This is a genomic window from Streptomyces sp. NPDC087787, from assembly GCF_044743035.1.
GTDB lineage: Bacteria > Actinomycetota > Actinomycetes > Streptomycetales > Streptomycetaceae > Streptomyces.
Genome location: NZ_JBIUVQ010000012.1, coordinates 171,215 through 259,556, shown reverse-complemented (window position 1 = coordinate 259,556; position 88,342 = coordinate 171,215). Strand labels below are relative to the sequence as shown.

Annotated in this window: 83 protein-coding genes (1 of these 83 only partly in view); 34 read left to right on the top strand and 49 right to left on the bottom strand. The window is 72.3% G+C overall.

What is annotated here, in order from left to right:
- Positions 1-646 precede the first annotated feature (646 nt).
- Positions 647-1,648, top strand: a complete 1,002-nt coding sequence (trpS, locus tag ACIOWN_RS20935) for a tryptophan--tRNA ligase (RefSeq protein ID WP_401983080.1) — start codon at positions 647-649, stop codon at positions 1,646-1,648.
- A 48-nt stretch (positions 1,649-1,696) separates the two neighbouring features.
- On the opposite strand, the gene proC is transcribed toward trpS, so the two are convergent.
- The 6 genes from proC to ACIOWN_RS20905 form a co-directional block, all read right to left on the bottom strand.
- Positions 1,697-2,506, bottom strand: a complete 810-nt coding sequence (gene proC, locus ACIOWN_RS20930; RefSeq protein WP_326803520.1) for a pyrroline-5-carboxylate reductase — start codon at positions 2,504-2,506, stop codon at positions 1,697-1,699.
- Positions 2,507-2,576: 70 nt separating this feature from the next.
- Positions 2,577-3,347: an ABC transporter permease gene (locus ACIOWN_RS20925; RefSeq protein WP_362350330.1), complete on the bottom strand. Its 771-nt coding sequence runs from the start codon at positions 3,345-3,347 to the stop codon at positions 2,577-2,579.
- Complete coding sequence (locus tag ACIOWN_RS20920) at positions 3,344-4,144, bottom strand: ABC transporter ATP-binding protein (protein WP_362350327.1); 801 nt, start codon at positions 4,142-4,144, stop codon at positions 3,344-3,346. Before ACIOWN_RS20920 ends, ACIOWN_RS20925 begins: the two co-directional genes overlap by 4 nt.
- Before the next feature lie 59 nt (positions 4,145-4,203).
- A complete protein-coding gene (locus ACIOWN_RS20915) occupies positions 4,204-4,980 on the bottom strand; it encodes a class I SAM-dependent methyltransferase (protein WP_362350324.1) in 777 nt (258 codons plus the stop codon).
- 83 nt (positions 4,981-5,063) lie between these two features.
- On the bottom strand, positions 5,064-5,567 hold the full coding sequence (locus ACIOWN_RS20910) for an EamA/RhaT family transporter (RefSeq protein WP_362350322.1): 504 nt from the start codon (positions 5,565-5,567) through the stop codon (positions 5,064-5,066).
- A 43-nt stretch (positions 5,568-5,610) separates the two neighbouring features.
- A complete protein-coding gene (locus ACIOWN_RS20905) occupies positions 5,611-5,973 on the bottom strand; it encodes an SH3 domain-containing protein (protein WP_362350319.1) in 363 nt (120 codons plus the stop codon).
- Positions 5,974-6,157: 184 nt separating this feature from the next.
- On the opposite strand from ACIOWN_RS20905, the gene ACIOWN_RS20900 reads away from it, so the two are divergent.
- Positions 6,158-8,395, top strand: coding sequence for a serine/threonine-protein kinase (locus tag ACIOWN_RS20900; protein WP_401983079.1), 2,238 nt, complete (start codon positions 6,158-6,160; stop codon positions 8,393-8,395).
- Positions 8,396-8,453: 58 nt separating this feature from the next.
- Here the strand turns inward: ACIOWN_RS20900 and ilvD are convergent, their stop codons facing one another.
- From ilvD to ACIOWN_RS20880, 4 genes are all read right to left on the bottom strand, one after another.
- Positions 8,454-10,307 carry a dihydroxy-acid dehydratase gene (ilvD, locus tag ACIOWN_RS20895; RefSeq protein WP_362350313.1) on the bottom strand — a complete coding sequence of 618 codons (1,854 nt, stop codon included), beginning with the start codon at positions 10,305-10,307 and terminating at the stop codon, positions 8,454-8,456.
- Between the two features lie 145 nt (positions 10,308-10,452).
- Positions 10,453-11,058, bottom strand: coding sequence for a TetR family transcriptional regulator (locus tag ACIOWN_RS20890; RefSeq protein ID WP_362350311.1), 606 nt, complete (start codon positions 11,056-11,058; stop codon positions 10,453-10,455).
- Positions 11,055-11,882 carry a sugar phosphate isomerase/epimerase gene (locus ACIOWN_RS20885; protein ID WP_362350308.1) on the bottom strand — a complete coding sequence of 276 codons (828 nt, stop codon included), beginning with the start codon at positions 11,880-11,882 and terminating at the stop codon, positions 11,055-11,057. Before ACIOWN_RS20885 ends, ACIOWN_RS20890 begins: the two co-directional genes overlap by 4 nt.
- An 82-nt stretch (positions 11,883-11,964) precedes the next feature.
- Positions 11,965-12,891 carry a Ppx/GppA phosphatase family protein gene (locus tag ACIOWN_RS20880; RefSeq protein WP_362350306.1) on the bottom strand — a complete coding sequence of 309 codons (927 nt, stop codon included), beginning with the start codon at positions 12,889-12,891 and terminating at the stop codon, positions 11,965-11,967.
- 112 nt (positions 12,892-13,003) lie between these two features.
- On the opposite strand from ACIOWN_RS20880, the gene ACIOWN_RS20875 reads away from it, so the two are divergent.
- Positions 13,004-13,843 carry a hypothetical protein gene (locus ACIOWN_RS20875; RefSeq protein ID WP_401983078.1) on the top strand — a complete coding sequence of 280 codons (840 nt, stop codon included), beginning with the start codon at positions 13,004-13,006 and terminating at the stop codon, positions 13,841-13,843.
- 780 nt (positions 13,844-14,623) lie between these two features.
- Here ACIOWN_RS20875 and ACIOWN_RS20870 read toward each other — a convergent pair.
- Positions 14,624-16,444: a BACON domain-containing protein gene (locus ACIOWN_RS20870; RefSeq protein ID WP_362350303.1), complete on the bottom strand. Its 1,821-nt coding sequence runs from the start codon at positions 16,442-16,444 to the stop codon at positions 14,624-14,626.
- A 162-nt stretch (positions 16,445-16,606) separates the two neighbouring features.
- Between ACIOWN_RS20870 and radA the strand changes: the two genes are divergently transcribed.
- Positions 16,607-18,016, top strand: a complete 1,410-nt coding sequence (gene radA, locus ACIOWN_RS20865; protein WP_362350300.1) for a DNA repair protein RadA — start codon at positions 16,607-16,609, stop codon at positions 18,014-18,016.
- 82 nt (positions 18,017-18,098) lie between these two features.
- On the top strand, positions 18,099-19,223 hold the full coding sequence (gene disA, locus ACIOWN_RS20860) for a DNA integrity scanning diadenylate cyclase DisA (protein ID WP_401983077.1): 1,125 nt from the start codon (positions 18,099-18,101) through the stop codon (positions 19,221-19,223).
- A 79-nt stretch (positions 19,224-19,302) separates the two neighbouring features.
- On the opposite strand, the gene ACIOWN_RS20855 is transcribed toward disA, so the two are convergent.
- On the bottom strand, positions 19,303-20,175 hold the full coding sequence (locus ACIOWN_RS20855; protein ID WP_401983076.1) for a hypothetical protein: 873 nt from the start codon (positions 20,173-20,175) through the stop codon (positions 19,303-19,305).
- 203 nt (positions 20,176-20,378) lie between these two features.
- Between ACIOWN_RS20855 and ACIOWN_RS20850 the strand changes: the two genes are divergently transcribed.
- The 5 genes from ACIOWN_RS20850 (at position 20,379) to cseC (ending at position 25,201) form a co-directional block, all read left to right on the top strand.
- Positions 20,379-21,365 (top strand): A/G-specific adenine glycosylase, encoded by a 987-nt coding sequence (locus tag ACIOWN_RS20850; RefSeq protein WP_100568557.1) that lies wholly within the window; start codon positions 20,379-20,381, stop codon positions 21,363-21,365.
- Positions 21,366-21,733: 368 nt separating this feature from the next.
- Positions 21,734-22,273, top strand: coding sequence for a SigE family RNA polymerase sigma factor (locus tag ACIOWN_RS20845; protein WP_362350291.1), 540 nt, complete (start codon positions 21,734-21,736; stop codon positions 22,271-22,273).
- Positions 22,261-22,926, top strand: coding sequence for a hypothetical protein (locus ACIOWN_RS20840; protein WP_362350288.1), 666 nt, complete (start codon positions 22,261-22,263; stop codon positions 22,924-22,926). The genes ACIOWN_RS20845 and ACIOWN_RS20840 overlap by 13 nt, the downstream gene beginning before the upstream one ends.
- Positions 22,927-23,132: 206 nt before the next feature.
- Entirely contained in the window at positions 23,133-23,834 is a 702-nt protein-coding gene (cseB, locus tag ACIOWN_RS20835; RefSeq protein ID WP_100568554.1) for a two-component system response regulator CseB, read from the top strand.
- 11 nt (positions 23,835-23,845) lie between these two features.
- Positions 23,846-25,201 (top strand): two-component system sensor histidine kinase CseC, encoded by a 1,356-nt coding sequence (cseC, locus tag ACIOWN_RS20830; protein ID WP_362350284.1) that lies wholly within the window; start codon positions 23,846-23,848, stop codon positions 25,199-25,201.
- 4 nt (positions 25,202-25,205) lie between these two features.
- Here cseC and ACIOWN_RS20825 read toward each other — a convergent pair whose 3' ends face one another.
- From ACIOWN_RS20825 to ACIOWN_RS20815, 3 genes are all read right to left on the bottom strand, one after another.
- Entirely contained in the window at positions 25,206-25,649 is a 444-nt protein-coding gene (locus ACIOWN_RS20825) for a VOC family protein (protein ID WP_362350281.1), read from the bottom strand.
- Positions 25,650-25,708: 59 nt separating this feature from the next.
- Positions 25,709-26,155, bottom strand: coding sequence for a helix-turn-helix transcriptional regulator (locus ACIOWN_RS20820; protein ID WP_401983075.1), 447 nt, complete (start codon positions 26,153-26,155; stop codon positions 25,709-25,711).
- Positions 26,156-26,290: 135 nt separating this feature from the next.
- A complete protein-coding gene (locus ACIOWN_RS20815; RefSeq protein WP_362350279.1) occupies positions 26,291-27,883 on the bottom strand; it encodes an MDR family MFS transporter in 1,593 nt (530 codons plus the stop codon).
- A gap of 151 nt (positions 27,884-28,034) precedes the next feature.
- Here ACIOWN_RS20815 and ACIOWN_RS20810 point away from each other — a divergent pair, with 151 nt between their 5' ends.
- A complete protein-coding gene (locus ACIOWN_RS20810; protein ID WP_362350276.1) occupies positions 28,035-28,634 on the top strand; it encodes a helix-turn-helix domain-containing protein in 600 nt (199 codons plus the stop codon).
- A gap of 59 nt (positions 28,635-28,693) precedes the next feature.
- On the opposite strand, the gene ACIOWN_RS20805 is transcribed toward ACIOWN_RS20810, so the two are convergent.
- On the bottom strand, positions 28,694-29,266 hold the full coding sequence (locus ACIOWN_RS20805) for a M23 family metallopeptidase (protein WP_401983074.1): 573 nt from the start codon (positions 29,264-29,266) through the stop codon (positions 28,694-28,696).
- Positions 29,267-29,702: 436 nt separating this feature from the next.
- Positions 29,703-32,228, bottom strand: a complete 2,526-nt coding sequence (locus ACIOWN_RS20800; protein WP_362350271.1) for an ATP-dependent Clp protease ATP-binding subunit — start codon at positions 32,226-32,228, stop codon at positions 29,703-29,705.
- A 453-nt stretch (positions 32,229-32,681) separates the two neighbouring features.
- Here ACIOWN_RS20800 and ACIOWN_RS20795 point away from each other — a divergent pair, with 453 nt between their 5' ends.
- Complete coding sequence (locus ACIOWN_RS20795) at positions 32,682-33,356, top strand: SCO3374 family protein (RefSeq protein WP_362350269.1); 675 nt, start codon at positions 32,682-32,684, stop codon at positions 33,354-33,356.
- Here ACIOWN_RS20795 and ACIOWN_RS20790 read toward each other — a convergent pair.
- From ACIOWN_RS20790 to ACIOWN_RS20745, 10 genes are all read right to left on the bottom strand, one after another.
- Positions 33,335-33,670, bottom strand: a complete 336-nt coding sequence (locus tag ACIOWN_RS20790) for an Lsr2 family protein (protein WP_362350266.1) — start codon at positions 33,668-33,670, stop codon at positions 33,335-33,337. The two genes, ACIOWN_RS20795 and ACIOWN_RS20790, sit on opposite strands and share 22 nt — an antisense overlap.
- Positions 33,671-33,887: 217 nt before the next feature.
- Positions 33,888-34,421 (bottom strand): amino-acid N-acetyltransferase, encoded by a 534-nt coding sequence (locus ACIOWN_RS20785; RefSeq protein ID WP_362350264.1) that lies wholly within the window; start codon positions 34,419-34,421, stop codon positions 33,888-33,890.
- A gap of 9 nt (positions 34,422-34,430) precedes the next feature.
- A complete protein-coding gene (locus ACIOWN_RS20780; RefSeq protein ID WP_401983071.1) occupies positions 34,431-34,895 on the bottom strand; it encodes a BlaI/MecI/CopY family transcriptional regulator in 465 nt (154 codons plus the stop codon).
- A 160-nt stretch (positions 34,896-35,055) separates the two neighbouring features.
- Positions 35,056-35,244, bottom strand: coding sequence for a hypothetical protein (locus ACIOWN_RS20775; RefSeq protein WP_362350258.1), 189 nt, complete (start codon positions 35,242-35,244; stop codon positions 35,056-35,058).
- Positions 35,245-35,299: 55 nt separating this feature from the next.
- Entirely contained in the window at positions 35,300-36,028 is a 729-nt protein-coding gene (locus ACIOWN_RS20770; RefSeq protein WP_401983069.1) for a hypothetical protein, read from the bottom strand.
- 88 nt (positions 36,029-36,116) lie between these two features.
- Entirely contained in the window at positions 36,117-36,914 is a 798-nt protein-coding gene (locus ACIOWN_RS20765) for a type III pantothenate kinase (RefSeq protein WP_100568541.1), read from the bottom strand.
- A 5-nt stretch (positions 36,915-36,919) separates the two neighbouring features.
- Positions 36,920-37,897: a carboxylating nicotinate-nucleotide diphosphorylase gene (nadC, locus tag ACIOWN_RS20760; RefSeq protein ID WP_362350253.1), complete on the bottom strand. Its 978-nt coding sequence runs from the start codon at positions 37,895-37,897 to the stop codon at positions 36,920-36,922.
- A gap of 5 nt (positions 37,898-37,902) precedes the next feature.
- Positions 37,903-39,633 carry an L-aspartate oxidase gene (locus ACIOWN_RS20755; protein WP_362350251.1) on the bottom strand — a complete coding sequence of 577 codons (1,731 nt, stop codon included), beginning with the start codon at positions 39,631-39,633 and terminating at the stop codon, positions 37,903-37,905.
- Positions 39,630-40,640 (bottom strand): pantoate--beta-alanine ligase, encoded by a 1,011-nt coding sequence (gene panC, locus ACIOWN_RS20750; RefSeq protein WP_401983085.1) that lies wholly within the window; start codon positions 40,638-40,640, stop codon positions 39,630-39,632. Before panC ends, ACIOWN_RS20755 begins: the two co-directional genes overlap by 4 nt.
- Positions 40,641-40,648: 8 nt before the next feature.
- Complete coding sequence (locus tag ACIOWN_RS20745) at positions 40,649-41,590, bottom strand: DUF2520 domain-containing protein (RefSeq protein WP_362350248.1); 942 nt, start codon at positions 41,588-41,590, stop codon at positions 40,649-40,651.
- Positions 41,591-41,752: 162 nt separating this feature from the next.
- Here ACIOWN_RS20745 and ACIOWN_RS20740 point away from each other — a divergent pair, with 162 nt between their 5' ends.
- A complete protein-coding gene (locus ACIOWN_RS20740) occupies positions 41,753-42,994 on the top strand; it encodes a threonine aldolase family protein (protein ID WP_401983066.1) in 1,242 nt (413 codons plus the stop codon).
- Positions 42,995-43,048: 54 nt separating this feature from the next.
- Positions 43,049-44,155, top strand: a complete 1,107-nt coding sequence (locus ACIOWN_RS20735; RefSeq protein ID WP_362350243.1) for a DUF5937 family protein — start codon at positions 43,049-43,051, stop codon at positions 44,153-44,155.
- 4 nt (positions 44,156-44,159) lie between these two features.
- Here the strand turns inward: ACIOWN_RS20735 and ACIOWN_RS20730 are convergent, their stop codons facing one another.
- The 3 genes from ACIOWN_RS20730 to ACIOWN_RS20720 form a co-directional block, all read right to left on the bottom strand.
- Positions 44,160-44,831, bottom strand: a complete 672-nt coding sequence (locus ACIOWN_RS20730; RefSeq protein ID WP_362350240.1) for an AAA family ATPase — start codon at positions 44,829-44,831, stop codon at positions 44,160-44,162.
- Between the two features lie 32 nt (positions 44,832-44,863).
- Complete coding sequence (locus tag ACIOWN_RS20725) at positions 44,864-45,535, bottom strand: response regulator transcription factor (protein WP_362350237.1); 672 nt, start codon at positions 45,533-45,535, stop codon at positions 44,864-44,866.
- A gap of 82 nt (positions 45,536-45,617) precedes the next feature.
- Positions 45,618-46,823: a sensor histidine kinase gene (locus ACIOWN_RS20720; protein WP_362350235.1), complete on the bottom strand. Its 1,206-nt coding sequence runs from the start codon at positions 46,821-46,823 to the stop codon at positions 45,618-45,620.
- A 273-nt stretch (positions 46,824-47,096) separates the two neighbouring features.
- On the opposite strand from ACIOWN_RS20720, the gene ACIOWN_RS20715 reads away from it, so the two are divergent.
- Positions 47,097-48,077, top strand: a complete 981-nt coding sequence (locus ACIOWN_RS20715; protein ID WP_362350369.1) for an SAM-dependent methyltransferase — start codon at positions 47,097-47,099, stop codon at positions 48,075-48,077.
- Here ACIOWN_RS20715 and ACIOWN_RS20710 read toward each other — a convergent pair.
- Positions 48,042-49,193: an NADH-quinone oxidoreductase subunit D gene (locus tag ACIOWN_RS20710; protein WP_362350232.1), complete on the bottom strand. Its 1,152-nt coding sequence runs from the start codon at positions 49,191-49,193 to the stop codon at positions 48,042-48,044. The genes ACIOWN_RS20715 and ACIOWN_RS20710 overlap by 36 nt on opposite strands.
- 31 nt (positions 49,194-49,224) lie before the next feature.
- Between ACIOWN_RS20710 and ACIOWN_RS20705 the strand changes: the two genes are divergently transcribed.
- Together ACIOWN_RS20705 and ACIOWN_RS20700 are read left to right on the top strand one after the other, a co-directional pair.
- Positions 49,225-49,731 carry a PH domain-containing protein gene (locus tag ACIOWN_RS20705; protein ID WP_401983063.1) on the top strand — a complete coding sequence of 169 codons (507 nt, stop codon included), beginning with the start codon at positions 49,225-49,227 and terminating at the stop codon, positions 49,729-49,731.
- Positions 49,732-49,829: 98 nt separating this feature from the next.
- The gene (locus ACIOWN_RS20700) at positions 49,830-51,167 is read left to right on the top strand and encodes a PH domain-containing protein (protein WP_362350367.1); all 1,338 of its coding nucleotides are present in this window, start codon (positions 49,830-49,832) and stop codon (positions 51,165-51,167) included.
- Positions 51,168-51,226: 59 nt separating this feature from the next.
- Here ACIOWN_RS20700 and ACIOWN_RS20695 read toward each other — a convergent pair whose 3' ends face one another.
- Positions 51,227-52,762 (bottom strand): hypothetical protein, encoded by a 1,536-nt coding sequence (locus ACIOWN_RS20695; RefSeq protein WP_401983062.1) that lies wholly within the window; start codon positions 52,760-52,762, stop codon positions 51,227-51,229.
- Between the two features lie 124 nt (positions 52,763-52,886).
- Positions 52,887-54,014 carry an alpha/beta hydrolase gene (locus tag ACIOWN_RS20690; protein WP_401983060.1) on the bottom strand — a complete coding sequence of 376 codons (1,128 nt, stop codon included), beginning with the start codon at positions 54,012-54,014 and terminating at the stop codon, positions 52,887-52,889.
- Positions 54,015-54,273: 259 nt separating this feature from the next.
- On the opposite strand from ACIOWN_RS20690, the gene ACIOWN_RS20685 reads away from it, so the two are divergent.
- The 6 genes from ACIOWN_RS20685 to ACIOWN_RS20660 all read left to right on the top strand — a co-directional run bounded on the left by ACIOWN_RS20685 (position 54,274) and on the right by ACIOWN_RS20660 (position 59,327).
- Positions 54,274-56,052 (top strand): phosphatidylglycerol lysyltransferase domain-containing protein, encoded by a 1,779-nt coding sequence (locus tag ACIOWN_RS20685; RefSeq protein WP_401983058.1) that lies wholly within the window; start codon positions 54,274-54,276, stop codon positions 56,050-56,052.
- Between the two features lie 101 nt (positions 56,053-56,153).
- Complete coding sequence (gene folP / locus ACIOWN_RS20680; RefSeq protein WP_401983056.1) at positions 56,154-57,056, top strand: dihydropteroate synthase; 903 nt, start codon at positions 56,154-56,156, stop codon at positions 57,054-57,056.
- A complete protein-coding gene (locus ACIOWN_RS20675) occupies positions 57,053-57,556 on the top strand; it encodes a nuclear transport factor 2 family protein (protein ID WP_401983054.1) in 504 nt (167 codons plus the stop codon). Before folP ends, ACIOWN_RS20675 begins: the two co-directional genes overlap by 4 nt.
- A 248-nt stretch (positions 57,557-57,804) precedes the next feature.
- A complete protein-coding gene (folB, locus tag ACIOWN_RS20670) occupies positions 57,805-58,164 on the top strand; it encodes a dihydroneopterin aldolase (RefSeq protein ID WP_362350211.1) in 360 nt (119 codons plus the stop codon).
- Entirely contained in the window at positions 58,161-58,772 is a 612-nt protein-coding gene (folK, locus tag ACIOWN_RS20665; protein ID WP_362350208.1) for a 2-amino-4-hydroxy-6-hydroxymethyldihydropteridine diphosphokinase, read from the top strand. The genes folB and folK overlap by 4 nt, the downstream gene beginning before the upstream one ends.
- A 66-nt stretch (positions 58,773-58,838) precedes the next feature.
- Positions 58,839-59,327 (top strand): DUF3180 domain-containing protein, encoded by a 489-nt coding sequence (locus ACIOWN_RS20660; RefSeq protein WP_362350205.1) that lies wholly within the window; start codon positions 58,839-58,841, stop codon positions 59,325-59,327.
- A gap of 46 nt (positions 59,328-59,373) precedes the next feature.
- On the opposite strand, the gene folE is transcribed toward ACIOWN_RS20660, so the two are convergent.
- From folE to dacB, 6 genes are all read right to left on the bottom strand, one after another.
- Positions 59,374-59,979 carry a GTP cyclohydrolase I FolE gene (folE, locus tag ACIOWN_RS20655; RefSeq protein WP_100568521.1) on the bottom strand — a complete coding sequence of 202 codons (606 nt, stop codon included), beginning with the start codon at positions 59,977-59,979 and terminating at the stop codon, positions 59,374-59,376.
- Between the two features lie 119 nt (positions 59,980-60,098).
- Positions 60,099-62,138, bottom strand: coding sequence for an ATP-dependent zinc metalloprotease FtsH (gene ftsH / locus ACIOWN_RS20650; protein WP_362350202.1), 2,040 nt, complete (start codon positions 62,136-62,138; stop codon positions 60,099-60,101).
- Positions 62,139-62,322: 184 nt separating this feature from the next.
- Complete coding sequence (gene hpt / locus ACIOWN_RS20645) at positions 62,323-62,883, bottom strand: hypoxanthine phosphoribosyltransferase (protein WP_100568520.1); 561 nt, start codon at positions 62,881-62,883, stop codon at positions 62,323-62,325.
- Positions 62,884-62,959: 76 nt separating this feature from the next.
- Positions 62,960-64,171, bottom strand: a complete 1,212-nt coding sequence (gene tilS, locus ACIOWN_RS20640) for a tRNA lysidine(34) synthetase TilS (RefSeq protein WP_362350200.1) — start codon at positions 64,169-64,171, stop codon at positions 62,960-62,962.
- A 193-nt stretch (positions 64,172-64,364) separates the two neighbouring features.
- Positions 64,365-65,504 carry a zinc-dependent metalloprotease gene (locus ACIOWN_RS20635; RefSeq protein ID WP_362350198.1) on the bottom strand — a complete coding sequence of 380 codons (1,140 nt, stop codon included), beginning with the start codon at positions 65,502-65,504 and terminating at the stop codon, positions 64,365-64,367.
- Between the two features lie 481 nt (positions 65,505-65,985).
- Positions 65,986-67,596 carry a D-alanyl-D-alanine carboxypeptidase/D-alanyl-D-alanine-endopeptidase gene (dacB, locus tag ACIOWN_RS20630; protein ID WP_362350195.1) on the bottom strand — a complete coding sequence of 537 codons (1,611 nt, stop codon included), beginning with the start codon at positions 67,594-67,596 and terminating at the stop codon, positions 65,986-65,988.
- 79 nt (positions 67,597-67,675) lie between these two features.
- Here dacB and ACIOWN_RS20625 point away from each other — a divergent pair, with 79 nt between their 5' ends.
- Positions 67,676-68,167, top strand: a complete 492-nt coding sequence (locus tag ACIOWN_RS20625; protein ID WP_100568598.1) for an inorganic diphosphatase — start codon at positions 67,676-67,678, stop codon at positions 68,165-68,167.
- Between the two features lie 120 nt (positions 68,168-68,287).
- On the top strand, positions 68,288-70,030 hold the full coding sequence (locus tag ACIOWN_RS20620; protein ID WP_362350193.1) for a threonine/serine exporter family protein: 1,743 nt from the start codon (positions 68,288-68,290) through the stop codon (positions 70,028-70,030).
- A 40-nt stretch (positions 70,031-70,070) separates the two neighbouring features.
- On the opposite strand, the gene ACIOWN_RS20615 is transcribed toward ACIOWN_RS20620, so the two are convergent.
- A complete protein-coding gene (locus ACIOWN_RS20615) occupies positions 70,071-71,000 on the bottom strand; it encodes a VTT domain-containing protein (RefSeq protein WP_362350190.1) in 930 nt (309 codons plus the stop codon).
- Between the two features lie 157 nt (positions 71,001-71,157).
- Between ACIOWN_RS20615 and ACIOWN_RS20610 the strand changes: the two genes are divergently transcribed.
- Positions 71,158-71,523 carry a YbjQ family protein gene (locus ACIOWN_RS20610; RefSeq protein WP_326803480.1) on the top strand — a complete coding sequence of 122 codons (366 nt, stop codon included), beginning with the start codon at positions 71,158-71,160 and terminating at the stop codon, positions 71,521-71,523.
- A 63-nt stretch (positions 71,524-71,586) separates the two neighbouring features.
- On the opposite strand, the gene ACIOWN_RS20605 is transcribed toward ACIOWN_RS20610, so the two are convergent.
- Positions 71,587-72,348: a MerR family transcriptional regulator gene (locus tag ACIOWN_RS20605; RefSeq protein WP_362350187.1), complete on the bottom strand. Its 762-nt coding sequence runs from the start codon at positions 72,346-72,348 to the stop codon at positions 71,587-71,589.
- 108 nt (positions 72,349-72,456) lie between these two features.
- Between ACIOWN_RS20605 and ACIOWN_RS20600 the strand changes: the two genes are divergently transcribed.
- The gene (locus tag ACIOWN_RS20600) at positions 72,457-73,740 is read left to right on the top strand and encodes an ion channel protein (RefSeq protein ID WP_362350184.1); all 1,284 of its coding nucleotides are present in this window, start codon (positions 72,457-72,459) and stop codon (positions 73,738-73,740) included.
- Between the two features lie 80 nt (positions 73,741-73,820).
- Positions 73,821-75,233 (top strand): glutamate decarboxylase, encoded by a 1,413-nt coding sequence (locus ACIOWN_RS20595; RefSeq protein ID WP_362350181.1) that lies wholly within the window; start codon positions 73,821-73,823, stop codon positions 75,231-75,233.
- Positions 75,234-75,240: 7 nt separating this feature from the next.
- On the opposite strand, the gene ACIOWN_RS20590 is transcribed toward ACIOWN_RS20595, so the two are convergent.
- Positions 75,241-76,701, bottom strand: a complete 1,461-nt coding sequence (locus tag ACIOWN_RS20590; RefSeq protein WP_362350179.1) for an aldehyde dehydrogenase family protein — start codon at positions 76,699-76,701, stop codon at positions 75,241-75,243.
- A 148-nt stretch (positions 76,702-76,849) separates the two neighbouring features.
- Entirely contained in the window at positions 76,850-77,674 is an 825-nt protein-coding gene (locus ACIOWN_RS20585; protein ID WP_100568597.1) for a helix-turn-helix transcriptional regulator, read from the bottom strand.
- 355 nt (positions 77,675-78,029) lie between these two features.
- On the opposite strand from ACIOWN_RS20585, the gene ACIOWN_RS20580 reads away from it, so the two are divergent.
- On the top strand, positions 78,030-78,509 hold the full coding sequence (locus tag ACIOWN_RS20580; protein WP_362350177.1) for an ATP-binding protein: 480 nt from the start codon (positions 78,030-78,032) through the stop codon (positions 78,507-78,509).
- Positions 78,510-78,604: 95 nt separating this feature from the next.
- Here the strand turns inward: ACIOWN_RS20580 and ACIOWN_RS20575 are convergent, their stop codons facing one another.
- The 4 genes from ACIOWN_RS20575 to ACIOWN_RS20560 form a co-directional block, all read right to left on the bottom strand.
- Positions 78,605-78,871: a DUF397 domain-containing protein gene (locus ACIOWN_RS20575; protein ID WP_100568509.1), complete on the bottom strand. Its 267-nt coding sequence runs from the start codon at positions 78,869-78,871 to the stop codon at positions 78,605-78,607.
- A 145-nt stretch (positions 78,872-79,016) separates the two neighbouring features.
- Positions 79,017-79,481: an SRPBCC domain-containing protein gene (locus ACIOWN_RS20570; RefSeq protein ID WP_362350174.1), complete on the bottom strand. Its 465-nt coding sequence runs from the start codon at positions 79,479-79,481 to the stop codon at positions 79,017-79,019.
- Between the two features lie 56 nt (positions 79,482-79,537).
- Entirely contained in the window at positions 79,538-79,885 is a 348-nt protein-coding gene (locus tag ACIOWN_RS20565; RefSeq protein WP_362350171.1) for a metalloregulator ArsR/SmtB family transcription factor, read from the bottom strand.
- A 28-nt stretch (positions 79,886-79,913) separates the two neighbouring features.
- Positions 79,914-80,288, bottom strand: coding sequence for a VOC family protein (locus ACIOWN_RS20560; protein WP_362350168.1), 375 nt, complete (start codon positions 80,286-80,288; stop codon positions 79,914-79,916).
- A gap of 440 nt (positions 80,289-80,728) precedes the next feature.
- Between ACIOWN_RS20560 and ACIOWN_RS20555 the strand changes: the two genes are divergently transcribed.
- Together ACIOWN_RS20555 and ACIOWN_RS20550 are read left to right on the top strand one after the other, a co-directional pair.
- A complete protein-coding gene (locus ACIOWN_RS20555) occupies positions 80,729-81,247 on the top strand; it encodes a hypothetical protein (protein ID WP_362350165.1) in 519 nt (172 codons plus the stop codon).
- A 91-nt stretch (positions 81,248-81,338) separates the two neighbouring features.
- Positions 81,339-81,866, top strand: coding sequence for a DUF4232 domain-containing protein (locus ACIOWN_RS20550; RefSeq protein ID WP_362350162.1), 528 nt, complete (start codon positions 81,339-81,341; stop codon positions 81,864-81,866).
- 86 nt (positions 81,867-81,952) lie between these two features.
- Here ACIOWN_RS20550 and ACIOWN_RS20545 read toward each other — a convergent pair whose 3' ends face one another.
- On the bottom strand, positions 81,953-83,074 hold the full coding sequence (locus ACIOWN_RS20545) for a DUF2786 domain-containing protein (protein ID WP_401983047.1): 1,122 nt from the start codon (positions 83,072-83,074) through the stop codon (positions 81,953-81,955).
- A 127-nt stretch (positions 83,075-83,201) separates the two neighbouring features.
- Between ACIOWN_RS20545 and ACIOWN_RS20540 the strand changes: the two genes are divergently transcribed.
- Positions 83,202-83,972: a Clp protease N-terminal domain-containing protein gene (locus ACIOWN_RS20540; protein ID WP_401983045.1), complete on the top strand. Its 771-nt coding sequence runs from the start codon at positions 83,202-83,204 to the stop codon at positions 83,970-83,972.
- A gap of 203 nt (positions 83,973-84,175) precedes the next feature.
- The gene (locus ACIOWN_RS20535) at positions 84,176-85,870 is read left to right on the top strand and encodes a bifunctional 3'-5' exonuclease/DNA polymerase (protein WP_362350154.1); all 1,695 of its coding nucleotides are present in this window, start codon (positions 84,176-84,178) and stop codon (positions 85,868-85,870) included.
- 74 nt (positions 85,871-85,944) lie between these two features.
- Here the strand turns inward: ACIOWN_RS20535 and ACIOWN_RS20530 are convergent, their stop codons facing one another.
- Positions 85,945-86,838: a glycosyltransferase family 2 protein gene (locus ACIOWN_RS20530; RefSeq protein ID WP_401983043.1), complete on the bottom strand. Its 894-nt coding sequence runs from the start codon at positions 86,836-86,838 to the stop codon at positions 85,945-85,947.
- A gap of 292 nt (positions 86,839-87,130) precedes the next feature.
- Here ACIOWN_RS20530 and ACIOWN_RS20525 point away from each other — a divergent pair, with 292 nt between their 5' ends.
- Positions 87,131-88,342: the 5' portion of an adenosine deaminase gene (locus ACIOWN_RS20525; RefSeq protein WP_362350363.1), read on the top strand. Its footprint extends 435 nt past the window's final position; 1,212 of the gene's 1,647 nt are visible here — the first part of the coding sequence; its start codon is at positions 87,131-87,133; its stop codon lies off the right edge, out of view.

Below are 88,342 nucleotides of genomic sequence, written 5' to 3'. Positions count from 1 at the left end.
GCTTCCTTTGTACTCACCCTCTCGGGCTTTCCTCCGGGCGCTTCCCTTCGGTGTTTCCGACTCTATCAGATCTTTTTCCGATCCGATTTCCTCGGCGCTTTCCAGGTTCCCGCTCTCGCGTTTCCCTTTCCGGCGGTTCCGACTCTATCAGATCTTTTCTCGACCTGACTCCCAGTCAGCGGGGTTTGTCTTTGCGGCTGTTGGGCCGTTCCGACGAGTGAGACTTTAGCGGATTCCCTGCTCCCGTGCGAATCGGGGGCCGCGTCCTTTCGGGCGCGGAATCCTCATTCCATGAATACGCACACCGATGACACGACAACAGACAGTACGACTGTCGTCGATCAAAGGGTGGTACCTGGGAAAGGCTGTCCGGGGACCGACCGGAGTCGGCTCTCACGTCGGACAACCCGGAGAACACTACGTAGCCCGGCGAGGTGTGTCAACTCACGGACGGACGGCCCCCCGGAGTCGTATCCTGGGGCCATGACTACGCGTACGTGCACCCAACTGTGGTGGGCCGCCTGACAGGCGGCCGTACTCACGTATGCATCCCACGGCCGCCGCCTCGGCGGCCGTTCTCGTATCTCCCTCCAGGGCTCCGGGGGCCGGCCGGCCGGGGACGGCGGCCTCGACCAGGAGGTGGAGTGTGGAGAGGACTCGGGTCTTCAGCGGGATCAAGCCGACGGGACACCTGACGCTGGGGAACTACCTGGGCGCCATGCGGCGCTGGGCCGAGGTGGACCAGCACCGGTCCCAGGCGCTGTTCTGCGTCGTCGACCTGCACGCGCTGACCGTGGACCACGACCCGGCGCGGGTGCGCAGACTCAGCAGGCAGGCGGCGACGCTGCTGCTGGCGGCGGGGCTCGATCCGGAACTGTGCACCCTGTTCGTACAGAGCCATGTGGACGAGCACGCCCGGCTTTCGTACCTGCTGGAGTGCGTGGCCACGGACGGCGAGATGCGGCGGATGATCCAGTACAAGGAGAAGGCCGCACGCGAGCAGCAGCGGGGCGGGAGCGTGCGGCTGTCGCTGCTGACGTATCCGGTGCTGATGGCGGCGGACATCCTGGCGTACGGAACGGACGAGGTGCCGGTCGGTGACGACCAGACGCAGCACGTGGAGCTGACCCGTGATCTGGCGGTGCGGTTCAACCAGCGGTACGGGCACACGTTCGTGGTGCCGAGGGCGACGTCTCCGAAGGTGGCGGCGAGGGTGATGAACCTGCAGGACCCGTCGTCGAAGATGGGGAAGTCGGACGACTCGGGACCGGGCATCGTCTATCTGCTCGACGAGCCGGAGGTCGTGGAGAAGAAGGTCATGCGGGCGGTGACCGACAGCGGACGGGACGTCGTCTACGACCCGCAGGAGCGTCCCGGCGTCGCCAACCTGCTGGAGATCCTGGCCGCCTGCCAGGGCGGGAACCCGGAGGCCCTGGGCGGTGTGTACGAGTCGTACGGCGCGTTGAAGAAGGACACCGCGGAGGCCGTGGTCGAACTCCTCAGGCCGGTACGGGCGAGGCACAGGGAGCTGTGCGCGGATCCCGCCCACGTGGAAGGGGTGTTGCGGGCGGGCGCGGAGAAGGCCAGGGAGATGGCGCGGTCGAGGGTGGACGCGGCGTACCGGGCCATCGGGTTGCTGCCCGCCTGAGTGCGGGCGGCGGGGCGGGCGGCCTTCGTCGGCCGCCCGTCGCCGGAGTCAGTTGTTGCCGGAGGCCAGCTCGCGGCTGCGGTCGCGGGCGGCTTCCAGCGCGGCGATGAGCGCGGCGCGCACGCCGTGGTTCTCCAGTTCGCGGATGGCGTTGATCGTCGTGCCGGCCGGCGAGGTGACGTTCTCACGGAGCTTCACGGGGGGCTCCCCGCTGTCGCGCAGCATCACCGCGGCGCCGATCGCGGACTGGACGATCAGCTCGTGGGCCTTGTCGCGGGGAAGGCCGAGGAGGATGCCGGCGTCGGTCATGGCCTCGACCAGGTAGAAGAAGTAGGCCGGGCCCGAGCCGGACAGGGCTGTGCACGCGTCCTGCTGGGACTCCGGGACGCGGAGCGTCTTGCCCACGGCGCCGAAGATCTCCTCGGCGTGGGCGAGGTGTTCGGCGGAGGCGTGGGTGCCGGCGGAGATGACGGACATGGCCTCGTCGACGAGGGCGGGGGTGTTCGTCATGACACGCACGACCGGGGTGCCGGAGGCCAGGCGCTCCTCGAAGAAGGAGGTGGGGATGCCCGCGGCGCCGCTGATGACCAGGCGGTCGGCGGGGACGTGCGGCGCGAGTTCGTCGAGGAGGGTGCCCATGTCCTGGGGCTTGACGGTGAGGATCAGGGTGTCGGCGCTCTTCGCCGCTTCCGTGTTGGTGACCGGGGTGACTCCGTGGCGGGCGCGGAGTTCTTCGGCCCGTTCCGGACGGCGGGCGGTGACCAGCAGGTCGGCGGGTGTCCAGCCACCCCGGATCATTCCGCTGAGCAGGGCTTCGCCGATCTTTCCGGTGCCGAGAACTGCGACTTTCTGGCTCATGGGGTTCATCCTCGCACCGGTGGTCCGGGGCAGGGGCCGACTGTCCGGTTGGCGGGACACCCTCCGGTCCCTAGGGGGTGCGCCGCCTGAGGGTGGCCGCTCCCAGGCCGAGGACGAGCAGGGCGCAGCCCGCGACGATCAGCGCGTCGCGTACGAAGGCCGTCGTCACGTCGGTGTGGCGCAGGACCTCGTTCATGGCGTCGACCGCGTAGGACATCGGGAGGACGTCGGAGACGGCCTCCAGGGCGGGGTGCATGTCGGACCGGGGCGTGAACAGGCCGCAGAGGAGGAGCTGGGGGAAGATCACCGCCGGCATGAACTGGACCGCCTGGAACTCGGAGGCGGCGAAGGCGGAGACGAAGAGGCCGAGGGCGGTGCCGAGCAGGGCGTCGAGAAGGGCGACCAGCAGGAGCAGCCAGGGTGAGCCGGTGACGTCGAGGCCGAGGAGCCAGACGGCCAGTCCCGTGGCCAGCGCGGACTGGATGATCGCGAGGGCGCCGAAGGCGAGCGCGTAACCGGCGATGAGGTCGCCCTTGCCCAGCGGCATGGCGAGGAGGCGTTCGAGGGTGCCGGAGGTGCGTTCGCGCAGGGTGGCGATCGAGGTCACCAGGAACATGGTGATCAGCGGGAAGATGCCGAGGAGCGAGGCGCCGATGTCGTCGAAGGTGCGCGGGCTGCCGTCGAAGACGTAGCGCAGCAGGAGCAGCATCACGCAGGGGACCAGCAGCATCAGTGCGATGGTGCGCGGGTCGTGGCGGAGCTGGCGCAGGACCCGGGCCGCGGTGGCGGTGGTGCGGGCGGCGCTCAGGGCGCGGGGGCGGGGTGCGGTGGTCGTGCTCATCGTGCTGTCTCCTTGGCGCGGCCGGCCGCGGCCGCCTCGTCGACCAGGTGCAGGAAGGCCGCCTCGACGGTCTCGGTGCCGGTTCGGGTCCGGAGTGCTTCGGGGGTGTCGTCGGCGAGGATGCGGCCCTCGCGCATGAGCAGGAGGTGGTGGCAGCGCTCGGCCTCGTCCATGACGTGGGAGGAGACGAGGAGGGTGGCGCCCCGGGTGGTGGCGATGTCGTGGAAGAGGTTCCACAGGTCGCGGCGCAGCACGGGGTCCAGGCCGACGGTCGGTTCGTCGAGGACCAGCAGTTCGGGGGTGCCGAGGAGGGCGACCGCGAGGGAGACGCGGCTGCGCTGGCCGCCGGAGAGGTTGCCGGCGAGGGCGTCGGCGTGGCCGGTGAGGTCGACGTCGGCGATGGCCCGGCCGACGTTGTCCCGGCGGCGTTCGGCCGCCGTGCGGCCGGGGTCGAGGATCGCTGCGAAGTATTCGAGGTTCTGGCGGACGGTCAGGTCGTCGTAGACGGAGGGGGCTTGGGTGACGTAGCCGATGCGGCTGCGCAGGGTGGCGTGGCCGGCGGGCAGGCCGAGGATCTCCAGGGTGCCGTCGACCTTGGCCTGGGTGCCGGCGATGGCGCGCATGAGGGTGGACTTGCCGCAGCCGGAGGGGCCGAGGAGGCCGGTGATGCGGCCACGCGGGACGGTGAAGCCGAGGCCCCGCAGGACGGTGCGGGGGCCTCGGACGACGGTGAGGGCTTCGGCTCGGACGGCGTCCGTTCCGGGGCCGGGTGGCGGCTCCGAAGAAATATTCATCATGCGATGATTAATGCGCGTCGGAAGGGACGCCGTCAAGTGGGGTGAGTGGATGAGCCGCGTCAGGGTGTGGTGGCGACGAGGAGGAACAGGTCGTAGGTCTCCTCGACGATGCCGTCCGGGAAGGTCCGCAGCAGATGGTCACGCGCTTCGGCGAAGAAGGCGGTCCTGCGTTCCTCGGGGCAGATCAGGAAGGCCGAGTGGCTGCCGAGGTTGGCGAGGTGGGTGTCGACCGGGACCCGGCGGCTCCAGCGGACGTCGCGGCGGGTGAAGCTGAGGCGTCCGCTCGGATCCGCCTTCAGGCGGTCGGCGGCCGCCGTCTTCTCGGCCCGGGCGTCGACGCCGAAGAAGCGACGGACGCGTTCGCTCTCCTCCGCGATCCACTCGACGTCGTCGGGCTCCGTGTTCCACCACAGCGCCAGGGCTCCGCCCGGACGCAGGACGCGCAGGGCCTCGGGGACCGACCGAGCCGGGTCGGTCCAGTGCCAGGCCTGGGCGTAGGTGAGGAAGTCGGCGCAGGAGTCGGCGAGGGGAAGGGCGTTGCCGTTGCCCCGCACGACGGGGATGTCCGGGAGGCCGCGGCGGAACTGGGCCGCCATGCCCTCGCCCGGCTCCACGGCCAGCACATCGGCGCCGCACTCGTGCAGCCGGGCGGTCGAGATGCCGGTACCGGCACCGATGTCCACGACGCGGGCGCCGGCGAGGGGGCGGCCGGCGAGTTCCTCCAGCGCGTCGAAGAGGGATGGTGGGTAGGAGGGGCGGTTCGCCGCGTACTGGGCGGCCGCGGCGTTGAAGGAGTGGGCTCGGTCCGCGTGGGCGGGTATCCGGGATGCGGTCATACGGCCATCCTCGGACCGCACGACCGGTCCGGGACAGGGGGCTTCGGCGGCGTGGACCGGTTCGCGGACCGCGCCCCCTGCGGTCAGGAGCGGCGGCGCTTCCTCGAGGGGTTGCCCGAGCGGCGGGTGACCCGGCGTTGGTGCTGCTCGCGGGCCTGCTCGTACTCCTGGCGGTGCAGTTTCTCGCCGGGGGCCTCGACGAGCGAGCGGAAGAAGTAGGCGAGGAGGGAGCCGATGAATCCGATGGCGAGCAGGCCGCGCAGGGAGGCCTGGCGGTCGGGGTCGGGCCGCTTGCGGAAGCCGTCCCAGGTGTGGCGGAAGGCGAGCGCGCTGCACACCGCGAACATCACCACGACCAGGAGTTCCACGAAGGCGCCCGAGCCGGCGATCTGGAGTCCCTGGTAGGCGAAGCGGAGCACGAAGCAGGAGGCGGCGGCCGCGGCGAGGGAGCCGACGCCGACGCCGGCACGGCGGGCCGCGTAGCCGTTGTCGTGATCCACCCAGGTGGTGCCGAAGAAGCGCAGGGGCTCGGGGCGGGGCCCTGCGGAGCCCGCGGCGGTGCCCGGAGTGCCGTTGTCGTCGCTCACGCGTCGATTATCGCTCCGGGGTGCCCGCGGGCTCCGTCGGGGATCAGCCGCAGCGGCCGGTCACATAACCGTCGCTGCCCGTCTTCACATAGGTGTCCGAGACGTACTGGCCGGTGCCTATGTTGTCCCAGATGTTCGAGGTGCCGTAGTAGCCGGACACCGTCGTACCCGGGGTCTGGCAGTAGATCGGCACCTGGGCGCCCGCGCTCAGCGTGCGGACGATGCCGTAGCCGGTGCCGGGTCCGCTGCGGACGTTGAGCTCGACACCCGGCGCGACCGGGTAGTAGTTCAGGGCCGCCGCGGCCGCGACGACCGTCGCCGCGTCGCCGCCGGCCTGCTCGGTCAGCTCCCCGGACCTCTCCGCGGCACTCTCCCCGACCCGTTCTTGCGCACGGTCGACAGACATGCGAAACCTCCCCCGTTGCACCCCATGACCGCCATGGGCCCCGGTTGATTCCCCGTTGACGCGTTGCGAAAACACATGCACGTGAAACGCACGGGAAGACCCGCAAGCCGCCTCGGTCCGGTTCGGGTCATCGACTAGGCTCCGTGCGTCGCACGCGCGAACGAAACAGCACGGGGGGTGGTCCATGACGCCACAGCACCACACCGGCGCGGGCGCGGAAGCGGAACTTCCGGAGTACGCCGGTCACTACCGCCTCGAGTCGTGCCTGGGCTCCGGCGGCATGGGCGTCGTGCATCTGGCCCGCAGCACCTCAGGGCTGAGGCTCGCGGTGAAGGTCGTCCACGCCCAGTACGCCTGGGACCCCGAGTTCAGAGGACGGTTCCGGCAGGAGGTGGCGGCGGCCCGAAGAGTCAGCGGCGCCTTCACCGCGCCCGTCGTCGACGCCGACCCGGAGGCCGAACGGCCCTGGATGGCCACCCTGTTCATTCCCGGGCCCACGCTCTCGGACGAGGTGAAGGAGAACGGGCCCCTCCCTTCCGCCCAGTTGCGGCGGCTGATGGCGGGGCTCGCCGAGGCACTGCGCGACATCCACCGGGTGGGTGTCGTCCACCGCGATCTCAAGCCGAGCAACGTGCTGCTCGCCGAGGACGGCCCGAAGGTCATCGACTTCGGCATCTCCCGTCCGAAGGACAGCGAACTGCGCACCGAGACCGGCAAGTTGATCGGTACTCCGCCGTTCATGGCGCCCGAGCAGTTCCGCCGGCCGCGGGAGGTCGGACCGGCGGCGGACATCTTCGCGCTCGGCTCCGTGCTGGTGCACGCCTCGACCGGGCGGGGACCGTTCGACTCCGACAGCCCGTACGTCGTCGCCTACCAGGTCGTGCATGACGAGCCCGATCTGAGCGGCGTACCGGAGGACCTGGCGCCGCTCGTGCTGCGCTGTCTGGCCAAGGAGCCCGAGGACCGGCCCACCCCGGACGAGCTGATGCGGGAACTGCGCTCGGCGGCCGCCTCGTACGACACGCAGGCGTTCATACCGGAGCGGTGGACGCCCGGGACCGGTACGCACTCCAAAACGGGCGGGAGCGGGACGGACCCGGGAACAGGCGGGGCGGACGCGGCCGGTGTCCCTGGCCGTGACGCGTCCCCGGACGAGCCGCGTCCCCGGGGAGCCGAGGAGGAGCCGGGGGACCGTACGGGACGGGGATCAGGGCGGCTGACGGGGATCCTGACCGGGCGGCGCCCGCACTCGCGGCGGCTCGCCGTGGCCGCCGGGGCACTCGGGCTGGTCGTCGGCGGCGGACTCGCCACGGCCCAGCTCCTCGACGTCGGAATGCTGCCGCACAGCGCGGCGCCGGAGAGCACGCTGCCCGGGGCCGCCTCGGCCGCGTTCTCCGAATGGGTGGCCGAGCCCGTGGCCGGCGAGGGCGCCCCCCAGTGCTCGTACGGGGCCGGGAAGCTGATCTGCGCGCGGCCCGGACTGGTCTACGCCCTCGATCCGGCGGACGGAAGCCTGCTGTGGCGGCACTCCGTGCCCAAGATGCTCACCGGCGTACCGCCGGTCCTCGCGGGCGGCCTGGTGCAGCCGATGGCGGACCACGGCCGGCACCTGGCGGCGCTGGACCCCGGCTCGGGCAGGCCGCGCTGGCAGTCGGACGTTCCGGCGTACAGCGGGGTGCAGTGCGCCGGCGGCATGGTGCTGCTCACCGGCACCGACGGGCGGGTGCGGGCGGTCGACGCCGCGTCGGGCGAGACGATGTGGAACCGGCCGGTGCCCGGTCTCCCCCTGCCGCACTTCTTCGCGTTCGCCGGGGATCCGCTGGCGTACGCGGTGAGCACCTCGTCCGACGGGGCGACCACCCGGGTCGTCGCCGTGGACCCGGTGACGGGCGATGTGCGCTGGGAGGCCCGGCTGCCCGGAACGCTGGCGCCCGTCGGCAGTCGCGACGGCTCCCTCGTCCTGCTCTCCTCCGAGCCGGCCTTCGGGCGGACCGACGCCGTGGTCCGCTACACACCGCGGACCGGGACGTCGGTCCGGGTCGCGCTGTCCGTTCCCCTCGACTCGGCGCAGGCGGGCGTGCACGGCGACATGGTGCACCTGCTGGGCGCCGGTGGCGCGATGGACGCGGTCGACCTGGCGGCGCGGAAGGTGCGGTGGCGGCTGGAGACGGCCGTGAGCTGGGGTTCGGCGCCGATCGCCGGCGCCGGTCACGTGTATGTCCTCGCCGGGGACGGGCGGCTGCTCGCGGTCGGGGCCGACAGCGGGCGGATCGTCGGCCAGACCCGGCCGCGGCTCGGCACGCGCTCGAACCGGGTCGCGGCGGACCTGCCCACACCCGTGATCGTCGAGGGCCGTGTCTACGCCGGCGCCCCCGACGGCACCGTCTTCGCCGTGGACGGCCACGACCCGTCGTCCTGGTGACCTGAAGAAGGGGCCGCCTCGCAGGAGGCGGCCCCGCGGGTCCTCGTGGCCGGTGGCGTCAGCCCAGTTTCGACACGTCCCGCACGGCGCCCTTGTCGGCGCTGGTGGCCATCGCGGCGTAGGCCCGCAGCGCCGCCGACACCTTCCGGTCGCGGTCCTTCGGGGCGTACGCGCCGTTCAGTGCCCGCTCACGGCGGGACAGCTCCGCGTCGTCGACGAGCAGTTCGATGGAGCGGCCGGGGATGTCGATACGGATGCGGTCGCCGTCCTCGACGAGCGCGATCGTGCCGCCGGAGGCCGCCTCGGGCGAGGCGTGGCCGATGGACAGGCCCGAGGTACCGCCGGAGAAGCGGCCGTCCGTGATCAGCGCGCAGCTCTTGCCCAGGCCGCGGCCCTTCAGGTACGAGGTCGGGTAGAGCATCTCCTGCATACCGGGGCCGCCCTTGGGGCCCTCGTAGCGGATGACGACGACGTCGCCCTCCTTGATCTGCTGGGTGAGGATCTTCTGGACGGCCTCCTCCTGCGACTCGCAGACGACCGCCGGGCCCTCGAAGGTCCAGATCGACTCGTCGACGCCCGCGGTCTTCACCACGCAGCCGTCCACGGCCAGGTTGCCCTTCAGCACCGCCAGGCCGCCGTCCTTGGAGTACGCGTGCTCGGCGGACCGGATGCAGCCCTCGGCGGCGTCGGTGTCCAGGGCCTCCCAGCGCTCGGACTGGGAGAAGGCCTCCGCCGAGCGCACGCAGCCGGGGGCCGCGTGCCACAGCTCGACCGCCTCGGCGGACGGGGAGCCGCCGCGCACGTCCCAGGTCTTGAGCCAGTCGGCCAGGGAGGGGCTGTGCACCGCGTGCACGTCCTCGTTCAGCAGGCCCGCGCGGTGCAGCTCGCCGAGCAGGGCGGGGATGCCGCCGGCGCGGTGCACGTCCTCCATGTAGTACGTGCGGTTCTTGGCGACGTTCGGCGCCACCTTGGCCAGGCACGGCACCCGGCGGGAGACGGCGTCGATCTGCTCCAGACCGAAGTCGACGCCGGCCTCCTGGGCCGCCGCCAGCAGGTGCAGGATCGTGTTGGTGGAGCCGCCCATCGCGATGTCCAGGGCCATCGCGTTCTCGAAGGCCGCGAAGGTGGCGACGTTGCGGGGCAGGACCGTCTCGTCGTCCTGGTCGTAATGGCGGCGGGTGATGTCCATGACCGTGCGGGCCGCGTTCTCGTACAGGGCGCGGCGGGCGGTGTGGGTGGCGAGGACCGAGCCGTTGCCCGGCAGGGACAGGCCGATCGCCTCGGTCAGGCAGTTCATCGAGTTGGCGGTGAACATGCCGGAACAGGAACCGCAGGTCGGACAGGCGTTCTCCTCGATGCGGAGGATGTCCTCGTCGGAGACCTTGTCGTTGGCGGCGTCCGCGATCGCGTCGATCAGGTCGAGCGTGCGGACGGTGCCGTCGACCAGCGTGGCGCGGCCGGCCTCCATGGGCCCGCCGGAGACGAAGACCGTGGGGATGTTCAGGCGCAGGGCCGCCATCAGCATGCCCGGGGTGATCTTGTCGCAGTTGGAGATGCAGATCAGGGCGTCGGCGCAGTGGGCCTCGACCATGTACTCGACGCTGTCCGCGATCAGGTCGCGCGAGGGCAGCGAGTACAGCATGCCGCCGTGGCCCATCGCGATGCCGTCGTCGACGGCGATGGTGTTGAACTCGCGCGGGATGCCACCCGCCTCCCGGACCGCGTCGCTGACGATCCGGCCGACCGGCTGGAGGTGGGTGTGACCGGGCACGAACTCCGTGAAGCTGTTGGCGATCGCGATGATCGGCTTCCGGCCGATGTCCGCACCGGGTACACCGGAGGCGCGCATAAGGGCGCGGGCGCCCGCCATGTTGCGGCCGTGGGTGACTGTGCGGGACCTCAGCTCGGGCATCGTCGCTCGCTCCTTCGGGAAGTTCCGCCGGACAGCAAGGTCGCCGGCGGAGTTCTGGCTCAGTCGAGCCTACGCCGGTCATCCAGGGACCGGGACGCGCTGTCCGAAATGCGGGACGCGTGTCTCGGGGGCGGCCGGCCGGGTCTCACTCCCCCGTGAGATGCCGCTGCACCACCGGTGCCACCCGCGCGATGATCTGCTCCACGTCCGCCGACGCCAGCGGCTCCGCCCTGATCACGTATCGCAGGATCGCGCACCCCACCAGCTGCGCGGCCGCGAGCTCGGCGCGCAGCTCCGCGTCGGGCAGGTCGAACCGGCCGGCGATGCGCCGCAGCAGCTGCGAGACGATCAGCCGGCGGAAGACGGCGGCCGCGGTGTCGTTGCTCAGCGCGGAGCGGACGATCGCCAGCAGGGGCGTGCGGGTGGCCGGTCTCTCCCAGATGCCGAAGAAGAACCGGGCGAACCGTTCTCCGACGCCGTCGAGCGGGCCGTCCACGAGCGCCTCCGGCGCGTTCAGCGCGGGTGCGAGGACGACCTCGATCGCCGCTTCGAACACCTGCTCCTTGGTGCCGAAGTAGTGGTGGACCAGGGCGGAGTCGACTCCGGCGGTCTTGGCGATGCCCCGCACCGAGGTCTTCTCGTAGCCGCGCTCGGAGAACTCCTCGCGGGCCGCGGTCAGGATGCGGTCGCGGGTGTCGGCGGCCTCCTCGCGGCGGGGGCGGCCACGGCGGCGGGCGGTGGCGCCGGTCATCGCCGGGGCACCTTCACCGCGGAGGCCAGGTGCAGCCGGGTGAAGGCCAGGGCCTCGGCGAGGTCGGCCTCGCGCTCGGCGCTGGACATGGCCCGGCGGGTGTTGACCTCGATGACGACATGGCCGTCGAAACCGCCGAAGGCGAGACGTTCCAGCAGTTCGGCACAGGGCTGGGAGCCACGGCCGGGCACCAGGTGCTCGTCCTTCGCCGACCCCCTGCCGTCGGCGAGGTGCACATGGCCGAGCCGGTCGCCCATGCGGTCGGCCATCGCGAGCGCGTCGGTACGGGCCGTCGCGGCATGGCTGAGGTCGATCGTGAAGTGGCGGTAGTCGTCCTTGGTGACGTCCCAGCCGGGGGCGTACGCGAGCATCTCGCGGTCGCGGTAGCGCCAGGGGTACATGTTCTCCACCGCGAAGCGCACATCCGTCTCGCTCGCCATCCGCCAGACCCCGGCGACGAAGTCACGGGCGTACTGGCGCTGCCAGCGGAAGGGCGGGTGGACCACGACCGTGCTCGCGCCGAGCTTCTCCGCGGCCGCTCTGGCGCGCTGGAGCTTGGTCCAGGGGTCGGTGGACCACACCCGCTGGGTGATCAGCAGACAGGGGGCGTGCACGGCGAGGATCGGTATCCGGTGGTGGTCGCTGAGTCTGCGCAGCGCCTCGATGTCCTGGCTGACCGGGTCGGTCCACACCATGACCTCGACGCCGTCGTATCCGAGGCGTGCGGCGATCTCGAAGGCCGTCGCCGTCGACTCCGGGTAGACGGAGGCCGTCGAAAGAGCGACCTTCGCATCCGGAATGCGTACGGGTTCGGGTTCCACCACGAGGGACAGGTTACGGGGTGCGACGGACGGGGGCGGGGCCCTCGGCCGCCGTTGTGGCCTTCGTCATCCGTCGTGGCCCTCGTCAGCCCATGTGGTCGAGACGCCGGAGTATCACGCCCTCCCTGAGGGCCCACGGGCATATCTCCAGGCGTTCCACGCCGAAGAGGTCCATGGCGCCCTCGGCGACCAGGGCGCCCGCCAGTAGCTGTCCGGCGCGGCCGTCGGAGACACCGGGGAGTTCGCAGCGCTCGTCGGCCGTCATGCCGGAGAGCCGCGGCACCCACGCCTCCAGGGACTCCCGCTTCAGCTCGCGCTGCACGTAGAGGCCCTCGGCCGAGCGGGGGGCGCCGGCCAGCCGGGCGAGCTGCTTGAAGGTCTTGGAGGTGGCGACGACGTGGTCGGGGGCGCCGAAGCGGCTGAACTCGCCGACCGTCCGCGCGATCTCGGCACGCACATGGCGGCGCAGCGCCTTGACGTCCTCCGTGGTGGGCGGGTCGCCGGGCAGCCAGCCGGCGGTGAGCCGGCCCGCGCCGAGCGGCAGCGACACGGCCGCGTCGGGCTCCTCGTCGATGCCGTACGCGATCTCCAGTGAGCCGCCGCCGATGTCCAGGACCAGCAGTTTCCCGGCCGACCAGCCGAACCAGCGGCGGGCGGCGAGGAAGGTGAGGCGGGCCTCCTCCGCGCCGCTGAGCACCTGGAGCCTGACCCCGGTCTCCTCCTGCACGCGGGCGAGGACGTCGTCGGCGTTGCCCGCGTCGCGCACGGCGGAGGTGGCGAACGGCAGCAGGTCCTCGACGCCCTTGTCCTCGGCGGCCTGGAGCGCTTCGCGGACCACGGCGACAAGGCTGTCGACGCCGTCGGAGCCGATCGCGCCGCTCGCGTCGAGGAGCTGGGCGAGGCGCAGTTCGGCCTTGTGCGAGTGCGCGGGCAGCGGGCGCGCGCCGGGGTGGGCGTCTACCACCAGCAGGTGCACCGTGTTCGAGCCCACGTCGAGGACACCGAGTCTCATGGACGGAAACGCTACTGCCATCCGGGATGCCATCCGTCGCCGGTGTCCGTCCCGCGTGAGGCGCCGCACGGGACGGTCCCGGCCCGGACGCCCGGCGACTTACCCTGGACGGGTGCCAAAGACGAAAAAGGCGAAGACCGATAAATCGGCGAACCCGGCGAACCCGGCGGAAGCGGTGAAGCCGAAGAAGCGGGGCGCGGAATCCGACGAGAAGGGGCTCGACTTCGCGCGCGCGTGGGTGGAGTTCCCTGACCCGGCGGACGACGAGCAGGTCTTCCGCTGCGATCTGACCTGGCTGACCTCTCGTTGGACCTGCGTCTTCGGAAGCGGCTGCCAGGGCATCCAGGCGGGCCGCGCGGACGACGGGTGCTGCAGCCTGGGCGCCCACTTCTCCGACGAGGACGACGAGAAGCGGGTCGCCGAGCACGTGGCGAGGCTCACACCGGACATCTGGCAGAACCATGCCGAGGGCAGGGAGAACGGCTGGGTGTCCGAGGACGAGGAGGGCTCCCGGCAGACGCGTCCCTTCCAGGGCTCGTGCATCTTCCAGAACCGGCCCGGCTTCTCGGGCGGCATGGGGTGCTCGCTGCACATCCTGGCCCTGAGAGAGGGCCGCGAGCCGCTGGAGACGAAGCCGGACGTGTGCTGGCAGCTGCCGATCCGGCGGACCTTCGAGTGGATCGACCGGCCCGACGACACCCGCGTGCTGCAGGTGTCGATCGGGGAGTACGACCGCAGGGGCTGGGGTCCGGGCGGCCACGACCTGCACTGGTGGTGTACCTCGGCGACGTCGGCGCACGGCGCGGGCGAGCCGGTGTACGTCTCCTACCGGGCGGAGCTGACCGAGCTGATGGGCGTGGCCGGCTACGACCGCCTGGTCGGACTGTGCGAGGAGCGTCTGGCCTCCGGCCTGCCGCTGCTCGCAGCGCACCCGGCGGACCCGGCCGTCTGAGGGGCGCGCGTGAGGGCCCGCCGAAGGGCGGCGCCTGAGAGGCCGCCCGAGGACCGGCACCTCAGTGCCCGCCCGAGGACCGGCGCCTGGGCGCCCGAGGACCGGCACCTCAGTGCCCGCCCGAGGACCGGCGCCTGAGAGGCCGCCCGAGGACCGGCACCTCAGTGCCCGCCCGAGGACCGGCGCCTGGGCGCCCGGCCAAGGGCCGGCACCTCAGTGCCCGCCCGACAACCGGCGCCTGGGCGCCCGGCCAAGGGCCGGCACCTCAGTGCCCGCCCGACAACCGGCGCCTGGGCGCCCGGCCAAGGGGCCCATGGCCTGAGAGCCCGTCCAGGGGCCCATGCTTGCGTGCCCGCCCAAGGGACCCGCGTACCTCAACCCCCGTCCGACGGCCGTGCCTCAGGGCCCGTCCGAGGGCCCGTCGGCCACCGCGTGGCCCGCCGGCAGACGGCTGCCCCCGGAGGGCCCGCCTCGGGCCCGGCGGCCGCCACCACCTCGCCGGAAGGCGGCCACCGTCAAACGGCCCGCCCAAGGTCCGTCACCTACGCGGCGGTGGCTCCCGGGCAGACGGCTGCCGCCGGAGGGCCGGTCGAGGCCGTCACCGTCGGCCGCGACGGCCGTCCGGAAGCCGCCGTCCGCGACGCCCCGCCCGCCCGAGGTCCGCCTGCTACCGCGGCGGTGGCTCGCCGGCAGACGGCTGTCGACCTGCAGGTCCGTCGGGCGCCGGAAGGCGCCGTCGGCGGTCGGATGCGGTCGCCGGGAGCAGCCCTGGGCTGCCCCCTAACGGCGGCCGCCGCCCGCGGCGGCCGGGGCCGGGCATCCGCGCTCGCGCTTGGCGTGCCGGCCCGCGCCGTCGCACGCCGTGCCGTCACGCCGTCCCTCTCCCCGCCGGCCCTCGGAAGGGCTGGGCGGGTCGTCGCCCGCGGTCGACGGGGGCGGGCTGTCCGGGTCCGTCGGCGACGACTCGCCGGGCGTGGGCGGGGGCGTGGGATCGGTCGACTCCGGCGGGTCGGGCGGGGTGGGTGTGGGCTCGGAGGGCGCCGAAGGAGTCGGCGTGGGGCGCGGACCGGACGTGGGCGGGTCGGCCGGATGCCCGGCCCCGCGTCCGGAGGGGCTGGGCGCGGTGCCGTAGCCGTCGATGGAGACGACTGCACCGGCGGGCGCGATCGCCACGCGTGCGCTCCAGCGGCCGGAGGGCTCGCGCAGATGGTCGACGTACACCTTGATCGTCAACGACTCGCCGGGCTGGAGGGTGCCCGAGGAACGGCTCAGGTAGAGCCAGTGCGCCCCGGTGGACGCGGACCAGTCGACCGGGTCGGGCCCCGCGGCGGTGAGGGTGATCAGGGTGGTGTCACCGGTGTTGTCCGCGCTCACCGTCAGGCGGCCGTCCCTGTGGCCGGTGCCCGTGACGCTGATGACCTCCACGGAGACGTCGGGCCGGCCACTGGTGTGGAAGCGGGTGTCGGGCCCGGGCCCCGCGTTGCCGGTGTTCTCGTAGCCCTTGCCGCCCTCGCCGCCCAGGACACCGGGGCCGTGCCCGTCGTGCGTGCCCGCGGCGGAGCCCCCGTGGCCATGGTCGGCCGGGCCGCCCCGGTAGGCGGCCCACAGGGCCAGCACCGGCGCGGCCACCACCGTCGCCACCACCGTGGTCGTGACGGCACGCGCGCGGAGACGGTCCCTGCGGGCGGCGCGGTCCTTGGGGTCCATCGGGAATCCGCGCCGGTCGAAGCGGGGAGCGGTGCTCCGCGCGCGCGGGTGGTGGGCCAGGGCCTTGACCAGGGCCGCGCGGGGTGCGGTCAGCACGGGCAGCTCGGCGGGGGTGACGGTGGCGCCGGGCCACTGACCGGACACGGCGCGCTCTGCGGTACGGCGGCAGCGCGGGCAGTCGTCGACGTGCCGCACGAGCTCGCCCCGCAGTGCCGTGCCGAGCACGATCCGGCTGTCCCCGGTGAGCCGGGACACGCTCGGACAGGTGCCGGTCTCCACGACGGCGAGCGCCGCGCGGGTGCGCTCCACCTCGCAGGCGGCCGCGGCGAGCAGTTCCCGCGCGGCGGCGAGGCCCATGCCGAGGACGGCGGCGACCTCGTGGGCGGCGAGGTGGTGGCGTACGGCGAGTTCGAGCGCCTCGCGCTGCTCCGGGGTGGTGCCGGCGGCCTCCGGCCAGGCGAGCTGGGCGAGTTCGCGGCGCCGCTCCCGCTGGACCTCGTCGGGCACCGGCGGCACGGGGCGCGCGGCCGTCTGCCGGTCGCCGCCGGTGCGGCCCCCGGCGTGCGTGCCCGGACGTTTCTGCTTGGCCTCGGCCAGCTTGCGCAGGCACGCCCAGCGGGCCAGCGCGTACAGCCAGGCCCGGCGCTCGCCCGCGGTCCCGGGTCCGCGCTGCCCGCGCCGCTCGGCGAACGCCAGCGCGTCCCCGAGGGCGGCGGTCGCCGCCTCGTGGTCGCACAGCACGGACAGGCAGTAGGTGAACAGGCCGTCGAGGTAGGGCTCGTAACGCGCGTGCGGCCGCTGCGCCACGGCGTGCGCGGCAGCGCGATCACGCGCCTCGCGGTGCGCCCGGTGCGCACCGGTCGTGCGGGTCGAGGTGTCCGGGCTGCTGCTCATCACCTGTGCGACCGTAAGCCCCGCCGGATCGTCCCTCTGTGCGCCTTGAGCACTTTTAATCCGTACGGGTGAAACGATCCCTCATACGGGGAACGGAACCCAGGGTTCCGTGACCGGACCGAGCGCGCCGGGCTGTCAGTGGTGGGGGCTACGGTTTCCCCCATGGCTGCCCGTACCAAGACGACCAAGGACCGACCGTCCTACCGCTGCACGGAGTGCGGCTGGCAGACGGCCAAGTGGCTGGGCCGCTGCCCCGAGTGCCAGGCCTGGGGGACGGTCGAGGAGTACGGCGCGCCCGCGGTCCGTACGACGGCGCCGGGCCGGGTCACCACCTCGGCCGTGCCGATCGGCCAGGTCGACGGCCGCCAGGCCACCGCCCGCACCACCGGCGTGCCCGAACTCGACCGGGTCCTGGGGGGCGGGCTGGTCCCCGGTGCCGTCGTCCTCCTCGCCGGCGAACCCGGCGTCGGCAAATCCACCCTGCTGCTGGACGTAGCGGCCAAGTCCGCCAGTGACGAGCACCGCACGCTCTACGTCACGGGCGAGGAGTCCGCGAGCCAGGTCCGCCTGCGCGCCGACCGCATCGGCGCCATCGACGACCACCTGTATCTGGCCGCCGAGACCGATCTGGCCGCCGTCCTCGGCCACCTGGACGCGGTCAAGCCCTCCCTGCTCATCCTCGACTCGGTGCAGACGGTCGCCTCGCCCGAGATCGACGGCGCGCCCGGCGGCATGGCACAGGTGCGCGAGGTCGCGGGCGCCCTGATCCGCGCCTCCAAGGAACGCGGCATGTCCACGCTCCTGGTGGGCCATGTCACCAAGGACGGTGCCATCGCGGGCCCGCGCCTGCTGGAGCACCTGGTGGACGTGGTGCTGCACTTCGAGGGCGACCGGCACGCGCGCCTGCGCCTGGTCCGCGGCGTCAAGAACCGCTACGGCGCCACGGACGAGGTCGGCTGCTTCGAACTGCACGACGAGGGCATCACGGGCCTGGCCGACCCCAGCGGCCTGTTCCTGACCCGCCGGGCGGAGCCCGTCCCCGGCACCTGCCTGACGGTCACCCTGGAGGGCCGCCGCCCCCTGGTCGCGGAGGTGCAGGCGCTCACCGTCGACTCCCAGATCCCCTCCCCGCGCCGTACGACGTCCGGCCTGGAGACCTCCCGGGTCTCGATGATGCTGGCCGTGCTGGAGCAGCGGGGCCGGATCAGCGCGCTCGGCAAGCGGGACATCTACTCGGCGACGGTCGGCGGGGTGAAGCTCTCCGAGCCGGCCGCCGACCTCGCAGTCGCTCTCGCGCTGGCGTCGGCGGCGAGCGACACCCCACTGCCGAAGAACCTCGTCGCGATCGGCGAGGTGGGCCTGGCGGGCGAGGTCAGACGCGTCACCGGCGTGCAGCGCCGGCTCGCCGAGGCCCACCGCCTGGGCTTCACGCACGCCCTCGTACCGGGCGACCCGGGCAAGGTCCCGTCGGGGATGAAGGTCCTGGAAGTGGCCGACATAGGGGACGCGCTGCGGGTCCTGCCCCGCTCGCGTCGCCGGGACGCCCCACGGGAGCAGGAGGAGCGCCGGTAGACTTTGCCCTGGTCTCGCCCGTCCGTACGAACCGAGTGTGCGAAACGGCAGCGCCCGAAGAACCTGCGACCGGAGGAGTGCAGTGGCAGCCAACGACCGGGCAGCAGCTCCCGGAAAGTCCGGCGGGAGTTCCGGCACCGATGGCCTGATGCGCGCCTCCCTGAGCGCCGTGGCACCCGGTACGGCCCTGCGGGACGGCCTCGAACGGGTGCTCCGCGGCAACACCGGCGGACTCATCGTGCTCGGCTCCGACAAGACCGTGGAGTCGATGTGCACGGGCGGTTTCGTGCTGGATGTCGAGTTCACGGCGACCCGGCTGCGGGAGCTGTGCAAGCTGGACGGCGGCATCGTGATCTCGTCCGACCTGTCGAAGATCCTGCGGGCGGGTGTGCAGCTGGTCCCGGACCCGACGATCCCGACCGAGGAGACCGGCACCCGGCACCGCACTGCGGACCGGGTGAGCAAGCAGGTCGACTTCCCGGTGGTCTCGGTCTCGCAGTCCATGCGTCTGATCGCCCTCTACGTCGACGGCCAGCGCCGTGTCCTGGAGGACTCGGCGGCGATCCTCTCCCGCGCCAACCAGGCCCTGGCGACCCTGGAGCGCTACAAGCTCCGCCTGGACGAGGTGGCGGGCACACTGTCGGCGCTGGAGATCGAGGACCTGGTGACGGTCCGGGACGTCTCTGCGGTCGCGCAGCGCCTGGAGATGGTGCGCCGCATCGCCACCGAGATCGCCGAGTACGTGGTGGAACTGGGCACCGACGGCCGTCTCCTGGCCCTTCAGCTCGACGAGTTGATCGCGGGCGTGGAGCCGGAACGCGAGCTGGTGGTGCGCGACTACGTCCCCGAGCCCACCGCCAAGCGCTCCCGCACGGTCGAGGAGGCCCTGGCCGAGCTGGACAAGCTCTCCCACGCCGAGCTGCTCGAGTTGTCCACGGTCGCCCGCGCCCTGGGCTACACCGGCTCTCCGGAGACCCTCGACTCGGCGGTCTCCCCGCGCGGCTTCCGCCTGCTGGCCAAGGTGCCCCGGCTGCCCGGCGCCATCATCGACCGCCTGGTCGAGCACTTCGGCGGCCTGCAGAAGCTGCTCGCCGCGAGCGTCGACGACCTTCAGGCGGTGGACGGCGTGGGCGAGGCGCGGGCGCGGAGCGTCCGCGAGGGCCTGTCGCGGCTGGCGGAGTCGTCGATCCTGGAGCGCTACGTCTGACCGGCATCGGCCGCGGCCGGGCGCCTCAGGCCTCCTCGGCCGACCTCGACACGGTCCGCGCCGGTCCGTTCGGGCCCGCTCAGTCCTCCGACAGCACGAACGACGTCCGCAGCTTCGCGTACCCCGGCACCTTCGCCTCGACCAGGTAGGTGCCCGCCCGGGCCGACCCGGCCGGGGGCGTCGCGCACTGCGGGGCGCTGGGCCTGCGGTCCCACCGGACGGTGTAGGTGAAGCCGCTGCCCGCCGGCACCCGGTACAGCCGGCTCCCGGCCGTCTTGGGGCAGTCGGCGGAGGACCAGTAGGCGGAGCCGCTCTCGGCCTGACTGACCGTCACCACCGCGGACTTCGGCCCGAGCTCGACCTTGCAGTCGCCGCCGGAGGAGTTCGCGGCGGCCAGCTCGAACTCCGGTGTCTGGCCGGGCCCGTAGGAGTTGCGCACGCTGCGCAGCGTCAACTTGACCGCGCCCGCGGTGCAGTTGGGCAGCGAGCTGCCGGCCGGCAGCACAGCGCCCGGACCGCCGCCGTTGGCGCCGCCCTCATCCCCGCCGCCACCGGACCCGCCGCCGGACCCGCCGGAACCGGCGCCGCCCCCGTCCCCGCCGCCACCGGAGCTGTCGGAGCCGCCGGTGTCACCGGCGCCGCCCGTCCCCGAGGCCGAACCCGAGCCCGAGCCCGATCCGTCGGAGTCACCGCCGCCGGACTCGTCCCGGCCGCCGGGGTGTTGGCTGATCGCGGGACCGGAGCCGGAGGGTCCCGGCGTGATGGTGGAGGTGGAGGGCCCCGGATGCTTGTCGTTCGGCCCACCGCCGTCGGTCTTGCGGCCCCCGCCCCCCAGCGGGGCGATCCAGACGATCAGCAGCGCCAGCAGGGCGACCACGGACAGCATGATGACCCGCCGTCGCCAGTAGATGGAGGCGGGAAGCGGACCGACCGGATTGCGCAGAGATCCCACGGCCCAAACTGTACGAGAGATCGTCGGCTTCCCCGGCCCCACCCGCCGGGCCGACGACAACTTTTCCGGATCATCATCACGGCAACACCCGTACGCACGGCCCCCTTTGGCCCCACCGTGACCCCGCGGGCACGGTCCGTGACGACACCGGCCCGCGCCGGGTCACACGGCCGCCCATCCCCACGTGGCAGGATCGGAAGGCCATGACTGCGCCCACACTGCCCCCGCACAGCGGCCCCGACACCCCGGCCCACGCCGCCGGCGCCCGTCCGGGCACCGGTACGCCCACCGGCGCCGAGGCCTCCGGCACCGCCCTCGGCCCGACTCTGCACACCCAGGTCATCACCTGGTTCGACGACCATGCCCGCGATCTGCCCTGGCGACGCCCCGACGCCGGTGCCTGGGGCGTGATGGTCAGCGAGTTCATGCTCCAGCAGACGCCGGTGAGCCGTGTGCTGCCGGTCTACGAGCAGTGGCTCGACCGCTGGCCCCGGCCCGCCGACCTCGCCAAGGAGGCACCGGGCGAGGCCGTCCGCGCCTGGGGCCGGCTCGGCTACCCGCGCCGCGCCCTGCGCCTGCACGGCGCCGCGGTCGCCATAACGGAACGGCACGGCGGCGACGTGCCGACCGAGCACGCGCAACTGCTCGCCCTGCCGGGCATCGGCGAGTACACGGCCGCGGCGGTCGCGTCCTTCGCCTACGGTCAGCGGCACGCCGTCCTGGACACCAACGTCCGGCGGGTGCTGGCCCGCGCGGTCACCGGCGTGCAGTACCCGCCGAACGCCACCACCGCCGCCGAACGGCGTCTGGCGCGCGCCCTGCTGCCCGAGGACGAGGGGACGGCGGCCCGTTGGGCGGCCGCCTCCATGGAGCTCGGCGCGCTGGTGTGCACGGCGAAGAACGAGTCGTGCCCGCACTGCCCGATCGCCGGGCACTGCGCCTGGCGGCTCGCGGGCAAGCCCGCGCACGACGGGCCGCCGCGCCGCGGACAGACGTACGCGGGCACGGACCGGCAGGTCCGCGGCAAGCTCCTCGCCGTGCTGCGCGAGGCCCACGCGCCCGTCCCGCAACCGGTGCTCGACCGGGTCTGGCACGAGCCCGTCCAGCGCGCCCGGGCCCTGGACGGGCTCGTCGCGGACGGCCTGGTGGAGCCGCTGCCGGGCGGGCTGTACCGACTGCCGCTGACCTGACCCCCCATCACCCCCACCTGACACCCCGGCACCTGGCACCTGACCGCCAGTCACCCCTCGAGCCCGCCTCGGCTTGGGAGTACGACGCGGGTGTTCGTGTCACACGCCCGCCCGTCACCCGACCCCCAAATCACCCTCAAAACGGACAAATTAAGGCACGTCCTTAGCCTCGTCCTACTTCCGTTACACAACCGACGCACAGCCGAGGGCTGCCCGCAGGCTGCTTCGGACAGCGCCGTGACAACGCCTCCGTACCTTCGGTTGAGTGCCGGACAGGCACCGGACGGCTGCCGACCACAGCCCGTCCGCTCAGGGTGTGGAGACCGGCGGCAGGCGGGTCGGTGAACGGGGATCGGAGGCGGTCGTAGATGGCGCAGGGTGAGGTGCTCGAGTTCGAGGAGTACGTGCGTACCCGGCAGGACGCGCTGCTGCGCAGTGCGCGCCGGCTGGTCCCGGACCCGGTCGAAGCCCAGGACCTGCTCCAGACGGCACTCGCACGGACGTACGGCCGCTGGGAGGGCATCGCCGACAAGCGGCTCGCCGACGCCTATCTGCGCCGCGTGATGATCAACACGCGTACCGAGTGGTGGCGGGCCCGGAAGCTGGAGGAGGTTCCCACCGAGCAGCTCCCGGACGCCCGCGTCGAGGACTCCACCGAGCAGCACGCCGACCGCGCGCTCCTCATGGACATCCTGAGGGTGCTCGCTCCCAAGCAGCGCAGTGTCGTGGTGCTGCGACACTGGGAGCAGATGTCCACGGAGGAGACGGCCGCCGCCCTCGGCATGTCGGCGGGTACGGTCAAGAGCACGCTGCACCGGGCGCTCGCCCGGCTCCGCGAGGAGCTGGAGGCCCGCGATCTGGACGCACGCGCGCTGGAGCGTGAGGAGCGGGAGCGTTGCGCGGCCTGACCGGCAGGGATGCGGGCCCCGGGTCCTCGCGGGCCCGGTTCACCGTCAAGGCGGCGATCACGGCGACGGCCGTGTTCGCCGCCCTCGCCCTTTCGGCGTCCGCCTGCGGCACCGGGGGGACCGGCGCGCGCGACGAGGGCCCGGCCCACTCCGGCTCGGTAGCGGGCGCCGTCCCGTCCCCCTCCCCCGACCCCACCGGCAGGGCCCAGCGGATGGACCCCGTCCGGCTGATCAAGGACGACCCGCAGGTCTCGGCCGCGGTCAAGCGCGGCCTCAAGCCGTGCGCGGCCGACGAGTACCCCGTCGACGTGTCGTACGGCGACCTGACCTCGGGATCGGCCGACGACATCGTCATCAACGTGCTGACCTGCGGAGACGCGGTGGGCGTCGGCGCCTATGTGTACCGCGAGCAGGGGGGCGGGTACGAGAACGTCTTCAGGACCGAGGAGCCCCCGGTCTACGCCGAGATCGACCGCGGCGACCTCGTGGTGACCAAGCAGGTGTACGCGCGGGGGGACCCGGTGTCGAGTCCGTCCGGCGAGGACGTGATCACGTACCGCTGGTCGGCGGGCCGGTTCACCAAGGAGTTCAGCACGCGCAACGAGTACGGCAAGACCGTCGGGGGCAGCGCGACGGTGGCCCCCGGCCGCTGACACCGACGGTGGCGTGGGGGGACGGACGCGCGGGCTTGCGGACGCGGGACGGCGGGCGCGCGACAATGGCGAGGGCGTGCGTACCGGGGCCGCCGCTCCGGCCTCATGGAGCACAGGCCGTCTCCTGGAGCGCATGACGTCTCCTGGAACACACGGCGTCTTCCGAAACGCACGACGAGAAGCAGACGAGGACTGAGAGCACCCGAATGGCAGAACAGACCCACGTCCTGTTCGTCGAGGACGACGACGTGATCCGCGAGGCCACACAGCTCGCCCTGGAGCGGGTCGGCTTCGCGGTCACGGCGATGCCCGACGGGCTGTCGGGCCTGGAGGCGTTCCGGGCCAGTCGGCCGGACATCGCGCTGCTGGACGTCATGGTCCCCGGCCTCGACGGGGTCAGCCTGTGCCGCCGCATCCGCGACGAGTCGACCGTTCCGGTGATCATGCTGTCCGCGCGGGCGGACTCGATCGACGTGGTGCTCGGCCTGGAGGCGGGCGCCGACGACTACGTGACCAAGCCGTTCGACGGCGCCGTCCTGGTCGCCCGCATCCGCGCGGTGCTGCGCCGCTTCGGGCACGCCGGCGGCGTCCGGGCGGAAGCGGACCCCGCCCCGGTGGACGGCGGGGTGCTGAGCTTCGGCGACCTGGAGGTCGACACCGAGGGGATGGAGGTGCGCCGGGCCGGGCAGCCGGTGGCGCTCACGCCCACGGAGATGCGGCTGCTGCTGGAGTTCTCCTCGGCGCCGGGCACGGTGCTCTCCCGGGACAAGCTCCTGGAACGGGTGTGGGACTACGGCTGGGGCGGCGACACGCGTGTGGTCGACGTCCATGTGCAGCGGTTGCGTACGAAGATCGGCCAGGACCGGATCGAGACGGTCCGCGGTTTCGGCTACAAGCTCAAGGCCTGAGCGGGACGGTCATGCCGGGGATCTCGCGGCGCCTGCTCCCCCAGCGCCTGGAGCGGGCGGACATCCGTACGGGGCTGAGGTGGAAGCTCAGCGCGGCCATCGCGCTGGTCGGCGCGCTGGTGGCGGTCGCGCTCAGCCTGGTCGTGCACAACGCCGCCCGGGTGTCGATGCTGGACAGTGCGCGGGACCTGGCGGACGAGCGGGTCCAGATCGCCCAGCGCAACTTCGAGCTGTCGGGGCGGCCGAACTTCCCGGGCATCAGGATCGACGACCCCGAGCTGCCCTCCGAACTGCGGGAGAAGGTCGAGCAGGGGCGGCGGGCGACCTACGTCGCCGACCACACCGGAAGGCTGCCCGACATCTGGGCGGCCGTACCGGTCAAGGACGGCCATGTGCTGTCTCTGCACACCCACTTCACCGACCGCAGCACCAACATCCTCAACGACCTCGACCAGGCCCTGGTCATCGGCTCCATCACGGTCGTCCTGGGCGGCAGCGCGCTGGGCGTGCTCATAGGGGGCCAGCTCTCCCGCCGGCTGCGCAAGGCGGCGACCGCGGCCAACCAGGTCGCCAAGGGCGAGACGGACGTACGGGTGCGGGACGCCATCGGCGGTGTCGTACGCGACGAGACCGACGACCTGGCGCGGGCGGTGGACGCGATGGCGGACGCCCTCCAGCAGCGGCTGGAGGCGGAACGCCGGGTCACGGCGGACATCGCGCACGAGCTGCGCACTCCGGTGACCGGGCTGCTGACGGCGGCCGAGCTGCTGCCGCCCGGGCGGCCGACGGAACTGGTCCTGGACCGTGCGAAGGCCATGCGCACGCTGGTGGAGGACGTGCTGGAGGTCGCCCGGCTCGACGGCGCCTCGGAGCGGGCCGAACTCCAGGACATCGTGCTGGGCGAGTTCGTCGCCCGGCGGGTGGCGGCGAAGGACCCGGCCATCGAGGTGCGGGTGGTGCACGAGTCGGAGGTCACCACCGATCCGCGGCGGCTGGAGCGGGTGCTGTTCAACCTGCTCGCCAACGCCGCGCGGCACGGCAGGCCGCCGATCGAGGTGACCGTCGAGGGCCGGGTCATCCGGGTGCGCGACCACGGCCCCGGCTTCCCCGAGGACCTGCTCGCCGAAGGGCCGAGCCGGTTCCGTACCGGCAGCACGGACCGCGCCGGGCACGGCCACGGTCTCGGTCTGACCATCGCAGCGGGTCAGGCCCGCGTCCTCGGCGCCCGCCTGACCTTCCGCAACGTCCGCCCCGCGGGTGCCCCGGAACACATCCCGGCCGAGGGCGCGGTCGCCGTACTGTGGCTGCCGGAACACGCGCCGACGAACACGGGCAGCTACCCGACGCTCCCGCAGCGGGGGAACTGAGCTCTCAGCTCCAGTCCTTCTCCAGGTCCAGGTCCCCCTCGCGCCGCTGGGTGAAAGAGAACCAGTTGCCCGAGTCGTCGCGGAAGAGCGCCTCGGTGCCGTAGGGGCGCTCCTGCGGTTCCTGGAGGAACTCCACCCCGCGGTCCTTGAGCCTCTTGTAGTCGCCGTGGATGTCGTCGGTGGCCAGCACTCCCGCGCCGAAGGCGCCCTTGGCGACCAGCTTCCTGATCATCTCGGCGGACTCGGGGTCCATCGCGGGCGGCCCGGGAACCATGAGGGTCAGCTCGACGTCGGGCTGGCCGGGGGCGCCGACGGTGAGCCAGCGCATCCCGCCGTCCCCCATGGTCATGTCCGTACGGATCTCAAGGCCGAGCTTCTGCGTGTAGAACTCCTTGGCCCGGTCCTGGTCGAGGACCCAGACGGTGGTGATGGCGAGCCCCTTGATCATGGCTTTCTCCCGGCGGTCGCGAGGTGCTGTTTCCCCTGCCACGGTAGGCAGCGCCGCGGTCAGCCCGCTTCTTCGGAATTGCTCCGCCGCTCCCGGGCCGAGCCGGGCCGGAAACCGCCGGCCCAGAGCATGGCGTAGCAGCCGGGGATGAGCGCGGCTCCACGGCCGACGTGCCGCGCGCGGTACTCACTCGGGGTGAGCCCCGTCCAGGCCTTGAACCGGGTCGAGAACGTGCCCAGGCTGCTGAAGCCGACCAGGTTGCAGATCTCGGTCACCGACAGGTTCGCGGTGCGCAGCAGGTCCTCGGCCCGCTCGATGCGGCGGTGGGTCAGGTACTGGCCGGGCGTCTCACCGTAGGCCTCCTTGAAGGCCCGTACGAAGTGGTAGCGCGAATACCCGGCGTGGGCCGCGACCGTGCCCAGGTCGAGGTCCGGGTCCGCCCAGTCCCGGTCCATGGCGTCCTTGGCCAGCCGTAGCTGCCGCATCCTGCCCGCCACCGCTTCCATACGCCGATGGTGGCACGGGGGACTGACAGCCGTCGGGGGCTCGGGGCGGCACCCGGCGGGGGCTCGGGGGCGGCACCCGGGCACGCGGAAGGTCCCCGGCACCGGGTGGTGCTGCCGGGGACCTTCCGTGATGGCTCAGACCGTCTCCGCGACGCTGTCGGGGGCTGCCGCGCCGTCCTTGGGCTCCGGCTCGGCCGCGGCCGGTCCCGCTCCCCTCAGGGGGACCTCCTTGACGAACACCGCCGCCAGGAGCGCGGCCACCGCCACCACGGAGCCCAGCAGGAACGCCGAATGCGTGCCGGCGGACACCGCGTGCTGGTAGGCCTCGCGGGCCTGGGCCGGCAGCTTGGCGAGGCTCGCCGCGTCGAGCTGCGCGGACTTCTCGGTGATCCCGCGGCCCAGCGCGCCGGCCCGCGCGGCCATCTCGTGCTGGACGCGGTTGTTGAACAGGGCGCCCATGATCGCTACACCGAAGGAGGAGCCGAGCGTACGGAAGAGGGTGGTCGACGAGGAGGCCACGCCCATGTCCTTCAGCTCCACGCTGTTCTGCGCGACCAGCATGGTGATCTGCATCAGGCAGCCCATGCCCGCGCCCAAGACGGCCATGTAGAGGCCGGAGGTGAGACGGGTGGTGCCGGTGTCCATGAGGGACAGCAGGTACAGCCCGGCGATCATCAGCACGCTGCCGACGACCGGGAAGACCTTGTACCGGCCGCTGCTGGTGGTGACCCGGCCCGCGATCAGCGACACGACCATCATCGCGGCCAGCATCGGCAGGAGCAGCAGACCGGAGTTGGTCGCGGAGGCGCCCTGCACCGACTGCTGGTAGAGCGGCAGGAAGAGCACCGCGCCGAACATCACGAAGCCGGTGATGAAGCCGATCAGCGACATCAGGCTGAAGTTGAGGCTGCGGAAGATGTGCAGCGGCAGGATCGGCTCGGCGGCCCTGGTCTGCCAGAGCACGAACCCGACGAGCGCGACGACACCGATGGCGATCAGTTCCATGATCCGGGCGGAGGTCCAGGCGTACTCCGAACCGCCCCAGGTGGTGACGAGCACGATGGAGCTGATGCCGACCGTCAGCAGCACGGCGCCCAGGTAGTCGATCCGCGCCTGGGAGCGCTTCTTCGGCAGGTGCAGTACGGCGCTGATCGCGACGAGCGCCACCGCGCCGAGGGGGAGGTTGATGTAGAAGGACCAGCGCCAGCCCCAGTTGTCGGTGATCGTGCCGCCGACCAGGGGGCCGCCGATCATCGCGAGCGCCATGACGCCGGCGATCATGCCCTGGTACTTGCCGCGCTCCCGCGGCGGTATCAGGTCGCCGATGATCGCCATCACGCCGACCATCAGACCGCCCGCGCCGAGACCCTGAATGGCACGGAAGCCGATCAGCTCACCCATGTTCTGGGCCATGCCGCTCAGCGCGGAGCCGATCAGGAAGATGACGATCGAGGTCATGAAGGCGCCCTTGCGCCCGTACATGTCGCCGAGCTTGCCCCACAGCGGGGTGGCGGCGGCGGTCGCCAGGGTGTAGGCGGTGACCACCCAGGACAGGTGCTGAAGGCCGCCGAGTTCACCGACGATCGTCGGCATCGCGGTACCCACGATCATGTTGTCGAGCATCGCGAGCATCATCGCGATCATCAGGGCGAGCAGGACGACCCGCACGCTCCTGGGCTGCTTGCCGGCCTGGACCGTCTGCGGCCCGTCCTTCGCGTTGTCAGCCATCCGTCCTACTCCCCCAGCCGATGGGTACTTACTTGCCGCCCGGCAAGTTGACTACACTCTGGAAAGTAGACCCTTAACTAGCCGGTCGTCAAGTAAGTTTTGCCGACTGGTCGGCAGGCAAGGTGTCCAGGGAGCACGGAGGAGTACGAGGATGGACGTCACGATGGACGGCACCAGGCAACAGCAGCGCCGCGGGAACACCCGCCAGCGCATCCAGGACGTGGCGCTCGAACTCTTCGCCGAGCAGGGCTACGAGAAGACCTCGCTGCGCGAGATCGCCGAGCGCCTCGACGTCACCAAGGCCGCTCTGTACTACCACTTCAAGACGAAGGAAGAAATCCTCGTCAGCCTGTTCGAAAGCCTCACCCGGCCGATGGAGGACCTGATCGAGTGGGGCCGGCATCAGCCCCACACGCTGGAGACCAAGCAGGAGATCGTCCGCCGCTACGACCAGGCGCTCGCCGACGCGGCGCCGCTGTTCCGCTTCATGCAGGAGAACCAGGCGACCGTACGGGATCTGCGCATCGGGGACACCTTCAAGGACCGGATGCGCGGCCTGCGGGACATCATCATCGACCCGGGCGCGAGCCTGGCCGACCAGGTCCGCTGCGTCAGCGCCATCTTCACGCTGCACGCCGGGATGTTCGTCATGCAGGACATCGAAGGCGACCCCGAGGAGCGGCGCAAGGCCGTCCTGGAGGTCGCCATCGACCTGGTGACCCAGGCTCACCGGGGCACGCGGGAGGCCTGACACGACCGCCGCCCCGCTGTTGGTCGGCGGGGCGGCGGTGCGGTGCGGTGGACGGCCGGTCAGACCGACACGCCCTGCGAACGCAGGAAGGCGAGCGGGTTGAGCGACGAGCCGTAGTTCGGCGTGTTGCGGATCTCGAAATGCAGGTGCGGGCCGGTGGAGTTGCCGGTGTTGCCGGACAGGGCTATGTGCTGACCGGTGGTCACGACCTGGCCGACCCTGACGTCGACGCGGGAGAGGTGGGCGTACTGGGAGTACTTGCCGTTGGCGTGCTTGATGACGACGGCGTTGCCGTAGGCGGAGCCGTCGCCGGCGCCGGAGGCACCTGCCTTGACGACGGTGCCGCCGTTGGCGGCGACGACCTTGGTGCCGGTCGGCACGGCGAAGTCCTGGCCGCTGTGCTTGTGCGCCCAGTGACCGCCGGCCTGGTTGTAACCGGCGCTGAGCTTGAACTGCTTCACCGGCGCGGTCCAGGCGACGGCCGACTGCGCGACGGCGGGCGCCGTGTTGTCGGCGGCGGACGCTGCTCCCGCCCCCAGGGCGACGGAGACCCCCAGACCGGCGGCCAGAACGGCGGCGCGGGTACGGAGCTTGGTCGTACGGGCGGAGCGGGACGTGGCGCGCTGGAACATCAATACCTCTGGAACTCGGGGAAATGAGAACCACCCGGACGCTTGTGCCTTCGCCGGGCGGGCCATCCCTTGGTAACCCCGCCGGTCACCGACGTTCAAACACCCCCACTACGACGGAAAGTAGTATGAGACGACTGTGTCGTACATCTCTTGACGTCTTCCGCATTCGGAACAAATGCCGCGTACAGCCGCCTATGCGCAGCATTCCACCGCCCCGAATGTCTGCTTTTCGCCTGCTTTTCGCCCGCTGTTCCCACTAATTGTCGTAGTACCTCCCCGAGGGCCTGTGCGCCTTGTCACCGGGAAGCGGGGGTGGGCGCCCTTCCCCTGTGACGGAGGCCATGTGGCCCCCGTCACAGGGGGACACCCGGGCACACGGGCACGCGAGAGGGGCCGGTGCCCGAAGGCACCGGCCCCTCTCGGTTGCCGCTGAGGCTTACGCCTCCTTGCTCAGGTTCGGTCCGGGTCCACCGGCCGCCTGCTCGATCGGCGGGACGTCCGGCAGCGCGGACTTCTCCTCACCGCGGAAGGTGAAGGTCTGGGACTCGCCCTCGCCCTCGGTGTCCACGACCACGATGTGACCGGGGCGCAGCTCGCCGAAGAGGATCTTCTCCGAGAGCGTGTCCTCGACCTCGCGCTGGATGGTCCGGCGCAGCGGCCGGGCGCCCAGAACGGGGTCGTAGCCCTTCCTGGACAGCAGCTCCTTGGCGGACTGGGAGAGCTCGATGCCCATGTCCCGGTCCTTCAGGCGCTCGTCCACCTTGCCGATCATCAGGTCGACGATCCGCAGGATGTCCTCCGGCGTCAGCTGCGGGAAGACCACCACGTCGTCGACGCGGTTGAGGAACTCGGGCCGGAAGTGCTGCTTGAGCTCGTCCGACACCTTGTTCTTCATGCGCTCGTAGTTGGTCTTCGTGTCGCCCGAGGCGGCGAAGCCCAGGTTGAAGCCCTTGGAGATGTCCCGGGTGCCGAGGTTGGTCGTCATGATGATGACCGTGTTCTTGAAGTCCACGACCCGGCCCTGGGAGTCGGTCAGGCGACCGTCCTCCAGGATCTGCAGCAGCGAGTTGAAGATGTCCGGGTGGGCCTTCTCGACCTCGTCGAACAGGACGACCGAGAACGGCTTGCGGCGCACCTTCTCGGTGAGCTGGCCGCCCTCCTCGTAGCCCACGTAGCCGGGGGGCGAACCGAAGAGGCGGGAGACCGTGTGCTTCTCGCTGAACTCCGACATGTCGAGGGAGATCAGCGCGTCCTCGTCGCCGAAGAGGAACTCGGCGAGCGCCTTGGACAGCTCGGTCTTACCGACACCGGACGGGCCGGCGAAGATGAACGAGCCACCTGGACGCTTCGGGTCCTTCAGACCGGCGCGCGTACGGCGGATCGCCTTGGAGAGCGCCTTGACGGCGTCCACCTGGCCGATGACCCGCTTGTGGAGCTCGTCCTCCATGCGGAGCAGGCGGCTGGACTCCTCCTCGGTCAGCTTGAAGACCGGGATGCCGGTGGCCGTGGCGAGGACCTCGGCGATCAGCTCGCCGTCGACCTCGGCGACGACGTCCATGTCGCCGGCCTTCCACTCCTTCTCGCGCTTGGCCTTGGCAGCGAGGAGCTGCTTCTCCTTGTCGCGCAGGGAGGCGGCCTTCTCGAAGTCCTGCGAGTCGATCGCGGACTCCTTGTCCCGGCGGACGCCGGCGATCTTCTCGTCGAACTCGCGCAGGTCCGGCGGCGCGGTCATCCGGCGGATGCGCATCCGGGAGCCGGCCTCGTCGATCAGGTCGATCGCCTTGTCCGGCAGGAAGCGGTCCGAGATGTACCGGTCGGCCAGGGTGGCGGCCTGGACCAGCGCCTCGTCGGTGATGGAGACGCGGTGATGCGCCTCGTACCGGTCGCGCAGGCCCTTGAGGATCTCGATCGTGTGCGGCAGGGACGGCTCGGCGACCTGGATGGGCTGGAAGCGGCGCTCCAGGGCCGCGTCCTTCTCCAGGTGCTTGCGGTACTCGTCCAGGGTGGTGGCACCGATGGTCTGCAGCTCACCGCGGGCCAGCATCGGCTTGAGGATGCTCGCCGCGTCGATGGCGCCCTCGGCGGCACCCGCACCGACCAGCGTGTGCAGCTCGTCGATGAACAGGATGATGTCACCGCGGGTGCGGATCTCCTTGAGCACCTTCTTCAGGCGCTCCTCGAAGTCACCGCGGTAGCGGGATCCGGCGACCAGGGCACCGAGGTCCAGGGTGTAGAGGTGCTTGTCCTTGAGGGTCTCGGGCACCTCGCCCTTGACGATGGCCTGGGCGAGGCCCTCGACGACGGCGGTCTTGCCGACGCCGGGCTCACCGATCAGCACCGGGTTGTTCTTGGTGCGGCGGGACAGCACCTGCATGACCCGCTCGATCTCCTTCTCGCGCCCGATGACCGGGTCGAGCTTGGACTCGCGAGCGGCCTGGGTGAGGTTCCGGCCGAACTGGTCGAGGACCAGGGACGTCGAGGGGGTGCCCTCGGCAGGGCCGCCGGCGGTGGCGGTCTCCTTGCCCTGGTAACCGGAGAGCAGCTGGATGACCTGCTGCCGCACCCGGTTGAGGTCTGCGCCCAGCTTGACCAGGACCTGGGCGGCGACGCCCTCGCCCTCACGGATCAGGCCGAGCAGGATGTGCTCCGTGCCGATGTAGTTGTGGCCGAGCTGAAGGGCCTCCCGGAGCGACAGCTCCAGAACCTTCTTGGCACGGGGGGTGAAGGGGATGTGGCCGGAGGGGGCCTGCTGGCCCTGGCCGATGATCTCCTCCACCTGCTGGCGGACCGCCTCGAGCGAAATCCCGAGGCTCTCAAGGGCCTTGGCGGCGACACCCTCACCCTCGTGGATCAGGCCCAGGAGGATGTGCTCAGTGCCGATGTAGTTGTGGTTGAGCATCCGGGCTTCTTCCTGAGCCAGGACGACAACCCGCCGCGCGCGGTCGGTGAACCTCTCGAACATCGTTAATCGCTCCTCAGAGCGGTCAGGCAGTGGGGGGGAACTTCCCCTCCCTGTCCTTCCGCAGCTTAGTCCCGCAAGCGGGGACCGCTCATTCCAACTGCCGACACCGGACCGAGAACCAACGCTGCCTCCTGACCCCGAACGCCGACATCTGCTCCAACCCGATAGTGCGAGACGATGTTCCCGCAGGCCAGGCAGTTACCCCAGTCGCCAGTACGCCGATGGCGAACGTGAGACACCACTGCCCGGGTGCCGCCTGCGTGTCGCCCCCTCCCACTAGGCATGTCTTACCCGCACCGACTGACATTGCATGCCGAGTGCCCGGGTTCCCTCAGCTACGGGCGAACAACCTTGCGCCCTTTCCCGCCCCCACGGACCCCTTTTCTCCGGCACAGCTCGCAAGCGCACCGGCACCGAGCGTAACTCCGGCGCGTTTCGGGTGGTTTCCCAGACATGGTCGGCAGCCCTTCCACGGTCCCCGTTCCGGTTCCTTCTCCCCGTCGGCCGCCGGCCCCCGGCGACCGGGAGCGGGACTGGGGGCACGGGCGGCACTGGTACGAGAACGAACTGGGCTGGGCCACGGTGCCCGGAGTGCCGCTACGACTTGTCGTGGGCCGCCGTTTCGACGTGCTGGACGTGCCCGCCGAGGCCGGACGTGCGGCGCTGCGCCATCTGGGGCCCGGCTCTCCGGTGGCCGCGCGGGGGGACCGGATGGGGCTGCTGGTGGCCGCGGGAAGCGCGGAGGAGCTGCCGGGGCTGCTGGAGTGGCTGGAGTGGGGCCCGCCGGCGCTCGACCTGGACGTGGTGGCGCTGGGCGCGGGCTCGCTGATGGACGCGCCGCCGCCTCCGGGCGACGGTCCGGTCAGCCCCGGCCGCTCAGGTACGCGCTCGGCTTCGCAGGGGGCCGCCGTGTGGCTGCGGCCCCCCGGGCCCGGGTGCGAGGTCGAGGCCTCGCTGCCGACGCTGTCGGCCATGGGGGGCCGTCGGGGCGCCCCCGATCTCGTACGCCTCGTGGACACGGTGGCGACACACGTCCACCGGATCCGGCTGCGGCGCGCGTGCGCCCAGCCGTTCCCGTTCGGCGAGGGGCAGACATCGGCCCCTGATCAGCCGTTGGCCTTCTCGTAGGCCTCGCGAATGGTCGCGGGGACCCGGCCGCGGTCGTTGACCTCGTAGCCGTTCTCCTTGGCCCAGGCGCGGATCTGCGCGGTGTCCTGGCTGCCGCCGGAAGCGGCACGCGCCTTTCCGCGTCCGCCCGAAGCGCGGCCCCCGGTACGCCGGCCGCTCTTGAGGTACGGCTCGAGAAGACCACGGAGCTTGTCCGCATTGGCAGTGGTGAGATCGATCTCGTAGGTCTTGCCGTCCAACGCGAACGTCACGGTCTCGTCCGCCTCGCCGCCGTCGAGGTCGTCGACAAGAAGGACCTGAACCTTCTGTGCCACCGGATTTCCTTTCATCGATAACGTGAGGACCGGGGATGGTCGGCGTCCGCCCGATTCGCCGTCCCCTGTTATATGCAGTACAGCAGTACGTCGGAAAGCAAACCGCTTTTGCGGGAAAAACACAAACCCCTGGGAGAGACCAGGCACTCACCCCGTCCGAAAACATGCGCGTTTCGGACATAGGGAACACGGGCATGCCGGACCGCGGGAATGTCGATCACAGATGCAGAAGCATCCGGCTGTTGCCCAGGGTGTTCGGTTTCACTCGTTCGAGACCCAGGAACTCCGCGACGCCCTCGTCATAGGAACGCAGCAGCTCCGCGTAGACATCGGCATCGACGGGCGTCTCGCCGATCTCCACGAAGCCGTGCCGGGTGAAGAAGTCCACTTCGAAGGTCAGACAGAATACGCGGCGAACGCCGAGCAGACGTGCCGTCTCCAGCAACTTCTCCAGCAGCCGATGCCCCACGCCGGCGCCCTTCAGACCTGGCTTCACCGCGAGAGTGCGCACTTCCGCCAGGTCTTCCCACATCACGTGCAGTGCGCCGCAGCCGACGACCTCGGCGTTGTCGTCCCGTTCGGCGACCCAGAACTCCTGGATGTCCTCGTAAAGCGTCACCGTCGCTTTGTCGAGCAGGATGCGCCCGCGAACGTAGGCGTCCAGCAGTCGGCGCACTGCGGGGACATCGCCGGTCCGGGCCCGTCGGACGGTGATGGATTCTGCGGTCTCTTCGGGGCGTTCTACGGACATGGGCGGACGCTATCGCCCGTGGTCGTCCCGCGCCGAACCGGGGTTCTCGTCACGGGTATCCGGGGCTTCGCCGGTATCCGGAGCTCGGGTGGTATCCGGGACTTCACCGGTGACTTCGGATGGGCCGGTTCCCCCGATGGCGCCTTCGGCGGTGCCTTCTACGATGCGTACGGCGTCCCGCAGGGCCTGCCGCTGTTCGTCGCTCATCATCCCGAAGAAGGCGACGAGAGCGGCGGCGGCGTTGTCGCTCTGGGACCAGGCGTCGTTCATCAGTGCGGCGGCGTAGGCGGCACGGGTGGAGACGGCCTCATATCGATAGGCCCGGCCCTCGGCTTCGCGGCGCACCCAGCCCTTGTGATGGAGATTGTCCAAAACGGTCATCACCGTGGTGTACGCGATCGACCTCTCCCGCTGAAGGTCTTCCAGGACTTCTCGAACGGTCACCGGGCGGTTCCACTTCCACACCCGCGTCATGACCGCGTCTTCGAGATCTCCCAGAGGTCGAGGCACAACTCAGCACCCTAGTAGGAGATCCCGGCAATGGCGTGCTGAACTACACCATCGGCGTCAAACGCGAACAAAAAGGGCGTACGACCCCGTGGTGAAGTTCTCCCACACGGGGTCGTACGTCGTTTCAGGCGTCGGTGGGCGCACCGGCCGCGGTGGCCTGGGAGCCGCTCCGGGCGCGCGCGAGGGCGGCGTCCACGGCCGCGTCCTCCTTGGCCTTGGCGGCCCCGCCCTGGGTCTTCACGATCACCCTGACCAGAGCGATGAACAACGCGGCCATGACGACCGGGGGAACGAGTGCGGAGACGTAGTCCATGGGATCCAGAGTAGCCACGGCGGCGGGACAAACAGGGGCGGGGTGGCCCGGAGCGTCACACCATCGCGAGCCGCTGCTGCGGCTTCCGCCGCGGGAAGACCTCGCCCGGCGTGGGCACGGGCCGCCGCACCGGCTTCGGCGCGGGCGCCGTCCCCGGCTGCGCGGGCGCGGGCCGCTCCCCCGGCTTCGCGGCGGGCTTCTGGGCGGGCTTCTCGTCCCCGCCCTCCTCCTGCTGCGCCCCCTGTCCGCCCGCGACGGCCTGGAACGCGCCGCGGCAGGCCGGAACGACCGCCGGAACGCCCCCGGGACGGGAGGGGCCGGCCGGGTGACCGGGACCGGCCGGGGCGGGCGCTTCGACGGGGGCCGGGCGGGCGGCCGGGACGGGGTGGACGGCGCGAGGGGGCGCCACAGGGGGTGCGAGTGTCCCGCAGTGGCGCAGGAGGGCCGCCGCGGTCGGGTTGCCGCTCAGGGCGGCCAGCGCGGCCAGGTCGTCGGCTGTGGGGCGGTGACCCGCGCCCAGGCACTCGGCGAGGAGCGCCAGGTAGCCGGTGACCGTGCCGGGGAGGGCGGCGCGGTAGCGGGCGAGGTCGGCCACCAGGAACGCGCGCAGCCGGACACCCTCGTGCATGGCCTCGTCGAGTGACTCGGCGAGCCGGCGACAGTCCCGCACGTCTTCGGCGCTGGCGGGACGGGGCTGAAGGGCGAGGGCGAGGGCGCGGCGGAGCACGAGCAGCTCCTCCGCGCCGAACGCCATGCCGCCGCGGGTTCCGTATGGCGTAGGCATAGGCCGACGATACGCGCTAATCAGACAAATTCGACATAAGACGCGAGTGTGGCGTGTGGGGTGTCGCCCCCCGCTCAGCGGCCCGCTCTCACAGGCGCGACACGTTCCGCTCGTAGACCAGCCGCAGGCCGATGAGGGTCAGCCACGGCTCGTGCTCGTCGATCAGGGAGGACTCGCCGAGCACCATCGGCGCCAGCCCGCCCGTCGCGATCACCGTCACGTCGTCCGGATCGTCGGCCAGCTCGCGGGCCATCCGGCTGACCACGCCGTCGACCTGTCCGGCGAACCCGTAGATGATGCCCGCCTGCATCGCCTCGACCGTGTTCTTGCCGATCACGCTGCGCGGCCGGGCCACCTCGATCTTCCGCAGCTGCGCCGCCCTGACGCCCAGCGCCTCGACGGAGATCTCGATACCGGGCGCGATGACCCCGCCGACGTACTCCCCGCGGGCGCTGATCGCGTCGAACGTCGTCGCCGTGCCGAAGTCGACGACGATCGCCGGCCCCCCGTACAGCTCGTTCGCCGCCACCGCGTTGATGATGCGGTCGGCGCCGACCTCCTTGGGGTTGTCGAAGAGGATCGGCACGCCCGTCTTGACGCCGGGTTCGACGAGCACGGCGGGTACGTCGCCGTAGTGGCGCCGCGTCACCTCGCGCAGCTCCTGGAGCACCGACGGCACGGTCGCGCAGATCGCGATGCCGTCGATGCCCTCGCCCAGTTCGTCGCCGAGCAGCGGGTGCATGCCCATCAGTCCCCGGAGCAGCACCGCCAGCTCGTCGGCCGTGCGGCGCGCGTCGGTGGAGATGCGCCAGTGCTCGACGATGTCCTCCCCGTCGAACAGGCCCAGCACGGTGTGCGTGTTGCCGACGTCGATCGTCAGGAGCATGGCCGTCACTCCGCCTCGCGCAGGTCCAGGCCGATGTCCAGGATCGGCGAGGAGTGGGTCAGGGCCCCGACGGCCAGGAAGTCGACGCCCGTGCCGGCGTACGCCCCGGCGTTGTCCAGGGTCAGCCGGCCGGACGCCTCCAGCAGGGCCCGGCCGCCGACGATGGCCACGGCCTCCTCGCACTCGCCGGGCGTGAAGTTGTCGAGCAGGATCAGATCGGCGCCGGCGTCGACGACCTCGCGCAGCTGGTGCAGGGTGTCGACCTCGACCTCGATCGGCACGTCCGGGAAGGCCTCCCGTACGGCCTTGAAGGCCTGCCCCACGCCGCCGGCCGCGACCACGTGGTTGTCCTTGACGAGGGCCGCGTCCGACAGCGACATGCGGTGGTTCACGCCGCCGCCGCACCGGACGGCGAACTTCTCCAGCGACCTGAGGCCCGGCGTGGTCTTGCGGGTGTCGCGCACGCGCGCGTTGGTGCCCTCCAGGGCGTCCGCCCAGGCGCGCGTGGCGGTCGCGATGCCGGAGAGACGGCAGAGCAGGTTGAGCGCGCTGCGCTCGCCGGTCAGCAGGTCACGCGTGCGTGTGGTGACCGACAGCAGCTTCTGCCCGGCCTCGACGCGGTCGCCGTCCTCGACGTGCCGCTCGACCTCGAACTCGTCCGTGCAGACCACCGAGAGCACCGCCTCGGCGACCCTGAGGCCGGCCACCACGCCCGCCTCACGCGCGGTGAAGTCGCCGGTGGCCGCGGCGTCCTCGGGGATGGTCGCGACCGTCGTCACGTCCACGCCGCCGTCCAGGTCCTCCTGGATGGCGACATTGGCGATGTCCTCGACCTCGACCGGGTCGAGTCCGGCGTCGGCCAGGAGCTGGGCGAGCGCGGGGTCGAGCCCGCACTCCAGGTACTCCTCGTCGGTGTCCGCGCCGCAGGCACAGCCGTCGCCGCAGCCGCCGTTCGAGGCGAGGGGAAGGTCTTCGCTGCTCACTTGTGTCACTGCTCCAGAGGACGCGGGGCCGGGGCCCCGGGGCGGGTCGGGGGGAACTCTGCGGTGTCCGTGGTGTGCACGGCGGGGGTGCTGTCCGGGTTCAGCCGTACGACGATGTGGCGGCGCCAGTGGGTGTCGTCCCGCTCGGCGTGGTCCTCGCGCCAGTGGCAGCCGCGGGTCTCCTCGCGCAGGCGGGCGGCGGCGACCAGGACACCGGCCACGCACAGGAGGTTCGTGGCCTCCCAGGTGTCGACGCCCGGCTCCGCCGTCTTGCCGTTCTCGTCCAGGTCCGCGCGGGCCTCGGCGTGCAGCCGCTCCAGTTGCTCGGCGGCCCGGGCCAGCGACGCGGCGGAGCGCAGCACGCCCGCGCCCTCGGTCATGATCCGCTGGATCGCGAACCGGGTCTCGGGGGCGAGCAGGGGCTGGGCGGGCGTCTCCGGGTGCGGGACGGGTTCCGGCACGCGCGCGTGCAGTCCGCCGGCCGCGTGCTCCCGGGCGATGTCGGCGGCGATGCGCTCGGCGTAGACCAGGCCCTCCAGGAGGGAGTTGGAGGCGAGGCGGTTGGCGCCGTGCACGCCGGTGCAGGCCACCTCTCCGCACGCGTACAGGCCCGGCACGGTCGTCCGGCCGTGCGAGTCGGTGCGCACGCCTCCGGAGGCGTAGTGGGCCGCCGGCGCGACCGGGACGGGCTCGGTGACCGGATCGATGCCGTGGGCCCGGCAGGCGGCCAGGATCGTCGGGAAGCGGCGCTCCCACATGTCGGCGCCGAAGTGCCGGGCGTCGAGGAACATGTGCTCGGTGCCCTGCTCCAGCATCCGCCGCGTGATGCCCTTGGCGACGATGTCCCGGGGCGCGAGTTCGGCCAGTTCGTGCTGTCCGGTCATGAAGCGCACGCCGTCGCCGTCGACCAGGTGGGCGCCCTCGCCGCGCACCGCCTCGGAGACCAGGGGCTGCTGGCCCTCGGCGTCCGCGCCGAGGAAGAGCACCGTCGGGTGGAACTGCACGAACTCCAGGTCGGAGACCTCGGCGCCCGCGCGCAGGGCGAGCGCCACGCCGTCGCCCGTGGAGACGGACGGGTTGGTGGTCGCGGAGAAGACCTGGCCCATGCCGCCGGTCGCGAGGACCACCGCGGGCGCGTGCACGGCGCCCACGCCGTCGTGCTGGCCCTCGCCCATGACGTGCAGGCTCACGCCCGCGGTGCGGCCCTCGGCGTCGAGGAGCAGGTCAAGGACGAGCGCGTTCTCGACGGTGTGCACGCCACGCGCGTGTACCGCCTCGACGAGGGCGCGGGAGATCTCAGCGCCGGTCGCGTCGCCGCCCGCGTGCGCGATCCGGCGGCGGTGGTGGCCGCCCTCACGGGTGAGCTCGATGCCGCCCTCGTGGTCGGTGTCGAAGTGCGCGCCCGTGGAGATCAGCCGCCGTACGGCGTCGGGGCCCTCGGTGACGAGGATCCGTACGGCCTCCTCGTCGCACAGGCCGGCGCCGGCCACCAGGGTGTCGTCCAGGTGCTGGCCGGGGGTGTCGCCCTCGCCGAGGGCCGCGGCGACGCCGCCCTGGGCCCAGCGGGTGGAGCCGTCGTCGAGGCGGGCCTTGGTGACGACGACGGTCGTCAGTCCGGCCGCCTCGCAGCGCAGGGCGGCGGTGAGACCGGCGACGCCGGAGCCGATCACCACGACGTCCGCCGCGATGGACCATCCGGGCGCGGGCGCGTGCAGTCGTATGCCTGTGCTGGTCACGAGGCGGCTCCCAGGGTTCCGAAGGTGAGCGGGAGGTTGTCGATCAGCCGGGTCGCCCCGACCCGCGCGGCGACGGCCAGGACGGCCTCGCCGGTGAAGTCGTCCCCGACCTCGGTGAAGTCGGCCGGGTCCACCAGGGCCAGGTAGTCGAGTTCCAGCGGCGGGTCGAAGCGCGCGGCCTCGTCCAGGACCAGCTGGGCGGCCGCGCGGACGGCCGCGGCGGCGCCCGGGGTGGCCTTGGCGACGGCCGCCGCGTCGGCCGCCGCGCGGGACTCCCCGAGGGCGCTCAGGGCCTCGGCACGCGCACGCGTGGAGGGCACTTCACGGGCCCGGGCGCACAGCGCCTCCTGGGCGGCGTGCCGGTCGCGGCCCGCGAACAGGGCCTGGGAGAGGGCCAGCGCGGTGTGCCGCTCCTGCGGGGAGAGGTAGCGGTTGCGGCTGGACAGGGCCAGTCCGTCGTCCTCGCGCACGGTCGGTACGGCGACGATCTCCACACCCATGTTGAGATCGCGGACCATGCGGCGGATCAGGGCGAGCTGCTGGGCGTCCTTCTGCCCGTACAGGGCCAGGTCGGGACGGGTGAGGTGCAGCAGCTTGGCGACGACGGTGAGCATGCCGTCGAAGTGCCCGGGCCGGAAGGCACCCTCCAGGCGCTCGCCCATGGGGCCCGCGGTGATCCTGACCTGCGGTTCGCCGTCGGGGTAGACCTCTTCGGCGGACGGCGCGAACACGGCGTCGGCGCCCGCCTGCTCGGCCACCTTGAGGTCGGCCTCCAGGGTGCGCGGGTAGCGGTCCAGGTCCTCGCCCGCGCCGAACTGGAGCGGGTTGACGAAGACGGTGACGATCACCAAGCCCTCGTCGCCGACGTGCTCCCGGGCCGCGCGGATGAGGGTGGCGTGGCCCTCGTGCAGGGCGCCCATCGTCATCACGACGGCGGTGCGGCCCCGGCCGGCGCGCTGGTCGCGCACGCAGGTCAGGTCGCTCACCGTGGGGGCGAGTTCGAGCATGCGACGGCTCATCGGTCTTCCCCACTCTCGGGGTTCTCGGGCAGGTTCGGGCCGCCGGCGAGTACCTCCAGCAGGTCCTCGGCCAGTTCGGGCTTGAGCAGGCCGTGGGCGAGCGCGCGGTCGGCGGTGGCGCGGGCCATCGCCAGGTAGCCGGCGACGGTCTGCGGGGCGTGTCGGCGCAGTTCGGCGACGTGGGCCGCGACCGTGCCGGCGTCGCCGCGCGCGACGGGACCGGTCAGGGCCGCGTCGCCGGACCGCAGGGCGTTGTCCAGGGCGGCGCCGAGCAGCGGGCCGAGCATCCGGTCGGGGGCCCCGACGCCCGCCTCGCGCAGCAGCTCCATGGACTGGGCGACCAGCGTGACCAGGTGGTTGGCGCCGAGGGCGAGGGCCGCGTGGTACAGCGGGCGGGTCTCCTCGGCGATCCACTCCGGCTCGCCGCCCATCTCGATGACCAGGGCCTCGGCGGCGAGCCGCAGCTCATCGGGGGCGGTGACGCCGAAGGAGCAGCCGGCCAGCCGCTGCACGTCCACGGGGGTGCCGGTGAACGTCATCGCCGGGTGCAGGGCCAGTGGCAGCGCGCCCGCGCGCAGGGCGGGGTCCAGCACCTTCGCGCCGTACCGCCCGGAGGTGTGCACGAGCAGCTGCCCGGGCCGTACGGCGCCGGTCTCGGCGAGGCCCGCGACCAGTCCGGGCAGGGTGTCGTCGGGGACGGTCAGCAGTACCAGGTCGGACCGTTCGAGCACGTCGGCGGGCGGCAGCACGGGCACGTCGGGGAGCATCAGCCCGGCCCGCCGCCTGGAGGTGTCGGAGACCGCGGAGACGGCCACCGGGCGGTGCCCGGCGAGCTGGAGGGACGCGGCGAGCGCGGGACCCACCCGACCGGCGCCGACGACGCCGACGGCGAGCCGCGCGGGGCGGTCCCTGGGGTCTGGTTGCTGGCTACTACTCACGCGATGGTGACCTTCCCGTTCCAGTCCGCTCGGGGTACCGGACGATTTCTCGTCATGTTAACGCGATCGGTTCCGGCGGCGGTCCGGTCGCCCACAGGCTGTGGGCGGCGGAGCGGGAAATGCGGGTGCCCGTCGTGCCCCGGACGCGCGATGATCCGGGGCATGAGTGATACGGCGGAGCAGGACGCACGGGACGCACGGCTCGACGAGCGGGCGGCGGCCGGCGAGCAGGCGGGGGACGGGGAGCGGGCCTCGGAAGGGGAGCGGCTCAAGCAGCTCCGCAAGCGGCGCGTGGCCGCGTGCCGGAGCGCGGAGCGCGTGCTGGGGCGCCCGACGCACCTGGGGACTCTCCGGGAGCGGCTGGCGCTGCTGGACGAGGTCCGGGAGGTGTACGACCTCGACGAGGCGTCGGACATGTACGGCGACGGGGTCGTGGAGGCCCTGGAGGAGAAGGTCGCCGGCCTGCTCGGCAAGGAGGCCGCGGCCTTCTTCCCCACCGGCACGATGGCCCAGCAGGTGGCCCTGCGCTGCTGGGCGGGCCGCACCGGCGACCCGGCCGTCGCTCTGCACGCGATGGCCCATCCCGAGGTGCACGAGCGGCACGCCTTCAGCCAGGTCGCCGGGCTGCGGCCGGTGCGGGTGACGAGCGAGCCGCGCCAGCCGACCGCCGAGGAGGTGCGCGACCTCGACGAGCCCTTCGGGACGCTGATGCTCGAACTGCCCCTCCGGGACGCCGGTTTCCTGCTGCCCACGTGGGAGGAGCTCCTCGAACTCGTGGACGCGGCACGCGCGCGGGACGCGGTGGTGCACTTCGACGGCGCGCGCCTGTGGGAGACCACCGTGCACTTCGGCCGGCCGCTGGAGGAGATCGCGGACCTGGCCGACAGCGTGTACGTGTCGTTCTACAAGTCCCTCGCCGGTTACGGCGGCGCCGCGCTCGCCGGGCCGAAGGAGCTGGTGGAGGAGGCCAAGACCTGGCGGCACCGGTACGGCGGCAACGTCTTCCAGCAGTTCCCGACGGCGCTGTCGGCACTGGCGGGGCTGGAGCGGGAGCTGCCCCGGCTGCCCGAGTACGTGCGGCACGCGCGCGTGGTGGCCGCCGCGCTGCGCGAGGGGTTCGCCGCGGCCGGGCTGCCCTGGAGCCACGTCCACCCGGCTGAACCGCACACCCACGAGTTCCAGGTCTGGCTGCCGTACGACGCCGAGACGGTCGCCGGGGCCGCGATCCGGACCGCCGAGGAGACGGGCACGATGCTCTTCACCGGCGGCTGGGACGCCCCGGTCCCGCGCCTGGCCCGCACCGAGGTCTGTGTCCGGGCCGAGGGCCTGACCTGGACCGCGGACGACGTACGAGCAGCGGTGGCGGACTTCGCCGCCCGCCTGCCCAAGGAGACCGACGGCTAGCCCGCCGCGGGCGGCCGGCGGTGGGCTGTCAGTGGGGCCGGGCACCATGGGGGTATGAGTGTGCGGATCGACATCGCCGGGCTGCGGCCGGAGAGGGTGGCCGTCGTGGCCGCGCCGCTGGCCGAGCTCGGCATGGCGCTGCACGCGCTGTCCGAGCCGGGGCACCACCCCGGTCTTCAGGGCTGGGTGACCGGTGTCACCGCCCGGCTCGACTCGCACCTGGCCGACCGGATGTGCGAGGCGGACTTCCTGTGGCGCACGACGTTCTCCGACCTCTTCCTGCCGTGCGCGGGCGTGCCCGGCGGCTCCACGCTCCCGGGCGCGACCCTCGCCGACGACCTGGACGTCCTCGACAGGCTGTCCGACGAGCAGTTCGTGGACGCCGCCCTGGAGTTCACCTGCGCCCTGCCGTACAGCCTGCCGGGCCCCGGTGCGCTCGCCGACGCCGGGCTGCGCCGCCGTGCCGTGGAGCTGGCCGCCGCGCGCGGGCCGCAGCAGGTGCGCTTCACCGAGCGGCTACTGGCCGACCCGCCCCGCATCAGGACCTGGCTGCGGCAGTTCCTCGAGGACTGCGACGAGGCGTTCTTCGCCCGGACCTGGTCCCGGCTGCGCCACCAGCTCGCGGCCGACACCCGGCACAAGACCGAGCTGCTGCGCCGCAAGGGCCTGGCCGAGGCCCTGTCGGCGGTGTCCCCGGCGGTGGCGCTCGACGAGGCGTCCGCGCGGATCATCGTCGACAAGCTGGGCGATGGCCGCACGGCCACGGCGGAGGGCGGCCTGCTGCTCGTGCCGACGAGCCTCGGCCGGCCCCACCTGATGGTGCTGCACCGGTACGGCTGGCAGCCGGTGCTGCACTATCCGGTCGGCTCCCCGGAGCTCGCCGCCCCGCCCTCGGTGGAGCAGCTCACCCTGCGGATGACCGCCCTGTCCCACCCGGTGCGGATGCGGCTGTGCCGCAGTCTGGCCCGCAGCGCGTGCACCACCAGCGAGCTGGCCCAGGTGCACGGCATGACCGCGCCGGAGATATCCCGGCACCTGGGCGTGCTGAAGAAGGCGGGCCTGGTCACCACCCGGCGCCGCGGGCGGTACGTGCTGCACCAGCTGGACGTCACCACGGTCGCCCGGCTGGGCAGCGACTTCCTCGAGGGAGTACTCCGCTAGTGCCCTAGGCCCCCGGGCCGGAGCCGGAGTCGGGCATGTGCCCCGGTCCTTCGAACCGGATGTGCCGGACGCCGACCTTGGCCTGCCGCAGCCGTGTCCGCAGCGGGCCCTCGGTGTTGGGCCGCAGCGTCAGGCCGGCCAGGACGGCGATCCGGTCCGCGGTCTTCGGCACGGTCGAGTGGTCGGTCCACAGATGCTCGGCGAACTCCGGCTCGCGCAGCCGCTCCAGGCAGTCGTCGAGCTGCCGCACGGCCCAGGTCTCCCGGCCGACGGCGGTCTTGCCTGCGACGTACCCGACGAGGTGCCCGAACCCGCGCTCCCGCAGCCGTCTCAGAACGGTCTCGCGTTCCGCGAGGAGCGCGAAGTGCCGTACGTCATGGCCCAGTTCGCGCAGCCGCCCGACGGTCTCGGCGAACTGGCCGGCGTCGGTGACGGTCATGGGCGCGATCACCACGCCCTCGTGCCGGGTGAGCGCCAGGTCGAGGACCTCCACCACCCCCTGCCGCCAGGACGCCAAGTCCCTGAAGTCGCCGCGCAGTCCGGGCGGCAGCATGCGGCGCAGGCCGAACCCGGCATGCTCGGGATCGCAGACGACGCTGCCGGGCAGACGGCGCTGGATCTCGTGTGCGGTCTGTGTTTTTCCGCCCCCGAAGGGGCCGTTGATCCACAGGAGCATGCGCAGACCCTACCGATGGCCGCGTACGCCGGTCAGCCGTGTCCGCCGGCCCGGACGAGTCCCGTCTCGTAGGCGAGGACGACCACCTGCACCCGGTCCCGCAGGCCCAGCTTGGTCAGGATGCGGCCCACATGGGTCTTCACCGTCGCCTCGGACAGCACCAGCCGGGCGGCGATCTCGCCGTTCGACAGGCCCTGCGCGACCAGGACCATGACCTCGCGCTCGCGCTCGGTGAGCCGCTGGAGCTCCTTGTGCTGGGGCTTCTTGCCGGCCGTGGGCAGCATCGGGGCGAACCGGTCGAGCAGCCGCCGGGTGGTGGAGGGCGCGACGACGGCGTCCCCGCTGTGCACGGAGCGGATCGCGGCGAGCAGGTCGCCGGGCGGCACGTCCTTGAGCATGAACCCGGAGGCGCCCGCCTTCAGCCCGGAGAAGGCGTACTCGTCGAGGTCGAAGGTGGTCAGGATGAGCACCTTCGGCGGGTCCGGCTCGGAGCAGATGCGGCGGGTGGCCTCCACACCGTCCAGCTTCGGCATGCGCACGTCCATCAGCACCACGTCGACGGCGGTGGAGCGCAGCACCTGGAGGGCCTCGACGCCGTCGCCCGCCTCCGCGACGACCTCCATGTCCGGCTGTGCGGCGAGCACCATCCGGAATCCGGTGCGCAGCAGCACCTGGTCGTCGACGAGCATCACGCGGATCGTCATCGGGTGGGTCCTCTTCCGTTCGTCATCGTTGGGTCGGCTCCGTTCGTCTTCGGTGTTCGCGCGGGTGCGGTGTGCGCCGGTGTCAGTGCACCGGTTTGAGCGGCAGCAGGGCGCTGATGCGGAAGCCGCCGCCGGGGCGCGGACCCGCGTCCAGGGTGCCGCCCACCATGCCGATGCGTTCGCGCATGCCGATCAGGCCGTGCCCACGCCCGTCGGCGCCGCCTTCCTCGTACAGCTCGTGCGGCGCGCCCTTGCCGTCGTCCTCGACGAGCAGTCCGAGCCCGTCGTCGAAGTAGACCAGGCGCACGCTCGCGCCCGCGTTCGGCCCGCCGTGCTTGCGGGTGTTGGTGAGGGCCTCCTGCACGATGCGGTACGCGGTGAGCTCGACCCCGCTGGGCAGCGGGCGCGGGGTGCCCTCGATCCTGAAGTCGACGGGCAGCCCGGAACCCCGGCACTGCTCGACGAGGTCCTCGATCTGGCCGACGTCGGGCTGCGGCACGTACTCGCCGCCCTCCTGGTGCTCCCCGGTGCGCAGCACGCCCAGCAGGCGGCGCATCTCGGCGAGGGCCTGGCGGCCGGTGGAGGAGATCGTCTCCAGGGCCTTCCTGGCCTGGTCGGGCGCGGCGTCCAGGACGTAGGCGGCGCCGTCGGCCTGCACCACCATCACCGACACGTTGTGCGCGACCACGTCGTGCAGTTCGCGCGCTATCCGGGCGCGTTCCGCGGCGACCGCGACCTTGGACTGCGCCTCGCGTTCCTTCTCCAGACGGGCTGCGCGCTCCTCCAGCTGCGCGAAGTAGGCGCGGCGGGTGCGAGCCGAGTCCCCGAGCACCCAGGCGAGGGCGAACGGCACCGTCTGGAAGACGGTTATCGCGACATTGCCCAGGGCGCTCGCGTCGTGCTGCGGCCAGCGGATCTGCGCGAGGGCCGCCGCGCACAGCCCGCCGGCCAGGGCGAACCGGCTGGCCCACCGGGCGCCGATCGCGGCGACCGTGTAGATGATCACCAGCATGGCGAAGTCGGCGACCATCGTCTCGGCGTCCAGGACCAGCTGCGCCGCACCCGCCGCGCCCGCCAGCACCAGCATCTTCTCCGGCATCCGGCGGCGCAGTGCGACGACCACGCACAGCACGAAGGACAGGGCGAGGCCCGCGTGGACCGAACCGTGGTGGCCGGGCGCCCCGTTGAGATTCGACACGCTCACGCCGGAAAGCCCGAGGAGGATGAGGGCCCAGGAGCCGTCCACCCACATCGGGTGCCTGCGGATGAAGTCATAGAGGCGCTGCACGTAACCCAGAGTAGGGAAGCGGCACAGGTGCCGGGGTCAACCGAAGGGCCGATCCGCACGGGGCCCTCGTACTCCCCAAGGTGGAGGCAGTGATCATTTGTGCGTCTCGCCCCACCGGACGGACCCTAGTCTGTCGGGGTGACGGAAGACCCGGCGGACAGCACCGAGCGCACCACGGCGGACGCCCCCGAGCGCACCCCCGCCACGGCGCAGAGCGCGGCGGACGGCCGGGCCGAGGAGTGGCGCGGCTGGCGGGCGGCGGCCGAGGAGGCCCTGTACGGGCCGGACGGCTTCTACCGGCGGCCCGAGGGCCCGGCCGGTCACTTCCGGACGTCCGTGCACGCCTCGCCGCTGTTCGCGGCGGCCGTGGCGCGGCTGCTGTGCCGGGTCGACCGGGCACTGGGCCGCCCGGCGGCGCTCGACTTCGTCGACATGGCGGCCGGGCGGGGTGAGCTGGCGGCGGGCGTGCTCGCCGCGCTGCCCGCGGACGTGGCGGCACGCACGCGCGTGCACGCGGTCGAGATCGCCGCCAGGCCGGAGGGCCTGGACGACCGGATCGCGTGGTCGGAGCAGCCACCGCGGGGCGTCACCGGGCTGCTGTTCGCCAACGAGTGGCTGGACAACGTGCCGGTGGAGGTCGTGGAGGTGGACTCCGCGGGCGTGCCGCGGCAGGTCCTCGTACGGCGGGACGGCGCCGAACGGCTCGGGGAGCCGGTGTCGGGGGCGCGGGCGCGGTGGCTGGACCGGTGGTGGCCGCTGGCCGCCGAGCAGGGCCTGCGCGCGGAGATCGGGCTGCCCCGCGACGCCGCCTGGGCCGCCGCGGTCTCGCAGGTCGAACGGGGCCTCGCGGTCGCCGTCGACTACGCGCACACGGCCGGGGCGCGACCGCCCTTCGGGACGCTCACGGGCTTCCGGGAGGGCCGGGAGACGGCACCGGTGCCGGACGGATCGTGCGACATCACGGCGCACGTGGCCCTGGACGCGTGCGCCGCGTGCGCGCCCGAGGGCGCCCGGCTGCTGACACAGCGCGAGGCCCTGCACGCCCTGGGGGTCACCGGCGCACGCCCCCCGCTCAGCCTCGCCTCCACGCGTCCCTCGGAGTACGTGCGCGCCCTCGCGCGCGCCGGGGAGGCCGCCGAACTGACCTCGCCGGGCGGGCTCGGCGACTTCGGCTGGCTGGCGCACCCGGCCGGCCTCGCGGAGGCGGACGCGGCGGCCCTATTTGTCGATGTCCCCGACCACGAAGAACATTGACCCCAGGATGGCCACCATGTCCGCCACCAGCGTGCCCGGCAGCAGCTCGGTGAGCGCCTGGATGTTGTTGTACGACGCCGAGCGCAGCTTCAGCCGGTACGGCGTCTTCTCACCCTTGCTGACCAGGTAGTAGCCGTTGATGCCGAGCGGGTTCTCGGTCCACGCGTACGTGTGCCCCTCGGGCGCCTTGAGTACCTTGGGCAGCCGCTGGTTGATCGGACCGGGCGGCAGCTCGGCCATCCGGTCCAGACAGGCGTCGGCGAGGTCCAGCGCGTTGTGGGTCTGCTCCAGCAGGCACTCGAAGCGGGCCAGGCAGTCGCCCTCCTGCCGGGTGACCACCTTCAGGGTGTCCTGGAGGTCTCCGTACGCCAGGTACGGCTCGTCGCGGCGCAGGTCGAAGTCGACGCCCGAGCCGCGCGCGATGGGACCGCTCACGCCGTAGGCGTGCACGGCGCGCGGCGTCAGGACGCCCACGCCCCGAGTGCGCCCGCGGAAGATCTCGTTGCCGAGCACCAGGTCGTCGAAGACGTCCATGCGCGAGCGCACGGCGGCCACCGCGGCACGCGCGCGCGTGGCCCAGCCGGCCGGCAGGTCCTCCTTCAGGCCGCCGACCCGGTTGAACATGTAGTGCATCCGGCCGCCGGATACCTCCTCCATGACGTTCTGGAGGACCTCGCGCTCCCGGAACGCGTAGAAGACCGGAGTGATGCCGCCCAGCTCCAGCGGGTAGGAACCGAGGAACATCAGGTGGTTGAGCACCCGGTTCAGCTCGGCGAGCAGGGTGCGCGTCCACACCGCGCGCGTGGGCACCTCCATGCCGAGCATCCGCTCCACGGCGAGGACCACGCCCAGCTCGTTGGAGAAGGCCGACAGCCAGTCGTGGCGGTTGGCCAGCATGATGATCTGGCGGTAGTCGCGTGCCTCGAACAGCTTCTCCGCGCCGCGGTGCATGTAGCCGATCACCGGCTCCGCGCGCGTGATGCGCTCGCCGTCCAGCACCAGTTTCAGCCGCAGCACACCGTGCGTGGAGGGGTGCTGCGGCCCGATGTTCAGCACCATGTCGGTGCTCTCCGCGGCGCCGCCGATCCCGACCGTGGTCTCCGTCGTAGGAGTCATGGACACAGTCTCTCGTACGTACGCTTGCCCCATGGAAACGGGGAGCCGCGAGGACGAGCGGGCGGCGGCCGGGGACGAGCCGGTGTGGCGGGCGCTGCCGCGCGGCCTGCTGCGGATGCGGCGGCTGCTGCTGGTGGTGTGGCTGGGCCTGTTCGCCCTGGCCGCGGGGCTGCTGCCGGGCCTGCTGGCCGGCCTTGCCTGGTCGGCGTTCGCCCTGCTGCCGCTGGCGCTGATGGCGTGGGGCTGGGTGCTGCTCGGCCGCAACTGGCGCTCGTGGCGGTACGCCGAGCGCGCCGACGACCTGCTGATCAGCCGGGGCGTGCTGTGGCGCGAGGAGACCGTGGTGCCCTACGGGCGGATGCAGCTCGTCGAGGTCACCTCCGGGCCCGTGGAGCGGCACTTCGGGCTGGCCACCGTGCAGCTGCACACGGCAGCCGCAGCGACCGACGCGACCATCCCCGGCCTCGACCCGGCCGAGGCGGAACGGCTGCGCGACCGGCTCACCGAACTCGGCGAGGCACGATCGGCGGGGCTGTGACGGCGGCGGGGGGCGACGAGGCCGTACGCGGAGAGGTCATACGCGGGGAAGCCGTGCCCGGACAGGCCGGGTACGAAGAGGCCGTGAGCGACGGCGGCATATCCGAACAGGCCGTGCACGACACAGCCGTACCCGGCGGGCTGCCCGTGACCGAGCGACGGCTGCATCCCGTCACACCCCTGAGACGGGCGTGGGCGCCGGTCGCCGTGCTCGCGGGCTGGGCCGTGCACGACCCCGACCAGGCGCAGCGGCACCTGACACGGCTGACGACGACCACGCTGGTGACCGGGCTCGCGCTCGTCATACCCCTGGCCGCCCTCCACGGCTTCCTGTCCTGGTGGTTCACGCACTTCGCGGTGACCGACACCGAACTGCGCATCCGCACCGGGCTGTTCTTCCGCCGCACCGCGCACATCAGGCTGGAGCGGATCCAGGCCGTCGACGTCACCCGGCCGCTGCTCGCCCGGGTCGCGGGCGTGGCCAAGCTGAAACTCGACGTCGTGGGGACGGACAAGAAGGACGAACTCGCCTTCCTCGGCGAGGAGGAGGCGCGGGCGCTGCGCGCCGAACTGCTCGCGCGCGCGGCCGGGTTCGCGCCGGAGACGGCCCGCGAGGTCGGTGAGGCACCCGCGCGGGAACTGGTCCGTGTACCCGGGCGCCTGATCGCCGTCTCGCTGCTGCTGACCGGCGCGACCTGGGGGTCGCTGGTCGCCGCCGCCGTCGTACCGCCGCTGCTGTGGCTGGCCACCCACAGCCTGTGGACGGTGCTCGCCTCCGTGCTGCCGCTGCTCGGCAGCGCCGTGGCGAACAGCGCGGGACGCTTCGCCGCCGAGTACGACTGGGTGGTGGGCGAATCGCCCGACGGGCTGCGGATCGACCGGGGGCTGCTGGACCGCACGCACGAGACGGTGCCGCCGGGGCGGGTGCAGACCGTGCGGATCGTGGAGCCGCTGCTGTGGCGGTGGCGCGGCTGGGTGCGGGTCGAGCTGGACGTCGCCGGGTCGTCGAACACCTTGCTGCTGCCGGTCGCTCCGCGGGAGGTCGCCGAGTCGGTGATCGCCCGGGTCCTGCCCGGGGTGACGGTGCCTCAGGCCTCCGGCCTGCTCCGGCCGCCGCGGCGCGCCCGGTGGTGCGCGCCGGTGTGGTGGCGCGGACACGGGATCGCCGTCACCGACGCGGTGTTCGCCGCGCGGCACGGGCTGCTGCGGCGCCGGCTCGCACTGGTGCCGCACGCGAAGGTGCAGAGCGTACGGCTGCGGCAGGGGCCCTGGCAGCGCGTGTGGGGCCTCGCCGGAGTGCACGTGGACAACGGGGCCGGCCGGACCGTGACGGCCCGGCTGCGGGACGCGCGGGAGGCGGACCGGCTGCTGCGGGGCCAGGCGGAGAGGTCGCGCACGGGCCGCCGGAGCGCGCGGCCGGACCGGTGGATGACCTGACCGGTGGGCGACCCGGGTGCGACGCCGGGCGGGTGGCCCGGCGTCGCGGAGGACGGGCGTCAGGAGGCCGCGGTGCGCAGCCCCGGAAGGTTGATCTGTTCCGTCTCGTCGTGGGCCGTCAGGTCGATGATCTGATGGCCGGCGGCCGGCACGTCGGCATCGGCCGGCTTGTACTGGGACTCGGCCTCCGCCTTGTGCGGGGCGAGCGGCTCCTGACCCACCACGTCGCCGAGGCCGTCGTTCCGTACGGTGTGCGACTCGGTGGCCGACGCGTCCGCCTTCGTGCCGAAGAAGTCGAAGCCGCCCTCGACCAGCGGGCGCCGCGCGGGCGCGGCCGGTACGACGGCCACCGCGGTCGGCACGGTGAAGTGCCCGGCGGGCAGCCGGGGCGCGGGCTTGGCCGACTCGACCGCCTTGGCGGAGGAAGCCGGTGCGGCGGGGGCGGGCGCGGCCTGCTCACCCGGACCGGCCGTGGCCGTGGACCCGATGGACCGGTCGACCGGCTCGGCGGCTTCGGCCGTCCCGGCCGCTCCGGCGAGGTGACTCCGGTCGGCCGACTCGGCGGGCTCGACCACCTCGGTCGCGCCGGTCGACTCCGCGGAGTCCTCCCGGTCGACGGTCTCGGCGGGCTCGGCGGGCTCGGTCTCCGTCCCCGCCTCGTCGGTGGCCACCGCGCGCTCGTGCGTCTCGTGCGTCTCGTCCGTCTTGTCCGTCGCGGACTCCTCCGCGGACTCCGGGCCGGCGTCGCCGTCCGCCGGTACGGACGCCTCCCGCACCGGGTCGGTCTCCGACGCCGTGTCAGCTTCCTTCGGGGTAACCGTCCTGGCCGCTTCGTCCGTCCTCGCCGCCCGGGCGCCGCCGTCGCCCAACCGCGACAGGGCGGCCTCGGCGCGCAGGTACAGCTCGGACCCCTCCGGGGAGAACGCGCCGGGCGCCGTGGCCTCCGGCCTCTTCCCGGCCGGCCCGGTCACGGGAGCCGCGGACTCGTGCGTCTGAGCACCCTCGACGTCCGCGACGTCGACGTCCGTGACATCCGCGGCGTCCATGGCGTCCGCGGCGTCCATGGCGTCCGCGGCGTCCATGGCGTCCGCGGCGTCCATGGCGTCCGTCGACGCGGCGGGCAGCGCGAGCACGTCGGGGCCGGTCTCGATCTCCAGCAGGCGGCGGCCCTCCAGCGCGCTCGCGCGCTCGGTCTCCGCCGTGGCGTACCGCCGCAGCAGTGCCGCGTGCTCGTTGCGCAGCCCCGCGAGCTCCGTGCGCCGGGCGCGCAGCTTCTGCTCCAGGCGGCCGCGCAGTTCGCGCGACTCCTCGAGGTCGGTCTCGAGTTCGGCGATCCGTTCCTCGAATCGCCACTCGTCGCTCACACGCGCGCGCGTGAGGTCGGCTACCCGCCGTCCGGCCTGCGCGTCCCAGCGGCGCATGACGACCGCGCCGAGAACAGCGGTCACCGCGGCGGTCCCGGCGAGCAACCGCAGCACCGCCGCGTCCGTGAACGCCCAGGGGCCCAGGGCGCAGACGACGGAGACGCCGGCGATCGCCGAAGACGGCAACAGCCTGTGCAGGGGTGGGGAATGGCGGTGACGTCCACGTGACATGGCCAGAAACTTACCGCGCGTACCTGAATCATGTCGGGCCGCCCCACAAAAAGACAGCCATAACGAAACCTTCATGCGCCGAAGGGAGTTCCGGCCGCGTTTTCCTGCCCTTCAAAGATCATTTTCAGCGGTCGCCCAGCAGGCCGCTCATCCACTGCAACGTCGCCGGGATCTCGCGCCGCCAGGTGTTGAAGTTGTGGCCGCCGCTGTCGAGGATGATGGACGCGATCCGCGTCCTGTTCGTCGCCTTCACCGCGTCGATGAACCTGAGCGTCGACCTGTAGTTGCCCTCGCCGAGCCTGCTGCTGGTGACGAGCAGCGAAGTGTCGGGCGCCGGCAGGTGCTTGACGCTCCACAGCAGATCGGCGCGGTTCCGCAGATTCCTGTCCCCCTGGAAAAGATCACCCGTGGTCGCATCGATGGGCGCCCTGTAGTACGGGGACAGGCCCGCACCCGCGGCATACACCTCGGGATGGTGCAGGGCGAGTTTCAGCGCGCAGTAACCGCCCGTGGAATCGCCGACAATCCCCCAGCTGCCCGGCTTCCTTCCGACCCGGTAGTGGGCGAGAAGCGCGTCCGGCAGGTCCTTGGCGAAGAACGTCTCGGTCTGCGGGCCGCCCGGGACGTCCACGCACTCCGTGTCCCGCGGCGGCGCCACCGTGGGCCGCAGCATCACCAGGATCATCGGCTGCGCCCGCCCGGTCCTGGCCAGCTCCTGCGCCATGTGCGGGTAGCGCAGCTTGCTGATCAGCGCCTGCGCGGTGCCCGGGTAGCCGGTGAGGACCACGGCCGCCGGGAAGGTACGGGTGCGGTACTGCGGCTGGAAGTACTCCGGCGGCAGGTAGACGAACGCGGGCGAGGCGATGTGCGTGGTACGGCCCACGATGCCGACCTGCTGGATCTGGCCGGAGACGCGGGGCCGGTCGCCGTCGCCCAGCCGCACCTGCTGGGTGCCGATCACCTGGAGGGGGCCTCCGGTGCGGCCGTGCGCGGAGTTGTCGACGACGACCCCCGGCGCGTTCTCCTGCCCGAACAGGTCCGCCCAGCTGGCGTAGAAGCCGAAGGCCTGGTTGGCGGCGAGTGCGACGCAGACGAAGACCGTCACCTGGGTTGCCAGCAGCATGCCGACGCGTCCGGTCACCGCGCGCCAGGTACGGCGGGCCAGACGCGGCCAGAGCCACACCGTGCCGGCGAACAGCAGCACGGCGAGAAGAATCGCCAGTACCAGCACCTTGTTGCTCGTGAGACCCATGGGCTCCCTGCCTGCACTTCCCGCCTCAGGGCCCGCCGACACTTCCTCGCGAGGGCTTGCCCTGGGCTTTCCCTGCCCTTTGACCCGACTTTCCGGCGGGGAGTGAACCTCTCTCCCCGAGACACCGTCCTAGAGGGCGCAATGTCGCCGGATGCCCGGATCGGCACCGGATTCAAGGTCTCTCGCAGAACTACGGGATGCGATGTCTGTCAGGATAGATGGGGAATTGTCGGACGGGGTTCCGGACCGATCCAGCAGGATGCGGCGCATACTGCGCGGCCCGCGCCCCGAGGCCGTCCCCACGCTGGTCGCCAGGGCCTGCGCGGTCGTCGGCCTCCTGGACATCGCCGCGGGTGTCTTCCCGCGCTTCCGGCACAGCCGTATGCACGCCATGGCCGAGGTGCTGCCGGGCTCGTTCGGGCCGTTCGCCGCGGCGCTCTCGCTCAGCGTGGGCGTGCTGCTGCTGTTGCTCGCGCACGGCCTGAGGCGGCGCAAGCGCCGGGCCTGGCGCGCGGCCGTGGTCCTGCTGCCGGCCGGCGCGGCCGCGGAGTTCGTCTACCGGCACTCCGTGGTCGGGGTGGTCATCTCGCTGGCGCTGCTCGCGCCGCTGCTGCTCCACCGCGGCGAGTTCGCCGCGCTGCCGGACCCGCGCAGCCGCTGGCGGGCGCTGGCCAACTTCGTCCTCATGAGCGCCGGCTCACTGGCCCTGGGCATGATCATCGTCAGCGTGCACACGCACCGCATGGTCGGCGACCCGAGCGTGGCGGACCGGCTGACCCATGTCGTCTACGGCCTGATCGGCTTCGAGGGCCCGGTGGACTACCAGGGCAACACCTCCTGGACCGTCGCCTTCTCCCTCGGCGCCCTCGGCTGGCTCACCGCCGTCACCACCGTCTACCTGGCCTTCCGCCCCGAGCACCCGGCGGCACGCCTGACCGAGGAGGACGAGAGCAGGCTGCGCGAGCTGCTGGCCCGGCACGGCGGGCGCGACTCCCTCGGCCACTTCGCGCTGCGCCGCGACAAGGCCGTCGTGTTCTCCCCCAGCGGCAAGGCGGCGGTGACGTACCGCGTCGTCTCCGGCGTGATGCTCGCCAGCGGCGACCCGATCGGCGACGTCGAGGCCTGGCCGGGCGCCATCGAGCGCTTCATGGACGAGGCCAGGGCCCACTCCTGGACGCCCGCCGTGATGGGCTGCTCCGAGACCGGCGGCGAGGTGTGGACCCGGGAGACCGGCCTGGACGCCCTGGAACTGGGCGACGAGGCGGTGGTCGACGTCGCGGATTTCTCGCTCGCCGGACGCGCGATGCGCAACGTCCGCCAGATGGTCAAGCGCATCGAGCGAGCCGGCTACGAAACCCGGGTGCGGCGCATCCGTGACCTCGGCGGCACCGAGCTGGAGCGGGTCCGGCGGGCCGCCGAGGACTGGCGCGGCACCGACACCGAACGCGGCTTCTCCATGGCGCTCGGCCGCATCGGCGACCCGGCCGACGGCGACTGCCTCATCGCCACCGCCCACAAGCAGGACGCGGAGCCGGGCGAGTACGGCGATCTGAAGGCGATCCTGCACTTCGTGCCCTGGGGCGAGGACGGCGTGTCCCTGGACCTGATGCGGCGCGACCGCTCGGCCGACCCCGGCATGAACGAACTGCTGATCGTGGCGGCGCTCCAGGCCGCCCCGAAGTTCGGCGTCACCCGCATATCGCTGAACTTCGCGATGTTCCGCTCGGCGCTGGCGCGGGGCGAGAAGATCGGCGCCGGCCCGGTGCTGCGCGCCTGGCGCGGGCTGCTGGTCTTCCTCTCCCGCTGGTTCCAGATCGAATCGCTGTACAAGTTCAACGCCAAGTTCCAGCCCCGCTGGGAGCCGCGGTTCGTCGTCTACCGCGCCTCCTCCGACCTGCCCCGCATCGGCTTCGCCGCCATGCAGGCCGAGGGCTTCGTCGACCTCGCCCTGCCGCTGCCGCGCTTCCTGCGCCGCCGTTCCGCCGCCCAGAGTCCCTGCGCTCACTCGGTGGCGGAACCGGACGTCCGCGCGGCATGACCCGGGACCGGTCCGGGCGGAACCCCCATCCCCTCCGGCACAGGGGGGTTCCGTCCGGGCCACGGCACGAAGGCCCAGGAGGCGGGGCCTACGCTGAACGTATGAGCAACTTCAGCGGGCGCGGCCGCGTGGCGGGCCTTCCGGCGTGGGGCCGGTGCGCGGTCATGGGGGTCGTGAACGTGACCCCCGACTCCTTCTCCGACGGAGGACGCTGGTTCGACACGACCATCGCCGTCAAGCACGGCCTGGACCTGGTCGCCCAGGGAGCGGACCTGGTCGACGTCGGCGGCGAGTCCACCCGGCCCGGCGCCAGCCGCGTCGACGAGGCCGAGGAGCTGCGGCGCGTCATCCCCGTGGTGCGCGGCCTCGCCGCCGAGGGCGTCACGATCTCCGTCGACACCATGCGCGCCCGCGTCGCCGAGCAGGCGCTCGCGGCCGGTGCCGCCCTCGTCAACGACGTCAGCGGTGGCCTCGCGGATCCCGCGATGATCCCCGTGGTCGCGGACGCGGGCGCGCCCTTCGTCGTGATGCACTGGCGCGGCTTCCTGGAGGGCGGCAACGTCCGCGGGGTGTACGAGGACGTCGTCACCGAGGTCGTCGACGAGCTCCACGCGCGCGTGGAGGCCGTCCTGGAGGGCGGGATCGCCGCCGACCGCGTCGTCGTCGACCCCGGCCTCGGCTTCTCCAAGGAGGCCGGGCACGACCTCGCGCTCCTGGCCCACCTCGACCGCCTGCGCGGGCTCGGCCACCCCGTGCTGGTCGCCGCCTCCCGCAAGCGCTTCCTCGGGCAGGTGCTGGCCGGCCCGGAGGGCGCGCCCCCGCCCGCGCGCGAGCGCGACGCCGCCACCGCCGCCGTCTCCGCCCTCGCCGCGCACGCCGGCGCCTGGGCCGTACGCGTCCACGAGGTCCGCGCCACGGCGGACGCGGTACGCGTCGCCCGCGCCGTGGAACAGGCACGCACCCCCGCGGGCGCAGCGGACAGGCCCGCCGAAGGAGACCGGTGAGCGCGCCCCACACCGACGTCGAACAGGTTGAGGCCGCCAACACCGCCTACTACGAGGCCCTGGAGCGGGGTGATTTCGAGGAGCTGTCCGCGCTCTGGCTCACCCCCTCCGACCTGGGCGTCGACGAGGAGTACCACGACGCGGCCGACACCGGGGTGGTCTCCTGCGTGCACCCCGGCTGGCCGGTGCTCACCGGACGCGGCGAGGTGCTGCGCTCCTACGCGCTGATCATGGCGAACACCGACTACATCCAGTTCTTCCTCACCGACGTGCACGTCTCGGTGACCGGCGACACCGCTTTGGTGAACTGCACGGAGAACATCCTCAGCGGCGGCCCCGCCCCGGTGGCCGGCGGCGAGCTCGGCCCGCTGGTGGGACAGCTCGTCGTCGCCACCAACGTCTTCCGGCGCACCGGCACCGGCTGGAAGCTCTGGTCCCATCACGCCTCCCCGGTTCTGGCCGAGAACGACGGTGCCGAGGACGACGACACAGCCGCCTGAGTGGGTAGGTGCCTGAGCGGGAACGCGGAGTGGCCGGAATCACGGACTTCGGGAGAAGGGCCGCCCACCGGTCCGTGAGCAACCGGGTTCTCCAGGGGAAACACACGGTGAAACCTGCCGGCCCCGGCTCGCCCCGCCTCCCCGCAGCCCGGCTCCGTCAGTGCCCGCGGGTAGATTCGTGCCAGGCCGGTGTGCCGCCCGTACGCGGCAGGGACCGGTCGCCGCCGACGATTGCAGGAGTGATTCGCGTGGATCGTGTCGCGCTGCGCGGCCTGAGGGCCCGCGGGTACCACGGTGTGTTCCCCAAGGAACGCGAGGAGGGCCAGACCTTCCTCGTGGACATCGTCCTGGGAGTCGACACCCGGCCGGCCGCGGCCGACGACGACCTGGCGAAGACCGTGCACTACGGCATCGTGGCCGAGGAGGTCGTGGCCGTGGTGGAGGGCGAGCCCGTGAACCTCATCGAGACGCTCGCCGAGCGCATCGCCCAGGTCTGTCTGAAGCACGGCGGGGTCCTGGAGGTCGAGGTCTGCGTCCACAAGCCGGACGCCCCGATCACCGTGCCCTTCGACGACGTGACCGTCACCATCACACGGAGCCGAGTATGAACGCGCCTTTCGCCAAAGGGCCCACCGACCCGACCGTCCAGCCGGTGCCCGCCTCGGTCGTCGAGAAGGTCGACGCCGCCGACACCACGCTGCAGAACCCCAAGCGAGCCGTGATCTCGATCGGCTCCAACCTCGGCAACCGCCTGGAGACCCTCCAGGGTGCCGTCGACGCCCTGGAGGACACCCCCGGCGTCCGCATCAAGGCCGTCTCCCCGGTCTACGAGACGGAGCCGTGGGGCGTCGAGCCCGGCTCCCAGCCGTCGTACTTCAACGCGGTGGTGGTCCTGAAGACCACGCTGCCGCCGTCCTCCCTGCTGGAGCGCGCCCACGCCATCGAGGAGGCCTTCAGCCGGGTCCGCGACGAGCGCTGGGGTCCGCGCACCCTCGACGTCGACATCGTCGCCTACGCGGAGAACGTCTCCGCCGACCCGGTCCTCACGCTCCCTCACCCGCGGGCGCACGAGCGCGCGTTCGTCCTCGCCCCGTGGTACGACGTGGACCCGGAGGCACAGCTCCCGGGCCGCGGCGCGGTGGCCGATCTGCTGACCGCGCTCACCCGCGACGGCGTCGAGCCGCGGGCGGACCTGGAACTCCGGCTGCCCGAGTAGTCGTTAAGGTCAGGGCGACGCAAGGTCTGCGACCGGCCCCGGTCCGGGGGGAGCTGAAGGGACACCGTGAGAGAGCTGCGTATCAGGCTGCTGGCAGGCGTGTTCGTCGTCGCCGGAGTGCTGTCCTGGGCGGGCGCCCGGCTGTGGACAGCGGTGGGGACGCTCCCCGGCGTCCCGCTGGCCGCCCCCATCGTCCTCGCCCTGATCGCCGCCGTCCTCCTGGCCACGGCGCTCTCCCTGCGGGCCCGGCTGAAGGCGCAGCGCGAGCGCAGGCCCGGCGCCAAGGGTGTCGACCCCATGATGGCCGCCCGCGCGGTCGTCTTCGGCCAGGCCAGTGCCCTGGTCGCCGCGCTCGTCGCCGGCGTGTACGGCGGCACGGGCGTCGCCCTGCTGGAACTCCTCGACATCCCCACCCGCCGCGACCAGGCCTTCTACGCCGGCTTCTCGGTCCTCGCCGGGATCGCGGTGATAGCGGCCGCCCTGTTCCTCGAACGGGTCTGCAAGCTGCCCGAGGACGACGACCAGAACCCGCCGGGGGCGCAGCCGACGGCATGAGCCCAGCGGACGGCGTACGCCGGCTGGGCGGGCGCGGCCGGGCGCGTCAGCGCGCCATGATGAGGCTCATCGCCTCGTTCCGCGTCGCCGCGTCCCGCAACTGACCGCGCACCGCCGAGGTGATGGTCTTGGCGCCGGGCTTGCGGATGCCCCGCATCGACATGCACATGTGCTCGCACTCCACCACGACGATCACACCGCGCGGCTCCAGGATGTCCATCAGCGAGTCCGCGATCTGGGTGGTGAGCCGCTCCTGCACCTGCGGGCGGCGGGCGTAGACGTCCACGAGCCGGGCCAGCTTCGAAAGCCCCGTGATCTTCCCGTTGGTGGACGGGATGTAGCCGACGTGCGCGACGCCACGGAACGGCACGAGGTGGTGCTCGCAGGTCGAGAACACCTCGATGTCCTTGACCAGCACCATCTCGTCGTGACCCAGGTCGAACGTCGTCGTCAGCACGTCCTCGGGCTGCTGCCACAGGCCCGCGAAAATCTCCTTGTACGCCCGGGCCACCCGTGCCGGTGTCTCCCGCAGGCCTTCACGGTCCGGGTCCTCGCCGACCGCGATGAGGAGTTCGCGCACGGCGTTCTCCGCGCGCTTCTCGTCGAACTCACCGAGGAAGCCCTCGCCGTCCAGCGTCACGGGGTCGGTCATGTGAAGCCTCGTTCCTGTGTGTCTGATCTGCGGGCATGCGAAATGCCGCGTCCCCCAGGCTAGAACCTGGGGGACGCGGCATGCATTCCGGGGCCGGTGGACCCTGCGCGGGCCTCCGGTCAGTTGTCCGGACGGTCCTCCGGCACCTGCTCCGTGGCCGGGGCGGGCTCCGTCGCCGTGGACTTGACGGTGCTGATCGCCGCCGTCGAGCCGTTGGCTCCGTTCGTCAGCGCGAGCTCCTTCGGGGAGAGCACCGGCGGGCGGGTCGACGGGGTCCGGCGGGACGAACCGGTCCACGCGGGCCGCGGCGGCCGCTTGACGATCTGGGAGAAGATCTCGGCGATCTCCTCCTTGCCCAGGGTCTCCTTCTCCAGGAGGGCCAGGACGAGGTTGTCGAGGACGTCGCGGTTCTCGACCAGGATCTCCCAGGCCTCGTTGTGCGCGTTCTCGATGAGCTTCTTGACTTCCTCGTCCACCAGCGCGGCGACCTCTTCCGAGTAGTCGCGCTGGTGAGCCATCTCACGTCCGAGGAACGGCTCGGTGTTGTCGCCGCCGAACTTGATCGCGCCCAGCCGCTCGGTCATGCCGTACTGGGTGACCATCGCGCGGGCCGTGGCGGTGGCCTTCTCGATGTCGTTCGCCGCGCCGGTGGTCGGGTCGTGGAAGACCAGCTCCTCGGCCGCGCGGCCGCCCAGCATGTAGGCGAGCTGGTCCAGCATCTCGTTGCGGGTCGTGGAGTACTTGTCCTCGTCGGGCAGGACCATCGTGTAGCCGAGGGCCCGGCCGCGGGACAGGATCGTGATCTTGTGGACCGGGTCGGAGTTCGGCGAGGCCGCCGCGACCAGGGCGTGACCGCCCTCGTGGTACGCGGTGATCTTCTTCTCCTTGTCCGACATGATCCGGGTCCGCTTCTGCGGGCCCGCGACCACGCGGTCGATCGCCTCGTCCAGCATGTGGTTGTCGATCAGCTTCTTGTCACTGCGGGCCGTGAGCAGCGCGGCCTCGTTCAGGACGTTGGACAGATCGGCACCCGTGAAGCCGGGGGTGCGGCGGGCGACGGCGGACAGGTCGACGTCGGGTGCGACCGGCTTGCCCTTCTGGTGGACCTTGAGGATCTCCAGACGGCCCTGCATGTCGGGGCGGTCCACGGCGATCTGCCGGTCGAAGCGGCCCGGACGCAGCAGCGCCGGGTCGAGGATGTCGGGCCGGTTGGTGGCCGCGATGAGGATCACGCCGCCCTTGACGTCGAAGCCGTCCATCTCGACCAGCAGCTGGTTCAGCGTCTGCTCGCGCTCGTCGTGACCACCGCCGAGGCCGGCGCCGCGGTGGCGGCCGACCGCGTCGATCTCGTCGACGAAGACGATCGCCGGGGCGTTCGCCTTGGCCTGCTCGAACAGGTCGCGGACACGGGAGGCGCCGACGCCGACGAACATCTCGACGAAGTCGGAACCGGAGATCGAGTAGAACGGAACGCCGGCCTCGCCCGCGACGGCACGCGCGAGCAGGGTCTTGCCGGTGCCGGGCGGGCCGTAGAGCAGCACGCCCTTGGGGATCTTCGCCCCGACGGCCTGGAACTTGGCCGGCTCCTGGAGGAACTCCTTGATCTCGTGGAGCTCCTCGACGGCCTCGTCCGCGCCCGCGACGTCCGCGAACGTCGTCTTCGGGGTGTCCTTGGTGATGAGCTTGGCCTTCGACTTGCCGAAGTTCATCACCCGGGAGCCGCCGCCCTGCATCTGATTCATCAGGAACAGGAAGACGACCACGATGAGGACGAAGGGGAGCAGCGTGAGCAGGATGCCGACGAAGGGGCTCTGCTTCGACGGCGAGACCGTGTAGCCCTTCGGGATCTGCTTGTCCTGGTACTTGGTCTGCAGCGTGTTGGCGATGGTCACGCCCTGGTCGCCGATGTAGCTCGCCTGGATCTTCGAGCTGCCGTCGACCTTCTGGCCGTCCTTGAGCTCGACCTTGACGGTCTGCTCGTCGCCCGTGACCAGCTTGGCCTGCTGGACCCTGTTGTCATTGATCGCCGCAACGACCTTGCCCGTGTCCACCGTCTTGTAGCCGCCGGACTGACCGACGACATTCATCAACACGACCACGGCAAGGACGGCCAGCACGATCCACATGACCGGCCCACGGAAGTATCGCTTCACGTCCATCCATACGGAGCGGTGCCGCCCCGTCCCTCCTGCCACAGTGAGTTTGATAAGACAGTTCTTCTGACGGTACCCCAGCATCGGGGCTCGAAGCCGCACGGTAGGGCCGACGTATCCGTCTGCTTGCTCCAACGGCTCCGGCGCCGCCGGGGTTCCCGATCACGCTCCGCGCTTGAGCCCTTCGGGGTCAGCCGCCGTAGACGTGGGGTGCGAGCGTACCGACGAACGGCAGGTTCCGGTACTTCTCGGCGTAGTCCAGGCCATAGCCGACCACGAACTCGTTGGGGATGTCGAAACCGACCCACTCCACGTCGATGGCGACCTTCGCGGCCTCGGGCTTGCGCAGCAGCGTGCACACCTTCAGGGAGGCGGGCTCGCGCGAGCCGAGGTTGGAGATCAGCCAGGAGAGGGTCAGGCCCGAGTCGATGATGTCCTCGACGATCAGGACGTGCCGGCCCTTGATGTCGGTGTCGAGGTCCTTGAGGATCCGCACCACGCCGGAGGACTGGGTGCCCGCGCCGTAGGAGGACACGGCCATCCAGTCCATGGTGAGCGGGGTGGACAGCGCCCGGGCGAGGTCCGCCATGACCATCACCGCGCCCTTGAGGACACCGACGATCAGCAGGTCCTTGCCCGCGTACTCCGCGTCGATCTTCGCCGCCAGCTCGGCCAGCTTCGCGTCGATCTCTTCCTTGGTGATGAGCACCTTCTCGAGGTCGGCACCCATGTCTTTCGCGTCCACCCGCATCACTTTCGGTCGTCTCACCGGCGTCGACGGCCCTCCTCCGGACTCCGCGTCAGCGGGCCGGCGGGAGGGGCCCGGTTCAGCCTTGCCGAATCACCAGTCTGCCACCCTGTCGCTGGGCGACCACCCTGCCGGGCAGGTTGATGGCCTTCTGCCCGCGCCAGCCGGTGATCAGCCGGTCGACCTCCTCGATGTGCCGGGCGAACAGCGACCCGGCCGGAGCGCCGGCGTCGATGGCGGCCCGGCGCAGGATGCGGCGGCGTACGGCGGGCGGCAGGGCGTACAGCTTGGCGCACTCCAGGCGGCCGGCGTCGTCGCGGACGGTGGCCTCGGCCTGGCCGGCCCAGGCGTCGAGGGCGTCGGCGTCGTCGCGGGAGAGCTGGGCGGTACGCGCGAGGGCCTCCACGACGCCCTTGCCGAGGGCCTTCTCCAAGGCGGGGAGGCCCTCGTGGCGCAGCCGGGAGCGGGTGTAGGCCGGGTCGGTGTTGTGCGGGTCGTCCCAGACGGGCAGCGACTGGACCATGCAGGCCTTGCGGGCGGTCTGCCGGTCGATGTGCAGGAAGGGGCGGCGGTAACGGCCGCCGGCCCCCGAGACCGCGGCCATTCCCGACAGGGAGCGGATGCCGGATCCGCGGGCGAGGCCGAGGAGCACCGTCTCGGCCTGGTCGTCGCGGGTGTGGCCGAGCAGGACGGCGTGGGCGCCGTGGCGCTCGGCCGCGGCGTCGAGGGCGGCGTAGCGGGCGTCACGGGCGGCGGCTTCCGGACCGCCGTCGCGGCCGACGGTGACGGCGACGGCCTCGACCGGGTCCAGGCCGAGGGCACGCAGCCGCTGGGCGACCTCGTCGGCGCGCATCTCGGAGCCTGCCTGCAGGCCGTGGTCGACGGTGACACCGCCGGCCCGGACGCCGAGCCTGGGGGCCTCGAAGGCGAGGGCGGAGGCGAGCGCCATGGAGTCGGCGCCGCCGGAGCAGGCCACGAGCACGAGCGGCGACGGCGGACGCTCGTGCGGGGCCGACGTGTCCGCTGCGGCCGGTGTGTCGGGTGCGGCATGCGCCGCCGGTGCGGCGTGGGCGGCCGGCGAGCCGTGGGAGGCCTGCGCGGCGGTCGCCCGGACGCGGCCCGGCTTCGACGCGCCGAGCGGGGGCTGCCCGGGGAGTTGCGCGGCCAGGGGGCCGGGCCGGGCGTGCGCGGCCGGTTGCGCGGGGTGGGGTGAGAGCTGTTCGTCGAGGATGTCGTGGAGGACGCGGCGTACCGCCAGGCGTATCGCCGCGACCGCAGGATGGGGACCCATGTCCGGTTCCCTTCACGGAGTCTTCGGGGGGTGAGCCCGATATCGGTCACTCAGAGTGCGTCGATGGTGACAGAATCAGGCCGTTCCCCGAGCATTGCACGCCTACGCATGGCTCACGGTCCCTCGGACGAGTGATTGAAGCGGCGTTCGCCTGCCGTAGGCCGGATTCCTCGTCCGGGCGTCGCACACATGGTCACGGTTCGGCCCTGCGGTGCACCCGTGCGATCCAGTCCGCCGGCTTCGAGATCTCCCCCTTGGTGGGGAGGGTGTTCGGGGAGGTCCACACGCGGTTGAAGCCGTCCATGCCGACCTGCTCGACGACCGCGCGCACGAAACGCTCGCCGTCGCGGTACTGGCGCAGCTTGGCGTCCAGGCCGAGCAGCTTGCGCAGGGCCATGTCCAGGCGGGAGGCGCCCTTGGCACGGCGCTGCTGGAACTTCTCGCGGATCTCCGCCACGGTCGGCACGACGTCCGGGCCGACGCCGTCCATCACGAAGTCGGCGTGGCCCTCCAGAAGGGACATCACGGCGGTGAGGCGGCCGAGGATCTCGCGCTGGGCCGGGGACTGGACCATCTCGACCAGGGAGTGGCCGCCGTCGTCCTCCTCGGCCTCGGGGCGGCCGCCGGCCAGGGACTGGGCGGCCTCGCGGATGCGCTCCAGGAAGGCCATGGGGTCGACGTCCGTCTCTGCCAGGAAGGACTGGATCTCGCCCTCGAGGTGGTCGCGCAGCCAGGGCACGGCGGTGAACTGCGTGCGGTGCGTCTCCTCGTGCAGGCACACCCACAGCCGGAAGTCGTGGGGGTCCACGTCGAGTTCGCGCTCGACGTGGACGATGTTGGGGGCGACGAGCAGCAGCCGGCCGCCGCCGGGCGAGCCGTCACCGGCCGGCAGGTCGCGGGTGGCGGGGGCGAAGGTCTCGTACTGGCCGAGGACGCGGGAGGCGAGGAAGGACAGCAGCATCCCGAGTTCCACGCCGGTGACCTTGCCGCCGACGGCGCCGAGGACCGCGCCGCCGGGGGTGCCGCCGCGCCGCTCCTGCATCTTGTCCAGGAGCGGTTTGAGGATCTCCCGGAAACCGGCGACGTTCGCCCGGATCCAGCCGGGGCGGTCGACCACGAGCACGGGGGTGTCGTCCGTCTCGCGCGTACCCAGGCGGGTGAAGCCGCGCACGTGCCCCTCGGACGCCTTGGCGTGCCGGCGCAGTTCCGCGACGACGGCCCGGGCCTCGTCCCGGCTCACCTCGGGCCCCGGCCGCACCAGCCGGGTCGCGGTCGCGACCGCGAGATTCCAGTCGACCATCCCGGAACTTGCCGCACCACCGATGCTCGTCATGCGTCAACGGTACGTGAGCCCCGCCACTCGGGGCAGGCCGTGACGCTGGGCGAATGTGCGCTTCGTGTGCCGGCCGCGCCCCCGGTGCCCCGAGTCGCCCCCGGGCCGCCCGGGTCCGCCGGGACCCGGCTCGGGGCGGGGCCGCGCCACCCGTGCGGCCGTGGCAGGCGGCCGGGGCGGAACCGGCGGGGGTTCCGTCGCACCCGCCGTGCGCGCTGTCCTGCCCACCGCGGCGACCGGGCGGCGGACAGGCGGCGGGCGTGGCCGCAGGCCGACGTGGTGGCCTTGAACCGGCCCGGCTCTCTGCGGGCCCCGGACCCCGCCGTGACCGCTCAGGCGCACGGGCGGACACGGCCGGGCGCGCGAGTCCGGTCCGCGGGGCGGGACGCCCGGGGCCCAATGGGCCGTGTGCGCCAGGGGCTCCGCCGGTGTGCCGGGCCGCACTGCCGGACGGGGCGGGGCCCGGACGTGAGCCGGGGAGTCAGGTGCAGGCGCAGGTCGCCAGGGTGGTGGCCGCGTGGTCCAGTGCCCTCTGGGCTGCTTCCGGGGCCGTGGTGTCCTCCGCGAGGAACGCGAAGGCCAGGAGGTGGCCGTTGCGGGCGACGAGCGTGCCCGCGAGCGTGTTGACGCCCGTCAGCGTGCCCGTCTTGGCCCGTACGAGCCCGGCCGCGCCGTCCGCGTAGCGGCTGGTCAGAGTGCCGGTGAAGCCGGCGACGGGGAGGCCGGTGAGTACCGGGCGGAGGGCGGGGTCGGCCGGGTCGGCCGCCTTGGCCAGCATGGCCGTGAGCAGGTCCGCGGTGAGCCGGTCGGCGCGGTCGAGTCCGCTGCCGTCGTGGAAGTCGGCGCCCGCCAGGGGCAGGCCCAGCTTCTTCAGCTGGGCAGTGATCGCGGCGGCGCCCCCGGCGAAGTCGGGCCGCCCGCCCGTCGCGGTGGCCGTCTGGCGGGCCAGGGCCTCGGCGATGTCGTTGTCGCTGTTGGTGAGCATCCGTTCGACCAGGCTCGACAGCGGGGGCGAGGAGACGGTGGCCAGGGTCTCCGCGCGGCCCGTCGCCTCGGCCGCGCCGGCGACCGTGGTCCGTACGCCGTGGCCGGACAGCAGGTCGGCGAAGGCGCGGGCCGCGTCCGCCGCCGGGTCGGCCACGCGCGGGGCCGGGCCGCTGGTCGAGTCGCCGGTGCGGCCCTCGTCGGCCATCAGGGCGGTGACCGGGGCGATGTTGTCGTTCACGCCGATGGGGTGCAGGGAGGTACCGGCGTACAGGGTGGTGTCGTAGGAGAGTGTCACCTCGGTCACATGCCGCTTGCTCAGCGCGGTGGCCGTGTCGGCGGCGAGCGTGCGCAGGCTGGCCAGGCTGCCGGCGTCCTTGCGTGCGGTGAGCGTGGGGTCGCCACCCCCGATCAGGACGAGTTTCCCGGTGCCCGGTTCCAGCGCGGCGCGGGTGGTGAGCCGGTGGTCGGCGCCGAGGGCGGACAGCGCGGCGACGGCGGTAGCGATCTTGGTGGTGGAGGCGGGGACGTGCGGGTCTGCGGCAGCCTGGCCGTAGAGCCGCTCGCCGGTGGTGACGTCGAGGACGGCCGCCGCGTGGCGGGTGCCGAGGGCGGAGTCCCGCAGCAGCGGGTCAAGGGCGGCCGCGAGGGCCGAGGCGTCCGACGCCGGGCGCGCCGGGTCGCCGGCCCCGCCGAGGCCCACCAGCACCGGGACGGCACTGGGCGCGGGCCTCGCCCCGCCGTCCAACCCGGACACATCGGATGCATCCGACGGATCCGGCGTACCGGTCCGGCGACCGTGATCTGCGCCACCCGTGCGCCCCAGGGCCGCGGCCCGGTCCCGCTCGGCCGTACGCTGGCCGGAGGAGTCCCAGGGCCCGGCGGCGGTCACCACACCGGCGGCGAGCGCCAGCCCGGCCGTGGCGGCACCCGCGGTGTACTGCCAGGTCTTCGCCTTGGTGAGCCGCGTCCCGGCGGCCTCCGTGAGTTGCGCGACCCGCGGTCTCACGGTCCGCGCGGCCCGTACGAGCCGCGGCCGTGCGGCCCGTGCGAGACGGGCCAGGCGCGGTCTCGCGGCCCGCCAGGCTCTCAGCTCCGGCACGACCACCAGCCCCTTTCGCGATCACACACCTGCGTGAGGGACACTTAATCACCAGAACTATGTGCTGATCATGGAGGAGCCACCGGTGGAGTTCGACGTCACGATCGAGATTCCGAAGGGTTCGCGGAACAAGTACGAGGTGGACCACGAGACCGGTCGTATCCGCCTGGACCGTCGACTCTTCACTTCGACCAGCTACCCGGCGGACTACGGCTTCGTCGAGAACACCCTCGGCGAGGACGGCGACCCGCTGGACGCGCTGGTCATCCTGGACGAGCCGACCTTCCCCGGCTGCCTCATCAAGTGCCGCGCGATCGGCATGTTCCGGATGACCGACGAGGCCGGCGGCGACGACAAGCTGCTGTGCGTGCCGGCGTCCGACCCGCGTGTGGAGCACCTGCGGGACATCCACCACGTGTCGGAGTTCGACCGCCTGGAGATCCAGCACTTCTTCGAGGTCTACAAGGACCTGGAGCCCGGCAAGTCCGTCGAGGGCGCCGACTGGGTGGGCCGCTCCGACGCCGAGGCGGAGATCGAGCGTTCCATCAAGCGTTTCCAGGAGCACGGCGGTCACTGAGCCCCGCGCCTCCCACGCGCCGCACCGTCCCCACGGGGGCGGTGCGGCCGTTCGCATACCGGTACCTCCGTCTGCGCATACTGAGGCAGACGGAAGGTGTCGTTCAGGGAGCGTTTCTCAGTGACGGACGCGGAGGACCGCAAGCCGCAGTCGGACGAGGCGCGGAGTGCGTTCAGGGTTCCCGCCGGGTCGTCGGTGACCCAGGTGACCCAGGTGATCCCGGTCGTACCGGCGGCCGAGGCGGAGTCGTCCACGACGTCCGAGTTCGCCGTGCCCGAGGGGCTGGCGGCGCCCAGGACGGGGACCGCCGAGTCGGAGACCACGTCCGAGTTCGCCGTGCCGAACGGCCTCGACGTCACTCCGCCGCCGGTGGTGGAGCCGGAGGGGTCCGCCTTCAGCCTGCCGAGCACCTACAGCGCCCGCCAGGCCCCGTCCGCCTTCACCCCGGCGGGCGGCACCCCGGCGGTCAACCTGCCCAAGGACGTCCCCTGGCAGGACCGGATGCGCACCATGCTGCGCATGTCGGTGGCGGACCGGCCCGCGCCCGAACCGGTGCACAAGGCGGAGGAGGGCGGCCCCGCCGTCCCGCGCGTGCTCGACCTGACCCTGCGTATCGGCGAGCTGCTGCTCGCGGGCGGTGAGGGCGCCGAGGACGTGGAGGCGGCGATGTTCGCGGTCTGCCGTTCCTACGGCCTGGACCGCTGCGAGCCGAACGTCACCTTCACCCTGCTGTCGATCTCCCACCAGCCGTCCCTGGTCGACGACCCCGTGACGGCGTCGAGGACTGTGCGCCGCCGGGGCACCGACTACACGCGCCTGGCGGCCGTCTTCCGGCTCGTCGACGACCTGAGCGATCCGGAGAACCACCTCTCCCTGGAGGAGGCGTACCGGCGGCTGGCGGAGATCCGCCGCAACCGGCACCCCTACCCCGGCTGGGCGCTGACCGCGGCCGCCGGGCTGCTCGCGGGCACGGCCTCCGTCCTGGTCGGCGGCGATCTGATCGTCTTCGTGGCCGCGGCGCTCGGCGCGATGCTCGGCGACCGGCTGGCGTGGCTGTGCGCGGGGCGCGGACTGCCGGAGTTCTACCAGTTCACGGTCGCCGCGATGCCGCCGGCCGCGCTCGGCGTCGCGCTCACTGTGGCGCACGTCGACGTGAAGGCGTCCGCCGTCATCACCGGTGGACTGTTCGCGCTGCTGCCGGGGCGGGCGCTGGTGGCGGGCGTGCAGGACGGCCTGACCGGCTTCTACATCACCGCCTCGGCGCGCCTGCTGGAGGTCATGTACTTCTTCGTCGGCATCGTCACCGGCGTACTGCTGGTCCTGTACTTCGGCGTGAAGCTGGGCGCCGCCCTCGACCCGGACGCCGCGCTCGCCATGAGCCGGCGGCCGGTGCTCCAGATCGTCGCGGCGATGCTGCTGTCGCTGACCTTCGCCGTGCTGCTGCAGCAGGAGCGGTCCACCGTGCTCCTTGTGACGCTCAACGGCGGTGTCGCGTGGTCGGTGTACGGCGCCATGCACGACGTCGGCAACATCTCCCCGGTGGCGTCCACTGCCGTGGCGGCGGGCCTGGTGGGCCTGTTCGGGCAGCTGCTGTCCCGCTACCGGTTCGCGTCCGCGCTGCCGTACACGACCGCCGCGATCGGGCCGCTGCTACCGGGTTCGGCGACGTACTTCGGCCTGCTGTCGATCGCGCAGAACCATGTCGACAACGGGCTGGTGTCGCTGGCCAAGGCGGTGTCGCTCGCCATGGCCATCGCGATCGGGGTGAACCTCGGCTCGGAGATCTCCCGGCTGTTCCTGAAGATGCCGGGCGCCGCCTCCGCCGCGGGGCGCAGGGCCGCGAAGCGGACCCGCGGGTTCTGACCCGCGGGCGCCCGGCCCCCGCACTTCCTGCGGGGACTTCCTACGGGGCGCGGTAGTAGCCGCCGTTGTCCGGGTACTGCGGGTTCTGGTCGTAGCCGCCCTGCCCCTGGCCCTGCTGGTCGCCGTAGGGCTGCTGCGGGTACGGCTGCGCGTACTGCTGGCCGTAGCCGTACTGCTGCTGCTCCTGCGGGGGCTGGTTCTGGCCGCCGTACTGGTGCGGCGGCTCGATGCGGCGCAGACGGGTCGTGGCGTCGTCCATGACCGGCTGCTGGAACTCCTGCGGCTGCTGCCGCCCGTACGGGGCGGCGGCGGGCTGCGGGGCGGGGTCGGCCGGCTCCTCGGGGGCGTTCTTCGCCTTGGAGCGGGCGCGCAGGAACTCGATGATGATCGGGACCACCGAGACGAGGACGATCAGGATGAGGATCGCCTCGATGTTGTTCTTGACTACGCCGATGTTGCCCAGCCAGGAGCCGAGGAGCGTCACGCCCGCGCCCCACAGCACACCGCCGATGACGTTGAAGACCAGGAACGAGCGGTACCGCATGCCGCTGACGCCCGCGATGATCGGCGTGAACGTGCGCACGATGGGCACGAAGCGGGCCAGGACCAGGGACTTCGGGCCGTACTTCTCGAAGAACTCGTGCGCCTTGGTGACGTTCTCCTGCTTGAACAGGCGGGAGTCCGGCCGGTTGAAGAGCGACGGCCCGACCTTCTTGCCGAACATGTAGCCCGCCTGGTCGCCCAGGACCGCGGCGAGGCAGATCAGGGCGATGGCGCCCCACAGCGGGAAGTCCAGCTGCTTCGACGTGATCAGCAGACCGCAGGTGAACAGCAGGGAGTCGCCCGGCAGGAAGAAGCCGATGAGCAGACCCGACTCGGCGAAGACGATGAGGAGCAGGCCCCAGATACCGAAGGAGTTGAGCAGGTGGTTCGGATCCAGCCAGCTCGGGCCGAGGGCAAGCGTCGTCACGGTTCCGGACTCCTGAGGGGTGGGGTGGTACGGCGTCGGGGGCGAGGCGAAGCCTCGTGCGGTGCCGCACAAAGCTACCAACGCAAGGTATACGCCCAAGGTTCCATCAGTGCCCGGGGGATGGCGCCGCACGGTCCGCTCACGTCAAGCTTGCGCCATGAACATCGAGGAATACGGCGGCGGCCAGGAGCCCGAGCCGGACGTGCTGGTCGTGACGACGAACGACGTACCCGGCCACCGGGTGGAGAAGGTCATCGGCGAGGTCTTCGGGCTGACGGTCCGGTCCCGGCATCTGGGCAGCCAGATCGGGGCGGGTCTGAAGTCGATGATCGGCGGTGAGCTCAAGGGGCTCACCAAGACGCTGGTGCAGACCCGCAACCAGGCCATGGAGCGGCTCGTCGAGCAGGCACGCGCGCGGGGCGCCAACGCGGTGCTGGCCTTCCGCTTCGACGTGACCGAGGCGGCGGACGCCGGCACGGAGGTGTGCGCCTACGGCACGGCCGTGGTCCTGGTCCGGGAGTGACCGCCCGGGGCCCGGGTGCCGGGCACCCGGGCCCCTTTTTCCTCCGGCATGTACGCGGCGTTCCTACGACGTGTGCCGCTCGGCGTTGGCGACGATCGCGTCGTGCAGGTACGCGGCCAGGCCCGGCCGGATCTTCTCGTAGGTGGCGGTGAAGCGCGGGTCGGCGACGTACATCCGCGCCAGGCAGGTGTGCATCTCGTGACCGCAGTCGTAGTAGCTGCCGGAGATGAACCGGCGGTGCTCCTCGGCCACGTCCATGGCGGCCTCGGAACGGGCCGGTGTGCCCGCGTCGAGCAGCGCCGCCATGCGCCGGTGGATCGCGTTCTGCTCCTCGGTGAGCCGCTTCCAGTCCTCCTTGGTGTACGAGGCGGTACGGCGCCGGGACTGCCGGTACGCCTCCGTGCCGCCCCAGCGCTGCCCGACCTCGTCGGCGTATCGCTCGGGGTCGTGGTCGCCGAAGACCTCGAACCGCTCCTGAGGGGTGAGATCGATGCCCATCCTGCGTGCCTCCATGGCGTGCTCCACGGCCGCGGCCATCTCCCTCAGCTTCTCGATCCGGGCGGTCAGCAGTTCGTGCCGGCGGCGCAGGTGCGCGGCCGGATCCGCCTCCGGGTCGTCGAGCAGGGCCGCGACCTCCTCGAGCGGGAAGCCGAGCTCCCGGTAGAACAGGATCTGCTGCAGCCGGTCGAGATCCGCGTCGCCGTAGCGCCGGTGGCCCGCGTGGCTGCGCTCGCCGGGGACGAGCAGGCCGATGTCGTCGTAGTGGTGCAGGGTGCGCACCGTCACTCCGGCGAATCCGGCGACCTGTCCCACGGAGTAGCTCACTTCCGCTCCTTTCTCGGTACGCGGTCCACAGTGGCTCCTCACGCCGCGTGAGGTGCAAGCGTGTTTCGTTCCGGATGTGTGTCGCTTTCGTCCGCTTATCGTGAGCCCGTGGCCCAGGACACCGCGCAGCAGGCACCGACCGCCCCGGCGGCCCCGGCCCGAGCCCTGCTGCCGCTGATCCTGCCCGCACTGGTGGTCGGGGTCGGGTCCAGTCTGCTGTTCCTGCTGGTGAGCGGGGTGGCGGAGCGGTTACAGGGGGTTGTGTGGGAGAGCCTGCCCGATGCTCTGGGCATCGGGCGCTACTCGGTCGTCTGGATGCTGGTCGTGCTCACGGCGACGGGTGCCCTGGTGGGACTGGTGGTGTGGAGGGCCCCGGGGCACGCCGGACCGGACCCGGCGACGCTGGGTCTGACGGCCGCCCCGGTGGCGCCGGCCGTGCTGCCGGGGTTGCTGGTGGCCGCCGTGCTCGTGCTGGCCGGCGGGCCGAGCCTCGGCCCCGAGAGCCCCCTCATCATGGCGAACGCGGCCCTGGCGTTCGCGCTGGGCCGCCGGCTGCTGCCCCGGCTGCCGGGCGCGCTGTGGCCGGTGCTGGCGGAGGCGGCGACGATCGGCGCCCTGTTCGGTACCCCGGTGGCCGCCGCGCTCGTCGTCTCCGAGGCGCTGGCCGGGCGGCCGGCCAAGGGGGCGCTGTGGGACAACCTCTTCGCGCCGCTGGCCGCCGGGACCGCGGGCGCCCTGACGACCGCGCTGGTCGCCCGCCCCACCTTCGACCTGGGTCTGCCTCCCCTCGGCCGGCCGCACTGGGGCGACCTCCTGGCCGCGCTGGTGACCGCCTTCGCGGCCGCGCTGCTCGGCCTGCTCGCCGTGTACGCCTTCCCCCACGTCCACCGTGCCTTCTCCCGGCTCGGGCATCCGATGCTGGTCCTTCCCGCCGGTGGGCTCGTGCTCGGTCTGCTGGCGGTGCTCGGCGGTCCCCTGACGCTCTTCAAGGGGCTGTCGGAGGTCGCGGAACTGGCCCGCGATCCCGGGGCCTGGACGGCGGGGCAGTTCGCGACCATGACCGTGGTGAAGCTGGCCGCGCTGCTGGTCGCCGCGTCCTGCGGGTTCCGCGGCGGGCGGATCTTCCCGTCCGTGTTCGTCGGCGCCGCCTTCGGGCTGACCGCGCACGCCCTCGTGCCCGCGGTGCCCGAGTCGCTCGGCGTGGCGGCGGGCGTGCTGGGCATGCTCCTGGCCGTCACCCGGCAGGGCTGGGTGAGCCTGTTCACGGCCGCGGTACTCGTGTCCTCGCCGGCCGTCCTGGCTCTGCTGTGCGCCGCCTCGCTGCCGGCCTGGCTGCTGGTGACCGGCAGGCCGCTGATGCAGCTCGGGAAGGACGGTACGGCGATCCGCTGACCCCGCAGCCCCTCCCCCGCCCCCTCGAACCCCCGGCCCCAGGAACCCATCGATCGCGTCGATCCCGCAGGAGACAGCCCATGCCGCTGCACCGAGGACACGAGAAGCCCGACGAGCGCCCCCTGTCGGTCAACCCCTTCTACGGGGAGGCGAATCCGGCCGTCGAGATGGCCGAGGCGCCGCCCAAGCACCGGCTCGGCGAGACGCCCCTGCCGCCCTCGACGGCGTACCAGCTCGTGCACGACGAACTGATGCTGGACGGCAACTCCCGGCTGAATCTGGCGACGTTCGTCACGACCTGGATGGAGCCGCAGGCCGGCGTCCTGATGAACGAGTGCCGCGACAAGAACATGATCGACAAGGACGAGTACCCGCGCACCGCCGAACTGGAGCGGCGCTGTGTGGCGATGCTCGCCGACCTGTGGAACGCGCCGGACCCCTCGGCCGCCGTGGGCTGTTCGACGACCGGGTCGAGCGAGGCGTGCATGCTCGCGGGGATGGCGCTCAAGCGGCGCTGGGCACGGCGCAACGCCGACCGCTACCCCGGGCGGGATGCCCGTCCGAACCTCGTCATGGGCGTCAACGTCCAGGTGTGCTGGGAGAAGTTCTGCAACTTCTGGGAGGTCGAGGCCCGTCAGGTCCCCATGGACGGCGACCGCTACCACCTCGACCCGCAGGCCGCCGCCCGGCTGTGCGACGAGAACACCATCGGGGTCGTCGGCATCCTCGGCTCCACCTTCGACGGCTCCTACGAGCCGATCGCCGACCTGTGCGCGGCCCTGGACGCCCTCCAGGAGCGCACGGGCCTCGACATCCCGGTGCACGTCGACGGCGCCTCGGGCGGCATGATCGCGCCCTTCCTCGACGAGGACCTGGTCTGGGACTTCCGGCTCCCGCGGGTGGCCTCGATCAACACCTCGGGCCACAAGTACGGGCTGGTGTACCCGGGTGTCGGCTGGGCACTGTGGCGGGACGGCGAGGCGCTGCCCGAGGAGCTGGTCTTCCGGGTCAACTACCTGGGCGGTGACATGCCGACCTTCGCACTGAACTTCTCCCGGCCCGGCGCGCAGGTGGTGGCGCAGTACTACTCGTTCCTGCGACTGGCCCGCGAGGGCTACCGGCTGGTGCAGCAGAGCGCCCGGGACGTGGCCCGCCACCTCGCCGAACGGGTCGAGGCGCTCGGCGACTTCCGGCTGCTGACCCGCGGCGACGAGTTGCCGGTGTTCGCCTTCACCACGGCGCCGGAAGTCGAGGCCTACGACGTGTTCGACGTCTCCCGGCGGCTGCGCGAGAACGGCTGGCTGGTGCCCGCGTACACCTTCCCGCCGAACCGGGAGGACCTGTCAGTCCTTCGCGTGGTCTGCCGCAACGGGTTCTCGGCCGACCTCGCCGAGCTGTTCCTCGACGACCTCGGCCGCCTGCTGCCCCAACTGCGCCGCCAGCCGCACCCGCTGACCCGGGACAAGAACGCGGCCACCGGGTTCCACCACTAGGGTCTTTCTAGAACGGGAATCCGCTCCGGCCGTGCTGGACCGAGATCCACTTCAGGGTGGTGAAGGCGTCCAGGGTCGTCTCGCCGTTCAGACGGCCGATGCCGGAGTGCTTCTCGCCGCCGAAGGGGACGAGCGGCTCGTCGTGGACGGTGCCGTCGTTCACGTGGAACATGCCGGTGTCGATCCGCCGGGCGAAGGCGACACCCCGTTCGACATCCGCCGTGTGTACGGCGCCGCTGAGGCCGTAAGGGGTGTCGTTGACGATCCGGACCGCCTCCTCCTCGCCGTCGAACGGGACGACGAAGGCGACCGGCCCGAAGACCTCCTGGCGGAGCAGGGAGGAGTCGGCGGGCAGGTCCGTCAGGACCGACGGCTCGACGAGGTTGTCGGTGGTGGCGCCGCGCAGCAGGGCGGTGGCCCCCTCGGCGATCGCCTGCTGGACGACACCCGACAGCGCGTACGCCTGCGTGGAGTTGATCACCGGGCCGATGACGGTCTCCGGGTCGCGCGGGTCGCCGACCTTCAGCGAACCGACCTTGGCGACGAACTTCGCGGTGAACTCCTCGGCGATCGAGCGGTCCACCAGGATCCGGTTCGCGGCCATGCAGACCTGGCCCTGGTGGACGTACCGGCTGAAGACGGCCGCGTCGACCGCGTAGTCGAGGTCGGCGTCGTCCAGGACCACGACCGCGCTGTTGCCCCCGAGTTCCAGGACCGAGCGCTTGAAGTGGGAGGCGCAGACGGTGGCGACGTGGCGGCCGACCTGGTCGGAGCCGGTGAAGGAGATGACCTTGGGGACGGGGTGCTCGATGAAGGCGTCGCCGATCTCGGCTATGTCCGTGATGACGACGTTGAGCAGACCCGCCGGCAGACCCGCGTCCTCGAAGATCTTCGCGATCAGGGAGCCGCCGGTGACCGGGGTGTCCTGGTGCGGCTTGAGCACCACGCCGTTGCCGAGGGCGAGCGCCGGGGCGACCGACTTCAGGGACAGCAGGAAGGGGAAGTTGAAGGGGCTGATGACGCCCACGACACCGACCGGCACCCGGTAGAGGCGGTTCTCCTTGCCGTCGACCGGGGAGGGCAGGATCTTCCCTGCGGGCCGCAGCGCCAGGTGGATCGACTCGCGCAGGAACTCCTTGGCGAGGTGCAGTTCGAAAGCTGCCTTCAGACGGGTGCCGCCGAGCTCGGCGATGATCGCGTCGGTGATCTCCGGCTCCCGCTCCTCGACCAGCCGCAGCGCCCTCTCGAAGACGGCCCTGCGCGCGTAGGCGTTGGTCGCGGCCCACTCCTTCTGGACGCGGGCGGCCGCACGGTAGGCCTGATCCACCTCGTCGACCGTGGCTATGGTGACCGAGGCCAGCTTCTCCCCGTCATAGGGATTGAAGTCGATGATGTCCCAGGAACCGGTCCCCGGGCGCCACTCGCCGTCGATGTACTGCTGGGCCAGTTCGGTGAAGTAGGACGACATGCGCTCCCTCGATCCCCTGCCGCGAGACGGTCGAAGCAGTCGGAGCCCCGGATCAACCCCCGATCACTTCTTCATGGTCTGATCGCGTGTCATCGTACTTGCGAGCGACGCGAGTTGGGCGCCCGATGCCTGTTTCCGGAGGGTTTCCCTACGACAGCTGGAGCAGCCCGCGCAGCAGGTCGCGGCTCTCGTCCGGGCCGGGTCCGTCGTGCTGGAGTTCCTCCAGCGTCCGCTCGTACTGGGCGACGTCCTCGGGCTTGTCCAGGTAGAGGGCGCTGGTGAGCTGCTCCAGGTAGACCACGTCCGACAGGTCCGACTCGGGGAAGCTGAGGATGGTGAAGGCCCCGGACTCGCCGGCGTGCCCGCCGAGGCTGAACGGCATGATCTGCAGCCGTACGCTGGGCCGCTCGGACATCTCGATCAGGTGCTGCAACTGCCCGCGCATCACGTCACGGTCGCCGTGGGGACGGCGCAGGGCGGCCTCGTCCAGGACGATGTGGAGGTCGGGCGCGTTCTCCGAGACGAGGTACTTCTGCCGCTCCATGCGCAGCGCCACCCGCCGCTCCACGTCGGCCTCGCTCGCGCCCTGCATACCGCGCCGGACCACCGCCCGGGCGTACGCCTCGGTCTGCAGCAGTCCGTGCACGAACTGCACCTCGTAGACGCGGATCAGCGACGCCGCGCCCTCCAGTCCCACATAGGTGGGGAACCAGTTCGGCAGGACGTCGGAGTAACTGTGCCACCAGCCCGCGACGTTGGCCTCCCTGGCGAGGGAGACCAGCGAGGTGCGCTCCGTCTCGTCCGTGATGCCGTACAGGGTCAAGAGGTCTTCCACGTCTCGGGTCTTGAAGCTCACCCGGCCCAACTCCATCCGGCTGATCTTCGATTCCGAGGCGCGGATCGAGTACCCGGCCGCCTCGCGCGTGATCCCCCGCGCTTCGCGCAGCCGCCTGAGTTGCGAGCCGAGCAGCATGCGCCGCACCACCGATCCTGGCTCTCCCGCGCTCACGTCCGCCAGCCTCCCCAACCGTCTTCAAGGCCCGCAGTCTGCCACTAATTCACTCCGAGCTGTACTCGCGCGATTACGGAAACGGAAAGTGATCAAGGAATATGCACGGGCGCCCGCCGGGCGGGAGGCCGGCGGATGACAGGAAGATGGCGGAAAAAATGGCCAGTAAGCGGTACGGGGAGGCTCATTTCGGTCGCGTGCACGTGCATCTGCCCTTGCATCTGCTCTGCGCATCCGAAACCATGGTCTCGCGCCACCGCTGCATCGCAACGACCGCGGATTACCGGGAGTGCCTCGCATGGGGACGAATGGATCGACCATGCTCGAGCCGTTACGGCTGGGCCTTCCCCCGCTGGATCCCGCGGCCGTGGCCAGCGCGGCCTCCTGCGCGCTGCCCGCCCGCTACGAAGCGGTGCGCGAGGCGAGACGGTTCACCCGCACGACCCTTGACCGCTGGGAGCTGGACGACCGGTTCGAGGACGTCTGCCTGGTGGTCTCCGAACTGGTCACCAACGCCCTGCGGCACGGACTGCCGGAGCTCGCGCCGGAGCCCGCGTGCGACCACGACTCGCCCGTGCGGCTGCATCTGCTGCGCTGGACGGGGCGGCTGGTGTGCGCGGTGCGCGACCCCAGCCGGGAGAGCCCGGTCGCCCGCGTGACGGACGACTTCTCGGCGGAGTCGGGCCGCGGCCTCTTCCTCGTCGACTCCTTCAGCGACGGCTGGGGCTGGCACCCGCTGACGGGCACCCTGGACGGCAAGGTGGTCTGGGCACTCTTCCGGCTGCCGCCCGCCGAATGACGAACCGCGGCCCTCTTCCGCGCCGCGGTTCTACGCGCGTCACCGCGTGTCGCGCCCCGGTCGCCCGGGGTGACGCACCCTGACCGGAGGGCATGTCAGCCCGCTATCAGGTGGTCGAACTCCCCGTCCTTGATGCCGAGGAGCATCGCCTCGATCTCCGCGCGCGTGTAGACGAGCGCGGGACCGTCGGGGAAGCGGGAGTTGCGCACCGCCACATCTCCGCCCGGCAGTCGCGCGAACTCCACGCAGGAGCCCTGCGAGTTGCTGTGCCGGCTCTTCTGCCAGGCCACTCCGCGCAGCCCTGCCGCCGCCATGCCGTTGTACACGTCGCCCCCGTACCCGCCCTCGACGTCGTGGTCCACAGGTCGCTCCCCGGTGGTGCACTGGCTGGTATGGCCATTGATGCATCGGTCAACTGATCCGGATCATAGCCCTGTTCACATGCAGGTGCGCGCGCAGATGCACGTGCACGATGAGTGGTTCAGCGGTTACAGGCTGCCGTCCGCCTCACCCGAGCCGCTCCAGCGTCTGCCCCAGAACGCGCAGGACATGCGAGCGCCACCCCCCGTCCATGATCTTTCGCGCCATCATCTGTGCCGGGTCGTCCGGATCGAATCCGTCGTGCACCAGGAAGAGACGCGTGCCGCGGCCTTCCTGTTCCAACGTCCAGGTGAGTGTCCAGTCCGCGGGATTGGCCGGATCGGCGTCCCTCCAGCGGACGGACAGCATCCGCTGGACGTCGTAGGCGAGGACCTCCACGTCGACGACGCCGGAGAAGCGGGAACTGGGACGCGGGACGGAGGTCATCCGGTAGCGGTGGCCGACCTCCAGGCGGAAGTCCGCGGCACCCGGCATCTGCCACTGCGCGAGAAGCGAGGGCTCGGTGAGGGCCCGCCAGACCTTGGCCGGCCGGTGCGGGTAGAACTGGTCGACGCGGATCGTGGTGAGGTCGTCGTGGGGGTCGGTGCTCATGTGCGATCGCCGTGGGGTGTGGGGGGCTCGGGCGCGGTCACCGCAAGGCTCGGCGCTCAGGTGGGGCTGTCGTCCGGCATACGGTCCAGCAGCGCGCCGAGTTCCTTCATCCGGCCGCGCCAGAACCGCTCGTACGGGTGGAGCCAGTCCTGCACCTCCGCCAGCGGGGCCGCCTCCAGACGGTAGATGCGCTGCCGTCCGGAGCGCTGTTCGGAGACGAGGCCGGCCTCCCGGAGCACCTTGAGGTGTTCCGAGAGGCTGGGGCGGCGCATGGCGAAGCGGTCGGCCAGCTCCTGGACGGGCTGGGGCCCCTCCTCGCGCAGCAGCCGCAGCACCTCGCGGCGGGTGGCGTTGGCGAGCGCGGCGAAGACGCGGTCCTCGGCGGCGGTGTCCGTCCCCTTCATGCGGTGCTCGTCCCGTTCATGGCGGCGGTCAGAAGCCTTCCTTCTCCGTCAGCAGCATCAGGCCGTTGCCGTCGGGGTCCGCGAAGGAGGCCATGCGGCCCCAGGGCAGGTCGTCCGGACCCTGCACCGGGATGCCCGCCTGCGCGAGCCGCGCGCAGTCGGCGTCGACATCGGTCGTGACCAACATGATCCCCCGTGCCGATCCGGGCTCGAAACCCCCCATCCCCGGTCCGGAGAGCGTGAAGACCGTCTGCGCGCCGGCGGGCGCCACCTGAAGCCAGCGCCCCTGGGGCATGTCGCGGTCGGCGACGGTCTCGAAGCCGAGGACGTCCGTGTAGAAGCGCAGCGCGCGGTCCTGGTCATCGACGGGGAGGGTGATGAAGGAGGCGTGAGTGATGTTCATGGGGACGACTTTAGGTAGGAGATTCCCTACGCGTCAACCGTAGGGAATCTCCTACCTGTCGTCCGCCCACGCCGGCAGCCGCTGCCGCTGGGCCGTGACCCGGGTGCCAGGCCGCCCTCCGGGAGAAGCAGGGCACGCCCACGCGGCACGATGCTGCCGCCGTGCCGATCGGAAGGCGCGCCCTGGGATGCCCGATCCGGCGTCGGCCGGCACCGCCCCCACCGCACCCGCGTGGGGCGGTGGGGCATCGGACCGTCCAGGCCCGACCGGACACCCCGGGGCGTGAACACGGCTGAGCACGAGCCCTGGACCCAGGACTCACTCCCGCTCGGTCCATAGGAACGGTCCGAAAGGCCTCCTGGCAGGGCCCGGCCTTGGTAGCTTGCTGCGGTCGTACCGGCCGCCGGACGGCCGGCCGGGCCGAGGCTGGGGGCTTTCCGATGACGACGGCGACCAAGGCGACGACGGCTGACAGGGCGACGGGGGTGAGCGCGGCGACGCGGATCGCGGCCGCGGTCCTGCTCGGCGCGCTCGCGCTCTCCGGGTGCGACAGCGGCGGCTCCGGTGACACGGGCGGTGCCACCGCGACCCCCGGCGCGACCGCGCCCTCGACCGGCGGCGACGACGGCGCGGGCGATCCGGCCGCCGATGGTGACGGCGTGGACGGCAGTTGGCTCACCACCAACGGTGGCAGGGCCGTGGCTCTGATCGTCAACGGCAAGCAGGCAGCGCTCTTCTCGACCGGCCGGACCATCTGCACCGGAACGGCGGCCGAGGAGGGCGCGCGGCACGTGATCCGTCTCGACGCGTGCAAGTCCCGTACGACCGGCACGGTGGACTCCGTCAACAGCACCACGCTCCGCGTTACCTGGGAGGGTGGTCTCGGCACGGAGACGTACACGCGGTCGACCGGCGGGGCACTACCGTCGGGCCTGCCAACGGCGAGCCTGGGCTCCTGACGTTCGCGAAGCCGATCGCGGGGCGGGCAACCGCGCGGCGCGCTCATGCGTGATGATCCCCGGGCATCGTCACGACCCAAGGGACCAGTTCATGCGCGCCATTCCGCTCACCGTCACCGCTCTCACCGCGGCCCTCCTGCTCACCGCCTGCGGCAGCGGCGGTGACGACACCGGCTCCGGGGACAAGAACACCGGCAGCACGGCCTGCCGGATCGGCGGGCTCGGGGTCCAGGTCGGCCCCGCCAACGCCGCGCCCGCCGCCGGGGACACGGGCGATGTGCCCGTCACCGTCACCAACCGGGGTGCCCGGTGCACCTTGGAGGGCTTCCCGGGCGTCACCCTGTCCGCCGGCAAGGCCACGGCGACCGTCCCGCAGGACACGTCCGGCAAGCCGCAGAGGCTCAACCTGGCCAAGGGCGACACGGCGTCCTTCACCCTCACCTACGTGCGGGCCAAGGAGGGCGGCGCCAAGAGCCTCGCGGTGACGTCGCTGAAGCTCCGCCTGCCCGGAGCGTCCGACAGCCAGGACTTCCCGTGGTCCTACGGCCCGGTCCAGGGCAAGAAGGACGCGGGCGACCCGGACGCCTCGGTGACGGCCTTCCAGCCGGCCGGCGACTGACCGCGACGTCCCTCACGCGGGTGGCGGCGGACCACGACGCCGGTCGCGCGGATGGTTCACGCGGGTGGCGACCGGCCGCGGCGCCGTCACGCGGGTGGTGCGGCCCGTCGGCCGAGTGGCGGGCGGGACTTCACCTGGGCCCGGTCCGCCGCCCGGGCCCCCTCCTCCCAGCCCTCCGTGTCGCTCACCCCGCGCAGCCGGGTGGTGGTCGTCTCCGGGAACAGGCGGTCCACGCGGTCGGTGACCGCGACGTCCCGGGTCGCCAGCACGGGCAGCAGGTCCGCGGTGACCTGGGCCTCGGCGGCGGCCGCGAGGCGGGCGCCGACCCGGTGGGCGTAGGCGGCGAGGAAGGACTGCCGGAAGGTCTTCGTCCGCTTTCGCCCGCCCGCCCGCTGGGCGGCCTCCGCCCTGGTCATCGCGGTGGTGGCCTGGACCAGCAGCGAGGCGTGCAGCAGTTCGACGACCTCCAGGTCGGCTTCGAAGCCGACGACGGTGGAGAAACCGAGGGCCTCGTTCCACACGGCGCGGCAGTGGTTGGCGGTGGCGACGGCGTCCAGCAGCACGGCCTTGGCCTGTTCGTACGGCGGCTCGACACCGATCCGGCAGGCGCCGGGGGCGTCGGGCGCCTGGGCGCGGGCCGCGAGCAGCGCCTCGTCCACGCTGTGCCGCGCCATCAGCTCCTGCGCCTTCGCGGTGAGCGCCTCCGCCTCCTCCGGGTACCCGGTCGCCTCCGCCTTGGCGAGCAGCGCCCGGATCCGGGTGAGCATGCGGGACTCGGCCCGGGGCGCGGGCGCGGTCTCGTCCAGCGGTTCGAGCACGGGGAGCCGCAGCAGCAGGCGGTAGAGCTCCAGGACGGTGGTGGCGTGCGAGAAGCGGTCGGCGCGGGGCGGTTCCCCGCTGGGCAGTGCGTCGAGCTGGGCGCTCCAGCGCGGGCCGCGCGGCCGGTCGTCGGCCGCCTGCGCGCGGACGAGCGCCGCGAGCAACTGTGCGTGGGCCTCGTCGAGTTCCCGCCGGACGAGCCGCGCGACATCGGCGGGCTGCCAACCGCGCCGCCACGCCGTCGCCACGAACTCCCGTCCACGCCTCAGGAGTTCGGCGTCCACCGCGGGATCGGCCGCCAGCAGGGAGGCACCGGTGTCGAGGGCGTCGTCGGTGGGTGCGTACAGGGCGGCCCGGAAGGCCCGGTCGACGGTGTTGGACGTACTCACCGCTCGATCGTGCCATGAGCCGCCCGAAACTCTGTCCACACCCTGTGGACAACCATCCGCCCCCGAAAGCGGCAGGGGTGTCAACCCAAGGTTGACACTCGGAGGGTGCGCAACCTACGGTTGACACATGACGAACCCCACCATCAGGTCGAGCGTCCGTCTGGACGACCTCATCTCGGCCATCAAGACCGTCCACCAGGAACCCCTCGAACAGCTCCAGGACGCCGTGCTCGCCGCCGAGCACCTGGGCGAGGTGGCGGACCACCTCATCGGGCACTTCGTCGACCAGGCCCGGCGCTCCGGCGCCTCCTGGACCGACATCGGCAGGAACATGGGCGTCACCCGGCAGGCCGCGCAGAAGCGGTTCGTGCCCAAGGAGTCGGCCGACCTCGATCCCAGTCAGGGCTTCAGCCGCTACACGCCCCGCGCCCGCAAGGTGGTCATGGCCGCCCACGAGGAGGCCAAGGCCGCCAGGAGCGCCGAGGGAACGCCCGCGCACCTGGTCCTCGGGCTGCTCATCGAACCGGAGGCCATGGCCGCGCAGGCCGTAGAGGCCCAGGGCGTCACCCTGGACGCCGTCCGCGAGGCCGCGACCGCCGCCCTGCCGCCGGCGTCCGACGACGCCCCCGAGCTGGTCCCCTACGGCTCGGCCGCCAAGAAGGCCCTGGAACTCACCTTCCGCGAGGCCCTGCGCCTCGGGCACAACTACATCGGCACCGAGCACATCCTGCTGGCCCTGCTGGAGCTGGAGAACGGCGAGGGCGTCCTCAGCGGCCTCGGCCTGGACAAGGCGCGCACCGAGGAGTACGTGGCGGCGGCCCTGGCGGAGCTGGTGGAGGACCGGTCCCGGCAGGACGAGGACCAGGAGCCGCGGACGGACGGCGGACAGGAGGGCTGACCTGCCCGGACAGGGCGACTGGCCTCCCCGGACCTGCCCGGACCGGACGGCTGACCCGCCCGGACTGGACGGCTGACCTACCTGGACTGGACGGCTGACCCGCCCGGACAGGGGCTGCCGACCTGCCCGGACAAGGCTGCCGACCGCCCTCCTGAGCGGCAGGCCGGAGCCCGTTGTCAGACCTGCCTGCGACACTCGCCGACATGACCGACCGGTGGGCTCTGGCACCGGCCGAGGACGGCGGCGCCGAGGTCGCCCCCCTCGGCCGGGACGGCCTGCCCGCCGGCCCGGTGCACCGTGCCGCGGACCTCGCGGAGGCGGTCCGCGGCAGGCCGGACGTCGCACGATGGGTGTGGCGGGCCACCGCCGACGTCTATCCCCGCCTGCTCGCCGCGGGCGTGCGGGTGGAGCGGTGCTACGACATCGAGGACGCCGAGACGCTCCTCCTCGGCCACGAGGGGCGCCACGGCGAGCCCCGCTCGGCCGCCGCCGCGCTGGCCCGGCTGCGCGGCGGCCCCGTACCGGCGGACCCGCCGCACCGGTCCGCCGAACCGGGCGCGCAGTCCTCGCTCTTCGAGCCGCAGGGGGTGCGCCTGCCGCTGACGGACCTGATCACGGTCTACGCCGAGCAGCAGCGGCGGCACGAACGAGCCGAGCACCCCGACCGCATGCGCCTGCTGACCGCCGCCGAGTCGGCGGGCACGCTGGTGGCGGCCGAGATGAACCGCGCGGGCCTGCCCTGGCGCGCGGACGTGCACCGCGAGGTGCTGCACGAACTGCTCGGCGAGCGGTACGCGGGCGGCGGCGAGCCCCGCCGCCTGGCCGAACTCGCGGACGAGGTGTCCGCGGCCTTCGGCCACCGGGTGCGGCCGGATCTGCCCGCCGACGTGGTCAAGGCCTTCGCCCGGGCCGGGATCAGGGTGAAGTCCACCCGCCGCTGGGAGCTCCGGTCCGTCGACCACCCGGCCGTCGAACCTCTGCTGGAGTACAAGAGGCTGTACCGGATCTGGGTCGCCCACGGCTGGTCCTGGCTGCAGGACTGGGTGCGCGAGGGCCGGTTCAGACCGGAGTTCCTCGCCGGCGGCACGGTCACCGGCCGCTGGGTGACCAACGGCGGAGGCGCGCTCCAGATCCCGAAGGTCATCCGCCGGGCCGTGGTGGCCGACCCCGGCTGGCGGCTGGTCGTGGCCGACGCCGCCCAGATGGAGCCGCGGGTGCTGGCGGCCATCTCCCGCGACCCGGGGCTGATGGAGGTGGCGGGCCGGGACGCCGACCTCTACCAGTCGGTGTCCGACCGGGCCTTCTCCGGCGACCGCGCCCAGGCGAAACTCGCCGTGCTCGGCGCGGTCTACGGGCAGACCTCCGGCGACGGGCTGAAGAACCTCGCCGCCCTCAGACGCCGCTTCCCGAAGGCGGTGGCGTACGTCGACGAGGCCGCGCGGGCCGGCGAGGAGGGCCGGCTCGTACGGACCTGGCTGGGCCGCACCTGTCCCCCGGCCGCCGGGACGGGCGAGGACGCCGACGGGGAGGCGGGCCTCCCGCAGGACGACCCGGCCGCCGCGCCACCCGCCGACCAGGGCTGGATGCCGGGGTACGCGTCCACCAACTCGCGTGCCCGCGGCCGCTTCGCCCGCAACTTCGTCGTGCAGGGCAGCGCCGCCGACTGGGCCCTGCTGCTGCTCGCCGCACTGCGCCGCACCTGCCGTGACCTGGCGGCCGAGCTGGTCTTCTTCCAGCACGACGAGGTGATCGTGCACTGCCCGCAGGAGGAGACGGACGCGGTCGTCGAGGCGATCCGGCAGGCCGCGGAACTGGCGGGGCGGCTGACGTTCGGCGAGACCCCGGTGCGGTTCCCGTTCACCACGGCGGTGGTGGAGTGCTACGCCGACGCGAAGTGAACGGTCCCGGCCCCGGCGGTTGCGTTCTCGTGGGTCGAACGGGCCGGGCAGCGGCCGGACATGGCCGGACGGGGTCAGACGACCGGCGGCCGGCCGAGCCGGGTCAGCCGCCACACGGTCCGCCAGCGCATGGGCCGCCGCTCCCCCGCCGGCTCGCGCACCCCCTCCACGAACCCGCCGCACCAGGCCCGCAGTCCGGCGAGCGACCGGGTCCGCGCCAGGGTCAGGAGCGTCCACACACCGAGGTGGACCGGGATCAGCGGCAGCGGCAGCCGACGCCTGACCAGCCAGACCCGGTTGCGGGCGGTGACCCGGTAGTAGACGGCGTGCCGCGCGGGCGAGGTCTTCGGATGCCGCAGGAGCAGCTCGGGCGCGTAGAGGATCTTCCAGCCGGCGTCGGCGGCGCGCCAGGCCAGGTCGGTCTCCTCGTGCGCGAAGAAGAACTCCGCGGGCCAGTCCCCGGTCTGCTCCAGCATCGCCATCCGCAGGGCGTGCCCGCCGCCGAGGAACCCGGTGACGTACCCGCCCCGCATCGGGTCCGACCCGCCGATCCGCGGCACGTGCCGCTGCTGGGTCTCGCCGTTCTCGTCGGCGATGCGGAAGCCGACGATGCCGAGGCGCGGGTCGGCGGCGTACAGGTCCCGTACCCGGCGCAGTACGTCGGCGTCGACCAGGAGCCCGTCGTCGTCCAGTTCCACGACCACGTCGACGTCCCCGAACTCCCGCAGCCGGGTCAGGGCGGCGTTGCGCCCGCCGGGGCAGCCGAGGTTCTCGTCGAGGTCGACCGCCGTGACCTCACCGGGCAGGGACAGCCGACGGGCGAACTCGGGCAGCCGGCAGCCGTTGCCGACGATCACGATGCGGGCGGGTGCGAGATCCTGCTTGGCCACTGACTCCAGCAGGGCGTCGACCCCGGCAGGCCGGTTGCCCATGGTCACCACCGCGACAGCGATCCTCGGCTCCACCACGGCCCTCATCCCATCCGACGACGGCGCCCGCGCGGCGCCCCTCGTTCACCAGGATGTCGCCCCGGCGGCGCCGGTTGCCCTGACGCCACCTCACTTTGGTTGCTCTTACCCGCGCCTCACCTCAACCCACCCGAAACCGTCATGAAAACCGCACGCCTGGACGTGAGTTCGTCAGCCACCCGGGTGATGTCCGCCGAAATCCGCGCCGTCACCCGGTCGGGTACTGTCCGGTGAAAGATGTCCGGGAGAGCCGCTTCAGCCGTGTTTGTTCCCCGATCATGCCCGAGTGAGCATGCAACGCCGAAGTTCCGCACGCCGCCGGGTCGTTCCGGCCGCCGTGGGCTCCCTCCTCGCCCTGTCCCTCCTGTCCGCCGTGCCCGCCGGCGCCCAGCCCGCCGCCGGAGCGCAACAGGCCGCTGAGACACAACCCGGCGGCGGGCTCCCGTCGCGTGCCGTGCCGCAGTCCCGGCCGGTGACGGCCGCGGAGGCCCGTACGGACGCCTACCTGAGATCGCTGCGCTCCCGGCCCGCGTCACTGCGCGGCTTCTTCGTGAGCCTGCCCAAGGGCGGGGACCTGCACAACCACCTGTCCGGCGCGGTGTCCACGGAGTATCTGATCGAGCTGGCCGCCGAGGACGGGCTGTGCGTCGAGACAGCGACGCTGACCGCCGTCGCGCCGCCGTGCGGGCCCGGCACCCGCCCCGCGGCGGACGCCCGGAGGGACCACGCCTTCCACGACGCGCTGGTCCGCGCCTGGTCCATGCAGGACTTCCCGCCCGGCGGTAACGGCCACGACCACTTCTTCGACACCTTCGGGAAGTTCGGCGAGGTGACCTGGCGGCACCGGGGCAAGCTGCTCGCCCAGGTCGCCGACCACGTCGCGGGCCAGAACCAGTTCTATCTGGAGACCATGGTCAGCCCGGCCTCCGACGGCGCGAAGCAACTGGCCGCCGAGGTCGGCTGGGACGCCGATCTCGCCGCCCTGCACCGCAAGCTGGTGGCAGGCGGCAAGCTCGACAGGCTGGTCGCCGCGGCCCGCAAGGAGGCCGACGACGGCGACGCCGAGTTCCGCGCGACCGGGCATTGCGGCACCCGCCGGGCCCGGCCCGGCTGCCGGCTCACCGTCCGCTGGATCTCCCAGGCCTCCCGGGGCAGCGCCCCGGAGCGGGTCTTCACCCAGCTCGCCCTGGGCATGCGGCTGGCCGAGCGCGACCCGCGCTTCGTCGCGGTCAACCTCGTCCAGCCGGAGGACGGGAACGTCGCGCTGCGCGACTACAGCCTTCAGATGCGCATGGTCCACTATCTGCGCGGCGCGTATCCGAGGGCTCATGTCACGCTGCACGCAGGCGAGTTGTGGACCGGACTGGTCAAGCCGCAGGACCTGGAGTTCCACATCGAGGAGGCCGTCGACGTCGCCCGCACCCAGCGCGTCGGGCACGGCGTCGACCTCGTCCACGAGGACGGCTGGCAGCGCACGGCCCGCACCATGGCCGCCCGCCAGGTC

Excerpts from the sequence above, each read along its gene's own strand:
- proC (WP_326803520.1), bottom strand. The coding sequence starts at position 2,506 with ATGAGCCAGAAAGTCGCAGTTCTCGGCACCGGAAAGATCGGCGAAGCC.
- ACIOWN_RS20925 (WP_362350330.1), bottom strand. The coding sequence starts at position 3,347 with ATGAGCACGACCACCGCACCCCGCCCCCGCGCCCTGAGCGCCGCCCGC.
- ACIOWN_RS20920 (WP_362350327.1), bottom strand. The coding sequence starts at position 4,144 with ATGATGAATATTTCTTCGGAGCCGCCACCCGGCCCCGGAACGGACGCC.
- ACIOWN_RS20915 (WP_362350324.1), bottom strand. The coding sequence starts at position 4,980 with ATGACCGCATCCCGGATACCCGCCCACGCGGACCGAGCCCACTCCTTC.
- ACIOWN_RS20905 (WP_362350319.1), bottom strand. The coding sequence starts at position 5,973 with ATGTCTGTCGACCGTGCGCAAGAACGGGTCGGGGAGAGTGCCGCGGAG.
- ACIOWN_RS20900 (WP_401983079.1), top strand. The coding sequence starts at position 6,158 with ATGACGCCACAGCACCACACCGGCGCGGGCGCGGAAGCGGAACTTCCG.
- ilvD (WP_362350313.1), bottom strand. The coding sequence starts at position 10,307 with ATGCCCGAGCTGAGGTCCCGCACAGTCACCCACGGCCGCAACATGGCG.
- ACIOWN_RS20890 (WP_362350311.1), bottom strand. The coding sequence starts at position 11,058 with ATGACCGGCGCCACCGCCCGCCGCCGTGGCCGCCCCCGCCGCGAGGAG.
- ACIOWN_RS20880 (WP_362350306.1), bottom strand. The coding sequence starts at position 12,891 with ATGAGACTCGGTGTCCTCGACGTGGGCTCGAACACGGTGCACCTGCTG.
- ACIOWN_RS20870 (WP_362350303.1), bottom strand. The coding sequence starts at position 16,444 with ATGAGCAGCAGCCCGGACACCTCGACCCGCACGACCGGTGCGCACCGG.
- radA (WP_362350300.1), top strand. The coding sequence starts at position 16,607 with ATGGCTGCCCGTACCAAGACGACCAAGGACCGACCGTCCTACCGCTGC.
- ACIOWN_RS20850 (WP_100568557.1), top strand. The coding sequence starts at position 20,379 with ATGACTGCGCCCACACTGCCCCCGCACAGCGGCCCCGACACCCCGGCC.
- ACIOWN_RS20845 (WP_362350291.1), top strand. The coding sequence starts at position 21,734 with ATGGCGCAGGGTGAGGTGCTCGAGTTCGAGGAGTACGTGCGTACCCGG.
- cseB (WP_100568554.1), top strand. The coding sequence starts at position 23,133 with ATGGCAGAACAGACCCACGTCCTGTTCGTCGAGGACGACGACGTGATC.
- cseC (WP_362350284.1), top strand. The coding sequence starts at position 23,846 with ATGCCGGGGATCTCGCGGCGCCTGCTCCCCCAGCGCCTGGAGCGGGCG.
- ACIOWN_RS20825 (WP_362350281.1), bottom strand. The coding sequence starts at position 25,649 with ATGATCAAGGGGCTCGCCATCACCACCGTCTGGGTCCTCGACCAGGAC.
- ACIOWN_RS20820 (WP_401983075.1), bottom strand. The coding sequence starts at position 26,155 with ATGGAAGCGGTGGCGGGCAGGATGCGGCAGCTACGGCTGGCCAAGGAC.
- ACIOWN_RS20815 (WP_362350279.1), bottom strand. The coding sequence starts at position 27,883 with ATGGCTGACAACGCGAAGGACGGGCCGCAGACGGTCCAGGCCGGCAAG.
- ACIOWN_RS20810 (WP_362350276.1), top strand. The coding sequence starts at position 28,035 with ATGGACGTCACGATGGACGGCACCAGGCAACAGCAGCGCCGCGGGAAC.
- ACIOWN_RS20805 (WP_401983074.1), bottom strand. The coding sequence starts at position 29,266 with ATGTTCCAGCGCGCCACGTCCCGCTCCGCCCGTACGACCAAGCTCCGT.
- ACIOWN_RS20800 (WP_362350271.1), bottom strand. The coding sequence starts at position 32,228 with ATGTTCGAGAGGTTCACCGACCGCGCGCGGCGGGTTGTCGTCCTGGCT.
- ACIOWN_RS20795 (WP_362350269.1), top strand. The coding sequence starts at position 32,682 with ATGGTCGGCAGCCCTTCCACGGTCCCCGTTCCGGTTCCTTCTCCCCGT.
- ACIOWN_RS20785 (WP_362350264.1), bottom strand. The coding sequence starts at position 34,421 with ATGTCCGTAGAACGCCCCGAAGAGACCGCAGAATCCATCACCGTCCGA.
- ACIOWN_RS20780 (WP_401983071.1), bottom strand. The coding sequence starts at position 34,895 with ATGACGCGGGTGTGGAAGTGGAACCGCCCGGTGACCGTTCGAGAAGTC.
- ACIOWN_RS20775 (WP_362350258.1), bottom strand. The coding sequence starts at position 35,244 with ATGGACTACGTCTCCGCACTCGTTCCCCCGGTCGTCATGGCCGCGTTG.
- ACIOWN_RS20770 (WP_401983069.1), bottom strand. The coding sequence starts at position 36,028 with ATGCCTACGCCATACGGAACCCGCGGCGGCATGGCGTTCGGCGCGGAG.
- ACIOWN_RS20765 (WP_100568541.1), bottom strand. The coding sequence starts at position 36,914 with ATGCTCCTGACGATCGACGTCGGCAACACGCACACCGTGCTGGGCCTG.
- panC (WP_401983085.1), bottom strand. The coding sequence starts at position 40,640 with ATGCTCGAACTCGCCCCCACGGTGAGCGACCTGACCTGCGTGCGCGAC.
- ACIOWN_RS20740 (WP_401983066.1), top strand. The coding sequence starts at position 41,753 with ATGAGTGATACGGCGGAGCAGGACGCACGGGACGCACGGCTCGACGAG.
- ACIOWN_RS20735 (WP_362350243.1), top strand. The coding sequence starts at position 43,049 with ATGAGTGTGCGGATCGACATCGCCGGGCTGCGGCCGGAGAGGGTGGCC.
- ACIOWN_RS20730 (WP_362350240.1), bottom strand. The coding sequence starts at position 44,831 with ATGCTCCTGTGGATCAACGGCCCCTTCGGGGGCGGAAAAACACAGACC.
- ACIOWN_RS20725 (WP_362350237.1), bottom strand. The coding sequence starts at position 45,535 with ATGACGATCCGCGTGATGCTCGTCGACGACCAGGTGCTGCTGCGCACC.
- ACIOWN_RS20710 (WP_362350232.1), bottom strand. The coding sequence starts at position 49,193 with ATGACTCCTACGACGGAGACCACGGTCGGGATCGGCGGCGCCGCGGAG.
- ACIOWN_RS20705 (WP_401983063.1), top strand. The coding sequence starts at position 49,225 with ATGGAAACGGGGAGCCGCGAGGACGAGCGGGCGGCGGCCGGGGACGAG.
- ACIOWN_RS20695 (WP_401983062.1), bottom strand. The coding sequence starts at position 52,762 with ATGTCACGTGGACGTCACCGCCATTCCCCACCCCTGCACAGGCTGTTG.
- ACIOWN_RS20690 (WP_401983060.1), bottom strand. The coding sequence starts at position 54,014 with ATGGGTCTCACGAGCAACAAGGTGCTGGTACTGGCGATTCTTCTCGCC.
- ACIOWN_RS20685 (WP_401983058.1), top strand. The coding sequence starts at position 54,274 with ATGCGGCGCATACTGCGCGGCCCGCGCCCCGAGGCCGTCCCCACGCTG.
- folP (WP_401983056.1), top strand. The coding sequence starts at position 56,154 with ATGAGCAACTTCAGCGGGCGCGGCCGCGTGGCGGGCCTTCCGGCGTGG.
- folK (WP_362350208.1), top strand. The coding sequence starts at position 58,161 with ATGAACGCGCCTTTCGCCAAAGGGCCCACCGACCCGACCGTCCAGCCG.
- folE (WP_100568521.1), bottom strand. The coding sequence starts at position 59,979 with ATGACCGACCCCGTGACGCTGGACGGCGAGGGCTTCCTCGGTGAGTTC.
- ftsH (WP_362350202.1), bottom strand. The coding sequence starts at position 62,138 with ATGGACGTGAAGCGATACTTCCGTGGGCCGGTCATGTGGATCGTGCTG.
- hpt (WP_100568520.1), bottom strand. The coding sequence starts at position 62,883 with ATGCGGGTGGACGCGAAAGACATGGGTGCCGACCTCGAGAAGGTGCTC.
- tilS (WP_362350200.1), bottom strand. The coding sequence starts at position 64,171 with ATGGGTCCCCATCCTGCGGTCGCGGCGATACGCCTGGCGGTACGCCGC.
- ACIOWN_RS20635 (WP_362350198.1), bottom strand. The coding sequence starts at position 65,504 with ATGACGAGCATCGGTGGTGCGGCAAGTTCCGGGATGGTCGACTGGAAT.
- ACIOWN_RS20610 (WP_326803480.1), top strand. The coding sequence starts at position 71,158 with ATGAACATCGAGGAATACGGCGGCGGCCAGGAGCCCGAGCCGGACGTG.
- ACIOWN_RS20595 (WP_362350181.1), top strand. The coding sequence starts at position 73,821 with ATGCCGCTGCACCGAGGACACGAGAAGCCCGACGAGCGCCCCCTGTCG.
- ACIOWN_RS20590 (WP_362350179.1), bottom strand. The coding sequence starts at position 76,701 with ATGTCGTCCTACTTCACCGAACTGGCCCAGCAGTACATCGACGGCGAG.
- ACIOWN_RS20585 (WP_100568597.1), bottom strand. The coding sequence starts at position 77,674 with ATGCTGCTCGGCTCGCAACTCAGGCGGCTGCGCGAAGCGCGGGGGATC.
- ACIOWN_RS20580 (WP_362350177.1), top strand. The coding sequence starts at position 78,030 with ATGCTCGAGCCGTTACGGCTGGGCCTTCCCCCGCTGGATCCCGCGGCC.
- ACIOWN_RS20570 (WP_362350174.1), bottom strand. The coding sequence starts at position 79,481 with ATGAGCACCGACCCCCACGACGACCTCACCACGATCCGCGTCGACCAG.
- ACIOWN_RS20565 (WP_362350171.1), bottom strand. The coding sequence starts at position 79,885 with ATGAAGGGGACGGACACCGCCGCCGAGGACCGCGTCTTCGCCGCGCTC.
- ACIOWN_RS20560 (WP_362350168.1), bottom strand. The coding sequence starts at position 80,288 with ATGAACATCACTCACGCCTCCTTCATCACCCTCCCCGTCGATGACCAG.
- ACIOWN_RS20555 (WP_362350165.1), top strand. The coding sequence starts at position 80,729 with ATGACGACGGCGACCAAGGCGACGACGGCTGACAGGGCGACGGGGGTG.
- ACIOWN_RS20550 (WP_362350162.1), top strand. The coding sequence starts at position 81,339 with ATGCGCGCCATTCCGCTCACCGTCACCGCTCTCACCGCGGCCCTCCTG.
- ACIOWN_RS20540 (WP_401983045.1), top strand. The coding sequence starts at position 83,202 with ATGACGAACCCCACCATCAGGTCGAGCGTCCGTCTGGACGACCTCATC.
- ACIOWN_RS20535 (WP_362350154.1), top strand. The coding sequence starts at position 84,176 with ATGACCGACCGGTGGGCTCTGGCACCGGCCGAGGACGGCGGCGCCGAG.